The organism is Caulobacter sp. GW822-FHT01G02, assembly GCF_058802865.1.
In genome coordinates this window covers 56,164-170,495 of record NZ_JBXAON010000009.1, presented here as the reverse complement: position 1 = coordinate 170,495, position 114,332 = coordinate 56,164, and the positions used below count along the sequence as shown (strand labels likewise).

Sequence of the window (114,332 nt, the reverse complement as noted above, 5' to 3'; positions counted from 1 at the left end):
ATCCGCGCTTCGCGGACAATCCGGCGGTCGCCGACGCGCCGCACTTTCGGTTCTACGCTGGCTGCCCGATCGTCGACCCCGACGGCTTCACGCTGGGTTCGCTCTGCGTGATCGACACCCGGCCGCGCACCCTGGACGACACCCAGCAGGCGATCCTCACCAACCTGGCGTCCCTGGTGTCGGACGAGATAAAGCTGCGTGTCACCGACGGGCGACTACGACGCGCCATGGGCGTTCTGGAGCGCAAGCCGCGGTAACGCGGTCCGGCGCAGCCGCTGCAAGCGGCTACAGTGTTCATCAACGAGCGCCCGTGCGGCAACGCAAGGGTGATGGCGGATGGACAGGATCGAGCGGCCGCCCGCCCTCAAGGCCTGCGCTCTAGGATCACCGGCAGATGCCTGAGCTGGCACATGGCGTGGTTGCCGATCCAGTCGTCGGCGTCGCCGGCCGCACGGACCTCGATCCGGCGTTCGATCAAGGCCTCCACCAGGCTCCTGGCGACCAGGCCGGCCACGAAACGCCCAGGACAGATGTGAGCGCCGCCGCCGAACGTGGTCGAGCCCTGCTGGGGGCGGTCCAGGTCGAAGCATTCCGGGTCTGGGAAAGCCTCGGGATCGCGATTGGCCGCGCCCCACATCATCATCACCCGAGTCCCCGCGGGGATGGTCCATCCATCGTATTCGAGGTCGGCGCTGACAATGCGGTTTAGATGAATGACGGGCGGCTCCAAGCGCAGGCACTCGGATACCGCCGCGGCGGCCTTCTCCGGCTCCGCGCGCAACCGGTTCACCACCTCGGCATTGTCAATCAGTGTACGGATTGTGTTGGTGATAGCCAGAGCGGCCGTATGGAATCCATCGAACAGGTTTCCCGCGAGGAAGGCCCCCACCGTCTTGGGAACATAGCCGCCATGGTCGAGATCGTCGGCGATATCGACCATGGCGAGGTCTCGGGCCATGTCCGAGACGAACGGACAACCGCCCGCGTCCAAGGCGCGCTGGCTCGCGCCCTCGACGAGGCCGCGATAGGCCGTCGCGGCGGCGTCGGCCTCGACTATGCCATCCCCGTCCGGCCGCAGAAACAGCATGGGAGTCATCTTGCGCGCCTGCACGGCCGCGCTCATAGCCTCCTCATCGGTCATCCCGATCAACCCGCCCCAGTAGAGGCCGATCAGCGGCTCGGCGATCCGCTCGACGAGATCGACGGTCTCGCCCAGCGGTAGATCTTCTAGGATCCGCCCGGCGATCTGGCGGGCGGCGTCGCCCCGCGCGGCGGTCGGCTTGGGTCCGATCTGGTTGAGAAGCACCTTGCGCAGGGTGGCGTTCAGAACGCCGTTTGCGCCGAAGAGCTGGTTCTTGATCAGGTCGGCGATGGCGAAGCCGATCGGCTTTTCCTCGAGCGGTTCGGCGCCGAGCAAGCCCGGAAAGAGCTGGTTGGGCGCCAGGGCCGAAAGCTCGGGCCGGGCCGCCAGCGCGCGAAGATCGGTATGACGGAAGACCACGAGCGCGCCGCCGTCGCCCCGCAGGAAACGGGGGCCGCCGGGCTGGAACGCCCTGGCGCAGAACCGCCGGAACGCCATGCGGCCGCCGTCATAGCCATAGTCCTCGAGCGTCGGCAGCGCACCGATGTCCAGAACGTGCGGATGATCGGCTACGATGTCACCAGACATGATCTTCTCCTTCGCGACGCGCGGGGGCGCGGGTTGGTCAGGCCGCGCGGCGCGTCGGCTCTAGGGAGGCGGCGAGCGCGGACTTGGCCTGGCGCCGGACACGCGAAAGCCACAGCATCATCGCCAGGACGAACGAGACCACCAGGCAGGCGCCCGCAGCGACCAGGGCGCCGCGGACCTCGTGGGCGCCGACGAAGAACGAGCACAGCATCGGCCCTGCGGCCGCGCCGACGGCCTGGACGCTGGGCGCCAACAGAACCGCGCGCCGCGAAGGATCCGATTCGATGACGAACGGCGCCTGCAGGGTCTGCAGGAATCCCCACGCCAGGCCGTGCAGGCCGGCGAAGGCGATGAACACGCCGGGCCCTGGCAGGCCCCACAGGCCGACCAGCACCGACAGGAACACTGGCAGACAGACCATGAACGCGCGGTGATAGGGTATCCGTTCGGCCACCACGGCCGCGAGGCCCGAGCCGACGATGGAACTGCCCAGGGCCAGGGCGACGGCGAGCCCGCCCTGGACCGGCGTCAGACCCGCCTGGCCGGCCAACTGCTCGACATAGGCCAGGAACCCGATGAAGAACGAAAACAGGAGGAAGACGGCGGCCAGGCTGACATAGGCCGCCTTCGGGATCGGCTCGGCCAGCACGGGCTCGTCGCTCGTGTTTCCCGCCAGCGGAGCGAGACTGGTCGGCAGAACGAACGCGACCACCGCCGCCAGGACGGCGCTGGCGCCCAGGGTCGCGAAGCCCGCGTTGGCGCCGAGCGAGGGCGAGACCAGAAGCGGTATGCCGGCCGCGCACGCCACCTGCAGCACCGCCTGGCTGACCAGGAAGATTCCGCTCCAGCGGCCCGGCGTCGGCGAGCGCACGATCATCAGCGTGGTCAGCCAGACGAGGCCGCCTTCGGCCAGGCCCGCCAGCGCCCGGATCACCAGGACCCCGAGCCCCGAGACCTCCAGCCCCGCGAGGTTGACGACGGCCAGGACAAGCGCGGCCACGAACCCGACCAGCTTGAGCCGGCGCGGCGGCAGGAAGGCGTCGGCCAGCCCGACGCCCAGTCCGATGGCGAGAAACTCGATCGTCACGCTCCAGCCAAGCTGGTTGACGTCGAGCCGGCCCGCATTGACCAGCCCCCCCAGCACGACCGGCTGAACGCCGGCCATGATCAGGGCGACCGATCCGACCGTCAGGAAAGCCGCGATCTGCCCGGCCGTCGGGCGGCGACCGATCCAGCCGTCGTCGGCTCGCGGGGCGCGCGCCTGGGTGTCCTCGAGCGACATGCATTTCCTCCAACGGGCTTTGGATCAATTCTTCGACGGGTCTTCGCCCGACAGCCCTAGGGTAGTTTTTGCTATCTCAAGAGTATCGTCAACCGGTCTCCCGCTTGATGGGTTCGACCGCGATGCCGCTTTGCTGGGCGCCGGCCGGCCGAGCTTGCGCGCGCCGCGGCCACACCGGGTTCGACGCGAACACCCTCGCTAATAGGATAGTTTGAGCTACACTAAACCCACGCGGGCTATGGACGCCGCGCACGCGACGCACGCCGCGGCGGCGACAGGTTCTCTTGACGCAACCCAGTTGCTATTCGACAGCATGCCGCCGATCCGCGGCTCTCTTCAAGGACCCGTGGTGAGCACTCCAGAACTCGAAGCCAAGTCACGACCGTCCCGGCGCAACGGCATCAACACCTTCGAAGCGATTCTGACGACGACCGGGGAGCTGTTGGCCGAGGTGGGTTTCGAGCGCCTGACGACCAATCTCGTCTGCGAAAGGGCGGGACTGACGCCGCCGGCGCTCTATCGCTACTTTCCGAACAAGTACGCCCTGCTGACCGAGCTGACCCGCCGACTGATGGACGCCCAGGATCAGGTCGTCTTCGCCTGGGTGGAGTCGGGCGGCGCCCACTGGACCACCCTCGCCGCAGCCGTCGAAAGTCATATCCGGCTGCAAAAGGAGATCATCACCGTCACCCGCGCCTTTCCGGGCGGGCTCTGGATCCTGCGGGCCATCCGCGCCATGCCGCCGTTGCAGGACGTGCGTGTCCAGTCGCGCACGGCGGTGCTGGACCGGATCTTCGCGTTTCGCGTCAAGGACGGCCCCCCGGTCGACGAAGAGCGCCTGAAGCTGTCCATGCGCGTCTCCGAACTGATGAGCTACGCGGCGATGGAGATGCTGGTGGAGGATCCCGAGCTCGACGAGGACATGGTCATCGAGGAAGTCGCCTGGATGATCGGCCGCTACCATTTCGACCTCCCCCGCCGGTCCCAGCTATCCAAGGACTGACCGCCCAGGCCGATCACGCTTAGGCCTCGAGCGAAGCTTGATCGCCTTCCCGGGTCCCGAACGATCGGGCCGGGCCCCCAGCCTAAAGACCGTGGCCCAGAGCCACGAGTCCCGGTGCGCCCGCCCGGGCCGGCGCCGCCGTGACCGAAAGTCACGACAGGCCCACGGCCCGTCTCCCCCTTCCCTGGTTCTCGGTCGTCCTTCGAGCGGTTTGGCGCGGTTTCGCCCGCAAACCGGGCGCCTGGACCGCCACGCCACGCCAAGCCGTCCGATCGCTTGCGCTACGCCCCCTTGCGTCGAGATAGTTTTTATTATCGTAATGGCCTGGACCGGTCGGAGTACTGGATAAACGGGGAGTAGAATATGAAAGCGGGTATGTTTCTGAGCTGCGCCGTGCTGGCTTTGTCGGCTGGCGTCGCGGCGGCCCAAACGCACGACAGCACGGCGATCGAGGAGATCGTGGTCACCGCCCAGAAGCGGTCGGAAAACCTTCAGGACGTACCCGTATCGGTCACCGCCCTGACCAGCGACGCCTTGGCCGCGCGCGGCGTCAACAACGTCTTGGCGCTGAACAACCTGGCCCCGGGCATGCGCATCAGCGCCGGCGACGCGGCCGCCAATCCCAAGATCTACATTCGCGGCGTGGGCCTCAGCGACTTCAACCCCAACGCCTCCAGCGGCGTCGGAGTCTATGTCGACGGCGTCTATGTCGGCTCGCCCCTGGCCCAGATGGCGGGGTTCTTCGACCTGGCCCAGGTCGAGGTGCTGCGCGGGCCGCAAGGCACCCTCTATGGCCGCAACACCAACGGCGGCGCGATCAACATCACCACCAAGCGCCCAAGCCAGACGTTCGGGGCCGACGCCTCGCTGGAATACGGCAGCTTCAACGCCGTGACCGCCGATCTGGGCGTGGGCGGGCCGATCGTGGCCGACAAGCTGGCCTTCCGGGCAGCCGCCCAATACGTCGAGGACGACGGCTATACCCACAACCGGGTCACCGGCCATGATCTCAACGCGGCCAAACATTGGGCGGGACGGCTGTCGCTGCTCTACACGCCGAGCGAAGATTTCGAGCTGCTGACCCAGGTCAATCGCTACGTCAATCGCGGCGACGCCACCGCGCCCGGACACCGCGCTCTGTTCCCCGCGACGCCGGCGGCCGCCGGTTCGGACGGCTTCTGCGCGGCCAGCGCCTACGCCAGCGGCCAGTGCGCCGACCTGCTGGGCTATGCCGACACCGACAACAATCCCCGCGCCGTGGACGCCAACCTGGAGGGCAAGGACAAGGTCGACCTGTTCGGCGCCTCCAGCCAGGCGACCTGGAAACTGGGCGGCATGTCCCTGATTTCGGTGACGGCCTGGCAGTGGGCCCACCGCAACGACCTGGAAAACACCGACGCCAGCCCCCTGCGGATGATCGAGATCAACTATCGTTCCCGCCAACACCAGTTCACCCAGGAACTGCGCCTGCAGTCGAACGATCGTTCGGCGCGCCTCAACTGGGTCCTGGGCGTCTACTACATGGACGAGCAAGTACAGGACAACACGCGCCAGGACGTGCTGCGCGACCTGCGACCGCTGTTCACCACACCCAGCAATCCCACGGGCCTCAGCCTCGAAAACAGCGTCGCAACCTTCGGCTATCCCTACACCCAGACCACCAAGGGCTACGCCGTCTTCGGCCAAGCGGACTACAAGCTGACCGACAGACTGACGGGTACTGTGGGCCTGCGCTGGTCGGCCGACGACAAGTCCATGGACTACCAGAGCCAGGCCGAAGACGGCCTGATCGTCATCCTGACCTCCAAGCAGAGCAAGACCTTCTCGGCGGTCTCGGGCCGGCTAGGCCTGCGCTACGAACTGAGCGACGACGCCAATGTCTACGCCACCTACAACCGCGGCTATAAGAGCGGCGGCTTCTTCGGCGGCATGGCCACGACGGCCCAGGAGATGGAGCCCTACGACAACGAGACGCTCGACGCCTACGAACTGGGCTTGAAGTCGGAGTTCTTCGACCGTCGGGTGCGCCTGAACGTGTCGGGCTTCTACTACGACTACAAGAACCAGCAGGTGTTCGCCCAGACCACGCGCAACGGCCTGACCGTGCTGGTGCTCGACAACGCCGCCAACTCCAAGGTCTACGGCGGCGAGGCCGAGGTCACCGCCCGGCCGATCCAGCCCCTGACCCTGAGCGCGGGCGTGTCGTTGCTGCACGCCAAGTACGGGGACTATTTCACCGAGGGCAAGGACTTCACCGGCAACTGGCTGCCGCAGTCGCCGAAGGTGACGTTCAACGCCGCGGCCAACTGGGTCGCGCCGCTGGCGAGCGGCGCGTCGATCGTGGCCAATGTCGACGCCAACTATTCGTCGAGGGTCTATTTCGACAACTCCAACGCCGCGCGCCTGTCGCAGGACGCGGTATGGGTGGCCGGCGCCCAGGTCAGCTGGCGCTCGCCCGACCAGAAGATCGAGGCCGGCGCCTTCGCCCGCAACCTGTTCGACAAGACCTACGCCGTGTCGATCTCCAATATCGACAGCCTCGGCGTGGATCTCCTCAGCTACAACCGGCCGCGGAGCTTCGGCGTCTTCCTGCGCTATCACTACTAGCGGGGACGTTCCATTGGCGGCCCAGCCCCCTTTCGGCGGCTGGGCCGCTTCGGCGCGGACGGCGCTCAGCGTTGTCCGTAGGACCTGAACCGCTGCAGGATGCGGCTCATCTCGTCCTCGGCCAGCAGATTGGGGCCGCCGATCGCCAGGGTTCCCCAATAGACCGCCGCCTGCTCCTCGACCTCCTCGGTGATGGCCAGGGCGAAGTCGAGATTGGGCGCGGCGACGATCTGGCCATGATTGGCCATCAGGGCGGCGTAGCGGCCGTCCAGCGCCTCGACCACGGTCGCGGCCAGTTCCTCCGAACCAAAGGTGGCGTAGGGCGCGACCGGCACGCTGCTGCCGCCGCTGACGGCGACCATGTAGTGCATGGGCGGGATTTGGAGGCCGGCGCAGGCGAGGATGGTGGCGTGGCGCGAATGGCAATGCACCACCGCCCCCACGTCGGGGCGCCGATCGAGAATCCCCTTGTGCATGCGCCATTCACTGGATGGCTTGAGCGCGCCTTCGGGCGACGAGCCGTCGGGACGGACGAGCACCATATGCTCGGCGGTCAGCCGCGCGGCCGGCACGCCGGTGGGCGTGACCAGCATGTCTTCTCCGCACCGGGCCGAAACATTGCCCGAGGTGCCCCTATTGAGGCCGCGCGCATCCATCGCCTGCATCACCTGCGCCATGCGCTCGCGCAGAGCCGCCTCCTGATTCGTCGTGCCCATCACGCCGCCTCGCTCAGCGTCATCTGACGCATCGCGGCCTCGGTGGCCTCGAAGCTCTCGACCTTGCCCAGCGTGGCCAGACCCTGGGCGACCAGCGCGGCGGTGGCCGTGCCGAAACGCGCGGCGTCCAGCGGCGTCCAGCCTCGCGACAGGGCGGCGATGAACCCGGCGCAATAGGAATCGCCGCAGCTGGTGGTGTCGACCGGCGTGATCGCGTGGGCCGGCAGGGTCATGCTGACGCCGTCAAGGACCACCACCGAGCCGCGGCCGCCATTCTTGATGATGCAGCCCTTGGCGCCCCACGACCGGAAGGTCCCGGCGGCGGCGAAGAGGTCCTCCTGACCTGTCAGGAACACCGCCTCGGCGGCGCTGGGCAGGAAGTAGTCGACATGCGGCAGCAGGCGCTTGACCTCGTCGACCGCCGAAGGCTGGGGCGCGATCAGGTCGCAGGTCACGATCGCCCCGGCCCGCGAGGCGGCTCGGACGATCGCCTCCCCCTCCCCGCCGTCGAGCTTGGGACCGCCGACGCCGCCATAGTGCAGAAAGCCCACTGCGGCGGCCGTTTCCAGCGCGCGCGGGGTGACGCGGGCCAGCATGCCCGCGCCCAGCGCGTGGAAGCCGGGACGAACGCCGCTGGAGGAGACCGCCAGCAGGGTCGTGGAACTGGGCAGGCCCGGCAGAACCTCCAGGTCGGTGACGTCGACCCCGGCGTCGGCCAGGGCCGTGAGGATGAAGCGACCGATCAGGTCGTCGCCGACCGCCGAGATCAGCCGGCTCGGCACGCCGAGGCGAGCCGCCAGCAGGGCCGGAGCGGCCGCCGTGCCAGCCGGAGCGCAGACGATCCCCTCGATCAGGCCCGTTCCCTCTTCCTTCGGCAGCACGTCGATGGCGCGCGCCACCACGTCCAGGGTCGTCAGCCCAATACACGCCAATCCATTCTTCATCCGACGTCCTCCCTACGCATTGACAGTCACTATGCCTCAGTCATTATAATAGTCAAAACTATCTTATAAGGGGCTGAACTTGACCTGGACGAACAGCAAGGATGCGGCGCTGCGGGAACGCGCCATGGCGGTGATCCCCAATGGGATGTACGGCCACCAGTCGGTCATGCTGCTGCCCGACGACTACCCGCAGTTCTTCGACCGCGCCGAGGGCGCCTATCTCTGGGATGTCGACGGCAACCGCTATATTGACTTCATGTGCGGCTACGGCCCGAACCTGTTCGGCTACGGCCATGACGCCATCGATCAGGCCTATATCGAGCGCATGAAGCGGGGCGACACCATGACCGGCCCCGGCCAGGCCATGGTCGAGCTGGCCGAGGCCATGACCGCCCAGGTCAGCCACGCCGACTGGGCGATGTTCTGCAAGAACGGCACCGACGCCACGACCATGGCGATGATGATCGCCCGCAACTTCACCCAGAAAAAGACCATCGTCCTGGCCAAGGGCGCCTATCACGGCGCCGCGCCCTGGTGCACGCCGCTGAAGAACGGCGTCACCGAGGCCGACCGCGCCAACCAGGTGTTCTACGAGTACAACAACGTCGAAAGCCTGGAGGCGGCGGTCAAGGCGGCCGGCTCTGACCTGGCGGCGATCTTCGCCTCGCCGATCAAGCACGACACCTTCGTCGATCAGGAGCTGCCCGATCCCGAATACGCCCGTCGAGCCAGGGCGCTGTGCGACGAGCACGAGGCGCTGCTGATCATCGACGACGTGCGCGCCGGCTTCCGCCTGGCCCGCGACTGCAGTTGGTCGCTGGTGGGGGTCAAGCCGGACCTTTCGACCTGGGGCAAGGCCATCGCCAACGGCCATCCGATCTCGGCCCTGCTGGGCGCCGACAAGGCCCGGTTCGCCGCCGCCACCATCTATGCGACCGGCTCGTTCTGGTTCTCGGCCGCGCCGATGGCCGCGTCGCTGGCGACGCTGAAGCTGATCCGCGAGACCGACTACCTCGAGCGCACCATCGCCCTGGGCGAGCGCCTGCGCGCGGGCCTGGACGAGGCGGCCGACCGTCACGGCTTCTCGTTGCGCCAGACCGGTCCGGCCCAGCTGCCGCTGATCATGTTCGACGAGGACCCGACCGGCGCCAAGGCCTACTTCTGGAACAACGCCCTGCTCAAGCGCGGCGTCTATTTCCACCCCTGGCACAACATGTTCATGACCACGGCCATGACCGACGCCGATATCGACCATACGATCGAGGCGGGCGACGAGGCCTTCAAGCTGCTGAAGGCCGCCGGTCCCCTGCCGCCGGTCGAGAAGCTGGCCTTCCTGCATTCCATGGTCGACTGACGGACCTCACACCGCCTGGATGCGGCGCCGCCAGACTTGCCCTGGCGGCGCTTCTCGCAACCCATTCAGGCGCGGTTCGCGCATCAGCCATGACAAAGGGCCCCTCTTGCCGAGGGGCCCTTCTTTTTAGACGGAATGTGTCGACGGCGCGGTTCAGGCCGGGGTGGCGCGGGTGACGCCAAAGCGCCGCAGGACGTTGTGGGTGATGACCTGGATGAACGGGTCGCGCGCGGCCAGGCCGTGAGCCCATTCGGTGGTGCCGCTGTTGAACACCTCGCCCTTGCCGCGCTTGAAGCTGGCGACGACAGCATGGCCGCGCAGGACCTTGGCCTGAGCTTCGGGACCGGAGTCCCCGAACATCACCTCGGCGACCACGTCCAGTTTCTCGGGCGGGATGATCGGGAAGTAACCGCGGCCGGCTTCCTCGCCGAAGGCGCAGGGCGCGACGCCGATGATCTCCAGAGTCTCGGGCACGCCCAGCATCGGCACGGCCTTGGGCAGGCCGTCGTCGCCGAACTGGAAGCGGCAGCCGTCGCTCTCGTAGCCGATCAGCGGCAGATCGCCGCCGATCACGTCGCCGTAGAACAGATCCGAGCCCTCCAAGGCCCAGTGGCGGTCGTCATAGACCGTGAAGCCGGCCTGGCCGCGCGACACGCACATGCCCAGACGATGGTAGCCGGCGAAGACGAAGCTCAGTCCCGTCAGCGCGGCCTCGGGCCGTTGGAAGGCCGGGTGCGACCATAGGTGCGTGGCCTTCTCGGGCGGAACGTCCTCGGCCTCGAAACCCTTCCATTTGTGGCAGACATAGGTCTTGCCGTCGTTCTCCCAGCGCACCTTCCAGAAGCAGCTGTTGCCCGACAGGATCGCGGCGTTGCCGCCCGCGTCGACGAAGCGCTCGACCTGGTCGCGCTGGCCGCCCGACCAGTATTCGCTGTGGCCCACGAACAGCGCAGCCGCGTAGCCTTCGAGGAGATCCTGTTCGGCGTCCAGGTCGTAGTCGGTGGCGAAGTCCAGCGCGTAGCCGTTCGATTCCGCCCAGGCCACGAAGGCGTGCTCCCACTTGTGCAGGAAGCCGGCCGAGCCGTCGTAGGGCGAGGCCCGATGCTCGACCATCCAGGCCATGTCCGAGGCCCAGGGGGCTTCCTCGAATCCACGCTTGCGCAGGTTGATCAGGCGAGGCGGGTTGGGCGGCGGCGCGACGATCAGCGGCGGAAACGGACGCTGGGTCGACAGAACGCCGATCGCCTCGTCCATGGCCTGGGCGAACGGAACCTGCCCGCTCATCAGGCCGGTGACGTTCGAATAGGCGTTGGCGCCGCCCCAGTAATTGTAGGCTTGGTAGGTGTTGGTCGACAGCACCATCAGGGCGCTCGAACGACGCACGCCGACCGGCGGCTTGACGACCACGAAGTGATGGGCCTGCCCGCCGCTCGCGTCGGTCAGGACGATATCGTAGTAGCCCGAGGCCCATGCCTCGCCGACCTCGACCTCAAGGGCGACGGGCCAGCCGCAGCCGTCGCGGTCGGCGTGGGCCGGAACCGGATGATCACCGACGCGCACGTCGTCGCGCTCCAGGACCGTCAGGCGCTCGGCGCCGATCCGGGTGATCGACAGGCGGCACGGACCGTTTTCGGCGCTGGCATGGAGGGCGAAGCGCTCGCCAGGGCGCACGCTCAGGCGGTCGGTATAGCAAGCGAGCATTCGGTTCCCCCTTCAGACTCCGGCCAAGCCGCGCGGATCACGAAACGCCTTTGACCTACTGGTTTGTCTCGGCCCATTCAGCGCCGGACCATGGAGTAGTTTTTACTATTCTATTTGCGGCGATCGCAAGCCACAACTCGCTTCCAGGACGGGAGCAAGGAAGGGCGCGCGCGGCCTCAAGCGCGGCGGGCGCTCTCGAGATCGTCGGCGTGGATAGCCGGGTCGGATCTGTGTCTTTGCCTGCTCCTCGAGCCAGCCGAAGAAGGTCTCAATCTGGTCGGTCCTGATCGCAGAAGACCGCGATGATGCTGATATTGGCGAAAGGCCAGGGCGCGCCACCCTTCCAGAAGCCGTTGAAAACATTGCGACTTCACCGTCAGAAAGACCGCCTTCGGACGATTGCTACACAACCCTGATACACAATCGCGCGCCCGAAACCGTCCTAACCATCAGGGATGGCTCAGGAAAAACGGTCGGAGGTGTAGCAAGTCGAGATCAGGACAACAAACTCGGCTGATCGCCTCAAACAGCGTCGCGATCCGGTAACCACTTCCATAGGCGTCAGACACGGAAGCCGATGACCCAGACCCATCTGGAGCCGACCAGCCGCCGAGCGCGATGTCCCTCTCGATCCGGGCCTCCCGCATCGCATCGCGGAAATTGTGCCTGAAACTGTGAAAGCAGGCTTTACTCGACCGAACGCCTGCCTTCCCGGTGAACCGGGTGAACCAAGCCGAGAACGTGGTCGAACGATAGCCGGTCGCACCGAGCCAAACCTCACCGAACAGTTTGGTCTCCCCTGCCCGCCTGCGCTCGTTGACGAACTTCATAAGGCCGAGCGCAATAAGCTCCGGGTGGATAGGCACGACCCGTGAGCTTGAAGCCGTCTTAAGCCGCTTGTCGGCCATGGCCCCCTCCGAGGCTTCAGTGACGACGAAGCACGGGACGTCCTCTGTCAACCTGACATCAACGACATCAAGCTGGCATGCCTCGTTCATGCGAAGCCCGTTGAAAAGGGAGATCGGCGGAATCCAGAAGCGCGCGGTGCGCGGACGGCAATCGCCGGGCATGGCGTAGCCATGGCCGGCGTCGCGGCAGCTGGTGTAAAGCGGCGCCGCGAAGATCGCCTGAAGCTGGCTGGCGGAGAACGGCAACCGCTTGTCCCTTCGAAGGGTCGCTTCGGGCAACATCAATCCCTTGGCGGGATTGCGGTCCATCATCTCTTCCTTGACCACCCAGTTGAACCCGCCACTTAACTTGTTGAGGTAGGTGTTGATGTTGCTCGGACTCGTCAGGTCCGTTGCGTTCGGCCTCCTTGGCTTTCGCGGCGTTCTCTATTGGGCTGAGGCAGGGATAGAGTTTCAGCGCATTGCGCGGCATCCAGCGCAGCGTGTCGATCAGAGTCCGACAGTGAGCCCGCGTGATCGACCGAACTGCCGTCGCCTCCCCGACTATGGCCAGAACCAGCCTGCGCGTCGTGTCGTAAGCGAGCCGCGTTCGTGGAGACCAGTCCCGCGTGGGATCGGACATGTAGGCGTCGTAAAGTTCTCGAAGGGTGACGCCCGGAGTAGGATCGGACGGGCCGACCGCAACGCTCTCGGGCAGGTCGATCTTGACGGACGTCGAGACTGACGCGCCGAGCCTCGCCAGAATTCGGTGATCGACGCTCAGCCCGGAGCGAGCACGAGCCTCCTCGAAGTACCGCTCAATCGTCGCCGCAACATCATGAGACCGCCGCACGGCGACCGTTGGACTGTCCGTCCCCAACGATTTCCAAACCTCACGCTTCCCGATAATCGCCCTGAGAGCCTCGGGCACCCGCCGCCGGTAGTAAAAGCGACAACCCCGCCGAACTAAATGAAATCGAACAGCGTGTAGACTGTTTGTGGAGTAGCCGCCCGACCGTTTTCCTGAGCCATCCCTGATGGTTAGGATGGTTTCGGGCGCCCGATTGTGTATCAGGGTTGTGTAGCAATCGTCCGAAGACGGTCTTTCTGACGGTGAAGTCGCAATGTTTTCAACGACTTCTGGAAGGGTGGCGCCCCTTGTCGGATGAAACCGATAACTACGAGTACGCTATTGTACTCCATAGGCCCCCTCGCAGTGACAAGGGGCGCAAACGTGCCTGACGGGGCGTGGACAACATCGCCGAGTAGGTCACCTAAAGCATCGCTGCGAAGATGTCCGCATCGCGCCAAAAGCGGCCCAGCCTGTTGGCCGCCTATCGCCAAATCTCCGGCCCGCTTGACGATTTGAAACAGCGCGCTTGATCCTTGGGGACAAATTTACTGGAGCGGGTCATGTCCGAACGCAGCACGCGATGCCTATGCCCAAAGCCAGCTAAGCACGACTGACGTGTCCGCTGACCTGCAGCTGCGTGGTCTGGGGCCTAGGCGAGGTCCAAGCCTCGCTCGCCGCACGCCGGTGCGCCGCCGACACCGCCGCGCGGCCCAAACCGCCGAAGGTCCGGACGTTCGCACCCGGCGCTCGCGTCCGGTGCGAGGGGTCAACTAGGCCTGTCGGTCGTCTAACGAGCTCGGATTTCGCCAGCGCTTGACGACCATCAATCGCCTCGGGGCCATTCTAGGCTCTAATACCGCGATGACCTTTGCCCGACCGGACGCCATCGACGCCCGGCCAACGGAACCCACCCTATTCGAACGGACCGAGCTCATCCGTAGCGCCAGCGGCACAGCTATGAGACGCGCCAACGATGCTTGAGGTGATCTGGACAACGGTGAGGCTGGCGGTCGTCACGACAGTCTTGCTGCTCATCGTATCGACGCCCCTGGCCTGGTGGCTGGCGCGCCAGCGGGCGTGGTGGAAGGAGATCATCGCCGCCGTCGCCGCCCTTCCTATTGTCTTGCCGCCCACCGTACTGGGCTTCTATCTGCTGATCCTGCTGGCTCCAGCCAGTCCGTTGATGAGCCTGCTGCACCCCTTTGGGGTTCGCAGTCTGGCCTTCACCTTCACCGGCTTGGTGATCGGCTCGATGGTCTATTCCCTGCCCTTCGCCGTGCAGCCGATCCGCAATGCCTTCGAGGCCATGGGCGATTCCCCGATGGAGGCGGCCGCTACCCTGCGCGCGACGCCGCTGGACGCCTTCTTCACCGTCGCCCTGCCCCAGGCCCGCCGTGGCTTGCTGACCGCCGCAGTGCTGGTCTTCGCTCACACCATCGGGGAATTTGGCGTGGTGCTGATGATCGGCGGCTCCGTGCCGGGGGAAACCGAGGTGATTTCGACGCGCATCTATCAGCAGGTGGAGTCGCTGCAATTTGCCCAAGCCCATCAGCTCTCGATCGGCCTCCTGGTGTTCGCCTTCGGCGTCCTGCTGGCCATGCTGCTGATCGAACGGCGCACGTCACGGCCCGCGCGATGACCCTGTCGCCCGCCAGAACCGACGTGAAGGCGCGGTTCGCGGGACGCCTGGGGGCCTTCACGCTCGACGTCGTCTTCACCCTGCCGCCCAGGGGGGTCACCGCCTTGGTGGGCCCGTCGGGCGCGGGCAAGACCAGCGTGCTGCGCTGTCTGGCCGGGCTTTCCAGCCTTCCAGGCACCTTGGTCGTCGAGGGTGAGACCTGGCAGGACGAGCGCCGGTCTTTGCCGCCGCATCGCCGAGCGATCGGCATGGTGTTCCAGGACGCCAGTCTGTTGAGCCACCTGTCGGTGACAGACAACCTGCGCTACGGCCAGCGACGCACGCGCGAGCCGCTGGCCACGGGCTTTGAAGAGGTCGTCGCGCTGCTGGGGCTGGAGGCGCTGCTGGGGCGGTCGACGACCCACCTTTCCGGCGGCGAGCGGCAGCGGGTCGCGCTGGGTCGCGCCCTGCTTTCCCAGCCGCGCCTGCTGTTGATGGACGAGCCGCTGTCCAGCCTCGACGCCGACAGCAAGGCCGAGATCCTGCCTTATCTCGAAAGCCTGCACCGGACCCTGGCCATCCCCGTGCTCTATGTCAGCCATGACGCCGACGAGGTGCGACGTCTGGCCGATCACCTCCTGGTCATGCGCGCCGGACGCGTCATCGACACGGCGACCGACGTGCGGGCCGCCGCCGATGTCCAGCGCGCGGCCGCCGCCCAGCGCCTAGCCGGCATGGAGCCGGCGAGCATAGGCCGCCTGGCCTTGGCCGCGCTCTTGGCCGGCCTGGATCCAGCCTAGAACCTCGCCGGCGTCGGCGAGCCGCTTGACTTCCGACAATCGCTTTGCCGCGCCGCGGGTGTAGGTCGAGGGCGGCCGATCACGGTTGGCGACGATGGATTTTGTGATGCCCCAAGGTTTGGCTCAGGGATCCGCCGCGATGGCGACGATCCAGATTTGTTTTTTCGGCAAGGTCGCCGACCGTTTCGGACGCGGCCTGGCCGTGGATATTCCCGCCGAGGGTTGCTCGCTGTCCTGGCTAAGGGCGCAACTGGCCGCTCAGACCGATGGCGGCGACGAGGCCCTGAGCGAACGCGGCCTGCGCGCGGCCGTCGATCATCTGATCGTCGGCGACCAGGCCTGGATCAGCCCCGGGCAGGAAGTGGCCTTCCTGTCGATGTTTTCTGGAGGTTGACCATGGATGACGCGCCCCTGGCCGCGAAGGGCCGCAAGGCCGGTATCGACGAGCGCCTGCCCTTCTATCCGCTCAACATAGCCGTGCTGACCATTTCCGACACCCGCGACCACAACACCGACACCTCCGGCGCCCTCTTGGTCGATCGCCTGACCGCGGCCGGCCATCACCTGGCGGGCCGCGTGATCGTACCCGACGAAGTCGAGGCCATCGCCCGTCAGGTCCAGGCCTGGGCCGACGACGAGGCGGTCGACGTCATCCTCACAACGGGCGGCACCGGCTTTGCGCCGCGCGATGTCACGCCCGAGGCGGTGACGCCGCTGTTTCGCCGGACCATGGACGGCTTTTCGGTGGTCTTCCATCAGGCCAGCCAGGCCACGGTGGGGGTGGCGACCCTGCAGTCGCGCGCTCTTGCCGGCCAGGTTGGCGACACCTTCGTGTTCTGCGTGCCCGGCTCGACCGGGGCCTGCCGCGACGCCTGGGACCTGGTGCTCGGCCAGGAACTGGACAGCCGCTTTCGCCCCTGCTCGCTGGTGGGCCAGATCCCGCGCTATCGCGGCGTCTGCAATTGATCAGTTACGATGAGGCCTCGGCCCTGGTGATGGGCCTGGCCCAGCCCTTGGGCCGCGAAACCGTGCGCCTGGACAGGGCCGACGGCCGCGTCCTGGCCGCGGCCATCGTCGCGCGGCGCGCCACGCCTTGCGCCGACGTCTCGGCCATGGACGGCTATGCGGTGCGTGACGACGACCTGACCGACGCGCCGGTCCGCCTGGCGGTCATCGGCGAGGCCTATGCCGGCCAGGCCTTCGACGGGGTTCTGACGCCGCGCGCCTGCGTGCGCATCTTCACCGGCGCCGTGGCGCCGGCCGGAACCGACCGGGTGGTGATCCAGGAAGAGGTCGAGCGCGAGGGGCCGCTGGCTCTCTTCGCCCATCCGCCGCGCGGCCCAAGCAACCTGCGGCTGGCCGGTTCGGATTTCAAGCCCGGGGACGTGCTGGTCGAAGCCGCCGCCCGGCTCAACGCCCAGAGGCTGGTGGCGGCCGCCGCGGCGGATCTGGCCAAGGTCTCAGTGATAGTCCGGCCCAAGGTGCTGGTCATCGGCACCGGGGACGAACTTGACGAGCCGGGCCGCCCCTCCAGCCTGCGCCCCGGCATCCCCGAGAGCGTGACCTTCGGCGTCGCCGCCATGGCCCGCGCCTGGGGAGGCAAGGTGGTGGATCGCTGGCGGGTCGGCGATGAGCTGTCGGCGCTGGAGAAGGCGGCGCGATCGGCGGTCGAGCTGGCCGATATCGTCGTCGTCACTGGCGGCGCCTCAGTGGGCGACCGTGATTTCGCCAAGACCATGTTCGCGCCCCTCGACCTGGACCTGGCCTTTTCCAAGGTGGCCATCAAGCCGGGCAAGCCGGTGTGGTTGGGCCGGGCGGGCGGCGCGCTGATCGTTGGCCTGCCGGGCAATCCGACCTCGGCCATGGTGACCGCCCGTCTGTTCCTCGCGCCGCTGATCGCCGGCTTGGCTGGCCTAGAGCCGGGCGAGGCGCTCGGTTGGCGCCAAGAGCCCCTGACCGCCCCGCTTGGTCCTTGCGGCGATCGCGAGACCTTCGTGCGGGCCAGACGCTTGCCTGGCGGCGTCGCGCCGATCGGCGACCAGGACGCCTCGGCCCAGAAGGCCCTGGCGATGAGCGATGTCCTGATCCGCCGCCGCCCAGGCGCGCCGCCGGCAAAGGCCGGGACGCTGGTGGAGACGCTCGACTTCTGACGAGCCGCGCCGCCCTAGACGGCGCCGGCGAAATGCGGAAACAGGATCGCGTCTTCCAGACGCATGTGCTCGCGCAGCTCGCGATCGATTTTGCGGCAAAGCTGATTGAGGGCCCGCCAGGTGCGGCAGGCTTCCTGGGGCGGCGTGAAATCCTTGGTGATCACCGCCAGGCGGGTCAGTTGTTCGACCACGTCGCGATGTTCGGCCTGCATCCGGGCGATGGCGATGCGGACCATCGGCCCGCCGCCGTGGCGCATCATCGGAAACAGCGCCGCCTCCTCCTTGCGCTGGTGGCCCGCCAGCTCGTCGGCCATCAGCGCCAGGTGATCGGCCAGGCCGTCGGGGCATTCGGCGTCGGCCACATGCACCGCCTCGACCTTGCGCGCCAGGGCGATGGCCTGGGGGAAGTCCTCCATATGGACCTGATGATAGCGGGTTAGGATGTGATCGATCAGCGCCCCGGCCTGCTGGGCGGCCTCGGGATCGCCTGGGGCGTGGAGCACCAGATAGGCCTCGACCGCGCGGGTGTCGGCGGGGTCGAGGCTAAATTGCACGGCTGCGTCAGGCCCGGCGGGCGGGCGGCTCAGTGCTGAGATCTGGGCGTTTTCGGTCATGGAAGCTCCTCCCACCCCAACCCTAAGGACTTTGCCAGAGGCGTGCATTGAGCGGCGCCGGCCCGCGCCTTGATGTTGCGCAAGGCCCGGCCTGGCCGATGTCGCAGACTGGACGGGCGACGACGCCTTTCATGCGCCGCAGGGAATCACTCAGCCTTTCCTCTCCAAATTCAGAAAGAGCGACCATGGCGTTCGACAACCCCTTCGCCGGCGAGATCTGGTCCAGCAAGTACCGCTTCGCGCCGCCGGACGGCGGCGGGGACGCCAACGTCGACGAGACCTGGGCGCGGGTCGCCAGGGCCATCGCCCAGGCCGAGACGCCCAAGCTGCGCGAAGGTTTCGAAGCCGAGGTCCTGGAGGCCCTCACTGATTTCAAGGTCCTGCCGGCCGGCCGCATCCTGGCCGGCGCCGGCACCGCCCGGGCGGTGACCCTGTTCAACTGCTTCGTCATGGGGGTGACGCCCGACGACCTGGGCGGCATCTTCGAGCATGTGCGCGAAGCGGCCGTCACCCTCCAGCAGGGCGGCGGCGTGGGCATGGACTTCTCCTCGATCCGCCCGGCCGGAGCCAGGGTGGAGGGCGTCGGGGCCGACGCCTCCGGCCCCCTCAGCTTCATGGATGTCTGGGACTCGATGTGCCGCACCATCCTGTCGGCCGGACAAAGGCGCGGGGCGATGATGGGCTGCCTGCGCATCGACCATCCCGACATCGAGGCCTTCATCGACGCCAAGCGCGCGGCGGGCCGCTTCCGCAACTTCAATCTCTCGGTGCTGGTCACCGATCCGTTCATGGCCGCGCTCGAAGCCGACGCCGACTGGCCGCTGAGCTTCGGCGGCCAGGTCTATCGCACGGTGCGCGCCGTCGACCTCTGGGCCAGGCTGATGCAGGCTACCTATGACGCCGCCGAACCGGGGGTGATCTTCATCGATCGAGTCAACGCCGCCAACAACCTGGCCTATTGCGAGCAGATCCTGGCCAGCAATCCCTGCGGCGAACAGATGCTGCCGCCGTATGGCGCCTGCCTGTTGGGCTCGCTCAACCTGGCCCGCCTGGTCGACAACCCGTTCGAACCCGGCGCCGTCCTCGACGAGGACAGGCTCGGCGCCCTGACCCGCACAACCGTGCGCATGCTAGACAATGTCATCGACATCTCCCGCTTTCCGCTGGAAGCCCAGGCGGTCGAGGCTAGGGCCAAGCGGCGGCTGGGGATCGGCGTCACCGGCTTGGCCGACGCCCTGGTGTTCTGCCGCGCGCGCTATGGCGACGACCAAGCCGTGGCGCTGACCCAGCGGTGGCTGGGGGTGATCAAGCGCGAGGCCTATCGCGCCTCGGCGCGGCTGGCCGCTGAGAAAGGCCCCTTCCCCCTCTACGACCCCCGGATTCTCGACCGGCCCAACCTCACCAGCCTGGACGAGGAAACCCGGGCCCTGATCGCCGCCCACGGCCTGCGCAATGGCTGCCTGACCTCCATCGCCCCGACCGGCACCACCTCCCTGCTGGCGGGCAATGTCTCCTCGGGCATCGAGCCGGTCTTCGCCTACGCCTATACTCGCAAGGTGCGCCAGCCGGACGGAACCAGCCGCGAGGAGCAGGTCGAGGACTACGCCCTGGCGGTGTGGAAGCGGCTGCATGGCGACGCCCCGCCCCCCGAGGCGGCGTTCGTCAGCGCCCAGGACCTGGCCCCGGCCGATCACCTGCGCATGCAGGCCGCCGCCCAAGCCCTGGTCGACAGCTCGATCTCCAAGACCGTCAACTGCCCCGAGACCATCGCCTTCGACGACTTCGCCGACATCTATCGCCAGGGCTACCGACTGGGCTGCAAGGGCTTGACCACCTATCGGCCCAACGCCATCACGGGCTCGGTGCTGTCGGTGGCGCCGCCGGCTGCGGCTCCCGCGCCCGAGCTTCCCCTGCCCTCGCGCCCCGACGCCCTGGGTGGCGCGACCTACAAGATCAAATGGCCCGACAGCGCTCATGCCGTCTATGTGACGATTAACGACGTCGAGGCCGAGGACGGCCGCCATCCCTTTGAGATCTTCGTCAACTCCAAAAACATGGAGCACTACGCCTGGACGCTGGGCCTGACGCGGATGATCTCGGCGGTGTTCCGGCGGGGCGGCGACGTGTCGTTCGTGGCCGAGGAGCTGAAGGCGGTGTTCGATCCGCGCGGCGGCGGCTGGATCGATGGGCGCTACGCTCCGTCCCTGCTGGCCGCGATCGGCGGGGTCATCGAGCGGCACCTGAGCGGCCAGCCATCGCACGAGCCGGGCGTCGAACAGCCCCCGAGAACGTCGACCGAGACCTCGGCCAATCCGTTCGCCGCCAACAAGGCCTGCTGCCCGCGCTGCGGCAGTTTCGAGATGGTGCGCAAGGAGGGCTGCGACACCTGTTTCGACTGCGGCTATTCCAAATGCGGCTAAGCGGTTGACGATCATCAAGGCGGCCAGGACCCCTATCAAGGCGTGAGCGTCGGTTCGGGTGCAGGGTGTCCCGATGTCAACCGCCGCCGCCCGCCGCGCCTATCGCGGCCCCGCCTTGTTCAGCTTCGGCTTTCGCCCCTTCTACCTTCTGGGCGCCCTCTGGTCGGCGCTGGTCGTCCCGCTGTGGCTGTGGAGCTACCTGGCCGGCGGCCCGGGCATGCTGACGCGCGACTGGCACGTTCATGAGATGCTGTTTGGTTTCCTGGCGGCCATCGTCGCCGGTTTCCTGACCACGGCGGTGCCCAACTGGACCGGACGCATGCCGATCATCGGCGCGCCCCTGGCCCAGTTGGTCGGACTTTGGCTGGCCGGACGCGTGGCCATGCTGTTCCAAGCCAACCTTGGCGCCGCCGCCGTCGGGGTGATCGACAGCCTGTTCCTGCTGGTCTTCGCCAGCGTCCTCTGGCGCGAGGTGTTGGCCGGCCGCAACTGGCGCAACCTGCCGGTCTGCGGCCTGGTGAGCGCCCTGGCTCTGGGCAATATCGCCTTCCATCTGCAGGGCGTCAGTTGGGCCTCGGGGCTGGGCGAGCGGCTGGCCCTGGGCGTGGCGACCCTGCTGATCGCACTGATCGGCGGACGTATCACCCCCAGCTTCACCCGCAACTGGCTCAAGGCCCGGGGCATGGCCGCCCAGCCGGCGGTCTTTGGCCTGATCGACCGCGCCGCCCTGGCCTTGACGGGCCTGGCCGCCCTCGCCTGGGTCGCCTTTCCCGACGCCCTTTTCACCGGCGTCCTTCTGGCCCTCTCTGGCCTGGCTCATCTGGTCCGACTAGCGCGCTGGCGCGGCTGGGCCGCCCGGCGCGAACCGCTGGTGTGGATTCTCCACCTTGGCTATGGCTGGCTGGGCTTGGCCCTGCTGCTGCTGGGCGCCTCGGTGCTCGATCCGGCGATCCCGCGCACCGTCGGCGTCCACGCCCTGACCGCGGGGGCGATCGGCGTCATGACCCTGGCGGTGATGACCCGCTCCAGCCGCGGCCACACCGGTCGTCCGCTTCACGCCGACGCGGCCACCGCCGCGATCTATCTGGCCATCAACGCCTCGGCCCTGGCGCGGATCGTCGCGCCGTTCACCGGCGCGGGCCAACGGAGCCTCCTGATGCTCTCGGCGGGCCTTTGGGTCCTGGCCTTCGCCGGTTACGTGGCCGCCTATGGCCCCATGTTGATTGGGCCGCGCCCGACCAAGGCTTGACCGATATCAAGCCCTGCGGCGCATGGCGTCATGGCCTTCCCCGCCGGCAAGGCCTACCGATGAGGCTCGCTCCGAGCGTTCGGGCCTAAAGCGCATCCGCGCCAGGGCCGGGCCGCCGCGCCGGCTCCGCCGGCAAGGGTGACGGGGGAAACGCCGTCGCCTCCCTTGCTTGGAAAGGAGCCCGCATGGGACGCTTGGTTGACGGCTTTGGCCGCCGCTTTCGCTATCTGCGCCTCTCGGTCACCGAGGTGTGCAACTATCGCTGCACCTATTGCCTGCCCGACGGCTTCAAGAAGTCCGGGTCGATGGCTTTTCTCACCCCCGACGAGATCGACTGCGTGGTGCGCGCCTTCGCGGGCTTCGGCGTCGCCAAGCTGCGCCTGACCGGCGGCGAGCCGAGCGTGCGCCGTGACCTGGCCGAGATCATCGGGCGCGCCGCGGCCACGCCCGGCATCGACAAGGTGGCGGTCACCACCAACGGCTGGAGCCTCAAGCGCAATATCCAGGCCTGGCGCGAGGCGGGCCTGACCAATCTCAATGTCAGCATCGACGCGCTCGATCCGGCCGCCTTCCATCGCATCACCGGCCACGACCAGTTGAACGAGATCATCGCCGGCCTCGACCTCGCCCTGGCCTTGAACATGCCGACGGTGAAGGTCAACGCCGTCCTGCTGCGCGACACGGTGGAGACCGGATTCGACATCTTCGCCGATTTCGTCCGTGATCGGCCGATCTCGTTTCGCTTCATCGAGCTGATGCGCACTGGCGACAACGCCGCCTATTTCGACGACCAGCACGTCTCCGGCGTCGACCTGCAGGGCTGGCTGGCGATGCGCGGCTGGTCGCCCGTTCCCAAGGCCTTCGACGATGGGCCGGCCACCGACTACGCCCATCCCGACCACCGCGGGCGCATCGGCCTGATCGCGCCCTATGCCCCGGGTTTCTGCGATAGTTGCAACCGCCTGCGCATCACCGCCAAGGGCGCGCTGCGCTTGTGCCTGTTTGGCGAATTGGGGGTCAATCTTCGCGATCTGCTGATTCCCGGCCAAGAAGAAGCCTTGCAAGCCCGCATCGAGGCGGCCCTGATCGGCAAGCCGGTCGGCCACCGGCTGCATGAGAACAACAGCGGCGACACGCGGCAGTTGGCGCAGTTCGGCGGCTAGGCCGAGCTTAGGGGACCGAGCGAATATCCCGCGCCGTCGGCCAGCGCTCGCGCTGCGCCTTGCCGGTCGGCGCATCGGTGGGCAGGGTGTGGTTGTCGATCAGGGGATCGGGCTTGGCCAGGCGCTCCAGCACCACCGGCCGGGCGATCGTCACCCGCGGTCCGTTGACCACTACGCCATAGTCGGCGATCGCCGCGAAGGCCCGCGACAGGTTCTCCGGCGTCATGCCCAGCACCGAGGCGAGCAGGCGCTTTTCGTGCGGCAGGGTGAAGGTGTCTGCCCCGCCCTGGCGCACCTTCTGGGTGATCAGATAGTTGGCCAGCCGCTCGAGCCCGCCGCGCAGCTTCTGGTTTTTGATGGCCCGCACCAGGCCGCGATAGCAGCCCGACAATTCCTGGGCCACGGCGAAGCCGAAGGCGGCGTCCTCCTTCATCGCCCGACGCAGAGCCTCGCCCGACAACATCAGGATGTCGGACCGTTCGATCGTCTGGGCGCTCATCAGGGCGTCGGCGTCGAGCACCACGGCGGCCAGGATGAAGGTGGAGACCGGCCGCAGCACCGCCAGGGTGGTGTCCTTGTCATTCCAGGTCGCGCCCAGCTCGACGCTGCCGTCGAGCAGCACATAGAGGAAGTCGACCGCGTCGCCCTCGGTGAGCAGGGTCGTACCGGCCGGAAACTTCTGCAGGAAGGCCCCGCCGGTGACGTTCCTGAACGCCTCGTCCGACATCACGCCGAACAAGGGCAGACTCCTGACACGGTCGAGATCAGCGCTTCTCATCATGCCTCCCTCATGGCGTCGTCGCGACCGGGCGGCCTTGACGCAGGTCAACCCGACTAATGACGCGTCGCTTGATGACTATCAATCGCATACTTGACGCGTTAGTCAATTGCGATTGATGAAATAAAACCGTGCCCTTTTGCCACACCGAATACTCATAAGTGAACGTCAGTTATTTCGCTTTGCTTGATGCTTATCAAATGCGCCGAAGCCTCCCCCCGCAATAGATTGCTCGCGGCAGATGTTGTCGTGCGCGATTTGGGGGCAGACATGCAGACGGCGACGCCATCACAACAGGGAGCCGGATCGGCCCTGACGATGAGCACGATCGCCTTCACCGCCTGTTTCGCGGTATGGACGGTGTTCTCGATCATCGGCGTCAAGATCAAGCAGGACCTGGGGCTGAGCGAGGCGCAGTTTGGCCTGCTGGTCGGCACCCCGATCCTGACCGGTTCGCTAGTCCGGGTGTTCCTGGGCGTCTGGACCGAGCAATATGGCGGCCGCTTGGTCAATCTGCTGGTCATGCTGTCAGCGGCGGCGGCGACCTTCCTGTTGTCCTACGCCCAGACCTATCCGCAGTTTCTGCTGGCGGCCCTAGGCGTGGGCCTGGCCGGCGGCTCGTTCGCGGTCGGCGTGGCCTATGTCTCCAAGTTTTTTCCCAAGGAGCGCCAGGGCGCGGCGCTGGGCATATTCGGGGCGGGCAATGTCGGCGCCGCCGTCACCAAGTTCGCCGCCCCCTTCGTGATGCTGGCGCTCGGCTGGCAGGGCGTGGCCCAGATCTGGGCCGGAGCGCTGGCCCTGCTGGCGGTCGCCTTCTTCCTGACCACCAAGGACGAGCCCGACCTGCTGACCCGCCGCCGCACAGGCACCAAGCCGCAGGCCACCAGCGCCCAGCTGGCCCCGCTGCGCAAGCTGCAGGTCTGGCGATTCGCCCTCTACTACTTCTTCGTGTTCGGCGGCTTCGTGGCCCTGGCCCTGTGGCTGCCGCACTATCTGGTCGCGGTCTATCACCTCGACATTGTCGCCGCGGGCATGCTGGCGGCCGCCTATTCCATCCCCGGCTCGCTATTTCGCGTCTTCGGCGGCTGGCTGTCGGACAAGATCGGCGCTCGCAAGGTCATGTATCTGACTTTTGGGATCAGCGTGGTTTGCGCCTTCCTACTGTCCTATCCGGCCACCAGCTACGTGGTCGACGGGGTGCATGGGCCGATCACCTTCCGCTTAGCCACAGGCCTGGTCCCATTCGTGATCCTGCTGTTCGCCCTCGGCTTCGCCATGAGCCTGGGCAAGGCGGCGGTCTACAAACACATTCCGGTCTACTACCCCGACCACGTCGGCTCGGTCGGCGGTCTGGTCGGCATGGTCGGCGGCCTAGGCGGCTTCATCATGCCGATCGCCTTCGGGGCTCTCAACGACCTTACCGGCGTCTGGACCAGCTGCTTCATGCTGCTGTTCGTCCTGGTCGCCGGCGCCCTGACCTGGATGCACCTGGCCATCGGCCGGATGGAGCGCGCTAACGCGCCCCAACTGGTCAACCTGCCGGAGCTTCCGGAAATGGCCGGCCTGTCCAAAACCACCTCCTTCGCCGCGCCCGGCGGGCGCGTCGCCAACCCTCCCGCTCACTCGTGAGTAAGGCGCAATCGATGTCGACTTCCAAACCTAGCCCGGTGATCACCGACTGGCGTCCCGAGGACGCCGCGTTCTGGAGTGAAACCGGCAAGCGCGTCGCCACCCGCAATCTGTGGATCTCGGTGCCCAACCTCCTCCTGGCCTTCTCGGTCTGGATGGTCTGGTCGATGGTCATCGCCAAACTCAAGCTGGTCGGCTTCAAGTTCACCACTGAGCAGTTGTTCTGGCTGGCCGCCCTGCCCGCGCTGTCAGGCGCCACCCTGCGGATCTTCTACAGCTTCATGGTGCCGATCGTCGGTGGGCGGCGCTGGACGGCCCTGGCCACCCTGTCGCTGCTGATCCCGGCCATCGGCATCGGGGTGGTGGTGCAGCACCCGGAGACCCCTTACAGCGTCTTCGTCCTGCTGGCCCTGGCCTGCGGCCTGGGCGGCGGCAACTTCGCCTCCTCGATGGCCAATATCTCGTTCTTCTTCCCCAAGAGCGAAAAGGGCGCGGCGCTCGGCGTCAACGCCGGCTTTGGCAATCTCGGCGTCAGCGTCATGCAGTTCCTGGTGCCGGTGGTGATCGGCCTGGCGCTGTTTGGCCCGCTGGTCGGCGCGCCCCAGACCATCGTCGAGCACGGCGTGGCCAAGTCGATCTGGCTGCAGAACGCCGCCTATGTCTGGGTCCCCTTCATCGTCATCGCCGCCGTGGCCGCCTGGTTTGGCATGAACGACCTTGCGTCGGCCAAGGCCTCCTTCTCGACCCAGGCCGTGATCTTCACCCGCAAGCACAACTGGATCATGTGCTGGCTCTATCTGGGCACCTTCGGCTCCTTCCTCGGCTTCTCGGCCGCCTTCCCGCTGCTGACCAAGACCCTGTTTCCGGACATCAACGTCCTGCAGCTGGCCTTCCTGGGTCCGCTGATTGGCGCGGCCTCCCGCGCCCTGACCGGCGGGATCTCCGACCGCTTCGGCGGCGAGCGCGTCACCCACTGGGCTTTCCTGGCCCTGACCGTCGGTGTCCTGGGCGTGCTGGCCGGGGTCGGCGCCTATGGCGCGGCGCCCTCCTTCCCGATCTTCTTCGTCAGCTTCCTGTGGCTGTTCTTCTGGACCGGGGTCGGCAACGCCTCGACCTTCCAGATGATCCCCGCCATCGTCCGCGCCGACATGCCCCGGCTGATGCCGGGCGCGCCCCTCGAGGCCCGCCAGCGCGCCGCGGAAATGGAGTCGGCGGCCATCGTCGGCTTCACCTCGGCCGTCGGCGCCTTCGGCGGCTTCTTCATCCCCAAGGCGTTCGGCGACTCGCTGAAGGCCACCGGTGATCCCCAGTTCGCCCTCTACCTGTTCCTGGGCTTCTACATCAGCTGCGTGGTCGTCAACTGGGCCTTCTACGGCCGCAAGGCTTCGCTGCTGCACACCTCCGCGCCCGCCCTCATCAAGGTTCCCGCCCAATGAGCCATACCCTGGACCGTCTTGCCTTCTTCACGCGCAAGACCGAGTTGTTCTCCGACGGCCACGGCGTCATGAACGATGACGACCGCACCTGGGAACAGGCCTACCGAAACCGCTGGCAGCACGACAAGATCGTGCGCTCCACCCACGGGGTGAACTGCACCGGCTCGTGCTCCTGGAAGATCTATGTCAAGGGCGGCATCGTCACCTGGGAAACCCAGCAGACGGACTATCCGCGCACCCGGCCGGAACTGCCAAACCACGAGCCGCGCGGCTGCGCCCGCGGCGCCAGCTACAGCTGGTATCTCTATTCGGCCAACCGGGTGAAATACCCGCTGATCCGCTCGCGCCTGCTGAAGCTGTGGCGGGCGGCTCGGGTCACCCGCAGCCCTGTGGCCGCCTGGGCCTCGATCCAGAACGACCCGGCCCAGCGCGCCGACTATGTGACCCGGCGCGGCGGCGGCGGCTTCATCCGCGCCACCTGGGACGAGGTCACTGAGATCATCGCCGCGGCCAACGCCCACACCATCAAGGCCCATGGCCCTGACCGGGTGTTCGGCTTCTCGCCGATCCCGGCCATGTCCATGGTCTCCTACGCCGCTGGGGCCCGCTATCTGCAGCTGATCGGCGGGGTCTGCGGCTCGTTCTATGACTGGTACTGCGACCTGCCGCCGGCCTCGCCCCAGACCTGGGGCGAGCAGACCGACGTCGCCGAAAGCGCCGACTGGTTCAATTCCAGCTTCATGATTCTGTGGGGCTCCAACGTCCCGCAGACCCGCACCCCTGACGCCCACTTCTACACCGAGGCGCGCTATCGCGGCGCCAAGTCGGTGGTGATCTGTCCCGACTATTCGGAGGCCTCCAAGTTCTCCGACCTGTGGCTGGCGGTCAAGCAGGGCACCGACGCGGCCCTGGGCATGGCCTTTGGCCACGTGATCCTCAAGGAGTTCCACGTCGACCGCCAGGTCCCCTACTTCCGCGACTATCTGCGCAAGTACTCCGACCTGCCGATGCTGGTGCGCCTGGTCCCACAGGACGGCGCCTATGTGCCCGAGCGCCTGCTGCGCGCCGCCGAGTTCGACCAGGCCCTAGGCGAGACCAACAACCCCGATTGGAAGACCGTCGCGCTGGACGAGGCCACCGGCCAGGTGGTGGTCCCAGGCGGCTCGATCGGCTTCCGCTGGGGCGAAGACGGCAAGTGGAACTTGGAGGAAAAGGACGGGGCCGGCCGTGAGACCACCCTGCGCCTGGGCCTCAAGGGCGTTCATGACGACGTCGTCGGCGTGCGCTTCCCCTATTTCGGCGGCGCGGCCACCAACGGCTTCGCCATGACCGACCACCCCGACGTGCTGGTGCGCAACGTGCCGGTCAAGCGGATGATACTGCCCGAGGGCGAGACCCTGGTGGCCTGCGTCTACGACCTGTTCCTGGCCAATTATGGCGTCGACCAGGGTTTTGGCGGCGATCATATGCCGGCCGACCATGACGACGTCCAGCCCTATTCCCCGGCCTGGGCCGAAGCCATCACCTCGGTGCCGCGTGACCAGATCCTGGCCGTGGCCCGCGGCTTCGCCGGCAACGCCGAGAAGACCGACGGCAAGTCGATGATCATCATCGGCGCGGCGATGAACCACTGGTACCACATGGACATGAACTACCGCGCCGCCATCAACATGCTGGTGATGTGCGGGTGCGTGGGCCAGTCAGGCGGCGGCTGGTCGCACTATGTCGGCCAGGAAAAGCTGCGGCCGCAGACCGGCTGGGCGCCGCTGGCCTTCGCCACCGACTGGATCAAGCCGCCAAGGCAGCAGAACTCCACTTCGTTCTTCTACGCCCACAGCGACCAGTGGCGCTACGAGACGGTCGGCATGGACGAGATCCTCTCCCCGACCGCACCCGACGGCGTGTGGAACGGCTCGATGATCGACTTCAACGCCAAGGCCGAACGCATGGGCTGGTTGCCCTCGGCCCCGGCCCTGAAGACCAACCCGCTGGAAGTGGCCAAGGCCGCCGCCGCCAAGGGCCAGGACGCCAAGGCCTATGCGCTCGACCAGCTCAAGAGCGGCGAGCTCGAGATGTCGTGCATGGATCCGGACGACCCGGCCAACTGGCCGCGCAACATGTTCGTCTGGCGCTCCAACCTGCTCGGCTCCTCGGGCAAGGGCCACGAATACTTCCTCAAGCACCTGCTGGGGGCCTCGCACGGGGTGCAGGGCAAGGACCTGGGCCAGACCGGCGGGGTCAAGCCGACCGAGGTCGCCTGGCATGACGAGGCGCCGGAAGGAAAGCTCGACCTGCTGGTCACCCTCGACTTCCGCATGTCGACCACGGCGGTCTATTCCGACATCGTCCTGCCGACCGCCACTTGGTACGAAAAAAACGATCTCAACACCTCCGACATGCACCCCTTCATCCACCCGCTGAGCGCGGCCGTGGATCCGGGCTGGGAGTCGAAATCGGACTGGGAGATCTTCAAGGCCATCGCCAAGACCTTCTCCAAGATCGCGCCGGAGGTGCTGGGCGTGGAACAGGACGTCGTCCTGACCCCCATCCAGCACGATAGCGCCGCCGAGCTGGCCCAGCCCTTCGACGTCCGCGACTGGTCCAAGGGCGAATGCGAAGCGATCCCCGGCAAGACCATGCCGCAGATCACCATCGTCGAGCGCGACTACCCCAACACCTACAAGCGCTTCACCGCGCTTGGCCCGCTGCTGGCCAAGAGCGGCAACGGCGGCAAGGGCATCGGCTGGAAGACCGACCACGAGGTCGATCTGCTCAAGGCGTTGAACGGCGAGGTGCTCGAGGAGGGCCAGACCCAGGGTCTGGCGCGCATCGAGAGCGACATCGACGCCTGCGAAACCATCCTGATGCTGGCGCCGGAGACCAATGGCGAGGTGGCGGTCAAGGCCTGGGGGGCGCTCGAAAAGCAGACCGGCCGCGAACACGTCCATCTGGCCATGCCCAAGGAAGACGAGAAGATCCGCTTCCGCGACCTCCTGGCCCAGCCGCGCAAGATCATCTCCTCGCCGACCTGGTCGGGCATCGAGAGCGAGAAGGTCTGCTACACGGCCGGCTACACCAACGTCCACGAGTTGATCCCGTGGCGAACCCTGACCGGCCGCCAGCAACTCTATCAGGATCACCTGTGGATGCGGGCCTTCGGCGAGGCGCTGTGCGTCTATCGCCCGCCCATCGACCTGAAGACCACCCACGTCATGGGCGCCAAGCCCAATGGCGAGAAGGAGATCGTCCTCAACTTCATCACCCCGCACCAGAAGTGGGGCATCCACTCCACCTACAGCGACAACCTGATGATGCTGACCCTCAACCGCGGGGGACCGGTGGTCTGGGTGTCGGAGGTCGACGCCAGGAAAGCCGGTCTGGTCGACAACGACTGGATCGAGGTCTTCAACGCCAACGGCGCCCTGACCGCCCGGGTCGTGGTCTCCCAGCGCATCCGTGAAGGCACAACCTTCATGTACCACGCCCAGGAAAAGATCGTGAACACGCCAGGCTCGGAGATCACCGGCCTGCGCGGCGGAATCCACAACTCCTGCACCCGCACCGTGCTCAAGCCGACCCACATGATCGGCGGCTACGCCCAGCTAGCCTACGGCTTCAACTATTACGGCACCGTTGGCTCCAACCGCGACGAATTCGTGGTCGTGCGCAAGATGACCAAGATCGACTGGCTCGAAGAAACGCTCGTTCAGAAGGACTTCGCCCAATGAAGGTGCGCGCACAAATCGGCATGGTGCTGAACCTGGACAAGTGTATCGGGTGTCACACCTGCTCGGTCACCTGCAAGAACGTTTGGACCAACCGTGAGGGTGTCGAGTACGCCTGGTTCAACAACGTCGAGACAAAGCCCGGCATCGGCTTTCCCAAGGATTGGGAGAACCAGAAGAAGTGGAACGGCGGCTGGGTCCGTAAGGCCAATGGCAAGATCGAACCGAAGATGGGCGCCAAATGGCGCATCCTGGCCAAGATCTTCGCCAATCCCGACCTGCCCGAGATCGACGACTATTACGAGCCGTTCGACTTCGACTACGCCCACCTGCAGAACGCCCCGGAGATGAAGAACTTCCCCACCGCGCGGCCGCGCTCGAAGATCACCGGCCAGCGGATGGAGAAGATCGAATGGGGTCCCAACTGGGAGGAAATCCTGGGTGGCGAGTTCTCCAAGCGCTCGGCCGACGCCAATTTCGAGGGCGTCGAGAAGGAGATCTACGGCCAGTTCGAAAACACCTTCATGATGTATCTGCCGAGGCTCTGCGAACATTGCCTCAACCCCACCTGCGTGGCCGCCTGCCCGTCGGGCGCGATCTACAAGCGCGAGGAGGACGGCATCGTCCTGATCGACCAGGACAAGTGCCGCGGCTGGCGGATGTGCGTCTCGGCCTGCCCCTACAAGAAGATCTACTACAACTGGGAATCGGGGAAGTCGGAGAAGTGCACCTTCTGCTTCCCGCGCATCGAGGCGGGTCAACCGACCGTATGTTCGGAGACCTGCGTCGGCCGCATCCGCTATCTGGGCGTACTGCTCTATGACGCCGACCGCATCCAGGCCGCCGCCTCCACGGCTGACGAGAAGGACCTCTACCAGGCCCAGATCGATATCTTCCTGGATCCCAACGACCCGGCGGTGATCGCCCAGGCGCGCGCCGACGGCATTCCCGAGGCCTGGCTGGACGCGGCCCGCAAGAGCCCGGTCTACAAGATGGCGATCGACTGGAAGGTCGCCTTCCCGCTGCACCCCGAATACCGCACCCTGCCGATGGTCTGGTACGTGCCGCCACTGTCACCGATCCAGTCGGCCGCCTCGGCCGGAGCGCTGGAGATGGACGGCGACATGCCCGACGTCGCCTCGCTGCGCATCCCGGTGCGCTACCTGGCCAACCTGCTGACCGCCGGCAACGAGCCGCCGGTCGTTCAGGCCCTGGAGCGGATGTTGGCCATGCGCGGCTTCATGCGCGCCAAGACCGTCGATGGCCGCATCGACCACGCCATCGCCAACAAGGTCGGCCTGACCGCCGCCCAGGTGGAGGACATGTACCGCTACATGGCCATCGCCAACTATGAGGACCGCTTTGTTATTCCCTCGGCCCACCGCGAGGCGGCCGAGGACGCCTACGACCTGCGCGGCTCCTGCGGCTTCACCTTCGGCAATGGCTGCTCGGGCGGCCGCACCGAGCTGGGCCTGTTCGGCTCCAATCCGCGCTCGCGCGCCAAGACCCCCATGGAGGCCTAAAGTCATGGCCCGCACCTACAAGGCGCTTGCCCTGCTCCTGACCTATCCGAGCCCGCAAGTGCAGGACGCCACGCCCTATGCGCTGGGGGAGATCATCAAGGAAAACCTGCTGCCAGCGCCCCTGGTCAAGGCCTTGGGCGGTCTCGCCTCGATCCTGAGCAACGACGATATCTATGACCTGCAAGAGCGCTACACCGATCTGTTTGATCGCACGCGCTCCCTGTCGCTCAATCTCTATGAGCACGTCCATGGCGAAAGCCGCGATCGCGGCGAGGCCATGGTCGCGCTTCTGGAACTCTACCGCACCAAGGGCCTGGAGCTGACGGCCAACGAATTGCCCGACTTCCTGCCGGTGTTCCTGGAGTTCCTGTCGATCCTGCCCGACGCCGAGGCCTCTTCGCTGCTCGGTGAGGCGACCCACGTTCTGGACGCCATGGGCGAGCGCCTCAAAAAGCGCGACAGCCCCTATCGCGCGATCTTCGGCGCCCTGGCCAGTCTGGCGTCCCAAAAGGCCGATCCGGGGGCCTTGGCGGCCCTGCTCAGCGAGCCTGACGAGGATCCCGACGATCTCGAAGGTCTCGACAAGGCCTGGGCCGAAACCGCCGTCACCTTCGGTCCTTCGGATGTCGGCTGCCCCAAGGCCGGCGCTCTGGTCGAAGCCATGCAGGCCGAACCGGGCCGCGTTCCACGCCGGGCTCGCGCCGGCGCCCCCCAAGGAGCCTGATCATGGCCGTGCTCAACCAACTCTTGTTCGGGGTCTATCCCTATATCTGCCTGGCGGTGCTGGTGCTCGGCAGCGTTCTGCGCTTCGATCGCGAGCAATATACCTGGCGCTCGGGCTCATCCCAGCTGCTGCGCCGTCGCCAGCTGATGCTTGGCTCGGTGCTGTTCCACGTCGGCGTGCTGGTGATCTTCGGCGGCCACTTCGTGGGTTTGCTGACGCCGATCTGGGTGTTCGACGCCCTGCATATTCCGCACGGCGCCAAGCAGATCCTGGCCATCGTCGCTGGCGGCCTGGCGGGGGTGATGTGCCTGGCCGGCGGCCTGCTGCTCTTGCATCGGCGATTGTTTGATCCGCGCATCCGCAAGACGTCCAGCTTCAGCGACATCGCCATCCTGGTGATCCTGATGGTTCAACTGATCCTGGGCCTGTCGACCATTCCCGTCTCCCTGCAGCACCTGGACGGCCACGAGATGGTCAAGTTCATGACCTGGGCCCAGGGGGTCTTCACCTTCCGGCCGGGCATCGCCAGCGCGGTCGCCGACGTGAACCCGATCTTCAAGCTGCACCTGGTGCTCGGGATGACCATCCTGCTGCTGTTCCCGTTCACGCGCCTGGTCCACATGCTGTCTGCGCCGGTCTGGTACCTCAATCGCCGCGGCTGGCAGCTGGTGCGCACCAAGCGCGGCATGCCGATCTCCCCCGAGCCGGCCGCGCCGGTCTATCGCGACAAGATCGAAGCGGTGTGGCCGCCCTCTTCCTTCAAGACCCGGGAGTAGCCGAATGACCGCCACCACCGTTGTCGACGGCGTCGAGATTCCCGAGTTCCTGATCGCCCAGGAAGCCCAGAACCATCCCAGCCCTTCAGCGATGGAGGCCCGTCGGGCCGCGGGCAAGGCCCTGGCCGTGCGGGCTCTACTCCTGCATCGCGCCGACGAGTTAGGCCTGCGCCCTGAGCCCGAGCGCGATGCGGCCGATCGCGAAGAAACCGACGAGGAAGCCTTGATCCGCGCCGTCCTCGACGAGGAGGTCGATATCGAGACCCCTACCACCGAGCTCTGCCGACGGATCTACGACACCCAGCGCGAACGCTTCACCAGCCCCGCCCTGGTCGAGGCGGCCCATATCCTCATCGCCCCGCAAGGCGCGGAGGACGCCCACTGGGAGGCCGCCCGTCTGACGGCGCTCGACGCGGTGGCGACCCTGGTCAACAGCCCCGGCCAGTTCGCCGCCCTCGCTAAGGCCCTGTCGAGCTGCCCGTCGAGCGAGGTCGGCGGCTCCTTGGGACAACTTGGTCCAGGGGATGTGGTCAGTGAGATCGAACAGGCCTTGGTCGCTTTAAAGCCTGGCCAGGTTCTCAATCAGCCGGTGCGCTCGCGGTTCGGCTGGCATGTCCTCAAGCTGGATCGCCGCATCGAGGGGCGCGAGCTGCCCTTTGAGTATGTCGAGGACAAGATCCGGCTACATCTGGAGAGCCGGGCCTGGACGGCGGCGGCCACGCGTTACGTGTCCGACCTGGCCGATCGCGCCAGGGGCCTGGGCGTGGCCTTCAGCCTGACCCGTGACGGTCGCTTCGACACCGGGGCGCTGTCCCTAGGCGAACGGCTGGCCGGCGCCTCGGCGGCCGGTCTCGAGGCCTGGCTCGACACCTGCGACCCGGACTTGGCCACACGCGTGCGCACGGCCGCTTCGGCGGCCGGCGTCGATGTCGAGACCTTCGTGCAGCGCGCCGTTCAGGACTTCGTGAACACCGCCGGAGACGAGTCCTGGACCCATCTGATCTCCGCGGCCCAAGGGGCCGAAGATCCGGCCATCGCCGCCATCGCTTCCCTGCTGCGCACCCGGCTCACGCCCAAAGCGCGCACCTATACGATCTTCCGGAAAGTCTAGATCCTCATGCGTATCCTCTGGCTGCTGCCCCTGGCCGCGGCCCTTCCCAACCTGGCCCAGGCCGCCGAACCAGCCCGCGGCCAAATCCTGCTCGACGCCCGCCTTCGCTACGAGGCCGTCTCCCAGGACGGCCTGTCCAAGGACGCCCGGGCCCTGACGCTGCGCACGCGCCTCGGCTACGAGACCGCCGCCGTTCACGGCCTGAAGCTGCTGGTCGAGGGCGAAAACGTCACCGCCCTGGACGGCCGCTACAACAGCCAGATCAACGGCAAGACGGCCTATCCGGTGGTCGCCGATCCTGAAACGACCCAGCTCAACCGTCTGCAGCTGTCCTGGACCGGTCCGCTCGGCGGCGGCGCGACGGGCGGCGCCACCGTGGGTCGCCAGCGCCTGATCCTCGACAACGCCCGCTTCATCGGCAATGTCGGCTTTCGCCAGACCGAACAGACCTTCGATGCGGTGACCCTGGTCTATCGCCCCTCGCCCAAGCTCAGCCTGACCTATGCCTATCTGGACAAGGTCCACCGTATCCTTGGCGACGGTCATGCCCAGGGAAGCTGGCGTAGCGACTCCCATGTCGCCCAGATCGCCGCCAAGACCCCGATCGGCCAGGTCTCGGCCAGCGCCTACCTGCTGGACTTCGCCAACGCTCCGACCCAGTCCAGCGCCACCTACGACATCCGGCTGAGCGGCGCGCGTCCCTTGCGCTCGGACCTGACGCTCACCTATGAGGTGCAGTACGCCCGGCAAGGCGACTACGCCAACAGCCCGGCCGCCTTCAGCCTCGACTATCTGAACCTGATGGCGGGCCTAAAGACCAAAACCAGCGCCGTGGCGCTGGGGATCGAGCGCCTGGACGGCGACGGAAGCCGCGGCTTCCAGACCCCGCTGGCCACCTTGCACGCCTTCCAGGGCTGGGCTGACGTCTTCCTGACCACCCCGGCCAGCGGCGTGCGCGATTTGCAGCTGGCCGCCTCCACCAACCTGACCGCCTCCAAGGCTCACCCCATCAAGCTGCAGGCGGCCGCGCATCGCTTCGACGCCGCGCGCGGCGACGCCCGACTGGGCGATGAGCTGGACCTGGCCATCTCGGCGCCGCTGACGTCGAGGTTGTCGGCGGAGCTGGCGGCGGCGGCGTTCGACGGCGACCAACCAGCCTATCGCGACCGCACCAAGGTATGGCTGACGCTCGCCTACAAGCTCTGATCCACGGGCCCGGCCCGATGAGGACGCTATGACGACGACCCAGATCGAGGCCATTCCCCTGCATCTGCTGGCCGAGCCGATTGAGTGGTTCTTCGCCGAGCACTATCGTCATCGGCAGGCCTGCAAAATGATCGAGATGGCCGCCGCGGCCATGGTGTTCGACGGCCCGATGCTCTTCCAGCTGATCGGCTTCCTCGATCACGACCTGCCGTTGCATGTGATCGACGAGGAGGAGGACTTCTTCCCGCTTTTGCGGCGGCGCTGCGAAGCGGGAGACGATGTCGAGCGGGTGCTGGGCATGCTGTCGGCCGAGCATCGGGCCGACGTGGTCCAGGCCGGCGCGGTGCGCGCGCATCTGCAAGCCTGCCTGGAGCGCCGCTGCGCTCCAGGCCTAGATCCCGCGCAGCGCAAGGCCATGATCGCTTTCGCCGCCCAGGAACGCCGTCACCTGGGCCTGGAGAACGCCATCGTCTTGCCGATCGCGCGCCTGCGCCTGACACCTGACGACCTGACGACTCTGGGCCGCCGGCTCGCGGCTCGTCGCGGTCACCTGCTCAGCGCTGTTGTTGACTAAAGGAACAGGCAGGGCATGACCGAAGATCTGCTGACCAGCAACATGGCCTGGGTCGCCGGCCGCTATAACGATAGCGAGTTTTTCAGGCGCACGGCAGCTGAGCGCCAGACCGATTACCTCTGGCTGGGCTGCGCCGATAGCAGGCTCTCTGGACAGGAGCTGACCGATCTGCCGCCCGGCGCGATCTTCCATCATACCAATCCGGGAAACCTAGCCCCGCCTCTGGACGTCGGATTGCTGTCCAGCCTTCAGTTCTCGCTGGAAGTCTTGAAAGTGCGACATATCGTGGTTTGCGGCCACTATGGCTGTGGGGTCATGGCCGCGGCGCTGTCCAACGCGCCGATTGATCTCCTTGATCGCTGGCTCGGCCCAGTGCGCGCCCTGGCCTCGCGTCATGCCGAGGCGTTGGAGACGATCATGGATCCGGGCGCTCGAGCCAATCGGCTTTGCGAGCTCAATGTGACCGCGCAACTGGTCAATCTCGCCGGTAATCCATTGGTCCAGGACGCGTGGCGTCGCGGCCAGTCCCTGACACTGCACGGCTGGGTCCATTCGGCGGCCGACGGCCTGCTGCGCGATCTGGAAAATACCATCAGTAGCTTGAAACAGGCCATGGCCTTCGTCGGCGGCCTGGTGCCGGAGGCCCCGCGGCGGCGAAACGCGCGAAGGACCTCGGCATGAGCGAACCGAGCGTTGCTGTGGTCCTCGCCGGCGGCGCGGGTTTGCGCATGGGCGGCGGAAAGCCGCTGCGGGCCTGGGGTGAGGTTTCGCTTGTGGCCCGCGCCTTGGCCCTGGCCCAGGGCTATGCCGACGACGTCGCCGTCGCCGTCCGCGACGCCGGGCAATTGGGCGACGGCGTGGGCGCCCAGCTGCTGTTTGATCATCCCGACGTTCCTGGCCCCTTGGCCGGTCTGGCCTCCGCCCTGGCTTTCGCCCGCGCCCGCGGCGCGGCGCGGGTGCAGCTCCTGGCCTGCGACATGCCCGTCCTGCCCGCCGATCTGACCCGCCGCCTGGCCGCGGTCCTGACTTCAGGGGGCGCGGTCGCCCTGCCCGCCAGCAACGGCCGGCTGCATCCGGTCTGCGGGCTCTGGAGCGTCGAGGTGGAGTCGACCCTGTCCCACTACCTGGCCCAGGGTCGCTCATCGCTTCGGGGATTGGCCGAAACGACGGGTCTGGCGGTGGCCGACTGGGGCGCGATCGTCCCCGACCCGTTCGTCAATCTCAACACCCTGGCCGAGCTCCAGGCCCAGCAGCCCCGTCGCCAAGCCGACTTGACGCGGGTCAAGGCCACGCCGCCCGTCCAGGGCCAGACTGCCGTCTAGGAGACCACCGATGTTTGACCCTGCCGAGCCGATCACCACCTTCCTGCGTCAGGATGAGGTCATCGCCGTGCGGATTCGCCGGGACTTCGACACCACGCCCGAGCGCCTGTGGACCGCCCTGACCCAGCCCGAAGACCTGGTCCAATGGCTGGCTCCGGGAACCATCGCGCTGGAGATCGGCGGCGCCGTCCAACTGGACTTTGGCGACAGCGGCGTGGTCATCAACAGCTTGGTGACGGCGTATGAGCCGGGTCTGCTGCTGGAATACGGCTGGAGCGGCGCGGGCGACACGGCCCGCCCGTTACGCTGGGAGATCGAGGCCTCCAACAACGGCGCCCGCTTAATCCTGAGCTTGACCCTGCCCGCCAGCGAGGACGCCGGCCGCGCCGCCGCGGGCTGGTCGGCGCATCTGGACATGCTCGCCGCCGCCCTGGCTGAGGTCCCCATTCGTTTTCCCTACGCGCGCTTCCAGGCCGCCTGCGAGGCTTATCGCGCTCCGGTAGCGTTCGCCCAGGCCGCTTGGGGGCTTGGCGCGACGCCCGCGGCCAACGCCGTCCCCGCCTGACTTCGCCGCCATGACCCTCGCCCCTCTGTCCGCCCGCTCCGACGCCGGCCTGATCGCCAGATATGACGGCCGCGCGCCGCGCTACACCAGCTATCCGCCGGCCACCCAGTTCACGCCGCAGGTCACCGCGCAGACCTATGGCGCGTGGCTGCGCGACTTGCCGACTGATCAGGCCGTGTCGCTCTATCTGCACATCCCGTTCTGCGCCCGGCTGTGCTGGTACTGCGGCTGCAACACCCGGGCGGTGAACCGCCACGAGCCGGTCGGCGACTACGTGCGTCTGCTGCTCGACGAGATTGACCTGCTGGGCGCCGCCCTACCCGCCCGCCTCGCGGCCGGCGCGGTGCATTTCGGCGGCGGCACCCCCAACATGTTGTCGACCGCCGAGGTCGACGCCATCTTCGACGGCCTGAGCCAGGTCTTCGACCTGACGTCTGACATCGACATCGCCGTCGAGATGGATCCCGCTATACTGACCCAGGACTGGGTGCGCGCCGCCGCCGCCCGCGGCATGAACCGCGCCAGCCTGGGGGTGCAGAACCTCACCCCCGAAGTCCAGGCGGCGGTCAATCGCCGCGACACCTTCGAACACATCGCCGACTGCGTCGCCTGGCTGCGCGAGGCCAAGGTCGGCTCGATCAATCTCGACTTGATGTATGGCCTGCCCCACCAGACCACCGCCAACACCCTGTCGACCCTGGACCAACTGCTGACCCTGCGCCCCGAGCGGCTGGCCCTGTTCGGCTATGCCCACGTGCCGTGGATGAAGAGCCACCAGCAGCTGATCGACGAGGCGGCCCTGCCCGGACCCCAGGCGCGCCTGGACCAGAGCGAAAGCGCCGCCGAACGGCTGGCGGCAGAAGGCTATGTGCGGATCGGCCTCGACCATTTCGCCCTGCCCGAGGATCCTATGGCCCAGGCCCTGGCGGCCGGGACCCTGCGGCGCAACTTCCAGGGCTACACGACCGATCCGGCCGTCACCCTCCTGGGCATGGGCGCCTCGGCGATCGGTGGTCTGCCGCAGGGCTTCGTGCAGAACGCCGCCCATGAGCTGACCTGGCGCGCGGCGGTCAAGGAGGGCCGGCTGCCGGTGGCGCGCGGGGTCGTGATCAGCGACGACGATCGCTTCCGTGGCGAGATCATCGAGCGGCTGATGTGCGACTTCTGCGTCGACCTGGCGGCGGTGTGCGCGCGCCATGGCCGGCGGTCCAGCGACCTGGCCGCCGAGCTGCCGCGCCTGACCCCGTTCGTGGCCGACGGTCTGGCGCGGATCCGCGAGGCCACGATCGAGGTCCTGCCGCCGGGCCGGTTGCTGGTGCGCTCGATCGCGGCGGTGTTCGACGCCTATTTCAACGCCGAGGGCCAACGCCACGCCAAGGCGATCTGATGGCTCATGCGCCCGTTTCGAACCGCTTGGGGGCATAGGCTCGCGCCTCAACACCCTGGTCGATCAGATCGTCTGGGATCGGACGTCCCTCAAGTAGCGCCGCGGCCAGGCGACCCATGGCCGGAGCGGTCTGGATGCCAAAGCCCCCCAAGCCCGCCAGCCAGAAGAATCCGGGGCGCTGTGTCGACCAGCCCACGACCGGCGCCCGGTCGGGCGCGAAGGTCCGCAGGCCGGCCCATCGGCCGACCAGATGGCGCACCGGATGATCGGCGACGGCCTCGAACCGGGCCATGCCCAAGGCGACATCCATTTCCTCGGCGACCGCGTCGCAGGGCGTGCTCGGCGTCTCATTGGCCGGGGTGATCAACAGGCGACCGCCACAGGGCCGAAAATAGAAGCGCTCGTCGATGTCCTTGACCACCGGCCAGTCGGCGAAGTTGTTGTGGCCCGGGGCCTTGGCCAGCAGCACCGTCCGGCGCAGCGGCGCCAGCCCAAGCGGCGCGAGCCCTGCGGCGACCGCGGTCTCATCGGCCCAGGCCCCGGTGGCGTTGACCAGGACAGGCGCGCAGATCTCCGCGCCCTTACCCCGCACGCGCCACCCCGATCCGTCACGTTCCACAGCAGCGCGGCCGGCGCCGGCCACCATTTGGCCGCCGGCCTCGCAAACCTGGCGCAGGAAGGCCGCATGCAATCGCGCCACGTCGAGATCGCCGGTCCCGGCTTCGATCAGCGCCGCGGCGACCGCCTCGGACCGGAGGATCGGCGCTCGCGCCTGGGCCGCTTGGCCGTCGATCCAATCAAGCCGGACCCCGTGACGATCGGCGGCGTGGCGCGCGGCGAGGCGCTCGAGCCCACGGACCTGATCTGGACCGGCCAGGTGCATGACCGGCCGCGCCGCCAGAAGCGGCGGACCAAAGCCCTGAGGCGGTTGGGCGAAGAAGCGCCGGCTGGCCGCCGTCAGCCCGGCGATCGCCTCGCCACCGTAGGAGGGGATAAACATCGCCGCCGAGCGGCCGGTGGTGTGATAGCCCAGCACCGACTCGCGCTCGACCAGCGCCACCCGCACGCCGGCCGACAGATGGGCGGCCAGGGCCGCGCCCGCCATCCCGCCCCCCAGGACGACCACGTCGACCGATTGACGGCAAGGGCTGGCGGTCATGACCAGGTCATCCATCGTGCGCCTGCCAGGCCCTGGAGATAGCCGTTGATCAGAGGCCCTGGCGGATCGGCCGCGAGGATCGCCGGCCCCAGATCGGCCGGGGCAAGATCCCCGTCGGCATAGGCGCGGAAGCTGGCGATCACCTTAGCCATGTCGCCCGAATGGGGCGAAAGGCGCAGGGCGGTGACGCCCGCCGCGCTCAGGTGCGCCAAGGGACTGTCGACGATCTGGACGTCATGGGACAGGGTCTGGACGCCGTTGACCGCCAGGAAGCCGGCGTGGTCAAGCGTTTCGACCGCTAGGCCGTCGGGGTCGCGATCGCAGACAAACTGGCAATTGTCCTTGTGCAGTCCATGTCTTCGCGCGTGATAGCAGCGTCCCGACAGAGCCAGCGGCAACCGGCCATAGGCGAAGATTTCGATCTCGAGACCTGGGCAGCGCATCGACAACCCGGCCAAGGCCGATAGCGACAATTCGATATTGGCGCACAGCCGCACGCAGCCGCGCGCGGTCAGTTCGGCCGCCGCGGCCTCGTTGTAGATGTTGAGCAAGGGTCCCGCGACGAAGGGCGCGCCGGCCGGACGTCGGGCCAGGGCGCTGATGTCATTGACCTCGATCAGGGCCGGATCGCTGGCCAGGGCCGCGGTCGCCTGGCGGTCGCGCGGCAAGGCGGGTAGCGCCAGGGTCGACCAGACAACGGTCTTGCCGGCCGCCTGCAAAACCTCTGCGGCTCGGCCCAAGGTGTCGGCCAGGAGGGGCCCGCGTTTACCGCACACCACCTCGCCCAGATAGACGCGATCGATCGCGGGATCGGCGGCGACCTGGTCATAGAAGGCCGCGGCGCGGGACGGCGACCAGTTGAACAGCAACGGTCCCAGGGCCAGCTCCATGCGCTGTGCTTTCATCGCCAGGACTTTCGGTAGGCCCCGGCGGTCTCGCGGCCGCCTTCAGCAAGGTTCGACAGCAGAGCTTCATAGGAGGCGGTCGTTTCGCCGCGATCGAGTGCGTCCAGCGCGCCGCGAAAGGCCGCCGCCACCCGCGCGACATAGGCCTTGCCACGTTGGCGGCCTTCGACCTTCACGGCGGTGACGCCAGCCTTGGCCAGATCGGCCAGAAGGCTCATGGCGTTGAGGCTGACGGGCTCCTCGAACAGATAGGACGCCTGGCCGCCGGCCGTGAAGCGGCCCTTGCACAGCGTCGGATAGCCGGCGGTCTCGCCCGCTGCGAAGCGGTCGAGTGTGAAACCCGCCAGGCGCGAGGTGAGCTGACCCTGCTGGTCCTCGAACGACACCGCTTCGGGCGGCGAGCAGACGCCCGAGAGATTGGGCGAGCGACCGGTGGCGTAGGACGACATGGCGCAGCGGCCTTCGGCCATCACACAAAGGCCGCCGAACACGAAGGCCTCGGTCTCGACACTGATCGAGCGATTGAGCGCGGCGATCTCGGGGGCCGACAGCACCCGCGGCAACACCACACGCCGCACGCCATAGGTCTTGGCGTAGTAGTCGATGGCGTCAGCCGAACCGGCCGCCGCCTGCACCGAAAGATGCAACCTCATTTGCGGGTGGGCGTCGCGCGCATAGGCTAAGACCCCCAGGTCGGCGACGATGATGGCGTCGACGCCCGTTCGAGCCGCCGCATCGACCGAAGCGCGCCAAGTTGCCACCGCCCCCACCCTGGCGAAGGTGTTGATCGCCACCAGCACCTTGGCGCCCCGCTCATGGGCCCAGTCGGCGGCGACCTGCAATTCCGCGGGCGAGAAGTTCAGGCCAGGAAAGTTGCGGGCGTTGGTTTCGTCACGCAGGCCGCAATAGACGCTGTCGGCGCCGGCCTCGATGGCGGCGCGCAGCATGGCCGGCGATCCGGCCGGGCAGACGAGCTCGATGCGCGACATCAGAGGTCGGCTCCGCCGCGTGGGGCCAAGCGCCTAAGCCAAAAGGCCAGGCCAGCATTGGCCATGGCGCCGGCCGGCGCAGCCAGGCCCAGCAAATCAGCCACCGTCAACTCCGCCGCCTCGAGCGCGTTGTGCAGGGCCATGACCGCCCCGATGTCGCCCTCGACCTTGATGCTGCGCGAAAAGAACGCCGCGTCGGCGTCGACCGAGCCGTCGAACAGGCCCAGCAGCGCGCTCAGGCGGCCGCCTACCCGCGCGGTGGGCGCCATCGGCGCCGTGGCCCGCGCGACGCGCACCGAGCCCGACTCGCCTCGCGGCGACAGTTGAAAGACCACAGGCCAGTCTTCGGGCGCGAGAATGAACCGCGCCTCTTGATAGGCGCCCAGGCGCTCGAAGATCTCTGGCCGCCGCCGCGCCACCTGTCGCAAACCACCGGTCAAGACCTGTTCGACAGGATAACGCAGAGCCATCAACATATCGGCCGCGAGGTGATCGGCCGATGGACGTGATCGCCCTGTCCAAGTCGTCTTTCGGCGATATCGCGTTGACATGAAGCGCCCTCTTGAGGGCTCGGGATATGCCTTGCCGCCTGCGGCGCGCGATAGGGCGTCGAAGGGGTCGCGAGCGCGCACAATGAGCAAGTCGAACCTTGCCGATGATCAAGTCCGCCAGGGCCCGACCTAGAAATCCTCCCAGGTTTACAGGGCGCCCCCATGGGCTCGCGCCGCGCCGCCGCCGAAGCTTGGCCGATAAACGCTCGCCGTCGCGCGCTCACCGCGGACCGGCGGCGTCGAAAACGACCCGACCAGACGAAACTGGGCCATGGATCGCGACAGTTCGGCCGCTTCATTGGCCAGCGAAACGCTGGCGGCGGTGCTCTGCTCCACCATCGCGGCGTTCTGCTGGGTGACCTGGTCCATCTGATTGACCGCCGTATTGACCTGCTGAAGGCCGGTCGCCTGTTCCTGAGCCGAGGCCGAAATCGACTCGACGATGCCGGTGATCCGTCCCACCAGGTCGGCGATATGGGTCAGGGCCGCGCCGGTTTGGCCGACCAGATCCACCCCCGCATCGACCTGACGCGAGGAGGCGCCGATCAGCAGGCGAATTTCCTTGGCCGCGCTTGCCGACCGCTGGGCCAGGGCGCGCACCTCTTGGGCGACCACCGCGAACCCACGGCCCGCGTCACCCGCCCGGGCGGCCTCGACCCCAGCGTTGAGCGCCAGCAGGTTGGTCTGGAAGGCGATTTCGTCGATCACGCCGACGATCTGACCGATCTGGCCGGCGGAAGCTTGGATGGCGCTCATCGACTCCACCGCGCGACTGACCAATCCGACGCTACGATCGGCCTCGTCCTTGGCGGCCGAGACGATCTGGTGGGCGTCGGTGGAGCCCTCGGCGGTCCGCATCACCGTCCCGGTGATCTCGTCAAGGGTGGCGGCGGTCTCCTCAAGGCTGGCGGCCTGTTGTTCAGTGCGCCGCGACAGGTCGCTGGCGGCTTCGCTGATCTCCTGGGAGCCGGAGCCAATCGCCTCGGCGTTCAGGATGATCAGTCCCATGGTGTCGTTGAGCTTGGCCACCGCGGCGTTGAAGTCGGCGCGAAGCTGTTCGTATTCGGGCGCGAAGCTCTGCGTCAGCCGCTGGGTCAGGTCGCCAGCCGATAGCTTGCCCAATCCATCAGCGATGGCGGCGACCACGGCCGCCTGCTGGGCCGCCGCCAGAGCGCGTTGGGCCTCATGCTCATGCCGCTCGACCTCGGCGGCGGCGCGTTGGGCGGCGGTCAGGGTCTCCAGATCCAACTTCTCGATGGCGTTCTGGCGGAAGATCAGCACCGCCTGGGCCATGTCTCCGACCTCGTCGCGGCGACCGATCGCCGGGATTTCCACATCGTGGCGGCCGGCGGCCAGGGCGCCCATGGTTTGGGTCATGGCCGCCACCGGAACCGCGACGCCACGAGTCAGGAGCCATCCGGCGAGACCGGCGAGCGCCACCACGACGCCCGATCCCAGCCATAGGGTCAGGGCCGACTGACCGACCGCGGCGCGATGGGCCAAGGTCCGCCGTTGATAGACTTGGTCGATATTTGCCGCGATGGTGGCGCTCAGCGCTTGGGCCGTGGCCAACTTGCCGCCGCCGATCATGGCGACCGCCTGCGGCAGCTCTGCCGGGTCGCTCGCCAGCCGAATCTGCGTCAGGGCCTCGTCGCGTCGCCAGGCGTTGGCTGCGGTGTCCATCTGGGCCACGAGCGCCAGGTTCTTGCGATCGGTGGCGACCTGGCGCAGGTGGCCCAGCGCTGCATCATAGGCGCGGCCTTCCTGGCGATAGTGTTCCACGAAGGCGGGATCTTGCGTGGCGACGAACGCGCGCACGGCGCTTTCCTGCGCCAGAAGCGCGGTGTCCATCGCGGCGCGATCTTCCATCACCATGTTGGTGACGTCCTTGGCCGCCGCCGCGGCGGTGATGGTCGAAAGATTGAAATGGACGATTGCGCTGACGCCGATGAAGACGGCGATGATCGCACTGAAGGCGACGGACAGTTTTCGCGAGATGCGAAGATGCGACAGCATGGGGATCTCGGGGGTGACGAAGGCCTCGCGCCTGGATGAGGGGCCTGAGAAAGCGCGAAGCAAGCGAGCGCCTGGTCCACGCACCAGGATCGAACGCAGGGGCTGCCAAGAGGACCGCATCCAGCGTCATGATCACCCTTACATAGGACGCGCCGGTTGCGATTGACCTCCGTCAGCTTCGGTCTGGTTGAATGTCAGGAGTCCGGGAGGCGAAAGTATAGCTTAGCTTTCCCGAGGACGGATCGCCCCCTTCCGCGACAGGGCCACGGCCGCTCCAGGGCTCGCGGGGTGAACAGCTCGGTCAGCGCTGCGGTCGCCCCGTACTCAGCAAATGCCGCGCTATGATGTCGCGCTGCATCTCGCTGGCTCCCGAATAGATGGTGGCGGCGCGCAGGCTCAGCCGCCGGGCCATGGCCCGCGCTCCGGCGTCCAGCGCCTCGCTCCCGGCCAGGTCGTCTGCCACGCCCAGGGCGCCAAGCGCGGCCGCCGCCGCGTCGCCGGCGATCTCCATCGCCAGTTCGGCGACCTGCTGATTTAACTGGCTGCCCACCAGCTTGAGCATGGAGGGCGCGATCTGATCGTGGGGGCCAGGTCGGCCCGACGGAAGGGCCGCCAATTCCAGCTGCTCGAAGGCGTCCACCTCGATCGCCAGACTCGCCAGGCGACGGCGCAGGTCGGGATCGACGCCGGACCCGGACTGGAACAGCCGCTCGGCGGCGTGGCGATGAGCGCGACGCACCAGGGCCGCGGGGGTGTTGTTGGCGCGGGCCAACTGCATCAGCCGCTTGGCCATAGACCACCCATCATTTTCAGCCCCAATCCGGTTCTCTGCGGGGACGATCACGTCATCGAAGAAAACCTGGTTGAATTCATGCTGCCCGGCCAGGTCGAGGATTGGCGAAACCGTGAGCCCGGGGCTGTCCATGTCGATCAGCAGGAAAGTTAGTCCCTGCTGACGGCGCTCGGTATCGGCGGTGCGAAAGATGCCAAACATGCGGTTGGCCAGATGCGCGCCTGTGGTCCAGATCTTGGTTCCATTGAGATGATAGGCCTCGCCGCGGCGGACCGCGCGACAGGACACCGCCGCCAGGTCGGATCCAGCCTCCGGCTCAGAGAATCCCTGGCACCAGAGATCCTGGCCCGACAGGATCGCTCCCAGATAACGCGTCCGCTGCGCGTCGCTGCCCTGTTCGATCAGTAAGGGCCCCAGGCTCCGCAGCCCCCCAGCGAATAGCACCGGAGCGTCGTTCAAGGCGCATTCTCGGTCGAACAGGAAGCGCTGGCGAGCGCTCCAGCCCGTCCCGCCCCACGCCACCGGCCAGCCCGGCGCGATCCAGCCCCGCGCGAACAGTCGCGCATGCCAGACCCTGCACGCCTCGATTTCGGAATGCACGCCAAGAGTTTGTCGGCCGGCCTGCCGAAGATCGGGCGTGAGCGCCTCCTCGAAGAAGGCGCTCACCAAGGCCAAGAAAGCCTCTTCCGACGCCGATCGCGTCGTATCCGGCTCGAGAAAGGGGGCTGCTCGACGAACCACTAAGCCGATCCCGGGTCCGCGCGATCCGCGGTCCTTTCCTCCTAGGCCACCCAGACCCCTCGCGCCTTGATGGACCGCAAACGCCGTCGGTGAAGTCGCCGCTCGTCGGCTTGACGGGCGCCAAGCCTGACCACCCCAGCCGTGCGCCATCGCCGCGCACCCCCGGTTTGTCCTTGCTTGGCGCGATGGCGCGCCTATCGTCCGCGCCGCATGAACCCACCTGCCCCTCCCTCTTCGATCGGTCTGGATGACGGTGACGTCGGCGCAGCGAACCGATGGCCGATGATCACCCTGACCCAACAGCCCTTCGCGCCCGGTTTGCTGCTCGACGCCTTTTGCCGCGGTCGCGCCGAGGTCGGCGCGATAGCGAGCTTCACGGGCCTGGCGCGGGCGGAAGGCGGCGCGGCCCAGATCCTGGAGCTGGAGGCCTATCCAGGCTTCACCGACGCGGTGATCGCCGATTTCGCCGAAGGGGCCAAGACGCGGTTCGCGTTGGTGGATTATCAGATCGTCCACCGCACGGGCTCCATCGCCCCCGGCGAGGCGATCGTCTTCGTGGCCACCGCCGCCGCCCATCGCCGACCGGCGTTCGAAGCCTGCGACTTCCTGATGGACTATTTGAAAAGCCAGGCGCCGTTCTGGAAGAAGCAGCACGGCCCGCACGGCGTAAGTTGGATCGAGCCCACCGCTCAAGATCATGACGACGTTGGCCGATGGGACAACCCGCGCCTTCGCGCTGAGGGTTCTGACCGATGACCCGCCTGACCCACATCGACGACGAGGGACGTGCCCGGATGGTCGACGTCACGGACAAGGCGTCGACAACGCGCGAGGCCGTAGCGGTGGGCTTCGTGCGCATGGCGCCCCAAACCCTCACTCTGGCGCTATCGGGGACCGGCCGGAAGGGCGAGGTTCGGGCCGTGGCGGAGATCGCAGGGGTGATGGCCGCCAAGAAGACCTCCGATCTGATCCCACTGTGCCATCCGCTGGCCCTGAGCAAGGTGGAGGTCTCGGTCGAGGCAAGCGATGGCGGTTTGGCTGTGACCGCGCGCGTCAAGACCACCGGCCCGACCGGGGTGGAGATGGAAGCCCTGACCGCCGTCTCGGTGGCCTGCCTGACGATCTATGACATGCTCAAGGCCGCCGAGAAGGGCATGGTCATCGAGGCCGTGCGTCTGACCTCCAAGAGCGGCGGCAAATCGGGACCCTGGCTGTCGTCGGCCCCGGACGATGCTGGCCAATCCCAGCGCCTGCCGTGACGATCGTCTCCGTCGCCGGTGGCGCCGAACACAATAGAGGTCCAGGCTGAACTCGCGTCCAAGCGACCTTGATCTCGCGCAAGGGCTTGGTTTTTCAAATAGCCCAAGGTGCGACCATGACCGAAGACTCCCATTTTCAGCAACTGCTGAAGACCGCCGCCGCCCAGGTCCAGCCCCATCGCCTGCTGTTCGTGTTCGCCGGCGCCGAGCTGCCCGATCATCCGAGCGCGGCGCAGCGGGAAAACTTCCTGGCTGGGCGCGGCGGGGCCTTGGCGGCGTTGATGTGCGTCGACAAGGCCGCCAGCGAACTGACCGATTTCGACAGCTTGGCGCGCGAGTCCAGGGACGCCGGACCGCCGTGGCAGGTGGTGTTCGCCGCCGCCCTGTCTGGCCGCGACGGAAGCCCTCCGGCCAAGGCCGAGATCGACGCGGCGCTCAAGACGATGGTCGAGGCCGTCCGGGTCGGCGGCGTTGGCCAATACGCCGCCTTTGGCCCCGACGGCGATCCGCTTCATTTCCACTGAGCCGGCCGCCGCACGCGAACGCGGCCGATCAACCCCGACCCGTGTGTGGTGAAAGGCCGCCTAGGCTGTTGTTTCGTCGGCTTTGCAGCGCCGCGTCTGACCGTTAGCGTCAGGAGACCGCCGGTTAGGGAGACCCGCAAATGTGCGATCTCTACGCCCTCATGAAGGCGCGCGCCGAAGTCGCCGCCTTGGCGCGCGCCATGAGCGACCTCAACAACAACCAGCCGCCGATGCCGGGCATCTACCCGGACTACGCCGCGCCGATCATCACCCATGGCCAGGACGGCGGCCGGGTGATGCGTGACGCGCGTTGGGGCATGCCCTCGTCTAAGCAGGCCTTGTTCAAGGCCGCGACGGAGCGGGCCGACAAGCTGCGCGCCAAGGGCACGGAGTTCGACTTCGCCGAATTGCTGAAGATGGAGCCGGACAAGGGGACCACCAATGTGCGCAACACCACCAGCGAGAAAACCGGCAAGACCAACGCGCACTGGGCGCCCTGGCTGGGCGCGGGGAGCCGCTGCCTAGTACCGTTCACCTCCTTCGCCGAGCCGGACCAGGATCACGAGAAGACCCGCAAGAATATCTGGTTCGCCCTTGATGAGAGCCGCCCGCTGGCCTTATTCGCCGGCATCTGGACGCCCCATGCCTGCGTACGGATGAAGAGCAAGGGCTGGGAGGAGATCGTGGCCTACGGCTTCCTGACCACGGACGCCGCCGAGCCGGTGAAGACCTACCATTCCAAGGCCATGCCGGTGATCCTGACCGAGCCGGAAGACTGGGACCTTTGGATGAGCGACGCGCCTTGGACCGAGGTCGCCAAGCTTCAACGTCCGCTCCCCGAGCGCCTGAAAATCGTGGCCTTCGGCGGCAAGGGCGACGAGGTCATTCCAGCCTGATCGAGGTCACCGCTCCGGCGGCGCCCAGGACCAGGGACCGTCATAAAGGTGGGGGAAGATCGCCACGTCCGTGGAGCCGCATCCCTGATCTCCGGAACACGACAGGCGCGCGGCGATATCGGCGATCTTGACGTGGGTCCGATCCCCGAACGTCTCCAACAGCGTCTCTGGCGTCCATTCGATCAGCCGCGGACATTCCCGGCAGCAGATCGCCAGCGAGTAGCCTTTTGTGAGAAAGGTCGAGACCGTGTCAGCGCCGACCTGACCCAGGTGGAAGCGTCGAATGAGCGCTTCGGGCGGGCGCTTCAGCGTCGAGGGCGGAGGGGTGGGCGCCAAGGAGGATCTCCGCTCACTGACGTGCAAAGCGCGGCGGCCTAACCGGCGCGGCGCAGGGTCTCGTCTACCGTGGTTCCAGGCAACTGAACATAGAACCAGGCCAGCTCCGGATGACGCTCGGCAAGATCGGCGAACACGCGCCGGATCTTGCCGGTCAGCGCTGGAGTCCTGACGCACATCGACACCACCAGGGCCGCGCTGGTGCGCAAGGTCGGATTGCGAAGCGAGGCGCGCTGGTCTTCAAGCCGGCGCCGATAGCGGTTGGCGCTGAGGCCGTCGGGCAGATCGGCGATCGCCCGCTCCACGTCCTTGAGGGTCTGCGCGATGGTTTCGGCCAAGCCGATTTCCAGGGCCAGGAACAGAAACTCACCCTCTACGCGCGACACGCCCTGCTCTCCCATACGACCAAGATGGCGCGTTCGTTTCACGCCATTTGGGTCGCGCGTTCAAGGAGAAAGTTCCCGTTTCGTTCACAGGCTGCTAGAGAGCTGGGGACATGGAGTCGCCGCCTCGCAAAATCATCCATATCGACATGGACGCCTTCTACGCGTCCATCGAGCAGCGCGATGATCCCAGCCTGCGCGGGCGGCCTGTCGTGGTCGGCTCGCCCGCCGCGCGCGGTGTGATCGCCGCGGCGAGCTACGAGGCCCGAAAATTCGGCGTGCGCTCGGCCATGCCCTCCAGCGCCGCCCTGCGCAAATGCCCCGAGCTGGTCTTCGTGCCGCATCGCATGGAGGTCTATCGCGCGGTGTCCCGGCAGATCCATGCGGTCTTTGCCGGCTATACCGACCTGATCGAGCCGCTGTCGTTGGACGAGGCCTATCTCGATGTCACCGCCGACCTCGCCGGCGTGGGCGCGGCCACGCAGACGGCGCGGCGGATCCGCCAGGCGATCCTCGACGAGACGGGACTGACCGCCTCGGCCGGGATTTCCTACAACAAGTTCCTGGCCAAGATGGCTTCGGACCAGAACAAGCCCAACGGCCAGTTCCTGGTGGCGCCGGGCCAGGGCGAGGCCTTCGTGGCCACCCTGCCGATCGGCCGTTTCCATGGCGTGGGCCAGGTCACCGAAGCCAAGATGAAGGGGCTTAAGATCGCGACCGGCGAGGATCTGCGTCAACAGTCTCTGGCGTTCCTCGTGCAGCATTTCGGCCGGGCCGGGCCCTGGTTCTACGCGATCGCGCGCGGGATCGACACGCGGCCGGTCAATCCCGACCGCGAGCGCAAGTCCTCCGGGTCGGAGACGACGTTCCAGACCGACCTTGTCGACACCAGCCGGATCGAGGCCGAGGTCGCCGCGCTCGCTGACAAGGTGTTCGCCTGGTGCGAAAAGGCCGGCGCCTACGGACGCACGGCCACGGTCAAGATCAAGTACGCCGACTTCGATCAGGCCACGCGCCGACGCTCCTTGCCGACCGCCATCACCGATGGGACGACCCTACGCCAGGTCGCCCAGGATCTGGTCCGCTCGGTTTATCCGCTGCGGCTGGGCGTACGGCTCTTGGGCGTCACCGTCTCCAGTTTCACCAGCCCCCCGCCGACGTCGCAGACCGCCCTGCCCGTCTAGGCCGCGTCGAGGGCCGCCTCGCCGTACCGGCCCTTACGACAGATTCGGTCGCTCCTAAAAATTCCGATTCCGCCCAAACCCTTGCGCCGCCGCGATCTTGGCCATGGCGCGCGCCTGCGTCGCACCCCTGGGCTGATTGACTCTCGCCGACGCGTGAGAACAAAGATGGAACAAGATCATTTCATCCTCATGTCCCTCAGCTCCTCCCCCGCCGCGCTCGACGCGCTCCGCCGTCAGGTCCGCGCCCTCGAAACGCAGGACCGCACGACGCGCGCGGTGCTGCCGTTCGGCATCCCGGCGCTCGATGCGCGCCTGCCGGGCGGCGGCCTGGCCTATGGCGCGCTGCACGAAGTGGCCGGCGGGGCCGACGGCGCCTTGCACGGCGCGGCGGCGGCGAGCTTCGCGGCCGGGCTCCTGGCCCGCGCCGAGGGCGAGGTGCTGTGGTGCCTGCGCCAGCGCGACCTCTTCGCGCCGTTCCTCAGCCAGGTCGGCCTGCCGCCGGAGCGGATCATCTTCGCCGAGGCCGGCGACGAGGCCGGGGTCCTGGCCTCGATGGAGGAAGGCCTGCGTTGGCCGGGCCTGGCCGGGGTGATCGGCGAGGTCGGCAAGCTGTCGATGACCGCCTCGCGCCGGCTGCAGCTTGCGGCCGAGAAGAGCGGACAGATGGCCATCGCCATCCGACGATGGCGGCGGGTCGCCGACGCGGCCGACCTGGGCCAGCCGACGGCGGCCGCCACCCGGTGGCGGGTCTCGGCCCTGCCCTCATCACCACTACCTGTTCCTGGCGTGGGCCGTCCCCGCTGGTTTCTCGAACTTCTCCGCTGCCGTGCCGGCGACGCCTTCGACATCGAGCTAGAAGCCTGTGACGCAAAGGGTCATCTCCGTGTTCCTGCCCCGCTGGCCGACCGACCGGTTAGCCCGGATGCAGGCGCAGGCGCTGGGCAAGAGCGCGCCGCCGCCTGATGCGCCGACCATCATGGTCGGGCGTGTCGGCCGTCGCCGCGCAATCGCGCATATGAACCTGGCCGCCGCCCGCGCGGGGCTGCGCATCGGCCAGCCCGTCGCCCACGCCACCGCCCTGGTCCCGGGCCTGGCGCTCCACGATCTCGACCCCGAGGGCGACCAAGCCGCCCTGCACCGCCTGGCCCTGTGGGCGCAACGTCTCTACTCGCCGACCGTGGCGGCCGATCCCGGCGATGGCCTGGTCATCGACGCCACCGGCTGCGCCCATCTGTTCGGCGGCGAAGACAAGATGCTGATCGATATCCGCGACCGCCTGGCCAAGGCCGGATTCGCCGCGCAGATCGCCATCGCCGACAGCTGGGGCGGCGCGCACGCCCTGGCTCGCTATGGCCGGCGCTCGATCTTCGTCGTCACCCCCGGGGCCACCGGTCGCGAGCTGCAGGACCTGCCGGTGGCGGCCTTGCGCCTGCCGGCCGATCTCGTCCCGGCCTTGTCAAAGCTCGGCTTCGACACGATCGGCGAGCTGGAGGCCACGCCCAAGGGTCCCTTGACCCACCGCGTGGGCCTGGAGCCCGCCCGGCGCCTGGACCAGGCCTTCGCCCGGCAGGCCGAGCCGATCGAGCCGGTCCTCGCGCCTGAAACGCTCCGGGTCGCCAAGGTGTTCGCCGAGCCGATCGGCGCGCCCGAGACCCTGGCGCGTTACGTGACGCAATTGACCGCCGAGCTCTGCGCGGCCCTGGAGGCGGCCAGCCTGGGCGCCAAACGGCTCGACGCCTACTTCTTCCGGGTCGACAACCGCATCGAAACCGCCCGCATCGGCATGGCCGCGCCCACGCGCAACGCCAAGCGGCTGGCCAAGCTCCTATGCGAGAAGCTGGAAAACGTCGATCCGAGCTTTGGGGTCGACAAGATCCTGCTGGCCGCGCCGGGCGCCGAGGCCCTGGCCTACAAGCAGGACGAGGCGGCGATCGGGGCTGTCCGCCAGGCCGCCGACCTGTCGGGCCTGATCGACACCCTGTCCAATCGCCTGGGCTCCGAGCACGTCTATCGTCTGGTCAGCGTGCAGAGCGACCTGCCCGAACGCTCGGTGAAAAAGGCGCCGGCGCTCGAGCCTCCCAAGGCCTTCTCCTGGCCGGCCGACTGGCCGCGCCCGACCCGGCTTTTCCCGCGCCCTGAACCGATCGAGACCGTGGCCCTGCTGCCGGACGCCGCGCCGGCCTCGTTCACCTGGCGCGGCATGCGCCGGCGGGTCCGCCGGGCCGACGGCCCCGAGCGGGTGTTTGGCGAGTGGTGGAAGGCCGACGCGGAGCTGGCCCGCTCCCGCGACTATTTCCAGGTCGAGGACGAGGCGGGCGAGCGGTTCTGGATCTTTCGCGACGGCGACGGCGAGGATCTGGCCACCGGCTCCCAGCGCTGGTTCATGGCGGGGGTGTTTGGATGAATATCTCTGTGCAAGCGCTTGAGGATCTTGGTGATTATGTCGAGCTGCAATGCGCCTCGCACTTCTCGCTCTTGCGCGGCGCCTCCTCGCCCGGCGAGCTGTTCGACGAGGCGCGGGCGCTGGGCTATCGCGCCCTGGCGATCTGCGACCGCAACAGCGTCGCTGGCATGGTCCGCGCCCATATCGCCGCCAAGGCCACGGGCGTGCGGCTGATCGTCGGCTGCGAGCTGGTGTTGCGCGACGGCATGACCCTCGTGGTTTTACCCACCGACCGGCCCGCCTATGGCCGCCTGTGCCGACTGCTGTCGCTGGGCAAGGCCCGGGCCGGCAAGGGCGAGTGCGATCTGACGCTGCAGGACGTTGCCGCCTATGCGCAGGGTCTGATCGCCATCCTGATCCCCGACGCCGCCGACGATGTCACCGCCGTTCAGCTGAGAACGCTCAAGGCGGTGTTCGGCCCCGACGCCCACATGGCGCTCACCCTACGCCGCCGGCCGGGCGACGCCTTGCGCCTATATGAGCTGGAGCAAATGGCGCGAACGGCCGGGGTGACGCCGGTGGTCACCAACCGGGTGCTGTTCCACGAGAAGGCCCGCCGCCTGCTGCAGGACGTCGTCACCTGCATTCGCGAGAAGACCACGATCGACGATGTCGGTTTCAAGCGCGACCGCCATGCCGACCGCTATCTGAAGGCTCCGGCCGAGATCGTGCGGCTCTTTCCGCGTCACGCCCAAGCCATCGCCGCCTCCGTGGCGATCGCCAAGCGCTGCCGCTTCTCGCTCGACGAGCTGGCCTATCAGTATCCCAACGAGGTCGCCGAGACGGGCAAGACACCCCAGGAGACGCTGGAAGATCTGACCTGGGCGGGCGCGGCCGAACGCTTTCCCGACGGGGTTACCCCCGAGGTCAAGGCCATCCTCGAGCACGAGCTGAAGCTGATCGGCGCCTTGGGCTACGCGCCCTACTTCCTGACGGTCAATTCGATCGTCCGCTATGCCAGGAGCCAGGACATCCTGTGCCAGGGCCGCGGCTCGGCGGCCAACTCGGCGGTCTGTTACGTGCTGGGAATTACGTCCATCGACCCTGAGCGCAACGACTTGCTGTTCGAGCGCTTCGTCTCCCAGGAGCGCGACGAGCCGCCCGACATCGATGTGGATTTCGAGCACGCCCGGCGCGAGACCGTCATGCAGTGGATCTTCGAGACCTATGGCCGCGATCGCTCGGCGATCGTCGCCGTCGTCCAGCGCTTTCGGCCGCGCGGCGCGGTGCGCGATGTCGGCAAAGTGCTGGGGATCCCCGAGGACATGACCAAGGCGCTGTCGAGCCAGGTCTGGAGCTTCTCGCGCGAGGAGATCGAGGAAAAGCACGCCCGCGACCTGGGCCTGGATCTGAGCGATCGCCGCCTGCGCCTGACCCTGGAACTGGCCCAGCTGCTGCTCAACACCCCGCGCCATTTCTCCCAGCATCCCGGCGGCTTCGTGCTGACCCAGGATCGGCTCGACGAGCTGGTGCCGATCGAACCGGCGCGGATGGACGGCCGCCAGATCATCGAATGGGACAAGGACGACATCGACGAACTGAAGTTCATGAAGGTCGATGTGTTGGCGCTGGGCATGCTGACCTGTCTGAAGCGCGGCCTGGATTTGCTGAAGGATCACAAGGGGATCGACCTGGATCTTGCGACGATCCCGCCCGAGGATCCGCGCACCTATGCGATGATCCGCAAGGCCGACACCCTGGGCGTCTTCCAGATCGAAAGCCGCGCGCAGATGGCCATGCTGCCGCGCCTCAAGCCTCGATCCTTCTACGACCTGGTCATCGAGGTGGCGATCGTCCGACCCGGCCCGATCCAGGGCGACATGGTCCACCCCTATCTGCGCCGGCGCGAAGGCAAGGAAGCGGTCTGTTATCCCAAACCGGAGCTGGAGAAGGTGCTGGGCAAGACGCTGGGCGTGCCGCTCTTCCAGGAACAGGCCATGCGCGTGGCCATCGAATGCGCCGACTTCACGCCCGGCGAGGCCGATCAGCTGCGCCGGGCCATGGCCACCTTCAAGTTCACCGGCGGGGTCAGTCATTTCAAGGCCAAGCTGGTCGGCGGCATGGTCGAGCGCGGCTATCCGCAGGACTTCGCCGAGCAGACCTTTGCCCAGTTGGAGGGCTTCGGCTCATACGGCTTCCCCGAGAGTCACGCGGCCAGCTTCGCCCTCCTGGCCTACGCCTCCTCCTGGCTCAAATGCCATCACCCGGAGATCTTCTGCGCGGCCCTGCTCAACAGCCAGCCAATGGGCTTCTATCAGCCAGCGCAGATCGTCCGCGACGCCATCGAGCACAGCGTCGAGATCCGGCCGATCTGCGTCAACGCCTCGCGCTGGGACTGCACCCTGGAGGAACGGCCGGACGGAGCTTTGGCCGTGCGGCTGGGCCTGCGGATGGTCGGGGGCCTCGCCGAGGAGGACGCCGCGCGCCTGGTTCTGGCGCGCGCCGAAGATCCCTACCGCGTGATCGACGATCTCTGGCGGCGGGCCGGGATCAAGACCGGCGCCCTCTCGCGCCTGGCCGAGGCCGACGCCTTCCTACCGAGCCTCCGCCTGGCGCGCCGCGAAGCCGCCTGGGCGATCAAGGGCCTGCGGGATGTCGCCCTGCCGCTCTTCGATCAGCCCGGCGCGGCCGAGCTCAATGAGCCGCCGCCGGCTCTGAAGGCCATGACCGAAGGCCGCGAGATCATCGAGGACTACAGCCATGTCGGCCTGTCCCTGCGTCGCCATCCGTTGGCCCTGCTGCGCCCCGACCTCGAAGGCCTCCAGCGCGTCCCCTGCCGGGTCGCCGCCGACGCTCGCGATGGCCGGTTCATCAAGACCGCCGGCCTGGTGCTGGTGCGCCAGATGCCGGGCACCGCCAAGGGGGTGATGTTCATGTCCGTCGAGGACGAGACGGGCGTCTCCAACCTGGTGATCTGGAAGACTCTCTACGAGAAGCAGCGCCGCATCGCGCTGGGCGCCCACCTGATCGGGGTCGATGGCCGCATCCAGCGCGAAGGCGATGTCGTTCATCTGGTGGCCTATCAGCTCCACGATCTGACGCCCCTGATGGCCACCTTGCAGGATCGCGGCGCAGACGCCGGGGATCTGGCCTGGGCGGCCCGTAGCCGCAATTTCTGCTGAGGACATGATGGACGCCCATCCGCTGTTGTTCGACCTGCCGCTCGCACCGAGGGCGCCCAAGACGCCCCTGCCCGCGGGCTTCCGCTATCAAGCCGAGCTGATCAGCGCCGCCGAGGAGCGCGACCTCGTGGCCAGCTTCCAGGACCTGCCGTTCAAGCCCTATGAGCATCTTGGCTATTTCGGCAATCGCCGGATCGCCGGGTTTGGCTGGCGCCAGGACGAGGCCGGCCGGATGGTCGAGACCGGCGAGCCCATCCCCGATGTGCTCTTGCCGCTGCTGGCCAAGGTCGCGGCCTTCACCGGCTTGGACCAGGCCACCTTCCGCCATGCCCTGGTCACCGAATATTCGCCGGGCGCGGGGATTGGCTGGCATCGTGACCGGCCTCCGGCCGTGGCGATCGCCGGGGTCTCGCTCGTCTCGCCCTGCCACTTTCGTTTGCGGCGCAAGGCCGGCGATCGTTGGGACCGCGCCACCATCCTGGCGCAGCCGCGCTCGGCCTATCTGATGAGCGGACCGGCGCGCAGCGATTGGCAGCACTCCATCCCGGCGGTCGAGGCGATGCGCTATTCGGTGACCTTCCGAACGGTTCGGCGTTAGCCCGCGCCACCGGGGCCGTCGCTCGGGCGCGGAACGCTGGCGGCCCGCCGACGGTTGTCCTGGCGTGCGGATCGCGACCTACAACATCAACAATGTGCTGAGCCGCTTCGACCCTTTGCTCGAATGGCTCGACGACGCCCAGCCCGATGTCGTTTGCCTCCAGGAGCTGAAAACCGAACAGGGCCGTTTCCCCGCGCAAGCGCTCGAACAGATGGGCTATGGCGCGGTGTGGAAGGGCCAGCGGACCTGGAATGGGGTGGCGATCCTGGCGCGGGGCATGACCCCCGTCCTGACCCGCACCGCCCTGCCCGGCGACCCAGACCCTTCGCAGGCTCGCTACATCGAAGCGGCCGTGAACGGTGTGCTGATCGGCTGCCTGTACCTTCCCAACGGCAACCCGCTGCCTGGTCCCAAGTTCGATTACAAGCTGGCTTGGTTCGAGGCGCTCAACGCTCATGCCCAGGCGCTGCTGGAGACCGGCGCGCCCGTGGTGCTGGCCGGCGACTTCAACGTCGTGCCGACCGAGGCCGACCTTTACCCCAACCATTCCTATGGCGGCGACGCCCTGCTGCGCCCCGAAAGTCGCGCCGCGTTCCAGCGGCTGCTCGACCAGGGCTGGACCGACGCCGTGCGCGCCATCCATCCGCAAGACCCGCCCTGGACCTACTGGTCGTACCTGCGCGAGCGCTGGCCCAAGGACAAGGGCCTGCGCATCGACCACCTGCTGCTGTCGCCGGAGTTGGCGGATCAGCTCGTCGACGCCGGAGTCGACCGCTGGGTGCGCGGCCTCGCTCACGCCAGCGACCACGCCCCGACCTGGATCCAGCTCGATCGATGAAGGCCTCGCCCCTCGTCACGCCTGATGGCCGCTACATCGTGGTGCGCGGAAGGTTGTGGCGGACCAGCAATCCCAGCCTGACGCCGCACCGCCGACAAGCCCTGGTTGACGCCTTGATGGCGGCCCGCCGCGCCGTGCTCGCGGCCCTCGCCAGCGGCGACCCCGCCGCCCTCGCCCGCGCCCGCGCCGCCGTCGACGCCGCCAAGATCGGCCTGGGCGAACGCGGTCCGGTGTGGTGGGACGACGGCGCGCCCGACCTCAACCGCCACATGGCCAGAACCACGCCGTACGCGGAATGGTTCGCGCGTCACGGTGACGTCTAGCGCCGCCGTGCGCGCGCGCTTACCTTGACGCCATGTCTTCGCGCCAACGCCCCACCGCTCGCCTCCTGACGCCCGCCGGCTGGACCGGCATTTTCGTCGCCGCCCTGCTGGCGGCGGGCCTGACCTTCGCCGCCCTGAGCGCCCTGCCCCGCGCCTAGCGCGTCCAGAACACATGCACCTGGTCACGGCCGGTCTCGACCGTGAAGACCTCGCCATTCAGCCGCGCGTCGCGCGCCATGGCCTCGTAGTCGATATAGAGGCGCAGGCTCTCCGGAATGACCGTGCTCTCCTCGGTCATCTCCTGAAGGCAGTCGGCCAGACTGGCGAAGACGCCGTGATACTGGTCGTCGAGCGCGTCAACCGCCGCGCCCAGGTCACCGCCGACCTCGGCGAGCACAAGCGCGCCGAGCCTGCCGCGCTCGCGCAGGAAGGTCGCGATTTCGACGACCCTGGCGATGCTGGCGTACTCGGCGATTTCCACGCCGCCAAAGCCTTCATAGTCATGGATCGCGAACTCCTCGGCCATCGGCTCTGGCGAGGCCGCCAGCATTGCCCGGATCGCGTCCCAGACCGCATCGACGTCGTCCGAGACGTCGATCCAAGCGCCGTGCAACCGGCCGCCGTTATAGGCGGCCAGGCACGCGACATAGATACGGGGCTCAAGATCATCAGCGGCATGTCCCATGATCCTCATCCTTCAAGGCAGGGGTTCGACATCGAACCCTTGCCCGTCGGCGAGACCGGGGGTGCAAGCGGAGGGGCGGCTTCGCGGGGACCCGGCTGCAGGGCGTCCTTGACGAGGTCTCGCTGCCCGCCTTCGCCCGAAGCTGGGCGGAAGACGATCCGAAGCGCGCCGGGGGCGGAGCCCCAAGCCTTCATTTCACACACAGGCGGCGCTGGTGACCGCAAGCACATAAGCCGGGTGAATATATTATTGACACAACCCACAAGAGAACATCAGGTTGGCAGAACGTTGTTCCTTCAGGGGGTGGTGGAATGCGTATCAAGCCTTGGGCGCGTGTGCGCTTGACCGTCCGCGCGGCCATTATCGCCGCGCCGCTCTTGGCCGCGGGCGGCTGCACAACCTATTTGACCACGGCGCCCGATGCGCCTGGTTTGGCCACGCCGACCAACGGCATCCCTTATCGCCTGCCGGCGACACAGATCGACGTGGTTGTCACCTGGACCTTGAAGGCGTGCAAGGCGGGCGAGAAGAAGGGCGCCAACGGAACCGTCGAAATCGCGCCGAGCGCGGTCTTCGCCGCCAAGACCGTTGAAGGCGAGTCCCAGGTCATCGACTACAGCCACCTCGTCAACAGCTTCAAAACCGGCGAAATCAAGGTCGAGTATCAGGAAAAGACCCTGCTGCTCAAAACCATCAACGCCACGATCGAGGGCCATGAGGCCGAGGCCACGGGTGAGGCCATCAAGTTGGGGCTGACCGCCGCGCGTCTCTTCATGGGCCTGCCGGCTCCGGCATCGGGCGGCGCGGTCGGCGTCACCGAAGGTGAACCGCCTCCGCCCGACACGCCCTGCACCCCAGAAACCTATGTCGAGGTAAACACCCTCGAGAAAACCACCCAGCGGATCAAGGCGATCCCCGGCGAAGCTAAGGTCGCCGCCGACCGCATGGCCGTGCTTAAGGCGCGGGTGGTCGGCGGCGAGTTGACCGATGCGGACAAGGACGAGCTGGAAACGCTGCAGAAGAAGGCCGACGACCTGGACGAGGAGCTGACGACGCTGAGCGACGTCAGGAAGCAGCTACTCAGCAAGCTCTCGATCTCCCAGACCCTGACCCTTCCCCCGACCGGGGCCATTAAGGGCGGCAGCCTAGTGGTCGGTGAGGAAAAGCTGGACAAGTGGTTTGGGGCGCTCCTGAAGCCGGCCGCCGCCAAGGCCGCCAGCGTCAAGGTCGCCCAGGATCGCACAGCCAAGACCGACGCGTTCACCGTCATGGCGAGCCTGACGCCGCTCGACAGCGAGCCGGCCTGCAAGGACAGCAGCTGCAACGCATTGTCAACGGCGATGAACGGGGTGGTATTCCGCCAGCCGGTTCAAGGACAACTGCGCGTGGCCACCCAAGCCAAGGCGGAGCCCCTGGTCGATGATCTGGTTTCGGTGGCGCAGCTAGGCCGCCTGCGGGTGCTCCCGCTGCGCAGCGCCTGGGGCGAGAAGAACACCTTGTCGGCCACCTTCGCCGCCGATGGCTTGCCGACCTCGATCGAGTACAAGGCTCTGACCGCCAAAGGCGTGGCGGCGCTGAAGGCCACCAATGACGCCGGCTCTGGGCTGTTGTCGCTGATCGGCGAGGTCGACGCCAAGAAGACTGCCGATGCGGCGGCCGCCAAGGCTGCGGCCGACCAGGAGGCCAAGGATACCCTGGCCGGCGTCAACGGCCAGATCGCCTTGCTGGAGGCGCAGACAAAGCTCGACAAGCTGCAAAAGCCCGCCGACCTCGACCTTGAGACGTTGCAGGCTCAGCTGGCGATCCTGCGATTGAAGAAGGAGCAGAGCGATCTGGAGACGGCGATCGCCAAGAACGGCAGTTGAAGGACCACGGCCATGGCCGGCTTTGGCTCACTGATGACCACGGCGCTGGATCTGAGCAACGCAGGCGTGGGCGCTCCGCCGCCGGCCGCCTTCCAGACCACGCCGCAGGAACAGGACTATTGGTGCTGGGCGGCGGTCGCGTCCGGCATGCGGCAGGCGCGCCATCTGCCGGCGATGCGGCAATGCGAGATCGTCACGGCCCGGTGGGGTGAAAGCTGCCCGCCGCATCCGCCGATCAACAAGCCCTCCAGCCTCGACGAGGTTCTTGGCCCTCTGCTGGACATGCCAGCCGAATGGAAGGGTTCTGATTTCCTAGAAGATGAGGGCCAGGCCTATGGGCGGATTTGCGCGTCGATCAACGATGGCAAGCCGGTCCCGATCCTGATCGCATGGGACAGCGGCCAGACCTCGCACTACGTTTGCGCCTTCGGCTATGCGCAGGTCCAAAGCCAGCCGGCGCTGTGGATCTTCGATCCCTCAAAGGCCTGGGCGCAGGACGGCAATCGCCGACTTCGCACGCTGGCGGCCATGCGTCGCTACTCCGAAGCGCCCAACAAACCCAATAGCTTCGGGTTCTGGGCCGAAGCCTATCTGCTGGAGTGACCATGGGCTTGCGCACGCCTCGCCCAGCGGTCAGGGCGCTCGAGACCGCGGTGGGCCTGCTGAAGGATTTGGCCTCCGGCCACGCCGCAGCGTCGGCGTCGACCCAGGGCGCGCTGGTTATCCTGCCTCTGCGCGCTATCTCGGTCGAAGACCTGGAGCACGGAGGCCGCGCGCCGTCCTGGCCGATCGGCTGGCGGGCCTACTGGCTGGGTCCCGATGCGTCGGCGGGCGCGACGCTGGACCTCCTGCGCACACACGGCGGCAGACCACGTTTTTCTTCCTATTCCTGGGGCGAAAAGGCCGCCGCCTTTTCCACCACTCTGGCGCGGGCGGAAGCGGCCATCGCTGAAAGCCCGGAGCACTTCGACGTCTCGATCCTGCGGCTGTCGGCCTTGATGGTCGAGGCGGTCTGGCTGCGCGCGCCGCGCGCGCGCGCCTCACATCTCTTTGGCCTGACCCCGTCGCTCGACGATGGGGCCTTCATCGCCGAGATGATCCGCCTGCGCGACGCGGACGTGGAATTCGCAACGCCCGGCGACAAGACGATCAACACGGAGCAGGAGCACGCATGACTAGATCGCGCCACTTGCTCGCCGCGCTAGCCAGTCTGGCGGCTCTCTGCGCCCCAGTCATGGCGCGCGCTCAGACCCCGCTGGGTCTGCCGCGGGCGTACTATTGGAACATCCGGGACGGCGGCGGAAACCCGGCGATCGACGCCGAGCGGATCGCGAAATTCCGGAGCTTCGGGGTGAGCGAGGTCCACATCTGGCTGAATGAGAACGCCAGAACCAAGCCCTGCGACTATCGCTTCGCCTATGTCGAAGGTGGCGCTCGGCTGTGGACGCCGGCGCGGCTAGCGGCCTTCACCCAGGCGCTCAAGACCGCCTCGATCAAGCCGGTCTACATCCTGTCGCCGGACGTGCGCACAAGGGGCTACATCGCCTCGCTCGCAACGCCCAGCGGACCGCTGGCGGTCGCCGCCCGCGTGGGCGAGGTCGACATCGAACTGGACATCGAGGGCAACGGCGAGCAGGCGGCACCCTGCCCGGTAGACGGCCTGACCCGAGACGCCGCCGACACGCTGCTGATCGAGACCATCCGCGCCGCCACGCCAACGTCGAAGATCATCATCAGCTCGACGCGGGGCCACGTCGCCAAGCACCCGGCCCTGACCGACGCGGCCGACGCCATCAGCCCGCAACTCTATGGCGCCCACTATGCCTACACGCGCAAGGAGACGGCCGACACGCTGGCCTATTTCCGTCGCACCTATCCGACCAAGCCGCTGTGGATCGGGCTGTCGGTCGAGTGCTCGGTAAAGAACGCCGCCGCCGGTCTCTGCTCGCGGGCGCTGCTTGAGGACCAGCTGAAAATCCTGCTGGCCGAGCAGGCCAAGGCCCCCGACCGGATCGTCAAGTACGTGGTCTGGGGTGAGCGCGAGGCCAAGCCCTGCCCGGCGACACCGCTCTGCAGCATCTACGCGACCGAGCACCTCAAGACCACCGCCACCTCCCCATGAACGGCGCGTGCCCGCTTTCGCTAGAAGGAGACCCTCATGCGCATCCTCGGAACAACGCTTGTGATCTGCGCCTGGGCGGCCAGCGCGTCAAGTCAGGCTGCCGACTGCGGCCACACGCCTTTGGCCGGCGCCGGCGTGCCAGGGACGCCCGTCTATGCCGCGCCCACAGGCGAGCCGAGCCTCTATTTTCACGGCAAGCTCAATGTGAACACCGACGGCGCCTCGCGGTCCTATCACCCCGATGATCCGCGCGGGAAAACCCTGGCGCTGAACAATGTCGGCAATGCGATCACCGACATCTATGACGCCAACGGCAAGAAGATCACCTGTTCGCCCCGCCAGGGCCCCTGCTTCACGCGGTTCATCACGACCTTCGAGGCCGCGCGCGACGCCAAATGGAATCCGGTGGGCCACCCGCGCATCGAAACAGATGGCATCATCCCCTGGCAAACCGATCCGAAGCTGGGTCGCAAGGCGCCGTGCCTGATCTCGTCAGGTCCCTATAAGGGCTATTTCGTTTCCCAGACCTCCAAGCCGGCGGACGATTCCAAGCCGCTCTGCGATCAGGCCCGCTACATCGACAGCCTGGCGATCAACGCCATCGTCCTGCCCAAGAAGACCCAGTGGGCCTCGCAGGGCCAGGTCGCCGAGGAGTTCAAGCTGGTCGCGGTGCGCGATCGCGTCACCGGCAAGATCGCCTACGCCATCGTCGGTGATCGGGGCCCGGCCGGCTCGCTGGGCGAAGGCTCCATCGCTCTCGCCGCGGCAATGACCGGCGCCACCTTGTCAGGCAAGGAGAACTACCAGCAGATCAAGGCTCTGGCGCGCGGCAAGGTCGACTACGTGATCCTCACCGCCCAGAACATCAAGATCCTCAAACCCGGCGCGGTCAACCAGGCCAAGATTGATGAGGCAGGGAAGATCGCCTTCGACGCCTGGGGCGGGGTCAACCGCCTCAACGCCTGCGCGCACGAACTTGGCGGCGGGTCCTAGGGCCGTTCGACATCCAGCGACTAGTGTGGCGGTGGACCGGGTCTCCACGCAGGATCACCCGTGCCCAATGGTTCAGCGCTCCTGCCAATTCACCAGCCTTCGGATCGACCGCCGCGCCACGGGTGGGGTCGAAGGCGTTGAACATAGCCTGTGCTGATGAACTGGCCCGGCTCGTGATGGATCGCACCCCGGTTATGAAGCCGCGGCACAGAGCGCCCTTCTGAAGAAGACGGATGCTATACCGAACATTGCGAGATCAGATTGATCAGGCCTGCCGGCGAGACCTCGATGGAAACCACGACACAGTCGGAGATTTGAGTGATCTCGAAATCCAGTTCTTGGCGACATAGGTCGACTCCGGGCAGGTCGTCGGCCCAACGGCCTTAAACATGTCGCTATCGCCCCGATCGCCCAAGGCGGCGGCCAATTCCAGCGCCCGCGAAAAATCGCCTCCCTCGGCCTGCTCGACCAGGTTGGTGAAACCGAGGATATCGATAAACGCGACAAATTTGTCTTTGGCGTGCACCGTCGTGGCTCAGGTGTACGGTGTTGAAAGTTCGGCGGCGCGGGCGATGCGAAGCACGGGGCCGACCACTGGAGATCCTCATCCGGCGCCAGTTCAGAGGGGCCGCAGGCTCGTCAGCGAGCAAGAGGTCGCTCGGCGCGCCCTCACAGTGTATCACAGTTAAGCTACGTGGATAGCGGGCGGAGGGTACCGTGATCAAACCCATGCAAGAGGCGTCACCGCTGGTGTTGGTCACGTCCGGGCCCGACGGCCCGATCCTGAAACAAGTGGGCGACCTTATCGGTCTCACCGAGATCGCGCCGTTTCTCGACCGGACGCCGTCGCTGACCAAGCCAGACTTGCGGATGGGTGACGCAAAGCTTCAGGCCAAGCGGTAATATCCCGATGTCGACGATGTTTGATCCAGACGCGTTTATCCCGCTCGCGAGAACTTTCCACGCGCTGCGTCAGAGCGAGACCGACACAGACGACACCGATCTGAAGCTCCTACGCGGCGAAGGTCGTCTTCACTGGAATGACCTGGTGGGGTGGCCGCGGGTCGTGCTGCTTTCCGAAGCTGGCTCGGGCAAGACCGTCGAAACCCGCCAAGCCTGCAGAGCGCTACGGGCTGAAGGAAAGAAGGCGTTCTTCATCCGCATCGAACATGTTGTCGATAGCTTCGAGGACGCCTTCGAGGAAGGCACGTTCGAGGATTTCTTGGCATGGACCGCTTCGGGCAACGAAGGCTGGCTCTTGCTGGACTCAGTCGACGAAGCCCGCCTGAAAGATCCCAAGGACTTTGAACTGGCGGTCCGGAAGCTGGGCCGGAAATTGGCGCCAGTACTTTCGCGAGCGCACATCCTGATCACAGGGCGCACTGTCGCCTGGCGGCCCAAGACCGACTTGATGCTGGTGTCGCAGTACTTCCCTTCGGCCCGGCCACGAACGCTCGACCAGGCCAAAGCGCCCCGCGAGTCGAAGTCCAAACCCGCCAGCGCCGAAGAGGCAATCGGCGGCTTCCATATCGTATCGCTCGACGACCTGCACGGCGAGCAGGTCGACCAGTTCGCCAAAGCCAAGGGTGTCATTGATCTGGTGGCCTTTCGGGCGGCGCTCGACCGCAAGGACGCCTGGCCTCTGACCACGCGACCGCTCGACCTAGCCGAGGTCTGCGAATACTGGGTCTCGCACGGTCAGATCGCCTCCCGCTATGACCTGATGAAGGCCAGCATCGATCGACGGCTAGAAGAAATCGACCAAGACCGCGCTGACGCCAGACCCATGACCGTCGAACGCCTGCGCGCCGGCGCGCGACTGGTGGCGGCGGCGGCGACCCTCGCCCAACAGTCGGGGCTGCGGGTCCCGGACGGCTCGGAAAACGCCAAGGGTCTGCCGGTCAAGCAGGTCCTCACAGACTGGGACGACGCTGAGATCAACGCGTTGCTGTCCCGACCGATTTTCGATGAGGGCATATATGGGACCGTGCGCTTCCATCATCGGGCGGTGCGCGAGTTCCTGACTGCGGAGTGGCTGCAGGCTCAGCTCGTCGACCAAGCCTCGCGCGCCAAGATCGAGGCCCTCTTCTTCCGGGAGCAATACGGGCTCGAGGTGATCGTTCCGACCACACGGCCAATCCTGCCTTGGCTCTGCCTGACCGACGGCCGGATCCTGGCCAGGACCATGCGCTTGGCGCCGGAGATCCTTTTCGAAGGCGGCGACGCCAGCCAGCTGCCCACCCAAACGCGCACTGAGATCTTGCGGTTGACCTGCGAGCAGCTGACCGAGCCGGCGCACGGACGTTCCATGTTGGACTACATGGCCGTCCAGCGGTTCGCCCACAACGATCTGGTCGACGAGATCCGGACCCTGCTGACCCGTCACGCCGACGATGAAGAGATCGTGGCGTTCCTACTGCGGATGATCTGGATCGGCGAGTTGAAGGCTCTGGCTCCTGAAGCCAAGGCCCTAGCACTCACGTTGGAGGCCGAATACCCGCGCCTAGCCGCGATCCGGGCGCTAATCGCTGCAGGCGATCCGTCCGATGTACGCGCGGTGCGAACGACGATGCTCGCCAACAACGCTTTCAAGTATCGAAGCTGGTCGGCGGAATTCATCGCCACCTTGCCCGTCGACGACGAGGCCAGCGGCTGGTTGATGAAGGTGCTGGAGCATGCCACCGGGCGAAAACGGTTCGACGTGGATCCGTTGGCGCACGCCCTGCCCGACTATGTTGAACGACTACCGATAGAGCAGCTCCGAGCCTGCGTGGTCGCCCTGCAACGGCTTTTGTCGACACCGCCGGTGATCGAACGCCGATATCGAGATTTTTCTAAAAAATATGCCTGGCTGGCGGGCATGGCGGCCCGATGCGTCGCACGTTTGATCGAGGCTCGCGACGAAGCCGCCCGTCAGCCGGCCGCCCTATGGATCCTGCGCAATACGCGTGAGGTCGACGACTTGAACACCGAGGCGCACCAGCAGGCTCGCAAGACCATCGCCGAACTCGTGCCGGCCTGGCGAGACCTCAATCACGCCCTCTTCTGGTACGACGTGACCGAGACCCGCGCCCAGCGCGAAAAGAAGGACAAGTCGACGCTCGACCTCTGGGAAGTCGGGATGTTCGGACATGACTGGGCGTTCGGGCCCGACGACTTCCCGACCGCTTGCGATGAGATCGCCACATGTCCGCTGCACGATGATCGGATGGTGGCGCTCGCGCTCGCCTTCGAGCTCTATCGGAGCAATGGGCGCCCAGACTCTTGGCGCAGACGTCTACGCCGCATGGTCGCGGGCGACGCCATCTTGGAAGCCGCTTTGCAGGCAAGGCTTCATCCGCGCGCGCATCCCGATGCAGCCAAATGGCGGCGAAACCAGGCGCGATGGAAGGCCCAGCAAGAGGCTCGAGCCGGCAAAGCCGCCACTAGTCGACAGCAGGCCGTCGATATTCTGAACACGCGTGTCGCATCCATCCGCAGCTTCGGCCAGGGGGCGGAGATCAGCCAGGATCAGTATTACCTGCACAACGTGCTTCGCGAGCTGCAGGAGGGTCACCAGCACTGGAGTGTCGTCGATTGGCGCCGACTCGAACCGGAGTTCGGGACCGCCGTGGCGGACGCGTTCCGCGACGGGGCGATCGGCTTTTGGCGTCGATACACACCCGCGATGGCCAGCGCGGGCGGAGCGAGCAATAGCACACCCTTCGCGGTGATCTTTGGTCTCAGCGGTCTCAACATGGAGGCGGCGTCTGTTCCCGATTGGCCTGCCAAACTGACGCCGGCCGAAGCGGCCAACGCCACGCGCTACGCTCTGCGCGAACTCAACGGGTTCGCACCGTGGCTATCGAAGCTTCATGCGGCTTTTCCGGCCGAGGTCGAGGCCGTGGTCCTGGCGGAAATTGACTATGAGTTGGCGACCAGCCCACCCGATGGGGAAAGTCACTATGTCCTCTATGACGTCGCCTGGCATGGGGGCTGGATGTTCGACGGCCTGGCTCCTGCGGTCCTGCAGCGCCTCGCGACGGCTCGCCCTAGTCCGGTCAACCTTGGTTACTTGCTGGCGATCGTCAACCGATCGACGATCGCCGATGCGGCCGTAACGCCTCTGGCCGCGCGCAAGGCCAGGACGATCAAGCACGACCAACTGTCACCCATGTGGTTCGCCCAGTGGTGCGGCCTTGACCCGGAGGTCGCGATCCCAGCGCTGGCGAGCCGGCTGGCGGCGTTGAAAGCCCCAGAGCTTCAGACCCAGTTTGCCATGAGGTTTCTTACAAGCCTCGTTGGAGGACGTCGGATCGCCATGGGCTTCGCGCGACAGGCCTACCGGCGGGTCGGGTACATGAAGGATCTGCTCCTGCTGATGCATCGCCATATCCGCAAAGAGGACGACATCGAACGCGCGGGAACAGGCGTCTACTCGCCCGGACTGCGCGACGATGCCCAAGAGGCCCGGTCCGCGCTGTTTTCATTCATCACCGAAACGCCGGGCAAAGAGGCGTTCCTGGCGCTGATGGATCTTGCCTCCGATCATCCCGACGCCGAGACGCGACCCTGGGCGGCTTATCGGGCCAAGCACAAGGCAGCCCAGGACGCCGATATGACGGCGTGGTCGCCCAAACAGGTGCGTGAATTTGCCGACACGCTGGAGCGCACGCCCGCCAACCATCACGAACTCTGGGATCTTGCTATCGATCGCCTTCTCAATCTGAAGAACGATTTGGAGGGTGGCGACACCAGTTTGTCGGCGCTCCTTGTTCGCGCCACCCGCGAAACGGAAATCCGCAATTTTATCGGAGGATGGTGCCGTGATCGCGCCGCCGGACGGTATGTGATCCCCCAGGAAGAGGAGATGGCCGACGCCAAGCGGCCCGACCTGCGGTTTCACGGCATCGGGTTTGACGGCCCCGTTCCGACCGAACTGAAAATCGCGGATGCCTGGACCGGACCGCACCTTTTCGAGCGGATCGAGAATCAGCTCTGTGGCGACTACCTTCGTGACATGCGGTCTAGTCGTGGTGTGTTCGTCCTCGTGTACAGTGGCGAGAAGACCTGGTGGGAGCACCCATCTGGCGGGCGCTTGGAGTCGTTCGACGCCCTGGTTGAAGGCCTCCGGCAGCATTGGCAGCGCCTGGCCACGAAATTGGCGAACGTCGAGGACATTGCCGTGATCGGCATCGACCTTACCAAAAGACCGATAGCGTCGGGATCCGAAGCCTAGGCTAGCGAATGGCCAAGTCTTCGACGTTCGTCGCCGGGATTGTGCTATCCATCGCGCGGCTTGCGCCCCCGCACGAAGGCCCGATCGCTGGCCATGAACTGGTCGAGCATCGGCACGACCAGCCGAACGGGCTCCGCGACCTTCCCACCGGTCTGGGCAGCGTGGGCCTGAGCATAGGCCACCAGATTGCGATAGGTCGCCGGCGGCACGTCGAGCGTCATCTTGACGGGCGCTTCATCCTCCAGCGGCCGCAGCTTCAGCTTGCTCATGGGCGCGCCCCCTGACGATAGGGCTCCAGGACGAGATCCTTGGTCAGGAGGACGCGCAGCGGCGCGCCCGAGCGGATCGTCAGCGTCGGGGCGCGATCAAGACTGCGGCCGACCACCTGGCGACCGACATCGGTCACCGCATCGGCGCCGCCGCGCCGGATCGCGCGAACAAGATCGGACTCGTCGCTGGACGAACCGCTTTCGGCCCCGATCGCCAGCAAGGTGCTCAAGCCCGCCGCGGCCAGGATCCGGCCGCTGTGGCGGTCGACGCCATCCTGCAGGCCGGCCATGCCTTGCGCGTCCGCGGCCGGAACCTTGTCCAGCACGATCGAGCGTCCCGACGGCAGGATCAGGCGCGTCCAGCTCACCCGCAGGCGGCTCTGTCCGGCCTTGACCTCCGCCTCGTAGTCACCGACCAGGCGCGCACCGGCCGGGATCAGGAGAAAGCCGCCACCAAGGCTGTCGTAGACGTCCTGGGTGACCTGGGCGATGGCCACGCCCGGTGCATCGGACCGAAGACCCGTCACCAAAGCCGCGGGGATCACCGCGCCGGCCTGGAGCACATAGGGCGAGGCTGGAGCCTGGAGACGTTCGAGACTGGTGGTGCGCGGATCCTGCGAGGGTGTCGACGGGCCAGGTGGCGAGATCGCCGGCGCCGTAGCGCGCTCGGCCCGATCTCCGACGAACAGACCGCTTTGCCCGGCCGCGTGACGAACCGCGGCGCGGGCCTCGCGCTCGGGATCAACCGGCGCCACAACGGCGGGCGGCATGGCGGGCGGCGTGATCGGCGGCCCGTTCCCTGCCCCGCCCTCGGGGCTCGCCGACGCCTCAGCGCGCTGAGCCGCCAGGATCGGCCGCCCCAGGTCACCGGGCAGCGGCGGCCCCAAGGTCGGCACCCCGGCCGGACCGGTATAACCCTTGGGCAAGGCAGTCACGCGCTCCGACGGCGTGGCGACGGCCGGCGCGTCGGCCGTCTGCGGGGCAACACGACGATGCTGGAGCATCGACCAGCTGACCGCGCCGAACAGCCCGATCGAAACGACCGTCGTGGTGATGATCAGGGCCCGGCGTGAGATCCGGGCCACCGGAACCGGCGTGGCGCGAAGGCGCAGGGACTTGGCGATGGCTTCTTCGGCCGCGTTGCGCTCGCCGCTCATCGCGAGGCCTCCGACAAGGCGCCCTGTCGGACGATCCTCACGCGCAAGGCCTGTCGTTTGATCCCGAGCCTCAGCTCGACGCGATCGAACAGGCGGTCGAGCACGATCCGCCGATCTTCGATCCGATAGTTGATCAGCTCGCTGCTCTTGCCGTCGACGCCGAGCCGATAGAGCGGCGGCAGATCGTCCAGCACGACGCCGGGCCCGAACTCGACATAGGCGCGCTGGCCATCGTCGAAGACCGCGACGGGCCGCCAGACCGGATGATCGCCCTCGATGCGGTAGGCGCGGTTCACGCGCGAGAGGTCGAGCACCGGCCGCGCGGGCGGCGCCTCGACCAAAATCGGCGCCGGCGCCGGATACCGCCACGAGACCTGGGCCTGCCAGGTCCGCGCCGAGGCGCGAAGCTCCAGGTGGTAGGTGCGGCGATCGGTGTTGATCAGGAGGTTGGTGGCCAGATCCGGTGCGGTCGGCTTGATCAGCACATGCACCCGACGCTCAACGCCAGCGCCGCTGGCGGTGTCGCCGATCACCCACCGCGCGGTGTCGCCGGCTGCGATCGCGCCCGTACCGACCAGGGTTTCGCCGGGCTCCAGGACGATATCGGTGATGCGTCCCGGGGTGGCGACCACGGGAAAGACGGTCGTCGGAGCCCAGTCGAAGTGGGCCATGCCTGCCGGCGCGGCCAGCCGGGCGTCGATTGCGATCGGCCCAGCCCAGGCCGTGGACGACAGGAGGAGGCAGGCCCACCCTGCGGATGACGCCAGGCGGATCATGCGCCGAACTCCTTGGACCAGGACAGAGCGGTGACGAACACGCCCAGCGGATTGGCGCGCAGGCCCTCGGCGGTGCGCGGCGGCTTGATCGTCACGGTGAGGATGGCGGTCCAGCGGTCGGTGGCGACGAGCTGGCCGCCCTCGAAGCGCTGCTCGGTCCAGGCCAGACGGAAACTGTCAGGCGAAGCGCGCACCACGCTGGTCACCGCCACGGTCGTCTGGGTCTTGCCGACCTGGCTGAAGGGATCGGCGCGTCGGGCATGATCCGACAGGGCCGCAGCCCCTTCGGCCGAGGTGAAGTCGTAGGCCCGCAACCAGGCCTGGCGCATCAGGACCGGATCGATGGACACGGTGCGCACGTCGGTGATGAAGCGCGCCAAGGTCCAGGCGATCATGGCGTCGGTCGGCCGCGCGCCCTGGACGGCCGGCGCGGCGATCCGCGGCTCGCCGAGCTTGTCGACTTCGACGACCCAGGGCGTAACGCCGCCCTGCAACGACAGCGTGACGAGGCCAGCCGACAGCCCGCCGCTCAGCGCCAAAAGGCCGAGCGCCATAAGGCGCCAGTTGAAGGCCTGGACCCGGGCTGATCCGAGACGTTCGTCCCAGGCCTGGCCGGCGCGTTGGTAGGCCGTTTCCGGCGCGGGGGTCGCGCCATAGCGCGCCGATCCCTTGAGCGGGCTCATGATCTATCCTCCGAAAGGCTGGGCGCCGCACCGGCGCTGTGGTCATCGCCGCTGCCGGCGGCGTGGACGGCCATGGCCGCGCCATGGGTCATGGTCTGGCGTTGCTCGAGATCGCGGGCCCAGGCGGGCTGCTCGGACGGATCGTCCGGCTTGGCCGGCGAACTTGCCCCCGCCGCCGCGCCGCCGCCGCTCGGGCCGCCGGAGCGGCTGCGAGACGGTGGCGGAGAGGCCGAGCCAGACGCGCCAGCCGTGCTCGCGCCACCCCCGCCGGAAGGGGAACCGGGCGGCGGGGTGCCGGTCGGCGCGGCTCCAGCTGGCGGCGGGCGTCCGCCACTGCCGGCCGCGGCCGCAGCGCCGGCGCCGGAACTGGCGACACCGCTGGCGGCCATCTGGGCGGCGGCGGCCCCGGCCATGGCCATGCCCCCAACCACCAGGCCCGTGCCAACCGCCGCGCCGGCGCCCAGTTGAGGCGCGCCCGAAACCAGGCCCGAGGCGACGCCCGGTCCGAAGATCGACAAGCCCAGCAAGGTCAGGGCGGCCAGAGCCATGGCCAGGACCTCTTCCAAGGTCGGCTGGCCGCCGGCGGCGCGGGTGAATTCGGAAAAGAGCGAGGAGCCGATGCCGACGACGATGGCCAGCACCATGACCTTAACGCCGCTGGCGATGACGTTGCCCAGCACCTTCTCGGCGAGGAACGCGGTGCGGCCGAACAGGCCGAAGGGGACGAGGACGAAACCGGCCAGTGTGACCAGCTTGAACTCGATCAGCACCACGAAGATCTGCACGGCGATGATCCATTCCTGGCTGATGTTCTCGTCGAGGGACACCTCGGCAGGGTCGTTGGTCGTATCGACAATGCAGCGCACGGCCACCGTGCCTGGCAGTTGCTTGCGCTTGGCGAGCAGGCGCAGGGCTTGGCGCCGTCCCTCACCAGCGGTGACAAGATAGTAGCCGGTCTCCTTGCCGTCCTTGATTTCCGGTTCGACGACGGGGGGCGCGATCACGCCCTTGGTGCCGATGGTGGCGGCGCGGGACTCGATGGCCTCGGCGCGATGGCTGACGCGCCGGACGTTCTTGGGCGAGGCCTTGAGGCGATTAAGCGGGATATCCCGCACCTCGCCGAACTGAGCCACACCGGCGGCCACCGCCGTCAGTTGGGCGGTGGGGTTGGTTTCGGAAGTCGATGTCATGTCTGCCTCCTTGGGACAGGGGTGCAGGCGCAAAGCGCGCCTGAAACCCTGCCCACCGGCGAGGTCGGGTGTGCAAACGGAGGAGCGTCTTCGCGGGGACCCGGCTGCAGGGCGTCCTTGCCAACTGCCGATCCCTCGCCGCATCGCCCGAAGCTGGGCGGAAGACGATCCGTAGTGCGCCGAGGGCGGAGCCCTAAGCCACGGCCGCGCAGCGGCCAGACAAGAACGAGGGTGCTGGCCAATCGCCCAGTGGGTCGTTGGTATTCGACGGTTTCAGTGGGCCTGGCGATGAGATGGCAGGGGACGTCACGGCCTCGCGCGGAACGCGTCTGCCGTCTCCCGACGCCTGCCCGGGCATTGCTGCTCGACCGTGAATCGCTGAAGCTTTCATAGGCGCTGAAGACGAGGCGGCATGAGCCATCGATGGGTCCACACCGTGCGCGTCGATCTTCTCGGCCGCCCAGAAAGCCTGCTCAAGATCGAGCTGGAGGATATCGCCGCCGCAGGTGCGGCCGAAACCTTGGCCAATCCCGTGCTCGGTGCGGGCTGGCTGCGGGTCCTGCAGGATGCGCTCGCGCCCCATGACTACGACTGGCTGGTGTGGCGGCAGGGCGGCCTTGGTCGTGGCAAGGAATTGCGACGCGGCTTCTCGGCCATTCTCGGTCGGTTCATGGCGCGGGCCTACCTTGAACGTCGGCATGGCGTACGAGACTTCGCCCCCATCTCAGGTCCGAGCGGGCTTTTTGGGGGCGCGCATCTGAGCCGCGGCAATCCCAAGATCGACCTGCCTGACTGGGTCGCTCTCGATGCGACGGGCGGACTGGTGCTCGCCGAAGCCAAAGGGAGTCACGAGGGCGGCAATGGCGCGCCGGCGAGCTGGGGAATCGGGACTTCAGCCTCGAACCCGCTCGCGCGCGCCGTCCGCCAGGTCAAGAACACCGTACTCAAGGACGACTTTGGCAGGCCCGTGCCTGTCCGGAGATGGGCGGTGGCTTCGCGATGGGCATGTGAGGACGGTCATGCCAAGCCCTATCTCGTAGCCTGGGACCCAGAGGACGGCCCCGAATATGACCCGCAGAGGCTCGATCAGATGCGGATTGAACTGCGCCGCCATGCGACCGCCGCGATCCTGGCGGGCATGGGTCTTGAGGGACTGGCGGGCGATGTCGTTCGGGGCGAGACCAGCGATCACCTGACGAGGGGCGCTGTTCGCCTCCACGGAACCTCCGAGGCCGACGACGACCTTCTCTTCGGCGTGGCCCTGGGTCCACTGGGCGTCATCAACCTCGCTGACGTCGACCTTTCTTTGCTGCGCGTGATCGAGGCCCGCACGGGCGTCAAAACCTATGTCTTCGGACTGACGCTCTCGGAGGTGAAGGCCGCGCTCTATGGCCTGTCACGACCGCCACCAGAGACGGAGGCGCCAACCGACGACGAGCGTTTTGGCCGCTTCACCTATAGCGCACGGCTCCAAAGGCGATTTCAGGGTGATGTACGCGCCCCGGACGCCCCCCAGCCTCGACACGCCCTCTATCAGCGCGACCGAGGTCGCCGCATCGTCAAGCTGGACACCATCGAGGCGATCGAGCCGATTGGGAAGGCGCTGGACAGTGATCTATTCTAGGTTCAATCCACATTCAGGGATTCACGCGGGGCCAGATGCGTGATTCATAGGTTTCCGCTTTTTGCGGAGGTCTAGGTATGGGTGTGAAGCGCTATGAGTTGACGCAGGCGCAGTGGGAACGGATCGCGCCGCTGCTTCCTGGCAAGGTTGGCGATCCGGGCAGAAGCGGCGCCGACAACCGGTTGTTCGTAAACGGGGTCTTGTGGGTCCTGCGGTCGGGCGCGTTCTGGCAGCACCTGCCGGAACGGTACGGCAAGTGGAAGACCGTTCACGCCCGCTTCACGCGTTGGGCCAGGGCCGGGGTCTGGGAAAAGGTCTTCGAGGACCTGATCAAGGATCGGCGCAACGAATATCTGATGCTCGACTCCACTCTGGTCAGGGCTCATCAGCAGGCGACAACAGGTCGGGGCTCCGGCTCAAAAAAGGGGGGCCCGATCCGGCTGTGGGGCGTTCCCGAGGCGGACTGACCACCAAGGTTCACATGGCTTGCGACGGCCTGGGCCGGCCCGTGCGCTTGCTCATCGCGCCAGGCCAGAGCCACGATATACTCGCCGTTCCCGCCCTGCTCGAAGGCCAAGCTCCCAAAGCCGTCCTGGCCGACCGCGCCTATGACGCCAACAATTTCAGGCGGCTTCTGGATCGCATCGGGGCCCAGGCCGTCATCCCCTCAACCCGCTCGCGCAAGGTTCCCATCCCCCACGATCCAATCATCTACAAACTCAGAAACCGCATCGAGCGCTGCTTCAACAAGCTCAAGCACTTCCGACGCTTCGCGACCCGCTACGACCGCATCGCCACACACTACTTGGCCTTCGCACACCTCGCCGCCATCATGCTCTGGCTGCGGTGAATGTGGATTCGTCCTAGTTCCGCCACCCTCTTTGCGCGCGGCAGCGGGCCGTCCCTACTTGCCTCGCATCCGGTCGATCTCGCTCTGGATATGGTTGTCCAGTCCGATCGCGGATTCCTCGATGTAGGCCCGCAGCCGCTGGGTCTGGTCCATGAACGAGCGATAGAGCTCCAGAGCACGATGCGGGTTGGCCTCCCGAGCCAGGTCTTGGGCGCGGCGGCGCCAGCCCGGGATCGGGTCCTTCCGGATCAGCCCAGGAAAGGACTTGGCCACGACTTCAACTGCAGCGAACACGGTGGCCGGCGGCGTCGCCAAGGCGGCGATGAACGCTTTGCCCTCTTCGCCAAAGGCGATCGGCCAGGATTGGGCGTCGATGATGACCTGGTCGCGCGACGTGGTGTCGAGGCCGTCGGTGAACAGGAAGTCGATATTGCTGTCCTGCTCGTCAATGACGCGCTCCATGTGGTCGGCCAGGGTCTCGATGAAATCGGCCGGCGCGTGGCCCGAGCGGCCCGCCAGAGTGGCGCAGGCCTGCGCGTAGTCCTCCAGGCTACCCGGAAAGGCTTTGTCACCGGGGAAATAGGCCTTTGGCCCGTTCAGGCAGGCGATCGTTGCTGCTCCAGCTGAGATAGCCGGGCGTCAGCCGCCCCATGACCTCGCAGGCGACCGTGAAATAGAACCGCGCGACTCCGAGCAGGACATCCTCGTGACGGACCCCGACGTGATAGGTCTCGTTGCGGAAGGTATGCCCCGCCCGGATCGTGTGCGCCTCTTCCTCGGACAGATGCCCAAGGGCCTGGGCCAGGCCGACCTTGGCGCCAAAATCCTGTCCCAGCGCCGACGACAGCTTCTTGGCGTGCGGATGCGCATAGTCAGGCTTCCAGCGCATGCTGACGACGTGGGCCTGTTCGTGCTCGGCCAGACGGTGCAGCGTCAGCTCCAGAGCGTTGTCGGTCAGCATCAGGCCAAAGCGCGCATAGTTCGGGTCGTCGACCTGCAGCTGTTCGAGAGCGAGATCGAGCTGCTCGATGATCTGCGCGAGACGAAGCAACACGGTTGCGCCTCCAATGCGGTCCTGGGGTATATTGATCCCGACAAGTTCAAGGGCGGCCTGCCTTGCCGTCAACCACCGCGCAGGGGCCCTTCACATCGGAGACGATCCCATGACCACGTCGGTCACCTTGTCGGCGACGCCCCGGGGCAACGGCTTCCAAGCCACGGTCACCCTACCCAATGGCGTTTCGATGAGTTCGGCGGAGACCTATCCCTCGATCCCAGAGGCGATCACAGCAGCCGCCCTGAAGCTTCTGGACATGCCCGAGCGGATCGACGCCCTCGGCGCTACGACCTGGCCCGAGGAAGGCGCGTTAGCCTGAAGCGCGGTTAGGTCTTGCCTGTCTGCGCGAGGCTCGCGCGCGTCTGGGCAATCTCCGCAACGGCGGCGTCGTAGTCGCGCCTGGCGTCGACAATGGCCATCGCTTCGACGATCCGCCGAAGCGCAGGATGCAGCTCCGCCTCTCAAGGATTGTCGCCTTCAGGCCGTGGCGTCTCGGAATCCATATTCTGCCTCCCGGAAGTGGCGGCCCCTCCGCGTCAGGAGGGACGCCTTCAACGGCTCACGCGTCGATGAGGCTGTAGTCGGGGTCATCAACGATAAGGCTGGGCGCATCTTCCAGGCCGTAGTTCAAGGACTTGACGCTAAGCACCGCGCCGCTGCCTTCGACGTATCGGAAGGCCGCTGGCTTGAAGATGCACAGGTTGTCGCCCCCGCCGACGCTGCTCCGGTACGACACCCCGTCAAAGCCGCGTCGGCGCAGGCAGTCGGCAATCAACTGGGTGACGGAGTAGCGCGCGGCTGCTTCCGGCACGATCGGCTCCGACATGAGCGTGTCGATCGAATGCACGAAGTGGAAGAGATCAAGATCGCTCTCGGTCTTGGTGAAGGCCGCGATGTCCGCATTGAAGCTGGCGATCCTCAGCGGTTGGATGCATTCGAATTGACCGACCGACACCTTGTGCCCTGGATGCGGACGGATTTCCGCCGCTGCGGTCGGGGCGTCGCTCGCGAGATAGAGAAAAGACGTTCCAGTCCGGTTTAGTCGCCCAGGACTGGCAAGCGGCGGCGGCGGCGCGCTGATGTCCTTGCCGGTGTATGGCCTGTCTCGCACCTCGGGCTTCCAGCCACTGTCGATCTTCTGATACTCGCCCTGAACGCCGGTTCTAGCCCGGAACAGCCGGCTTCCGACCCCCACAACGCCATCGACCCGCCCTTCAAGGCCGTCGAGCAGAGAAAACACTTCGGCCTCGACGTCGAAATGGTTCTGCTTGAGCAGTCGCGCTCGAAGCGCCTGCAGCGTCGGATGAAGGGTCTGTTGGATCGAGCGCGCCAGATGGCGCCCACCATCGTCGTCGGAGCCCGCGTACACAGAGATTCCAGGCTCGGGGTAGGGATTGTCGGAAAACAGCCAGTACAGCAACTCGTGAGCGCGGTTGCGCGAGGTCCGCCTATTGAAGAGGCTGTTTTCAGTTTCCAGGATGGGATTTGGCCGCGTCAGAAGATCCTCGACGGACTCGTCCGCACCCCAGTGACTATTGTACTCGAACTCTTCAAAGTAAAATCTGACAAGACCAGCCAGCAGATTCATCATTTCTTGCCGCTGCTCAATGGCGCAGGCGCGGGCAAACCCCTTGGTGGGAACGCAGATCGCGCACGCCAGCCCCTCCACGGCATGTACTTCCACGAAGTGCTTGAGCGCAGGATGTTTGCAGCATTCCACACAGAGCGACAGCATCTCGAAGGGAGGTTCATCCTCCGGCCAAGGCGCCTCTTCGACGGTGGGATCGGCAGACCAGGAGGAGCGGACTTCTTCGGACATCGATCGCGACGCTCCCACCTGAACCTGTGCTGATGCGGTCCCGCATACGACACCCATCCATCACAGTCGATCTCGCAGGCCGCGGGATGACGCCCGCACGCGGCAACAAAAAGGGCGGCCGCCCCGAAGGATCGGCCGCCCCGGAAACAAGGGCCTCGCCGCCAGCTAACCCGGCGGCGCGCCGCTGGTGAGGGCGGCATGCTCCTGGATCTGACCCAGATGCTCGATGCCGTAAAGCGCGGCGATCATGAAGATCGCCGAGATGATGAGCACCCGGCAGATCATGGCCGAGGCCCGATGCCAGGCGCCGGGCCGTTCGCCCAGCACCAGGATCACCAGTTCGGCGAAGCCGTAGACGAGGTAGCCCGACATCAGGCCCAGAAAGACCAGGCCATTGGTCAGGACGAAGGCCGCGACGTCTTGGCAGACCGGCGCGATCCCCAGTTGCGAGATGACAGACATGGACCAACTCCCACTTGAGGTTGGCCCCGAAAGCGACGACCGCCCCACCTTTCCCCCCTTTGGGGGCGGTGCTAGTTTGGGCTGCTAAGTCGATCCAAAGTCGACGACCTTCGGGGCATGCCTTCCCAAGAGGCATGCCCCTTTTCTATGCCCGCACCCGGCGAACAACAATCGCCCGCGCGACCATAACAGTCTGAAAATACAAAGCTATTTTGCGGCACAGCCAGCAATCGAAGTCAGTGGCATGACGGATTGCGCAGGCTTGGACTTAGCAGCGCTGCACCTCGCGGCGCCCTGTAGCGCAGCGGTGTAGGTCGCTTCGTGCGTACCCTGGGTAGTTCAAAACAACCCTAGACCGGCACGCTTGGGCTGTAGCCGAGTGGAATGCCCTGCAGCGCTATGCAGTGGGTTGTAATTGGCCACACTGTAACGCTAAATAGCAAAACGCCCTTCAATGGAGCATAGCCGTATGGTATGCCCGCCAAGGTAGACGGGGCTTCACCATGCCAATCGACGATCGTTCGGAAAACGACAACGCCGAGACCGGCGCTGCGCCGGCCACCGGGCCTGCAGCCGACGCTCCGCCCGAAGCGCGCGCTGAAGGCGCCGCCGATGGTGCGACGGCCAATCCCGGCGAAGGTGATCAGGCCGCCGCCGGTGGCGTCGCGGCTCAGCCTGCGACGGTCGCCGGACGCAACCAGCGCCCCCAGAATGTCGCCGATCTGATGTTCGAGGCCGAGACCTATGACGGCTGGTTTTCCGCCAACTGGAAGCACAACCGCTTCTATGTGCTCAACGCCAAGAAGCTAATCGGCGATCTCAAGCTTGAGCATACCAAGGGTGCGCCGGCCTTCACCGAAGCCAAGCGGATCATCAACGAGGACACCGGCTGGCCCGCCCAGTTCGCCTTCGACTACGGCTGCTCGCACACCTCGATCTATCCGGACAAGATCGAGAGCGCCAAATCGTTCGGGCACGCGGTGACCATAATCGTGGCGCTCGAGGTCTGGGCTGCTTCTCACAACTCCTCGATCAACGTCTATGACTATCTCCGGATCATTCCGGCCCAGTATTTCGTAGACCAGTTGGACAAGAAGCGCCTGGCCGACCTGGCCAAGCACCACAATGAACTTACGGAAGACGAGAAGACGGCCAAGTTTGGCGTGGACGCCAGGCTGTCCTTCAACAAGCTTTGCGTTCAGCGCATCAGCCAGATCAACGAAAACCTACTGCTGCAGATGGTCAGCGGGATGTGCGTCACGCGCCTGGTGGGCGAGAACTTGATTGCGTTCATCAACGAGCACTATCCCGAGGATCTTCACATCGGCCCGGTCCTGCCTTGTGGGTCGGATGACGCGGTCAGCCCGGGCCTTGGCCGGAAGAACGCTGCAACCGCGCTGCGCGTCCCCAAGCTTCGTGCGCCCGAGCTGATCTCCCCACCCTATCTCGCCTAATCAGGCCGACAGGTAGGCGTTGACACGCTGCCAGCGCGGGAGTCGCAGCCCGAAGTCCAGGCCCAGTGACCGTAGTTGCTCACGCATACGGGTCGCGGTGGTGTCGCTCAGCATGCGGGCCACATGTCCGTAGTCCAGCTGGGTCAGCTGCCCCAGGACCAGGATGCCGCGCGCCTCGATCGCCAGGGCTGGGCGGCGCAAGGCCTCTTCATCGCGGAAGCAATCGAAGACGCCATAGTCGAGATAGGGGTGAGCGTAGGTCGGGGCCATTCCGGATATGGGCGCCAGGCGCCGCACGAACGGAAGTTCGAGCTGGCAGGAATCCTGCCCGATCATCGACGAAACGCTGGAGATCAGCAGCAGCCGTCGCCCTATCGATCCGAGCCAGTTGTGGATACGTCCGTCGAGAGCCGGGGCGCGGTGCTGCGGGAGTTCTAGCCCATAGAACGCGAAGAGCGCCGCGTTTGCCTCGTCTTCAAGACTGCCATGGTCATCAGTCATGAGCGCCCTCGACCGACCTTGCGGGACACTACGGCGAGTCGAGCCAGTTCCCTATCGGCGAGACGCCGCCGGCCGCGATCAACTCTAAGCCCAAGGAGCTTCGGCCTCATGACCGCCCGCCTGCCCGAGCTCTCTCAAAGACAGCCGGGCGAGGCTTTCTCGCAGACCATCTGCGGCGGCTGACCCGCGCGGACGGTGATCTCGATATCGCCCGTCTGCTCGGTGACCAGGAAGCGGTTCTTGAAATCCTGGCTCTGGACCGCCTTGCCGCATCGAACGGGCATGGCGCCGCTTGCGTCGGTCAGGCTGGCGTCGGCCGTGGTGTCGTAGCGCTCCACCACCGCGCAGGCCGGATGGCCATATCCGCCGCCCAGATTGCTGGAGAACACCACATGGGTGGGCGACAGCGCCTTGATCCAGTCCGGATGGTTGCTGCCGTCGTAGTCGGAACCGTGGTGCGATCCGAAAAGATAGCCGGTCCCTGAAAGCCCCTGCCCCGCCCTCTCGGCATTGGCCAGGATCATCTTCTCGGTCAGCTCTTGGGCGTCGCCCGGGAAGATGAAGCTCACGCCCTCATAGGAGACGCGCACCACGGCGCTGTCGGCGTTCTTCTTGCCGTCCGTCTTCCAGGCCTTGGTGGGAAAGTCGGCGCGATGGGCGCGGTAGTAGGCCTGGGCGTTGGCGCTCAGCAGATCGATCTTGGCCGCGCCGCAGGAGACCCCGCGCACCGACCCCCACGCCGTCTCATTGGGCGTCAGGCACGAGATCCGGAACGTCTTGTCGTCACACGGGCGATTGGGCGGGTAGTCCTTGGTCGGGGCCGACAGGGTTTGGTGGACCTTGTTGATCCAGAGGCCAGCATCGCCGTAGTCGGCGAAGGCGCCCCCATAATAGACCTGACGCACGCGCTCGGGGTTCAGCAGCCACTTGCCGCGCTCGTCCTTACGCTTGAGCAGCGCGTAGTGGTCGATATCGCCATGCGAGAGGATCACCCGCAGCGGCCGCAGATAGCCGCCCGGCCCGTCATAGCCGTCCAGGACGGCGTTGATCTTGCGACCGGCCGTGTCGATCGAGCCGCCACCGCCGCCGGCCTTGCCGCAATCGATCAAGATGGGCAGATCGTCAGGGCATTCGACCAGGACGCAAGCGCCCTGGCCGATGTCATAGACATGGACCTTGAGGACGCCCGGCGTCGGCGCGGCCCGCGCTCGCGCCGGCGCGAGGCCGCCCAGCCCCGCCAGCGCCACGGTCAGCCCCATCAGAACGTGCAGCACCTTGCGCAATGTCGCCCTCCTCGCCAAACGCAACTTACACCCTGCATCATGACACAAACTCTGCTATGGGTTTATCGCTGACTGGATTTCCATAGCGCGGGGGGCGTTGATGGCGTGGCGTTGGCTTAAGCTTCTCCTGGTGGGCATGGCGCTGGCGACGAGCCTTGGCGCTCCGGCCTTGGCCTATGGCCCGCAGGGTCACGAGATTATCGCCACCGTGGCCCGCGACCGCCTGTTCGCGCGCGACAAGCGGTTCGAGGCGCGCTTCTGGGCCATCGTCCAGGCCGATAACCTGACGGTTCAGTACACACCCAAGCCGACCCCGAAGAACCCTCACCCCAAGCCCAGGACGTGTCGCGCCACGACGATCGCGCAGCTGGCCAACTGGCCCGATTGCGTGCGGCCCTCGCAGGCCTACGCCAAGACAGCCCCCTACCATTTCGATGACGTGCCGCGCTGCCCGGTGGCCGCCACCCTGCCCGACAAGTCGATCTACTGCGCCAATGGCCAGTGCGCGACCGAGGCGCTCAAGCGCTACATCGCCGTCCTGCAGAATTCCGCCAGCACGCCGCGCCAGAAGGCCGAGGCCCTGAGCTTCATCATCCACATCGTCGGCGACCTTCACCAACCGATGCACGCCAGCGAGAACGGCAATGATCGCGGCGGCGGCCAGGTGAAGATCTCGATCGCCAAGGGCGCCATTCCCGACAACCCCGGCCCGGCCGACAACCTGCATTCCCTGTGGGACGGAGATCTGGTGTTCGCCGCGGTGGCGGACCCGCCCGTGGCGATCCCAAAAATCCGCCAGCTGGCCGACGCCAACGCCGCGAGCTGGTCAAACCCCGATCCCGACGCCTGGGCGCTGCGCTCGCACCGGCGCGCCGAAGCCGCCTATTCGGAACTGACCACGCCCCCGGCCTGCGACCAGGGCGCGGCCGACGGCGGCAAGGTCACCAAGGCCTATGTCGATGCGGCCAAGCCCGACGTCGAAGAAAACCTGGCGCGGGCGGCCGTACAGCTGACCGACGTCCTGGCGTTGGCCCTGACCCCGCCCGGCGGCTTCCACTAGGTGCTTGGCCGGCGCCTGCGTCTCATGGATTGCAGACGATGCGCAGGCGCACGCCGGCCCGGTCGAAGCTCGTGCGCACGCTGGCCAGGAAGTAGATGAACTGATTGTCCGGGATGGCGCGGTTCGTGAACGCCCGATCAGCGGCGCCCTGGCTGAGCAGACCCACCGTCAGGATCACCACTTCCCGCGTGTAGGTCGGGTCGGCCAGAGCCGCGAGCAGTCGCTCACGCGCGCCGCCGATGTCACCGCCCGAAGGCTTCCAGAGCCGCGAGCGCGAAATCTCGTCGCCAGGGTGGGCCTTCTCGCCTGTGCGCTTGCCGTTCTTGTTCCGTGGGTCCGTGGACGTCGCGTCCAGATGGACGCTCCAAGTTTTCTCCCAGGCCTCCAAAGGCGGCACGGCGCTGCGCGCCGATCCGGCCAAGGCCAAGCTCGCCTGGGCCTGTCGCGCCACATCCTGCAGCCGGCCGGCCGAGGCAGAAGGGTTGGCCGTTTCGGCCGCCTTGGCGTGGATGATCAGGATTCGCTTTTCATCGCCGGTGTCGAGGATGGCGTAGAAGTCGGCGGTCTCGACGCTGCTGTCGTCGCAGATCAGGACGCTGGCGCGCGCCAGGTCGCCTGCCAGGCCCGGCGCCTTTGGATCGCCATTGGCCCAGGCCTCGACCTTCCCGAACAGGGTCTTGGTGTTCCAGTCGTTCTTGTCGTTGACGCGAGTGTCGCCTTTCTCGCTGACCACACCGGCGACAGCAGCGTCGCCCTCCAGCACCGACAGAAGGCCCTTGTCGACCTCCGGCTCATAGAAATGGCCGTGCGAATAGACCACCCCGCTCGACGCGGGGACCACCTCGAAGGCCTGGTCGACATTGAGCAAACGGGTCAGTGACGGCGACAGGCGTTGGCCGAAACTGTCGGACGAAACCTCGTCGTCGCTCCCGTCGTCGAGCGCTTCGGTTTCGTCGGTGAGCAGCTTGTTCAGCGCCTCCGACGTCAGAACGTAGCGCCCTCGCGCCGGCACCCCGGGATAATATTCGTAGCGGATGTCGACCTTGATGTTGGCGAACACAAAATGATGGTCGACGCCACCCTTGGCGTTGGGGACAGGCACCACCGGACAGCAGGTGTCTTCCTTGAGGACTTTCTCGATTTCCGCGCGCTTCCAGCCCTTGTCCTTGGGTGAGCCCTTCTCGGGAAAGAGGTCCGCCAGGTCCAGCAGGATCGATTTAGGCTCGCCCAAGGTCGCGTCGAGCGGCGGAACCTCCTTGGCAAACCGGTCGAAATAGCCGTGGGGACGAATGGCATCGTCCGACATCACCGCCGCGACCTTGCGCGCCCAATCGACATAGAGCTTGAGCGACACGAACTGGTTGGAGGCGTCGGTGAGGTTGGATCGGGCCAGCGACAGGCGTCGCCTGGCGGTGCTTCCCGCAAACGGGCTATAGCCGACGATGGTCGTGGGGCTCTGGCTGGCCTCGGCCAGGTCGAAATAGCTGTTGTCGAGGGCGTGGCGACGCACGCTGATCGAGCGCAGGCCCAGTTCGCTGACGTCCAGCCCCTTGGCGGTCGTCTCGACGATGCGGACCTTCTGCTTATCGTCGCCCTGTTGCTCTGGGAACAGGCGCTTGAGCTCGACGGCTTCTGGCGCGGTCAGCTTCAGACGGCTGAGGTCCAGGCAGTTGCCTTCGGTATCGAGCAGGAAGATGTAGCGACCGGCCCGGGCGATCGCGAGCAGGCCCATCGTCCACTCCGGGATCTGATGGGCGATCAGCAGCGGCGAATTGCGCCAGGCCAGATAGCGGATCAGTCGGACATCGGCATGTTCGGGCTCACCGCCCGGCTCCACCGCGACGATGTCGAACCGGTCCTCCAGCATCATCGCTTCGCGCGCGGCGGCGGCCAGCTCGTTGAGATGCTTATCCTTGTCTTCGGCCAGCTCCTTGTCACCGATCCGGCAGACCGTCGCCCGACACGGCAGCATGAAGCCTGACATGGTCGGCGGCTCACTGAAGAGACGCCCCTCCCGAAACTCGCGGGCGACATACTGGACCTCGGGCGAGGCCTTCTTGAGCGTTTCGAGCAACTGGGTTTCGGCGGTGAAGGCCACCTCGGGTTGGGCTTGGGCATAGCGCTCATAGGCTAGATAGCCCTTCCAGCGCTCCTGGGTTCGCTCGGCGATGGTCGGCGCGCCCTCGAACTTGGTTAGGCGCTTGCGCGCGGCGCGGATGGTGGCGATACGCCCCTGCTCGTCGTTTGGATCGGGCAAGCGGATCGCGCGGCCGATCTGCTGGACCAGTTGCCGGGCCGAGCCGAAATCATCGAACAGCCAGATCTCGATGAACTCGGCGATGTCGACGCCTTCGAGCAACTTGTATTGGTGCAGCCAGACGCGCGCGGCCATGGCTTTGGAACTCTTAAGCGCCTGATGGACGTGGCCGAAGCTAAGATCGGCGAGAAGCGTCTCGACGCGATCGGATGCTTCTTCTTTGACGTCCTCGGCCTTCTTCTTCCTCGGCTGCTTGATCTTTTCGTGGATCAGCACGGCGGCTTCGCCGGCCTCCTTGAACAGGGCCCGCTGGATCCGCTTGAGGTCGCCAAAGCTCTTGGCGTGGACGATGGCCTTCTTGCCGGCCGGCAATCCCTCAAGGGCCGACTTGAAGTCGTTGACGAAGAGCTTGGCGGAATATTTGTCGTCGGCGACCCCATCGTCTTCGGGGCTCGGGGCGATCTTCACGTCGCGGATCAGGCGTTCGTCGACAGCCTCGCTCCAGGGTAGGTTGAAGATGAACTTCCCCGACACCTGGAAATACTTGTAATCGTTGCGGTAGGGCGTGGCCGTGAAGATGACCGTGGGCTTGCCCAGTTTGCGGATGGCCTGGGCCCAGGAATAGGCCGGCTCGTGATGGCCCTCGTCGACGATGACCAGGTCGACGGACTTGATCAGCTTACGGAACGCTTCGAGGTCCAGCCCCACCGCGCCGTCCTTTCCCGGCCCGAACGCCGCGCCCGCCGGGCGCTCGTCCCGCCCCTGGAAGGAACGGTGAGCCGGCGGCTCGACGCCCAGCAGCAGATGCAGCGCGTTGAAGGTGCCGACCCAGATTTGGCGCTCGTTGTCCTCGTCCTGCTTGATCAGGTGGTACTGCTCGGCGACGAGCCGCCGCACAGGCCGATCCTTGATGTCCTCGGGCTCGGCGGGAAGGGCATCGAGAGCTTCCTGCGCCACACCTTCAATCAAGCCGCCGCGCGTGTAGTGCGCGCCGAGCTTCTTCCAGAACCGAGTGGTCAGGTCTTCGGCCATTTGCCGGACCAGGCTGGTGCGCGGCGTCAGGATCAGGGTTTTCGTGACACCCGGCGAGGCGCAGGCCAGGGCGGCGATGACGCCGGATTTTCCGGTTCCGGTCGGCATCTTGATCAAGGCGGCTTCGCCGGCCGCGCAGGCTCCGGGAACCTTGTCCGTCGCGAGATAGGCCTGAACGAAGGCGACCGCCCGACGCTGGGGCCATCGCAACCCTACGTCCGGCCGATAGTCAGCCTCGCCCATGCCCCAGAACGCGTGCTTCTTCAGCTTGGCGATCCGCGCGCGATAGGCCTCATCGACTTGGGCGCGAACAGCCTCGGGCACGACCACGGTCGCACGCCCGCCCTTGCCTTCAGGCTTGGTCAGGGCGTCCAGGGTGGCGACGCGCGAATAGTCCTTAGCCATTCCACGCCCCCAACGCTCGCTACCTGGAATTGAAGCGCCACCGTTCTACGGCCGAGCCTTGTGAGTCTCAAGCACGCCGCGACGGCGAGGTTTAGGATAGCGACCTGCCAAGGTCGCAACTCAGGAGGAAGCTTGACCGCTGTATGGTTTCAGCGCGAGCTTCGCCAAACAATGTTTGACGACCGTTGGGGGCTGTCGATTTCAAAACCGCCCGCCACCTTGGCCGACGATGCGTCACCTTGTGGCCAATTCCGCGATCACGCCCAGCAGCACCCCCACTCGGACTCGAACATGGCTCCTCAGACCAAAGTCATCCGCCGCTACACGTCGATCGCCGCGACGCTGGACATCCTGAGACGCAAAGCCTTGCCGCTCTTGAACCCGGACTTCTGGGACGATCGCAACGATCGCTACTTCATGGCGCGTTACAAGGAATCCAAGAAGCTTGGTGGCCTCTACGCCCTCTGCGCGGCCCGCTGCAACGAGACCTATCACCATTGGCGGGTCTTCACCGGCCAAGCGGACGGCGCCTGTCTGGAAATCCATCGTAAGCCCTTGGAGGCTGCGCTCGATGGCCTTCCCGAGGTCCGCTACGGCAAGGTCGACTATCTGATCCTGGACGATGTCGACACGCTCAAGCCTGCTGACCTCAATCGCCTTCCGTTCGTCAAACGCGCAGGTTTCGCGGCCGAAGAGGAGTACCGGATCATCCTGGAGTCCGATGAGCCGCAGGCCGCCGCCCTGAGCATCGAATTTCCCCTGGAGCTGATCGGGCGAATCCATCTCAATCCCTGGCTTCCCAAGTCGATCGCCCAGAGCGTCATCGAGACGATCCACGCCATTCCCGGCTGCGAGAAGATCAGCGTCCATCGCTCGCAGTTGATCGATAACGCCCGCTGGAAGGATGCCGGGGACCGCGTGAGTGGCAAGCCATCGTCCAAGGCCGGACGGGTTCTCAAGCTCCCGCCCAAGACGGCCCAGCCCGTCAGCAAGCCGGCTAAACCCAAGAAGCCCGTAAAGCCGGCCAAACCAGGCTCGAGTCCCATCCAATCCAAGACCGCAACGAAGCCCAAAGCGGCAGCGCGCGGCGTCAAGCCTCGCCCAAAAGCCTGATCGACTAAGCTGCCGATGGCTTGAAACAGGAAAGACTAAGATACCAAGGGCCATTGCAGACGGCCGCGCTCGTTCACCATATGATCTCCGGCAAAGCGGCCGTGCGTTGGCTGTTATCTGGATCTGCAGCGATGGCCGAACCGGCCGAAGATATAGAGCCCTATCTGGCCACGACCGCCGAAATGCTGGCCGCCGAAGGCATGGACTGGATTGCGGACATTCTGCGGACGGCCGACCATCGGGTCGAGGAGACCGGTTTCGACAACTGGAATGGCGGAACCTACACCTACACCGTCTTCCTGGCGGTGGAGCCGGCCCAGTACGGACAACTGGGCGATTCCCGAGAGCCGATCGAGGAACAGATCGCCGTCCGGCTGAAGGCCGTGGTCGCGCCGTACACGTCCAATTGGTACACCGTCTCGGTCGTGCCGAAGGTCATGCGTCGGCCCGACTGGCGTGAGACGAAAGGCGATCTCTCCCAAGCCGTACGGCGGAACATCATCGACGGCTTGAAGCTTGACGGCGTGGCCTGGGCGGGCCGGCTGGCCGATGTCGAGTTTCTCGAACGGATTTTCGACCTGCGACAGCTGCCGTCGACCGACAGCCGCTTTCAGGATGCGGCCGGCGACATCTGGCAGCACAGGGTGAACAACCCGGAGGACTGGTCAGACGATTGGATCTACGGCGACAACCGGTTCAATCTTCTGTCTGGGCCTTCGGACGTCTTCCTTCGCTTCCTCTGCGAGGTCGTCCATCCGGTCGTTCGTCCGGACCGCAATGAAGCCCTCAGGCTCGTTCAGCACTTCAATGATCAGCTACGCCAGGACGGCTGGGCGCTTGTCGAGGAAGAGAAGATCGCCGGGCGTCCGCGCTATGTGGCCAAGCCCGCGGGCATGGCTGGCGGTCGTGCGGTGTCCAGAGCCCGCACGGTTGCCGACGCTCTGGACGCCGGCTGGATGCAAAAGGAGATCGAACGCCTGGAGAACGCCGTCGATCGCGACCCGGCGCTTGCTATCGGCACGGCCAAGGACCTCGTCGAAAGTTGCTGCAAGTCGATCCTGACCAAGCGTGGAGTCGCCTTTACGACCTCGGCTGGCCTCCCCGACTTGACCAAGCTTCTGGCCAAGGAACTCAAGCTCGTGCCCGAGCGTGTTTCAGAACAGGCTCGCGGCGTCGAAGCGGTCAAGCAAGTGCTGCGCAGCCTCTCGGCCATCACGCACCACTTGGCCGAACTGCGCGGGCTCTATGGCAGCGGTCACGGACGCGATGGGCGACACCGAGGGCTCGAACCACGTCACGCCCGCCTCGCCGTCGCCTCGGCGGTGGCGTTCATCGATTTTGTAACGGAGACCCACCATCGCCGCCCGATGGAAAGCGTTGAAACGGCGACGCAGCCCGAGACGGGCCGAGTGGCATGATGGAACGCGGCCGCCTCAGCGCCCTCCCCACCATTCCGATCATCGCCGCCGCGCCCACCGGGCGCGGCGGCGTGGCCGATCAGTATTCCTCGGCCAACAGCAGGGTCAGCACCCGCTTGGTCACGGCCGGGTCGGCCGGATCGGGCGAGGCCATGCACAGATCAAGGTCGTAGTAGTCGATCTTCCAGAACAGGCGCTGGCCGCCCCGTTCGAACGCGCCGAAGTCGTGTTCCCCGTGCGGGTCGTTGTCCTCGGAGAAGTCGGAGAACTCACGCACGGCGGTCACGAGCTGGGCCAGGGCCGCCTGGCCCAGGGCCTGGACACCAGGCGTCAGCACCCAGCCCGCGCCGGGCTCGGCGCGGCAGGCGTCGTTCAGGGCCGCGATCGCGGCGGTATGGTCTTGCTCGGTCATAGGAATATTCTCCTCGGAGTTCGGGGTCAGGCGCAAAGCGCGCCTGACCCCGGCGCCCGTCGGCGAGACCGGGTGTGCAAACGGAGGGGCGGCTTCGCGGGGACCCGGCTGCAGGACCCGAAGGGTCCGAAGCTGGGCGGAAGCCGATCCGAAGTGCGCCGAGGGCGGAGCCCTAAGTCTTGCGCGCCCGCATGCGGGCGCTCATGACCCATGAAGCCTGCACAGGAGCCCGCGCATCGCGCGTGGCGGGAGGCGGCGTCGAGCGATCGGCGGCAGGCCAAAGCCTGCCCGAAGGGTCGCGCCCGAGGGAGCGGCGAAAGCCGCGGGACCGAGCGTGACCGCCGAACGCTCTCCTTATCGGGTGGAGCCGGACGCGAAAGCGTCCGGCGGGAACCCAAAAGCGAAGCCGCGCCACCGGTGCCCCATCACGGGCGCATTGACTCCCTCAACCCCCAAATGAGAACAATACAGGAACATTCAGGAGCCCCACCATGCCGACCCAACGCGCCGATCCGCGCGCGCGCCCTGCCGCGCTCAGAGAACCCCGCGTCTATATGCGGACCATTGGCCGACTGACCCGGATGGCGGTCGACGAGGGCTATGGCGCCGACAAGACCCGCCGGACGCTGAACTTCCACCTGCACACCAAGGGCGGCCTCAACAGCCCCGCTGAGTTCGTCGATCCCAAGGACGTGCCGCCGTTCGAAGGCGACGTGGCCTGGTTCGAGATGGAGAAGATCCAGCGCGGCGGCGAGCGACGCTGGCCCTGGTGGCGAGCGGTGCGCCAGGTCGATCCACCCGAGGGGACGTGATCGACTTCGCCGAACACCTGTCTTTCCACGCCAGGCCACGCCCAGGGCCAGATCGCCTTTGCGATCGAGGAAGCCTCGCGGGAGCCTCCGACAATGCCCAGGAAGCGCCCGCCGCGACCGCCGTCGTCGCCCGACCTCTTCGACTACCTAAATAATTTGCCGCCGCCACTACCAAGGGGGCCGGCGCCGCGTGTCTTCATCTCGGTCATCGACGACATGCCAGCCCAAATCCCCATTGGGATTCGCGAGCTGCAGGTCACGGAGGCCTACCTGGAGACGGTGCTGGCCGAACTGCTCGGTCCTCTGCCCTGATCCGCAGAAAGGACCAAGATGGCCAAGCGTAAGACCCCTGCCCCGCCCGCCGTGCCCAACGCGGCGCTCTATCTTCGCGTCTCGACCGGCCGCCAGGCCGAAAGCGACCTCTCCATCCCCGACCAGGGCCGGCAACTGCGGGCCTATTGCCAGGGCAAGGGCTGGAGCGTGGCCGAAGAGTTCGTCGAGCCGGGCAACACCGCCACCGACGATCGCCGTCCCGCCTTCCAGCAGATGATCGACGCGGCGATGGCCAAGCCCCCGCCGTTCAACGTCATCCTGGTCCACTCGTTCTCGCGGTTCTTCCGTGACCAGTTTCTGTTCGAGTTCTACGCCCGCAAGCTGGCCAAGAACGGAGTGCGGATCGTCTCCATCACTCAGGAGGTCGGTGACGATCCGATGGGCGTGATGGTCCGTCAGATGATGAACCTCTTCGACGAGTACCAGTCGCGGGAGAACGCCAAGCACACGCTGCGGGCCATGAAGGAAAACGCCCGCCAGGGCTTCTGGAACGGCTCCCATCCTCCGATCGGCTACCGGGTGGTGGCCGCCGAGCAGCGCGGCGAGAAGATCAAGAAAAAGCTGGAGATCGACCCGATCGGCGCTGAGACGGTGCGCCTGATCTATCGCCTTGCGCTCCACGGCGTCGAGAACAGCGGCCCGATGGGTCTGAAGTCCATTGTCACCTATCTCAACGACCAGGGCATCACCACAAACGGCGGCGGCCGCTGGGGCATCAGCTCCCTTCACCACACCCTGACCCGGACGACCTATATCGGCGAGCACGTCTTCAACAGCCGCAACTGGGCCAGCCAGGAACCCAAGGACGAAGCCGAGCAAGTCATCATGCCCGTGCCGCCGCTGATCGAGCGCGACATCTTCGAGGCGGTCCAGCGCGCGATGTCGTTGCGCAATCCCAAGGCCATGGCGCCGCGCTTTGTCACCAGCTCCATCCTCCTGGGCGGCATCTGCTTTTGTGGCGCGTGCGGCAACGCCATGACCCTGCGTACCGGCAAGGGCGGCGCCTATCGCTACTACACCTGCTCGACCAAGGCCCGGCAGGGCGAGACGGGCTGCGCGGGCATGTCCGTGCGCATGGACTTGCTGGACGCCTCGGTCATCGACCACTTGGAAAACCGCCTGCTGAACCCCGAGCGCCTGGCCGCGATGATGGACAACATCATCGACCGCCGATCCGAATGGATTGAACGCCGCCACCGCCATGTCGCCGACCTGCGCAAGCGGGCCACCGAAGCCGACCAGCGGCTGCAACGCCTCTACGCCTCCATCGAACAGGGCGTGGTCGACCCGGCCGACCCGTCGCTTAAGCAGCGCATGATCGCCCTGAAGAAGGTGCGCGACAAAGCCGAGGGCGACGCTCAACGCGCCGCGGCCTCGATCGACCAGATCATGCCGGCCCTGACCCCGGACCTGCTGCGCAGGTTCGCCGAAGCCACGCGGGAAATGTTCAGGGACAACAACGGCGCCTATCGCCGGGACCTGATCCGGGCCGTGGCGCAGAAGGTGGAATTGATCTCACCCGAAGAAGCCAGGATCTGCGGATCGAAGGTGGAGCTGCTCAGAACTCTGGGCAGCAATAATGGCGTAGAATCGGCGGCTTTGGCGTTGCCGGGATTTGCACCGGAGTGGCGCGCCATGAAGAACACGGGCGGGAATTATCGGGAGACGCTTGCGATAGAGAAGCCAGGGCGGTCTCCGAATGGAAACCGGCACGATGCTCGCCCAACCGAGCCCGCGCGACCTTTGTAAATTGTTCCACGCGAGTGAGCTACAGACCTCAGAGCCCATACCCGAAGACCTGAATGCGCCAGATTGCGACATCGCCGCTCGCTGCCCGCTTCCACGACATCGCTCTCGTCACCGTCGGCACGACGCTCGGCATGATGCTGGCCAATGTGCCGGCGGTTTACCTCGGCGAGGCGGTCACACGCGTCGTGCCCCTGAAGTATGTCCGCATGGGCGCTGCCGTCGTGTTCGCCCTGATCGGGGTGTGGGTCCTGCTCGCCACGTACGGGATCTTCTGATCAAGGGACGAGCTCTTTGTCCGGCGGCGAGACTGCAAAGAGTGCTGGCGGACGGCCGGGCTCCTTTCGGCTACAGCTTGTGTGAAGCGGCGCCGGATCCGTCGGTTGCTCTGGGCCAGTGATCAGGAGACTGCATGACTGCTGATGCGCGAGATGACGGGAAACCATACGCCAGCGCCACTGGCACTCAGTTGCAGCGGCTCATGCAGATGGCCGAGGCGAGACCGCCGCTGCGAACCGCGGTGGTCCATCCCGTCGACGTCCTGTCGCTTTCTGGCGCGGTGACAGCTGCCCGCGGTGGGCTGATCGAGCCGGTCCTGATCGGCCCACTCGGGCGCATGCGAGCAGCGGCCCAAAGCGCGGGCCTCGACCTTGCCGGGCTGCAGATGATCGATGTGGAACACAGCCATGCGGCGGCAGCCCGGGCATGCGAACTCGCCGCCAAGGGCGAGGCCTCTGCGATCATGAAGGGCGCGCTGCACACTGACGAGTTGCTTGAGGCGGTGGTGTCTGGCGGTTCCGGCCTCCGCACCGATCGTCGCATGAGCCACGTCTTCGTCCTCGACGTGCCCAGCTATCCCCGCCCCCTGCTGGTCAGCGACGCGGCCCTGAACATCGCACCGGATCTCTCCACCAAGCGGGACATTGTCCAGAACGCGATCGACTGCGCCCAGGCGATGGACATCGTCGAGCCGAAGGTCGCCATCCTCTCCGCCGTGGAGACGGTGAACCCGAAGATGATCTCGACGGTCGACGCCGCCGCGTTGTGCAAGATGGCCGAACGCGGTCAGATCGTCGGCGGCAAGCTCGACGGCCCGCTCGCATTCGACAATGCGATCTCCCTGGAAGCGGCGAAGGCGAAAGGCATCCGTTCGCCAGTCGCCGGCCAGGCGGACATCCTGATCGTGCCCAACATCGAGGCCGGCAACATGCTGGCGAAGCAGCTATTCTACCTCTCGAACGCTCAATCGGCTGGGATCGTCATGGGCGCCCGCGTTCCCATCATTTTGACTAGCCGTTCCGACCCGGAGGCCTCGCGCTTGGCCTCGTGCGCCCTGGCCATCCTGGTGAGCCAGCACAAGCCGAACAAACACGTCCGATGAGCCCTCAGCGCCTCCTGATCCTGAACGCCGGATCCTCGAGCCTGAAGTTTGCCGTCTATGAGGCAGGAGTGGATCTGCCGCTGCGCCTAGCGGGACAGGTGTCGGATCTCGGAGGCGCGCCGCATCTGAGAGCGCGCGCCGGCGCCGCTCTGGTCGCCGACGAGGCCTGGGGGGAGACACAAGGCCTTGAGGCAGTGCTTGCGCGGACATTCCGCTGGCTGGGGGACGCGGGCTGGAACGAAGGTATCGCCGCCGTTGGACACCGCATCGTTCACGGGGGCCTTGAATTCCGCGAGCCGACGCCCTTAAGCGTCACTGTCCTTGAGCGCCTGGAAGCGCTTGCCGCTCTCGCCCCGCTGCACCAGCCGTTCAACCTGCGGGGCGTCGCCATGGCGACGACGCAGTTCCCGCGAGCGTTGCAAGCAGGCGTCTTCGACACGGCCTTCCACGCTACGCAGCCGCAGGTCGCCCGCCTCTACGCCCTGCCCCGCGACCTCATCGACGAGGGCGTGCTGGCGTACGGATTTCATGGCCTATCGTATGAGTACATCGCCGGTGCGCTGCGGGCACAGGAGGGGTCGGACGCGGGTGGGCGGGCTATCGTGCTTCACCTGGGTAGCGGCGTGTCTCTCTGCGCCCTGCGCAACGGAAAAAGCGTCGCCACCACCATGGGGTTCTCGGCGCTCGATGGGCCGCCGATGAGCACGCGAAGCGGCGCACTCGATCCGGGTGTCGTCCTGCACCTGTTGCACACCAAGAGGATGAGCGTCGAGGCGGTGACGGACCTCCTCTACCATCGCTCCGGCCTCCTCGGACTTTCCGGGCTCAGCGGAGACATGGTGACGCTGCTTGGGAGCGCTGATCCTCAGGCTCGCCAGGCGATCGAGGTCTACGTTTATCGGATCGCGCGCGAGATCGGTTCGCTGGCCGCGGCCCTCGGCGGGCTCGACACCTTGGTGTTCACCGCCGGCGTCGGAGAGAACGCCACGAGGATCCGGTCTTGTATCGCCGACCTCTGCGGCTGGCTCGGGGTCGGCCTCGATCCCGAGGCGAACGAGTCTGGCGCGATGCGGATCAGTCGCCCGGACAGCGCGGTGAAGGTGTTGGTGATCCCCACCGACGAACAGGTCGTCATCGCCAGAGGGATGGCCGGGCTGCTTGCTACGCGCGAAGGGCCGCCGGACGCACCCATAGTCGCCTGCTAGTGTGCCTATCGACGCTGAGTTAATTCACGAGGCAAGGAGAGGGAAAGGCGATGAGCAGGCGCAAGACGGTTCCTGAAGGCAGTCCGCCAGACAAGCCGCCGCCCGAGCGCGACGAGATTGGCCCAGCCGTCCGCGATGTGACGTACCGATTGACCCATGACCTGGCCGATACTCCGGAGGACCTTCGGGACGCTGCGGCGTTCGCGCCGCTGGCCGCCGTCAAGTTCATGGAACGCTGCGCCACCGCTCTCGCGGCTCGCCCAAAGCGCACGATCGCAGCGGTTGCGGGACTCGCCATCGTAGCAGCGGGAGTTGCCGTCTTCTGGCGCAGGAAAGCCTGAAGGGGCCTCGGCCGTTTGCGCGATTCAGGGTGTGATAGCCACCTTCAATACCCCGTCCCGCTGATGGGAGAAGAGGTCGTAGGCCTCAACGATCTGGTCGAGACTGAAGCGGTGCGTAACGAGCGGGCGGGTGTCCAATCTCCCCGATGCGATGGTGTCCATCAGCCGCCGCATGCGCTCCTTCCCTCCGGGACACAGCGTGGTGACAATCTTGTGGTCGCCAAGTCCGGCCATGAAGGCGTCGATCGGTATCCTGAGGTCGCTGGAATAGACGCCGAGCGACGACAGGGTCCCGCCGGGGCGAAGCACGCGCAGCGCGGCCTCGAACGTTTCCTGGCGTCCAAGAGCCTCGATCGACACATCAACCCCGCGACCGTCGGTTAGCCGCATAATCTCGCCGACGGCGTCGCCTTTCGTGAAGTCCACGACGTGGTCGGCGCCCATCCGGCGGGCGATGGCCATCCGCTCGGGCACCGACTCCACACCAATAATGGTGGTGGCGCCCATCAGGCGGGCTCCGGCGGTGGCGCAAAGCCCGATTGGCCCCTGAGCGAAGATGGCCACCGTGTCGCCGATGCGAACCTGTCCGCTCTCGGCGCCAGAAAACCCTGTCGACATGATGTCTGGGCACATCAGCACCTGCTCATCGCTGAGCCCGTCCGGAATGGGCGCCAGGTTGGTCATGGCGTCCGGCACCAGAAGGTACTCGGCCTGCGCGCCGTCGATGGTATTGCCAAAACGCCAGCCGCCCATCGGCTTAAATCCGTGCTTCGTCCCGGCGCCGTCCTGGGAGTGATATCCGCATAAGCAGGCGGCGCTATGGCCGCTCGGCGTGATGGCCCCGGCGATCACCCTCTGCCCCTCACTGTAACCTTGGACAGCGGATCCGAGTTTCTCGATGACTCCCACAGGTTCGTGGCCGATCGTCAGTCCTCGCGCCACCGGGTATTCGCCCTTCAATATGTGGACGTCCGTGCCGCAGATCGTGGTGGTGGTGACCCGGATCACTGCGTCGAGCGGCCCCGGGACGGGGATCGGCTTCTCGTCGAGGACGATCCGGTTCGCCTCGACGAACACGGCGGCCTTCATCATCTGAACCACGGGTTTTTCCTCTTTGCGAGCTAGTAGCCGCCACTGGGCAAACTCATCTCAGGACATGCGGGTCCCCGCGACCGGCCACGGCGGCGGCTTCTGCTGTATTCAGAAGCTGATCGAGACCGAGGCCGAGCAATGTCGCGGCCGACGCCGTCAGATGGGCCCAGGAGCAGCGGTTGGCGAACAGCATGCCGGGGGCGTCTAGGGTGCCTCCACGACTGACGTAGCCATGGGCCAGCAGGCGCTTGGGTCCGTCGTCAATCCTTCGAAGGACGCCGATCAACGGCTCCGCCCGGGTGTGGGTAATGAGCAGCCGTGGAAGATCTGGGGGGAAAAGCTCCCTTAGCTGCGCGTCGGTGAGCACGAAGGCGGCCTCGAATTCATCTCGCGGCGCCCGCAGACGGCCCGGCTCCACGATGCAGGTGACCTGAACGCGTCGTCCGCGCGCGCGCAAGCGATCTGCCGCACGCCTCGCCTCCACCAGCTGATAGGCCCCCATGGCGACGAGTTGCAGCTCGGGGTCAGCATCCGTATCGACCGTGATCGCGCCGGCGGCGAACGCGCGCTCGGCGGCGGCGGGATCGAAGACACACGGTGTCGGCCGCTTGGCGGCGACCACGCAGGCGATGACGCCGCGGGCGCTGTAGACCTGCCGCAGCGCCTCGACCGCCGTCGCCGCGTCCGGCGGGAACATGACCCGCGAGATGTCCGACATCTCCCCCAGCAGCGCTTCTCCGATGGTGGGGTCCTGGTGAGACTGTTGGTTCTTGCCGTTCTCCCAGGTGTGGGAGGTGGCCACCAAGGGAACCCCGATCCATTGCGGGGGTCGACCGGCTTCCATGAGCTGCCGCGCGAAGATGATTTCCTGGCGCAACGCACCCAGCATTTTCACCGCGAAGGCCTCATAGGAGACCGCCAGGTTCAGGCCGCCCTTGTTCCCGAGGGCGGCGCCGATCGCCGCCTCCTCGTTCAGCGCCGTTATCACCGCCCCGAGCACGGACTCCGGCGAGCCCGACTCGGGTCGGTTCACGCGATGCTTCAGGAGCTCCAGCGTCCCGCCCATGCCGTTGCTCTTCAACTCGTCAGGGTTGCCAACGCGGAAGCGGTGCTGTGGGTTGGCCCGCGCAAAGGCCACAAACCAGGCATCCATCGCCGCGGTCGATGAGATTGCCCCGCCGGCCGGCTGCGGTAGCGCCGCGGGCAAAGTCGGTAGGCTCGGGTGACGCGCGACCAGCGCATTGTCCCGCTCCATTGGGCGCCCTTGACGGGTGTGGGCGGCGAAGATCTCTCGCGCGGCGGCGAGGGTTTCAATGGGCACATGCAGGGCGCGGGCGGCCGCATTGAAGGCGCTTCGCGCCTGCTGATCCTGCCGTGGCGATCCCTCCAGAGGTAGATTGTGGGCGCGGTTCGTCCCCGCCCCGGGGAAACCGAATCCCTTCTCGGTGACGGCGATGGCGTACGGCAGCTTCACCGGATAGGAGCCGCCGCCCCGGATGCGAGTGGCGGCCTCCTGGAGGCGCCGCTCAGATTCGAGGATCGCCCAGGCATAGGCCGCCGGGTCGCGGCCATCGATCTCGAACGGGTCGAACCCGTTGGCCTGCAGGTGGCGGCTGAGCCAATCAGCGCCGCCGTCCTGGGCGATTTCGGTGCGCTGTTCGATGCGGCGGCCGTTCAGGATCATCATCGGCGCGACGAGCCCGCAGTCCTCAGCGCGCCACCAGCGCTCGGCCCAGTCGCTCCCTCGCTGCTCCTCGAAGGCGCCGTCGCTCAGGATCGCCACCAGGCTCTCCCCCGGCAGCGGCATGTGGACGTACTGGATCTCGGCGAACCCCAGGTATCCGCCTTCGGAGAGTCCTCCGGCAGTGTGCGCGTTCACATGGCTCCCCAGCGGCGCGGCCGGTCGCCCGTTGGCGTCGATCTCGTAGCTGTAGAAGTCGGCGCAAAGCCGGCTCAGTCCCGCCTCGTCCGCGCCATACCGCCCCACCTGCGCGGCCGACAGATTGTCGACGAGGCAGTTGGCGGCGTCGATCGCCGCGACGCAATGCCCCTGCCCTAGCACCCAACCCCGGGTCTGAGCCGTGAGGAGGTTGGCGGTGAGATAACCGACGTACGCCAGGGCCACATTGAGAGCGCCGCCTGTGTGGCCTTCCGGCGTCGACTTGAAAGCGTCCGCCTCCAAGTCCGCCCCGGTGAGGTCCACCCGCCGAGCGTAGGTCATGTGCGCCACCACCCAGAGGCTGGCGCTTGCGATCCGATCCGCCGCGATCAATGCGGTGTAGACGGCCCCCTCATCCGGAGCTTGGCCCCCGGCCACGAGTTCAGAGGTCATGGCGGCGACGCGTGCGCAGGTGTCGGGCGAGTGTTGAATCACGCCATAGCCGCGCATCCACTCTCCGCGCGGATCCAAAAGTTGCTTATCCAAGGTGAGCCTCCGAGCGGATTAGGCGGGGGTTAGCGCTCACGGGCGCACCGCATGGCCGGGGCCAGGGTGCTTCGGTCCCGGCGCATCGCTCATTCGCGGGCTGCGCGGTTGACCCAAGACTCGTCGGCGCAGGGCTTTCTCCAACTCCGTTACGAGCAGCATCCCCAGGCCAACGCCGACAACAACCGCGCCTTCCCCCAGCGTGAGCGGTTGTGTGCCGAACGCGGAATTGAACCAGGGCAGATAGGTCAGGGCCAACTGGCCGAGGACTACTGCGGCGACGCCGATAAGCACCGCCGGCGTGCCCAGGAGGCCCTGCCAGGTGATGGACGCGCCATGGATGTAGCGGGCGGAGAAGAGATAGAAGACCTGCATCACCACCAGGGTGTTCACCACCACGGTGCGGGCGTGTTCGAGGCTGCCCCCCTGCCCCAGCGCCCAGAAGAAGACGCCGGTCGTACCGGCCACGAAGATCGCCGAGACGTAGAAGACCTGCCACCAAATTTGCCCGGTAAGCAGCGGTTCCGTCCGCGGACGGGGCGGCCGCTGCATGGCGCCGGGCTCCGTGCGCTCGAAGGCCAGCGTCAGTTCTAGGGCCACCCCCGTGACCATGTTCACCCAAAGGACCTGAATTGGCGTGATCGGCAGGGTGAAGCCGAAGACCAGCGCCACCAGCAGCGCCCCGGTCTCGCCGCCGTTGGTGGGCAGCACCATGGCCACAACCTTCTTCAGGTTGTCGTAGACGGTCCGCCCCTCCCTCACCGCCGCCACGATCGACGCGAAATTGTCGTCGACGAGAACCATCTGGGCGGCGGCCTTCGCGGCCTCCGTCCCCTTCCGACCCATGGCCACGCCGACGTCCGCCTGCTTCAGCGCTGGCGCATCGTTGACGCCGTCCCCGGTCATGGCCACCACGTGTCCAAGGCTTTGCAGCGCCTGCACGAGGCGCAGCTTGTCCGAAGGACTTGTCCGAGCGAAGACCAGGGTCTCCTGCGCGACCCGGACCAAGTCAACGTCGCTCAGCTTGGCCAGCTCGGCGCCGGACACGACTTTTGGATCCTCACCAAGCCCAAGCTGGCGGGCGATCGACACGGCCGTCGCAGCATGGTCGCCGGTGATCATTTTCACTGCGATGCCCGCCTGACGGCACTCCAGAACCGCAGCCCTAGCCTCCTCCCGAGGCGGGTCGATGATGCCGACCACCGCCAGGAGCACCAGCCCGTCCTCGAGGTCAGACAGGCTCAGCGCCGTTGTATCCATGTTTGCGGCTTTGGCCGCCAAGGCCAGCACGCGATGGCCGCCGTGCGCCAGATCGTCGACTGCCTTCACCCAGTAGCCGCGATCAAGCGGGCCCTCATCCATGCCGCTGCCTAGCTGCCGCGTGCACAGCGCCAGCAGGCGCTCGGGCGCGCCCTTGACGAAGATCGTGCGCGCTTCGCCCTCGACGTCGTTCAGCGTCGCCATGTAGCGGTGCCGGGAGTCGAACGGGATTTCCGCGAGGCGGCTAGCACTGGGCAGCGGTTCCAGCGACTGAGCGCCGATCTTGCCGGCCAGGGCGATGAGCGCCGCTTCCATCGGATCGCCATGCGGAATCCAGCGGTCTCCTTCCAACTCGATTCGGGCGTCATTGCAGAGGCTCGCCGCCATGGCGGAGCGCGCCAGCATGACCCTTGCACTAGCGGCAGGCTCCGAACCGTCGATCGTGACGTCGCCGACCGGCGCATAGCCGCCACCATCGAACTTGGCGACGCCGGTGGAGAGCACGATGGAGGTGACGGTCATCTCGTTACGGGTGAGCGTGCCGGTTTTGTCGGAGCAGATCACCGATACCGAACCCAGTGTCTCGACCGCAGGCATCTGACGGATCACCGCCTTGCGCGCGGCCATCCGGGTAACGCCGATCGACAGGGCGATGGTCATCACCGCCGGCAAGCCTTCCGGGATCATCGCCACCGCAAGACCGACGATGATCATGAAGGAGTCGACGGCGCTGTAGTCGCGAAGCCAGTAGGCGACCACAAACGTGACGGCGGCCAGGGCGGCCACCACCAGGGTAAGCTGGCGCGCGAAGTGATCCATCTGGCGCACGAGGGGCGTCGGAAGACGCTTCACCTGCGCAACCAGGCCGCTGATCCGGCCGAGTTCCGTCGACGCCCCCGTCGCCACCACCAGCGCCTGGGCCGAGCCGGTGGCGACCAAAGTGCCGCAGAAGGCCATGGACGTCCGGTCGCCGAGGACGGCGTCGGCGCTCACGGGTTCCACGCCCTTTTCCACAGCCACGGCCTCACCCGTGAGCGCGGCCTCTTCGATGCAAAGATTGCTGGCGCGGATCAGTCGCAGGTCCGCGGGAATGCGATCTCCGGCTTCCAGCACGACGATATCGCCCGGGACCACTTGGTCTGCCGGAATGGTGACCCGGAGGCCATCGCGCAGGACGGACGCGTGTGGGTCGATCATGTGACGTATGCCGGCCAGCGCACGCTCGGCGCGGCCTTCTTGGATGAACCCGGCCACGGCATTCACTAGAATGACGGCGAGGATGACCAGCGCGTCCTTGACGTGCTGCATGAGCGCCGCGGCGGCGGCGGCGGCCAGCAGAACGTAGATCAGGACGTTCTGGAATTGCTGGAGAAAGCGGCGCAGCGGCCCCGGCCCTTGCGGTTCGGGGATCCGGTTTGGGCCGTAGCGTCCCAATCTGGCCTCAGCCTCCCGTTCTGAAAGGCCGGTCGTGGCGCTCTGCAGGTCAAGAAGGGCGTGGTCCGTCGGGACCGCATGCCAGTCGCGGCCGACGCCAGCCCCCGGCCCGCCCCTCGCGTCTGCTGGTGCTATCGGCGCAACGTCGAGGAGCGAAACCTTTCTCATGCCGATGCCGGCTCCGCTCTCTCAGCTAAGGGTTGGGCCGCAAGGGCGAGTTCAGTGGACGAGGAACAGCGGTGTTTTCGGATCGTGCAGCATGTGCTCCGTGGCGCCCCCGAGAATGAACTCTTTGACGCGTGAGCGGCCATAGGCGCCCATGACGAGCAGATCCGAGCCGCACGCCGCCAGATAGTCGTCAAGCACCTGACCGATCCGGCGGCCGGCGCCGTCTACCTCCTCCGCAACGGCGTTAACCCCGTGGACCTTCAAGTGTCGCACCGCATCGTCGCCGAGACCCGACGCCGCGTCGGGCTTCTCATTGACCACCGTCAGCACCCGAACTTCGCGAGCCTTGAGCATGACGGGAATGGACTCGGCCATCGCCCGGGCGGCTGAGCGGCTACCGTCCCATGCCAGGACCACAGTGCTCAAGCCGTCGCCGAGGAGATCGGCTTGCCCAGGCCGGAAGAGCAGCACCGGCCGGCCGGAGCCGAACACGACCTCTTCGGCAATCGAGCGCTGGCCATCCAGGCGGTCAACGACCGGAACGATGCACAGGTCCCGGGTGCGGGCCCGTTTGGCCACATATTCGCCGATGCAGTAGAGATCCGAACGGCCATGGAGGCTCTCGCCCAAGACGCCAGCCGCCTCCGCCTTGGCCTTGAACACCTCCAGCGTCGAATGACAGGCGTCACGGCTCTTCCGTTCTTCATCGGCAGCAAGACTGCTCAATCCGATGAGATAGTCCGCCATTCGGTTGGTGGGCACCCGAATGTCGACTTCCACCGCTAGGGCCGACAAGACTCCGCCGATGGCGGCGGTGAACCGGACAGCCTGTTCGATAGCTTCCGGAGGGGTGGACTCCGGATAGCTATCGATCTGTAGCAGTACATCGCGCATGGGCATGGTTTGAGTCCTCCAGAAGGTGGATCATCACAGCCCTTGGCTAGGCCCGCTTTGACACAAGTCAGGTAGTAGCCGCTAAACTCTGCGCGCCGACAGTCGACACGACAAGTCTTCGAATATCGATTCTGGCTTCTACCCTCTCCGCCCATCAGACAGCGCGCCGCTCAGGAGAGACGCGACGCTGATAGCGTTTGATTGGTGTGGCAACGTGTCGGTCGATACGATGCGCGTGACCGCCTCAGCTGTCCTTTCAAACGCATCGCCACCAAAGATGGCATGCACGACCACGCACACAGGCGCGGGAAAGCCGAGGTTGCGCAGTTCAGCGCTGGCCGCGATCAAGGTGCGGCCCGACGATGCGATGTCGTCGATCAGCACCGGCTGCCGTCCGTGGTGAGCTGCGAGATCCGGCACCGCGATCTCGACCTGCCGGTCGCCTTGCCGGCGCTTGGACAGCACGGCGTACGGCGCACCCGATCTGCCTGCGATCTCCGCCGCCCATTGTTCGCTCTCGGCATCTGGCCCGATGATGAGCGGCTCTGGGACCTCGCGCGCGATCCACTGGGCGATCAGCGGCGCGGCGCGCAGCGCCGTACAAGGAATGTCGTAGAGTTCAGCGAGACTTGCGAACCGATGGAGATGCGGATCGACCGTGACCAGCCGATCGACCGTGGTTGAGACCAGACGTGCAAAGGTGCGCGACGTCACGGCCTCGCCCGGTCGGAAGCGGGCGTCCTGCCTCATGTAGCCAAGGTAGGGCGCGACGAGCGTGATCTCTCCCGCGCGAAGGTCCCTCAGGGCGTCGGCGACAAAGGCCAGTGTCAGGAAGTGTTCGTCAGCGTTCTGGCAGACGATAGCGACCGGCCGCCCCTTCGGATCAGCATCGATCCGGACGTACCGTTCGCCGTCCGGAAAACGCCGAAACTCAAGCCTCGCCAGATCGAAGTCACCGGCGGCTGCCAGTTCAGCCGAAAGGGCTTCGCTTCCAGGAAGAGGCAGGATCAGTCGCAAGGATCAGGCCCCCAGGGTCAGCATGTCGGGATTGGCTGCGGCGTAGTCCAGCGCATAGGCCAACTCGCCGGGGGCCTCGGCGTGGACTGTCAGTACGGGCTCGCCTGCTGCGACCTCGTCGCCGAGACGGACGTGCAGTTCGACGCCCGCCGCCTTGTCGTCCGGCGCCCCGGCGAGCTTGGCGAGCCGCGACAAAGTCCGATTGTTCATCGCGTCCACGCGGCCCGACCGCGTGGCCAACAGCGGTCGGTTCACGCTGGAGCGCGGTGGCTCACGCAGACCGCCCTGGGCTTCGCAAATCGCCTGGAACTTCGCCCAGGCTCGGCCGTCCGCGAGAGTCAGTTCGGCCAGTCGGGTTCCCTCTCCGCTTGCGCACCGCCCCGCAAGTTCAAGAGCCGCGCCCGCGAGCAGGCAGGCCCGGCGTCGCAAATCCTCCGGCGCGTCCCGGTCTCCGCGCAGCACCGCCAGGACGTCACGCGCCTCCAGGGCGGGCCCGATGCCACGGCCCACAGGTTGACCGCCGTCGGTGCGAACGCATCGAACTTGCACGCCAAAGAGCCGCGCCACATCTGTCAAGGTGTCGGCAATCGCGTCGGCGTCGTCCTGCGACCGCACTTTCGCGGTTGGCCCAACCGGGATGTCGAGCACCACATGCGTCGATCCCGCCGCGATTTTCTTGGAGAGCACCGAGGCGACCAACTGGCCTTCGGTGTCAATGTCCAGCACCCGCTCGACCCGAATGAGTACATCGTCCGCCGGGCTCAGGCGAACGGCTCCGCCCCAGGCGAGACAGCCGCCTTCCTGGTCCACCACCCGCCGAATGGCCGCCAGGTCCAGATCGACCTTGGTCAGGGTCTCCATCGTGTCGGCCGTGCCGGCGGGCGAGGTGATCGCTCGTGACGAGGTCTTGGGAATCACCAGGCCGTTTGCCGCCACGATTGCCACGACAATCGGCGTGGTGCGGTTTCCGGGCAGGCCGCCGACGGAGTGCTTGTCGATCACGACGGCCGAATCCCAGGTCAGTTGCTCGCCCACCTGCACCATGGCGCGAGTGAGGTGAACCACTTCGTCCCGATCTAGCGGCACAGCCGAGCAGGCCGTGAGGAAGGCTGAAAGGTGCGCGTCAGAGTACCGGCCTGCCGCAACATCCCCGACGATGTCGGCCATCGCCGCGGCGTCCAGGCGCTTGCCATAAACCCGACGGCGCACGCTGGACATCGAAGTCAAGGCGGGCGGATGGCGGACGTGGATCTCGTCACCCTCGGCCACACCAAGTCGATCCCAGGCGGCCTCGGAGAGGCCGGCCTCATGCGGCTCTATCTGGTCGCCGCCGACGATCTGGTAGAGGGTCGCGGTCACCTCGCGGCCGTGGGCCATCAGCAGCACCTGCGACCGCGGTGCATGGCCTTCCGATCGGCAGACGGGACTATCCTCGCGCATCAGCACGATGGCGTCCTGCTGCGACAGCAGTCCAAGCCGGCGGGCCTTGAGGATGGGCAGGACGGGCCGAGCCTCCTCGTTCACGTCAGGACCTGCTCGTCCCCCTCGGCCGGGATCACGCACGACCAGCCGAGCTCGGCCTCGATACGCTCTTTGAGGGCCGCTGATGCGCTGCCCTCCCCGTGCACGATGAACGTCTTCTTTGGCGGTCGCTGGAAGCCGCAGAGCCAGCGCAGGATCTCGTTGGCGTCGGCATGGGCCGACAGCATCGGCAAGTTGTCGATCTCGGCCCGGATGGGAACAAGCCCGCCGTGGATCTTCACCTCCCGCGCCCCGTTCATCAGGGCCTCGCCCCGCGTGCCTGCCGCCTGGAAGCCAGCGAACAGGATCGTGTTCTTGGCGTCTGGCCCGTACGCCTTGATGTGATGCAGGACGCGCCCGCCGGTGGCCATGCCGCTCGCCGATATGATGACCTTGGGCACGGTGTTGTGACTAAGCGCCTTGGATTCCTCTACGTCCTGAACGTAGGTCGCCGAAGCCATGGCCGCATCGCACTCATCCGCCGAGAGACGGTGATCTAGCGGGTGCCTTTCGAGCATGCCGCTGGCGTTGATGGCCATAGGGCTGTCGAGATAGATGGGCGTCAGAGGCAGGCGTCCGGATTGCTTGAGACGCCAGCAGAGATAGAGAAGCTCCTGGGCGCGGCCGACGGCGAACGACGGGATGATCACCGTCCCGCCTCGCGCCGTTGTGCGTTGAATCACCTCCAGCAAGGCGTCGGCCGGGGCGATGGGGGCGTGGATCCGGTCGCCATAGGTGGACTCCACCACCAGATAATCCGCCTGCGCCACTGGCGCCGGATCGTGCATCAGGGGGTCGTCGAAGCGGCCGAGGTCCCCGGAAAAGGCGAAAGTCTGACCACCCCAGCGCAGATGGGCGGTGGCGGCCCCTAAAATGTGCCCGGCGCGGCGGAAGTACAGATTGGCTCCGTGACCGAGGTCTGTCGGCGTGTCGAAGTCTATAGGGCGAAGCTGTTCTAACGCGCGCAATGCATCGCGCCTACCGTACAGCGGCAAGGCTGGCTTGTGCTTGGAGAAGCCGTGACGGTTGGCGAATTCCGCATCGCTCTCCTGGATCTTGGCGCTATCCAGCAGCAGAAGCTCGCAGAGATCAGCGGAGGCGGCCGTACAGAAGATCGGTCCTCGGAAGCCTTCGCGCACCAGCTTGGGCAGGTAGCCGGAATGATCGAGATGGGCATGGGTGAGGACGACCGCATCGATGCTGCTGGGATCGACCGGGAACTCGGCCCAGTTCTTCAGGCGCAAGGCCTTCAGACCCTGGAACAATCCGCAGTCGACGAGGACTTTGCGCCCACCGAGTTGGAGCAGGTGGCGCGAGCCGGTGACGGTGCCCGCACCGCCTAGAAATGTCAGGCTGGCCTTAGACATATATTTCCACCTCGCCGCACGCGATCAGCCTTCACCATAGGCCGGGTCGCGGCGCGCTGCACTTGATCGACGTCAAGGCTTCAACACGGGGCAGATGCCTCCGCGAATCTCGGCGCGCTCGATCCGGAGCCACGAACGCTCATGGAACGGGTCAGCTTGACCGAAGTCAAAGCGCCGACCGAGCAATCGCGATTGCTTAGTTGGACGGAGTCGACCCATGAATATCAGAAATACCCGGACGGGATATGGCTGGGCGGCTATAGCGCTGCACTGGATCAGCGCGGGCGGAGTGCTTGCTCTCTATCTTCTTGGGGAGCGCATGGAGGAGGCGTCCGGGCGCGCGGAGAAGCTCGCCGCGCAGAACCTGCATATCTCCGTTGGCGTTCTGTTGCTCAGCTTTCTGGCCGCGCGGCTCCTGTGGAGCGTCTCGCAACCGGCTCCCGAGGCCTTGGAGCGGAACCGCTGGTTCAAATTAGCTGCGAAAGTGGTTCAAGGCCTGTTCCTGGTGATGATAGCCGTCCTGCTCGTCACCGGCCCGGTGGCCGTTTGGTCGGCGGCAACCGCCATCCAAGTATTTGACTGGTTTGACCTTGCAAGCCCGTTCTCGGTCCGCGTGGAGTGGCTCCACGAGGCGGCCGAGGAAGTCCACGGCGCTGCCGCGAAGCTGTTTTGGCCCTTGATCGGACTTCACGTGGCGGGCGCGCTGAAACACCTCGTCGTCGATCGTGATGGCACGGTGCAACGGATGCTGTGGGTCAGGCGGGCCTAGAACGGCAGATTTAAGCTCGCCTCACGTCGGCCAAATCGTCACCCGCGCGGATACGGCCCGGTGATCCGAAAATGTGGCGGGCTCAGAGGCATAGTGTGTGACCGAAAGCTCACCGCCCGTCACGATATGATCGAAATCCCAGCGCGGCCGCCAAGCTGGGAAGGTGGGCGGTCCAGGCCTTTTCAGGTTGCCGGCCACGGTTTCGCAAAACGAGGCGAGCGGCGGCGCATGGCCCGCGCAGTTGAAATCTCCCATAGCCGCCCACGCGCGGGCGCCCTGTAGAGCATCCGCAATCGCGGCCAACTGAAGGACCTGGTCGGCTCGGCCGAGACTGAGGTGAAGGCAGGCGATAGTAACGTGGTGCGGCCCCTCAACGTCTGCGACAAGGCAGCCGCGACCCGCCAACTGCCCAGGCAGTTTCAGATCCCTTATCCGCGCCAAGGGCCAGTGGCTGAGGATCGCATTGCCGTGCCTTGAAATGCCCGGCACCCTTCGGTTTTCCTGGACGGCAACATGGCCATGGCCGGAAAGGGCCGAGATAATTTCGACCTGCGAGCGATAGCCCGCACGCCGTCCGCCCAGATCGACCTCTTGCAGACAGACAACGTCGAAGGGCGCGATCTCTTCCGCGATGCTCTGCAACGTCGCGATTTTGGACGGCGCATGCACCAGCTGCAGGTGGGCGCGCAGAAAATAGTCCCGGTAGCGGCTTGTCCCGATGCCCGCCTGAATATTCCAGGTCAGAAGCTTCATATCGACCGACCTTCCGACGCCAGCGGATCGCTTGGCGCTCGGCCCCTCAGCCGTCCCATCGACCCTGCAAACTTCATCCTAGTACTTGCGGCGCGCGCCACCGCCAGCTTTCCGCAACGCTCGAAGGATCGCCCAGACGGCGCGCGAAGACAAAGTCCTCCCACCACGTGGGAGGACCGAGCGCCACGGGCGCAAGGCGGCCCGCCCCGTTAAGCGCGTCGATGGCCCCCACTACGCCGGCGCCGGTCATGGCGCGGGAGAACTCGCTGGGATCAGCGTCGAGGTAGTGGCCGAGAAGGTAGTTGCGGAACTCAGCAATCGCCCGCCGAGAGTTCGCCGTATCCCCCTCGATCACTAGGTCGCACTCCGTATCGAAGCCCTCGGACCGGTTGTTCAGGTTGGCGGAGCCGATCCGCAAGACCTGATCGTCGAATACCGCGACTTTGGAATGCACGATGATCAGTGCGCCGGCGGACGTCCGGGGCGACAGGGCTCGAAATCGCCCGAAGGCGTCGGCCGCGCGGAGCCGCCGGATCAGCGGATTTCGCGCCGAATCCATGGTCAGTTGATCGAACCAGCTGGGCGCTCGGCCGCTGACCAGCAGGACGACCTCGGGGCCGTCGCGCTCGCCAAGCCGCGCAGCCAGGGCGTCGGCGACGGACCGGCAGGTGAAATACTGATTCTCGAAGTAGATGGTCTCGCGCGCGGCCGCGATGCAGGCCAGGGTTAGCCGGCGGATTTCGTCGACCGGTGGCTGGCCGCGCCACGCCGGCATCGTACGGGCGATCCCAACCCGCGCATCGGAAAGCTGCGACGGCGCGCCTCGCGGCCAGGGTTCTGCGGAGACTGGTGGCGTTTCGCCGAGGATTGTCCCGGTGGCCCCGGTCCAGCGTTCCCGGAACAGCGTGCCTAGCGCCGCGGCCGCGGGGCCGTCCACCAGGAGGGTGACCTCGTGGCGCGCCGGGTGGTGCGCCTGGTCGGGAAGAATGCGGCGGGGCTCAACGTGGCGATGGGACGGGCTGTCCCACCGGTTGGTGACGATGTCGCCGCCGCCGCAGAACGCCAGGCGGTCGTCGATCACCACCACTTTCTGATGGTGGCAGGCGCCGAACGGCACGTCGTGCGCCTCACGAAACGCGACGCGCGTGCCAGCGAACCAGCGCTTGGCGCGATGCCCGCGGATGTCCTGATGCCCCAGGACGCCGAACGGAGACCGCCAGACCAAAATGCGCACCTCAAGGTCGGGCCTGGCGCGGCAAAGGTCGAGCAGAATCCGGCCCATCTCGTCGGAATCTTCAGGCCCCTCGGTGCCATCCGGAGCGAGCCGAGTGCGAGGATCGAAGGCCCAGCCGAGAATGTGGATTGAGGACTCCGCTGTCTGCAGGGCTGACAGAAGCGCGGTGTAGTAGGCCTCGTTGTCCACCAAGAAGGCTGCCCGGCGTGAATCCTCGATCCGCCAGCAGGTGTCGCCGGGCTTGAGCAACGTCGTGCCCCGCCGCTGCGCGGCCGGCTTGTTGGCGATCGGTTCCACGTCAGCGTCGGAACAGGTCGAGGAAGTCCGACCAGGGGTCTGAACGCGCTACCGGGGTGCGCCAGAAGTCCTCGGCCTGCGCCGTCTCGACCGCGGAGTCGAAGGTTCGGCGCATCGCCGAGGTCTCGAAGGTCAGCATGCCTCCGACCTCCGTCGCGGCGGGGGTCTCGGCGATCGAAGCGACGCTGAGCGGCAAGTTGTTCGCCTGGCTGAAGGTCACGGCCACGCTGAGCGCTTGGCGATAGGAAACCCGCAGCATGGTGTCGAAACTTCGCAGCAGGATCGTCGGTAAGCTGATCGGGGTCGCCTGGGACGCCGGGTTCAGTACGGTGTTGACGATGACATAGATCCGGCCGCGCTGCATGCGCCGCCCGAGCTTGCGCCAGTGCAGCAGGCCCTCAGGCATGACGAACAATGGCGCGGAGACGCCGCCGTCCACGTGCAATTCCTCGTAGCGGCGGCCGTCGGCCTCGACCTCGAAGCGGCGTGGCGGGAAGAGGCCCGGGAGGCTTGCCGACGCGATCAGAACGTCCCGGAACATCTGCGTCGCCGCCGGCCCACCCCGGCAGGCGATCTCGCCCATGTCCCAGATGCACGGCGCCTGTCGGTCGAGGTCGGTGGTCGCGACCAGCAGACGCCGGCCGCGTCGATGCTCGACCGCCACAGCGGTCACCAGGTCATCGTCTATAAAGGGGTAAACTAGGCGCTCCAGCGCGGCCGGCTGAAAGAGGCCGCCCTCCAAGGTCAGCGAAAGGCCGGTGAAGCCCAAGGCGTCTTCGGCATGTCCGCCGGTGTAGGCCTCACGCAGGCGATGGTCCCAAGCCGGACCCAGGAAGGCGAAGGGAGCGATCAGCGCGCCGGTGCTGACCCCGGTGATTAGGGCGAAATCGGGCCGGCGTCCTGCGCGGGTCAGGCCGACCAGGACGCCGGCCCCGAACGCTCCGCCCGCCGCGCCGCCAGAGATCGCCAGGATGTTGAAGTCGCCGCCCGCCCAGGCCGATCGCGGGATCGATAACCGGTCCGCGGCCGCCTCAATGGAGGCCTCGGCCTGCTCGAAGGTGAGCCGGACGCCGTCGAACCCCTTCGGCGCTGCGACGACGGCGCCGGGCGCGCCCAAGCGGGCCCGGCGGCCGCGCCAAAGGCCCTTGGCCGAGATTGGGTCGGGCTCCGTCAAGGCTTCGTCCTTAAAATGTCGCCAGCAGAGCGGCCGGCGCACGAAACCTCGAATAGGCGACCGGGGCGACCCCGGCATTGAGCCACATCATGCGCGCCTTGGATGATCGGCCCTCCCCTATTTCTTGGCCCGCGCGGCCACCTGGACGCCATCGTCCACCTTGTCAGATGGAAACACCACGATCCGATCCCCGGCCTTCAGCCCTTTCCGGACCTCCACCTCCCGGTCGGTAAGCGCTCCCACCTCGATCAGGGTCAGCTGGGCGCGGCCGTCGGAGACTCGGAAGACCGCCCAGCGGCCGTCCTTGCGCACAAGAGCGCCCAGCGGAGCCTTGAGGGCGTCGGCTTCCTGGCGCAGGAAGACCCGACCCCACAGCCGGTATCCTGGGCCTAGCGTTGCCCAAGCCCGTCGGTCGCCGGTGAGCTGCAGCAGCACCAGCACGCGCTGCTCCTCCACGCCCAGGGCCGAGATCTTGGTGAAGCCCTGGGGCTCCACCCGCCGCACGATTGCCGGGATCGGCGCGCCGCCGCCCCAGTCGAAAACCTCGGCGGTCATGCCTTCGCGAAGCCGCACGGCGTCCTGCGACAGGAACTCGATGGCGGCCTCCAGGCCGCTCTGGTCGCTGACCTCGACCAGGGGCGCGCCCGCCGTCACCGTTCGCTCGCTCTCCTGCAGGACCCTAGTGATATAGCCGGAGGCCGGGGACGTCGCCGACACCACCCCGCCAGTCGCCGCCTCCGGCCCGATCAGAGCAGCGCGCGCGACCGTCAGCTCCGAACGCCGGACGGCGAGTTGCGCCGCTGCCGCGCGCACCCCGGCTTCGGACATTCGTGACTGGGTTTCGGCGGCGTCGAGCGCCTGGGTCGAGGCAAAGCCCTTCGCCGCCAACGAACGCGTACGATCCAAGTCGAGGCGCGCCCTTCGCGCCTCGGCGGCCAATTGATCGCCTTGGGCCTGGCTGCTGGCGACTGCGGCGACGGCGGCGGCGACGGCGGCCTGCGCCTGGGCTCGTGCCCGGGGGTCGAGCAGTTCTGCGCTGGCCGGGCGAATGCGCGCGACGATCGTGCGGCCAGCGACGATGCGGTCGCCGACATGCAGGTCGAGCCGCTCCAAGCGACCGGAGACTGGGGCCGACACCACATAGGCTTCGCGGACCCGGGTGGTCCCCTGGTCGGCCACGCTGTCGGCGATTGGGCCCGTTCGCACGAGGTCGGTGTCGACGGGAACCGGCCGCGGCGCCAGCAGCAGGCCGAGAACCACGACAGCCACGGCGACCACCCCCAGCCCCAGTACCCATCGCAACCATTTGATCCGGCTCATCGGCTACTCCCGGGTCTTCAGAACGGCGACCAGATCGAAGGTCCAGATGCGGCGCGCCACGAGGCCGCCGGCCAGGGCGACGGCGATCAGATAGGCGCCCACGGCCACGCCGTAGCTGCTGGCGGTGATCGTCGCCGGCATCCTGACGTCGTCGCGCGAATAGGCCGCCACCAGTCCGTGCGAGAGCGCGGCGCCGCCCAGGACGCCGAACGGAATCGCGGCCAGGACCAGGACGGCGAGCTCGCCCAGCAGGATGTAAGCGCAGGCCACGCGGCCGAAGCCGAGGACCCGCAGCGTGGCCAGATCCCGGGCGCGCTCCAAAAGGGAGATGCGGCACATGTTGTAGGCCACCCCGAAAGCGATCGCGCCGGCGAAGGCGAGATAGAAGGCGATGGTCACCTGAAACGACTCCGCCATGACCTGACGCCAGTTCGCCACCGTGTCGTCGCGGGACGAGGCGCCGATGATTTGCGGCGTGGCTTCGATGGCGCGGTAAAAGGCGGATCTGGCATCGGGCGCGATCAGCAATTCCGCGCCGCTGGCCAAGTCCCCCTCGCCCATCAGCCGGTTGAGCGCCCGGCGGTCCATATAGGCGGAGAAGCCGCTGTAGTCGCGGGCGAGGCCAGTGACGGGCAGGAGCGCGCTCGGCGCGCGTCCGTCGATAATCTCGGTCCATACCTGGTCGCCCGGCCGAAGGCCCAGGCGGGCGGCCAGCGCCTCGCTCAGCACCAGCCCTTGCCCCACAAGGGGGACAGGGCGATCTGCGGCGTCGAGCGGCCGATGCAGTGCGGCCGTCGGGTCAAGGCCGACGATCCGGGTGGTCTCCTGGCGGGCGCCGACCTTTAATCGCGCCCCCGCCACGCGCACCGGCTCTGCGGCGAAGACGCCGGGCGCCCGGCCGACGCCGGCGACTGCGGCGACCGCGCGGGGCTCCACGAAGCTCACGGAGTCGCTCCAGCGCTGGATGCGGAAGTAGCTCCGCTCGACGACGAGGTCGATGGCGTCGAACAGGAATTGCGTGCCCACCAGCAGGGTCAAGCCCGCCGCCAGCCCGCACAGCGTCAACAGGGCCCGGCCCGGAAACCGCTCCAGGTTCCTGACGATCATGCGCGTCGCCTGGTCGACCGCCGGGCCGCGAAGCAGGCGATCTAGACCACCGCTGTGGAAGGCGGCGGGCCGGGGCGGCTGCATGGCCACGGCGGGGGCCAGGGCCACGGCGCGGCGCACCGCCGTCAGCG

101 protein-coding genes, 1 pseudogene and 1 riboswitch (2 of these 103 only partly in view) are annotated in these 114,332 nt (G+C 66.7%); of the genes and pseudogenes, 58 read left to right on the top strand and 44 right to left on the bottom strand.

Going from position 1 to position 114,332, the window contains the following annotated elements:
* Window positions 1-257 carry the end of a GAF domain-containing protein gene (locus AC1RNC_RS23655; RefSeq protein ID WP_492888484.1) on the top strand. It extends 856 nt beyond the left edge of the window, so only the last 257 of its 1,113 coding nucleotides appear in the window; the start codon falls outside the window, past its left edge; its stop codon occupies window positions 255-257.
* A 107-nt stretch (window positions 258-364) separates the two neighbouring features.
* Here AC1RNC_RS23655 and AC1RNC_RS23650 read toward each other — a convergent pair whose 3' ends face one another.
* Together AC1RNC_RS23650 and AC1RNC_RS23645 are read right to left on the bottom strand one after the other, a co-directional pair.
* Window positions 365-1,669: a cytochrome P450 gene (locus AC1RNC_RS23650; RefSeq protein ID WP_492888483.1), complete on the bottom strand. Its 1,305-nt coding sequence runs from the start codon at window positions 1,667-1,669 to the stop codon at window positions 365-367.
* Window positions 1,670-1,706: 37 nt separating this feature from the next.
* On the bottom strand, window positions 1,707-2,951 hold the full coding sequence (locus AC1RNC_RS23645; protein WP_492888482.1) for an MFS transporter: 1,245 nt from the start codon (window positions 2,949-2,951) through the stop codon (window positions 1,707-1,709).
* 349 nt (window positions 2,952-3,300) lie between these two features.
* Between AC1RNC_RS23645 and AC1RNC_RS23640 the strand changes: the two genes are divergently transcribed.
* Window positions 3,301-3,954 (top strand): TetR/AcrR family transcriptional regulator, encoded by a 654-nt coding sequence (locus AC1RNC_RS23640; RefSeq protein ID WP_492841005.1) that lies wholly within the window; start codon window positions 3,301-3,303, stop codon window positions 3,952-3,954.
* Between the two features lie 363 nt (window positions 3,955-4,317).
* Entirely contained in the window at window positions 4,318-6,561 is a 2,244-nt protein-coding gene (locus AC1RNC_RS23635; protein WP_492888481.1) for a TonB-dependent receptor, read from the top strand.
* Between the two features lie 65 nt (window positions 6,562-6,626).
* Here the strand turns inward: AC1RNC_RS23635 and AC1RNC_RS23630 are convergent, their stop codons facing one another.
* Together AC1RNC_RS23630 and AC1RNC_RS23625 are read right to left on the bottom strand one after the other, a co-directional pair.
* Window positions 6,627-7,277: a class II aldolase/adducin family protein gene (locus tag AC1RNC_RS23630; RefSeq protein WP_492888480.1), complete on the bottom strand. Its 651-nt coding sequence runs from the start codon at window positions 7,275-7,277 to the stop codon at window positions 6,627-6,629.
* The gene (locus AC1RNC_RS23625) at window positions 7,277-8,221 is read right to left on the bottom strand and encodes a carbohydrate kinase family protein (protein ID WP_492888479.1); all 945 of its coding nucleotides are present in this window, start codon (window positions 8,219-8,221) and stop codon (window positions 7,277-7,279) included. The genes AC1RNC_RS23630 and AC1RNC_RS23625 overlap by 1 nt, the downstream gene beginning before the upstream one ends.
* 79 nt (window positions 8,222-8,300) lie before the next feature.
* Between AC1RNC_RS23625 and AC1RNC_RS23620 the strand changes: the two genes are divergently transcribed.
* Window positions 8,301-9,575, top strand: a complete 1,275-nt coding sequence (locus tag AC1RNC_RS23620; protein WP_492888478.1) for an aminotransferase class III-fold pyridoxal phosphate-dependent enzyme — start codon at window positions 8,301-8,303, stop codon at window positions 9,573-9,575.
* Window positions 9,576-9,728: 153 nt separating this feature from the next.
* Here the strand turns inward: AC1RNC_RS23620 and AC1RNC_RS23615 are convergent, their stop codons facing one another.
* The 3 genes and pseudogenes from AC1RNC_RS23615 to AC1RNC_RS23605 all read right to left on the bottom strand — a co-directional run.
* Window positions 9,729-11,276, bottom strand: coding sequence for a N,N-dimethylformamidase beta subunit family domain-containing protein (locus AC1RNC_RS23615; protein WP_492888477.1), 1,548 nt, complete (start codon window positions 11,274-11,276; stop codon window positions 9,729-9,731).
* A gap of 449 nt (window positions 11,277-11,725) precedes the next feature.
* Window positions 11,726-12,493 carry a site-specific integrase gene (locus tag AC1RNC_RS23610; protein WP_492888476.1) on the bottom strand — a complete coding sequence of 256 codons (768 nt, stop codon included), beginning with the start codon at window positions 12,491-12,493 and terminating at the stop codon, window positions 11,726-11,728.
* A gap of 478 nt (window positions 12,494-12,971) precedes the next feature.
* Window positions 12,972-13,202 (bottom strand): annotated as a pseudogene (locus AC1RNC_RS23605) (DUF6538 domain-containing protein); the annotation flags it as partial.
* A 787-nt stretch (window positions 13,203-13,989) separates the two neighbouring features.
* On the opposite strand from AC1RNC_RS23605, the gene modB reads away from it, so the two are divergent.
* The 5 genes from modB to AC1RNC_RS23580 all read left to right on the top strand — a co-directional run bounded on the left by modB (window position 13,990) and on the right by AC1RNC_RS23580 (window position 17,584).
* Complete coding sequence (gene modB, locus AC1RNC_RS23600) at window positions 13,990-14,655, top strand: molybdate ABC transporter permease subunit (protein ID WP_492841525.1); 666 nt, start codon at window positions 13,990-13,992, stop codon at window positions 14,653-14,655.
* Window positions 14,652-15,434, top strand: coding sequence for a molybdenum ABC transporter ATP-binding protein (gene modC, locus AC1RNC_RS23595; RefSeq protein WP_492841523.1), 783 nt, complete (start codon window positions 14,652-14,654; stop codon window positions 15,432-15,434). The genes modB and modC overlap by 4 nt, the downstream gene beginning before the upstream one ends.
* A 139-nt stretch (window positions 15,435-15,573) precedes the next feature.
* Complete coding sequence (locus AC1RNC_RS23590; protein WP_492888475.1) at window positions 15,574-15,828, top strand: MoaD/ThiS family protein; 255 nt, start codon at window positions 15,574-15,576, stop codon at window positions 15,826-15,828.
* Window positions 15,829-15,830: 2 nt separating this feature from the next.
* Window positions 15,831-16,400 (top strand): molybdenum cofactor biosynthesis protein B, encoded by a 570-nt coding sequence (gene moaB / locus AC1RNC_RS23585; RefSeq protein ID WP_492841521.1) that lies wholly within the window; start codon window positions 15,831-15,833, stop codon window positions 16,398-16,400.
* Window positions 16,397-17,584, top strand: coding sequence for a molybdopterin molybdotransferase MoeA (locus AC1RNC_RS23580; RefSeq protein WP_492888474.1), 1,188 nt, complete (start codon window positions 16,397-16,399; stop codon window positions 17,582-17,584). Before moaB ends, AC1RNC_RS23580 begins: the two co-directional genes overlap by 4 nt.
* Window positions 17,585-17,598: 14 nt before the next feature.
* Here the strand turns inward: AC1RNC_RS23580 and AC1RNC_RS23575 are convergent, their stop codons facing one another.
* Window positions 17,599-18,198 carry a hemerythrin domain-containing protein gene (locus AC1RNC_RS23575; RefSeq protein WP_492888473.1) on the bottom strand — a complete coding sequence of 200 codons (600 nt, stop codon included), beginning with the start codon at window positions 18,196-18,198 and terminating at the stop codon, window positions 17,599-17,601.
* Between the two features lie 185 nt (window positions 18,199-18,383).
* Between AC1RNC_RS23575 and AC1RNC_RS23570 the strand changes: the two genes are divergently transcribed.
* The 3 genes from AC1RNC_RS23570 to moaA all read left to right on the top strand — a co-directional run bounded on the left by AC1RNC_RS23570 (window position 18,384) and on the right by moaA (window position 23,030).
* Window positions 18,384-20,618: an adenosylcobalamin-dependent ribonucleoside-diphosphate reductase gene (locus AC1RNC_RS23570; protein ID WP_492888472.1), complete on the top strand. Its 2,235-nt coding sequence runs from the start codon at window positions 18,384-18,386 to the stop codon at window positions 20,616-20,618.
* A gap of 73 nt (window positions 20,619-20,691) precedes the next feature.
* Complete coding sequence (locus tag AC1RNC_RS23565) at window positions 20,692-21,867, top strand: NnrS family protein (RefSeq protein WP_492841513.1); 1,176 nt, start codon at window positions 20,692-20,694, stop codon at window positions 21,865-21,867.
* Between the two features lie 57 nt (window positions 21,868-21,924).
* Window positions 21,925-22,063: riboswitch (molybdenum cofactor riboswitch) on the top strand.
* Entirely contained in the window at window positions 22,053-23,030 is a 978-nt protein-coding gene (moaA, locus tag AC1RNC_RS23560) for a GTP 3',8-cyclase MoaA (protein ID WP_492888471.1), read from the top strand. It overlaps the preceding riboswitch by 11 nt.
* Before the next feature lie 7 nt (window positions 23,031-23,037).
* Here the strand turns inward: moaA and ftrB are convergent, their stop codons facing one another.
* Window positions 23,038-23,808 carry a transcriptional activator FtrB gene (gene ftrB / locus AC1RNC_RS23555; RefSeq protein WP_492841565.1) on the bottom strand — a complete coding sequence of 257 codons (771 nt, stop codon included), beginning with the start codon at window positions 23,806-23,808 and terminating at the stop codon, window positions 23,038-23,040.
* Window positions 23,809-24,126: 318 nt separating this feature from the next.
* Here ftrB and AC1RNC_RS23550 point away from each other — a divergent pair, with 318 nt between their 5' ends.
* From AC1RNC_RS23550 to hemN, 13 genes are read left to right on the top strand one after another with little or no spacing between them, the layout of a single operon-like run.
* Window positions 24,127-25,437 (top strand): MFS transporter, encoded by a 1,311-nt coding sequence (locus AC1RNC_RS23550; RefSeq protein ID WP_492888470.1) that lies wholly within the window; start codon window positions 24,127-24,129, stop codon window positions 25,435-25,437.
* Between the two features lie 14 nt (window positions 25,438-25,451).
* Entirely contained in the window at window positions 25,452-26,873 is a 1,422-nt protein-coding gene (locus AC1RNC_RS23545) for a NarK family nitrate/nitrite MFS transporter (protein WP_492841507.1), read from the top strand.
* Window positions 26,870-30,601 (top strand): nitrate reductase subunit alpha, encoded by a 3,732-nt coding sequence (locus AC1RNC_RS23540; RefSeq protein ID WP_492888469.1) that lies wholly within the window; start codon window positions 26,870-26,872, stop codon window positions 30,599-30,601. The genes AC1RNC_RS23545 and AC1RNC_RS23540 overlap by 4 nt, the downstream gene beginning before the upstream one ends.
* Entirely contained in the window at window positions 30,598-32,121 is a 1,524-nt protein-coding gene (gene narH, locus AC1RNC_RS23535) for a nitrate reductase subunit beta (protein ID WP_492841503.1), read from the top strand. The genes AC1RNC_RS23540 and narH overlap by 4 nt, the downstream gene beginning before the upstream one ends.
* Window positions 32,122-32,125: 4 nt before the next feature.
* A complete protein-coding gene (gene narJ, locus AC1RNC_RS23530) occupies window positions 32,126-32,845 on the top strand; it encodes a nitrate reductase molybdenum cofactor assembly chaperone (protein ID WP_492841501.1) in 720 nt (239 codons plus the stop codon).
* Between the two features lie 2 nt (window positions 32,846-32,847).
* Window positions 32,848-33,621 carry a respiratory nitrate reductase subunit gamma gene (gene narI, locus AC1RNC_RS23525; protein WP_492841499.1) on the top strand — a complete coding sequence of 258 codons (774 nt, stop codon included), beginning with the start codon at window positions 32,848-32,850 and terminating at the stop codon, window positions 33,619-33,621.
* 4 nt (window positions 33,622-33,625) lie between these two features.
* Complete coding sequence (locus AC1RNC_RS23520) at window positions 33,626-34,732, top strand: peptidylprolyl isomerase (RefSeq protein ID WP_492888468.1); 1,107 nt, start codon at window positions 33,626-33,628, stop codon at window positions 34,730-34,732.
* A gap of 6 nt (window positions 34,733-34,738) precedes the next feature.
* Window positions 34,739-35,938, top strand: coding sequence for an alginate export family protein (locus AC1RNC_RS23515; RefSeq protein WP_492888467.1), 1,200 nt, complete (start codon window positions 34,739-34,741; stop codon window positions 35,936-35,938).
* A 28-nt stretch (window positions 35,939-35,966) separates the two neighbouring features.
* A complete protein-coding gene (locus AC1RNC_RS23510) occupies window positions 35,967-36,512 on the top strand; it encodes a hemerythrin domain-containing protein (RefSeq protein ID WP_492841493.1) in 546 nt (181 codons plus the stop codon).
* A gap of 15 nt (window positions 36,513-36,527) precedes the next feature.
* On the top strand, window positions 36,528-37,193 hold the full coding sequence (locus AC1RNC_RS23505; protein WP_492841491.1) for a carbonic anhydrase: 666 nt from the start codon (window positions 36,528-36,530) through the stop codon (window positions 37,191-37,193).
* Entirely contained in the window at window positions 37,190-37,834 is a 645-nt protein-coding gene (locus AC1RNC_RS23500; protein WP_492888466.1) for a molybdenum cofactor guanylyltransferase, read from the top strand. The genes AC1RNC_RS23505 and AC1RNC_RS23500 overlap by 4 nt, the downstream gene beginning before the upstream one ends.
* Window positions 37,835-37,844: 10 nt before the next feature.
* On the top strand, window positions 37,845-38,399 hold the full coding sequence (locus tag AC1RNC_RS23495; RefSeq protein WP_492841487.1) for an SRPBCC family protein: 555 nt from the start codon (window positions 37,845-37,847) through the stop codon (window positions 38,397-38,399).
* A gap of 10 nt (window positions 38,400-38,409) precedes the next feature.
* Window positions 38,410-39,786 (top strand): oxygen-independent coproporphyrinogen III oxidase, encoded by a 1,377-nt coding sequence (gene hemN, locus AC1RNC_RS23490; RefSeq protein WP_492888465.1) that lies wholly within the window; start codon window positions 38,410-38,412, stop codon window positions 39,784-39,786.
* 4 nt (window positions 39,787-39,790) lie between these two features.
* Here the strand turns inward: hemN and AC1RNC_RS23485 are convergent, their stop codons facing one another.
* The 6 genes from AC1RNC_RS23485 to AC1RNC_RS23460 form a co-directional block, all read right to left on the bottom strand.
* A complete protein-coding gene (locus AC1RNC_RS23485) occupies window positions 39,791-40,945 on the bottom strand; it encodes an NAD(P)/FAD-dependent oxidoreductase (protein ID WP_492888464.1) in 1,155 nt (384 codons plus the stop codon).
* Window positions 40,942-41,850 carry a ubiquinone anaerobic biosynthesis protein UbiV gene (gene ubiV, locus AC1RNC_RS23480; protein ID WP_492853384.1) on the bottom strand — a complete coding sequence of 303 codons (909 nt, stop codon included), beginning with the start codon at window positions 41,848-41,850 and terminating at the stop codon, window positions 40,942-40,944. The genes AC1RNC_RS23485 and ubiV overlap by 4 nt, the downstream gene beginning before the upstream one ends.
* Complete coding sequence (ubiU, locus tag AC1RNC_RS23475; protein WP_492842009.1) at window positions 41,847-42,839, bottom strand: ubiquinone anaerobic biosynthesis protein UbiU; 993 nt, start codon at window positions 42,837-42,839, stop codon at window positions 41,847-41,849. The genes ubiV and ubiU overlap by 4 nt, the downstream gene beginning before the upstream one ends.
* Entirely contained in the window at window positions 42,839-43,309 is a 471-nt protein-coding gene (ubiT, locus tag AC1RNC_RS23470) for a ubiquinone anaerobic biosynthesis accessory factor UbiT (protein ID WP_492888463.1), read from the bottom strand. Before ubiT ends, ubiU begins: the two co-directional genes overlap by 1 nt.
* A gap of 228 nt (window positions 43,310-43,537) precedes the next feature.
* Window positions 43,538-45,406, bottom strand: a complete 1,869-nt coding sequence (locus tag AC1RNC_RS23465) for a methyl-accepting chemotaxis protein (RefSeq protein ID WP_492888462.1) — start codon at window positions 45,404-45,406, stop codon at window positions 43,538-43,540.
* Between the two features lie 301 nt (window positions 45,407-45,707).
* On the bottom strand, window positions 45,708-46,940 hold the full coding sequence (locus AC1RNC_RS23460) for an acyl-CoA dehydrogenase family protein (RefSeq protein WP_492888461.1): 1,233 nt from the start codon (window positions 46,938-46,940) through the stop codon (window positions 45,708-45,710).
* A gap of 282 nt (window positions 46,941-47,222) precedes the next feature.
* Here AC1RNC_RS23460 and AC1RNC_RS23455 point away from each other — a divergent pair, with 282 nt between their 5' ends.
* From AC1RNC_RS23455 to AC1RNC_RS23440, 4 genes are all read left to right on the top strand, one after another.
* Window positions 47,223-47,696 carry a molybdenum cofactor biosynthesis protein MoaE gene (locus AC1RNC_RS23455; protein WP_492840788.1) on the top strand — a complete coding sequence of 158 codons (474 nt, stop codon included), beginning with the start codon at window positions 47,223-47,225 and terminating at the stop codon, window positions 47,694-47,696.
* Entirely contained in the window at window positions 47,693-48,199 is a 507-nt protein-coding gene (moaC, locus tag AC1RNC_RS23450) for a cyclic pyranopterin monophosphate synthase MoaC (RefSeq protein WP_492840786.1), read from the top strand. Before AC1RNC_RS23455 ends, moaC begins: the two co-directional genes overlap by 4 nt.
* Window positions 48,200-48,315: 116 nt before the next feature.
* Window positions 48,316-48,723, top strand: coding sequence for a ribonucleotide reductase subunit alpha (locus tag AC1RNC_RS23445; protein ID WP_492840784.1), 408 nt, complete (start codon window positions 48,316-48,318; stop codon window positions 48,721-48,723).
* A 140-nt stretch (window positions 48,724-48,863) separates the two neighbouring features.
* Entirely contained in the window at window positions 48,864-49,619 is a 756-nt protein-coding gene (locus AC1RNC_RS23440) for an SOS response-associated peptidase family protein (RefSeq protein WP_492888460.1), read from the top strand.
* 6 nt (window positions 49,620-49,625) lie between these two features.
* On the opposite strand, the gene AC1RNC_RS23435 is transcribed toward AC1RNC_RS23440, so the two are convergent.
* A complete protein-coding gene (locus AC1RNC_RS23435; RefSeq protein WP_492840780.1) occupies window positions 49,626-49,955 on the bottom strand; it encodes a hypothetical protein in 330 nt (109 codons plus the stop codon).
* Window positions 49,956-49,993: 38 nt separating this feature from the next.
* The gene (locus tag AC1RNC_RS23430; protein ID WP_492840778.1) at window positions 49,994-50,341 is read right to left on the bottom strand and encodes a hypothetical protein; all 348 of its coding nucleotides are present in this window, start codon (window positions 50,339-50,341) and stop codon (window positions 49,994-49,996) included.
* 110 nt (window positions 50,342-50,451) lie between these two features.
* On the opposite strand from AC1RNC_RS23430, the gene dinB reads away from it, so the two are divergent.
* The 8 genes from dinB (at window position 50,452) to AC1RNC_RS23390 (ending at window position 59,004) form a co-directional block, all read left to right on the top strand.
* Window positions 50,452-51,522 (top strand): DNA polymerase IV, encoded by a 1,071-nt coding sequence (gene dinB, locus AC1RNC_RS23425; RefSeq protein WP_492888459.1) that lies wholly within the window; start codon window positions 50,452-50,454, stop codon window positions 51,520-51,522.
* Window positions 51,523-51,687: 165 nt separating this feature from the next.
* Complete coding sequence (locus AC1RNC_RS23420) at window positions 51,688-52,485, top strand: ImuA family protein (protein WP_492888458.1); 798 nt, start codon at window positions 51,688-51,690, stop codon at window positions 52,483-52,485.
* Window positions 52,406-53,926: a Y-family DNA polymerase gene (locus AC1RNC_RS23415; protein WP_492888457.1), complete on the top strand. Its 1,521-nt coding sequence runs from the start codon at window positions 52,406-52,408 to the stop codon at window positions 53,924-53,926. The genes AC1RNC_RS23420 and AC1RNC_RS23415 overlap by 80 nt, the downstream gene beginning before the upstream one ends.
* Window positions 53,923-57,087 carry an error-prone DNA polymerase gene (locus AC1RNC_RS23410; protein ID WP_492888456.1) on the top strand — a complete coding sequence of 1,055 codons (3,165 nt, stop codon included), beginning with the start codon at window positions 53,923-53,925 and terminating at the stop codon, window positions 57,085-57,087. Before AC1RNC_RS23415 ends, AC1RNC_RS23410 begins: the two co-directional genes overlap by 4 nt.
* A 7-nt stretch (window positions 57,088-57,094) precedes the next feature.
* Window positions 57,095-57,685: an alpha-ketoglutarate-dependent dioxygenase AlkB gene (locus AC1RNC_RS23405; protein ID WP_492888455.1), complete on the top strand. Its 591-nt coding sequence runs from the start codon at window positions 57,095-57,097 to the stop codon at window positions 57,683-57,685.
* Between the two features lie 64 nt (window positions 57,686-57,749).
* Window positions 57,750-58,523 carry an exodeoxyribonuclease III gene (locus tag AC1RNC_RS23400; protein WP_492888454.1) on the top strand — a complete coding sequence of 258 codons (774 nt, stop codon included), beginning with the start codon at window positions 57,750-57,752 and terminating at the stop codon, window positions 58,521-58,523.
* A complete protein-coding gene (locus tag AC1RNC_RS23395) occupies window positions 58,520-58,846 on the top strand; it encodes a hypothetical protein (RefSeq protein WP_492888453.1) in 327 nt (108 codons plus the stop codon). The genes AC1RNC_RS23400 and AC1RNC_RS23395 overlap by 4 nt, the downstream gene beginning before the upstream one ends.
* A gap of 32 nt (window positions 58,847-58,878) precedes the next feature.
* Complete coding sequence (locus AC1RNC_RS23390) at window positions 58,879-59,004, top strand: hypothetical protein (protein ID WP_492888452.1); 126 nt, start codon at window positions 58,879-58,881, stop codon at window positions 59,002-59,004.
* On the opposite strand, the gene AC1RNC_RS23385 is transcribed toward AC1RNC_RS23390, so the two are convergent.
* Window positions 59,001-59,531, bottom strand: a complete 531-nt coding sequence (locus AC1RNC_RS23385; protein WP_492888451.1) for an antirestriction protein ArdA — start codon at window positions 59,529-59,531, stop codon at window positions 59,001-59,003. The two genes, AC1RNC_RS23390 and AC1RNC_RS23385, sit on opposite strands and share 4 nt — an antisense overlap.
* Window positions 59,532-59,842: 311 nt before the next feature.
* Here AC1RNC_RS23385 and AC1RNC_RS23380 point away from each other — a divergent pair, with 311 nt between their 5' ends.
* The 5 genes from AC1RNC_RS23380 to AC1RNC_RS23360 are packed head-to-tail and all read left to right on the top strand — an operon-like array spanning window position 59,843 to window position 64,511.
* Window positions 59,843-61,396, top strand: coding sequence for a hypothetical protein (locus tag AC1RNC_RS23380; protein WP_492888450.1), 1,554 nt, complete (start codon window positions 59,843-59,845; stop codon window positions 61,394-61,396).
* Window positions 61,397-61,408: 12 nt separating this feature from the next.
* The gene (locus AC1RNC_RS23375) at window positions 61,409-61,999 is read left to right on the top strand and encodes a hypothetical protein (protein WP_492888449.1); all 591 of its coding nucleotides are present in this window, start codon (window positions 61,409-61,411) and stop codon (window positions 61,997-61,999) included.
* Window positions 62,000-62,001: 2 nt separating this feature from the next.
* On the top strand, window positions 62,002-62,571 hold the full coding sequence (locus AC1RNC_RS23370; protein ID WP_492888448.1) for a hypothetical protein: 570 nt from the start codon (window positions 62,002-62,004) through the stop codon (window positions 62,569-62,571).
* On the top strand, window positions 62,568-63,518 hold the full coding sequence (locus AC1RNC_RS23365; RefSeq protein ID WP_492888447.1) for a hypothetical protein: 951 nt from the start codon (window positions 62,568-62,570) through the stop codon (window positions 63,516-63,518). Before AC1RNC_RS23370 ends, AC1RNC_RS23365 begins: the two co-directional genes overlap by 4 nt.
* A gap of 36 nt (window positions 63,519-63,554) precedes the next feature.
* Window positions 63,555-64,511 (top strand): hypothetical protein, encoded by a 957-nt coding sequence (locus AC1RNC_RS23360; protein ID WP_492888446.1) that lies wholly within the window; start codon window positions 63,555-63,557, stop codon window positions 64,509-64,511.
* A 265-nt stretch (window positions 64,512-64,776) separates the two neighbouring features.
* Here AC1RNC_RS23360 and AC1RNC_RS23355 read toward each other — a convergent pair whose 3' ends face one another.
* On the bottom strand, window positions 64,777-65,037 hold the full coding sequence (locus AC1RNC_RS23355) for a hypothetical protein (RefSeq protein ID WP_492888445.1): 261 nt from the start codon (window positions 65,035-65,037) through the stop codon (window positions 64,777-64,779).
* 191 nt (window positions 65,038-65,228) lie between these two features.
* Between AC1RNC_RS23355 and AC1RNC_RS23350 the strand changes: the two genes are divergently transcribed.
* Window positions 65,229-65,414: a hypothetical protein gene (locus tag AC1RNC_RS23350; RefSeq protein ID WP_492888444.1), complete on the top strand. Its 186-nt coding sequence runs from the start codon at window positions 65,229-65,231 to the stop codon at window positions 65,412-65,414.
* A 7-nt stretch (window positions 65,415-65,421) separates the two neighbouring features.
* Window positions 65,422-69,729: an NACHT domain-containing antiphage protein HyoA gene (gene hyoA / locus AC1RNC_RS23345; protein WP_492888443.1), complete on the top strand. Its 4,308-nt coding sequence runs from the start codon at window positions 65,422-65,424 to the stop codon at window positions 69,727-69,729.
* Between the two features lie 44 nt (window positions 69,730-69,773).
* Here the strand turns inward: hyoA and AC1RNC_RS23340 are convergent, their stop codons facing one another.
* From AC1RNC_RS23340 to AC1RNC_RS23320, 5 genes are read right to left on the bottom strand one after another with little or no spacing between them, the layout of a single operon-like run.
* Window positions 69,774-69,998, bottom strand: a complete 225-nt coding sequence (locus tag AC1RNC_RS23340) for a DUF2274 domain-containing protein (protein ID WP_492888442.1) — start codon at window positions 69,996-69,998, stop codon at window positions 69,774-69,776.
* The gene (locus tag AC1RNC_RS23335) at window positions 69,995-71,155 is read right to left on the bottom strand and encodes a TraB/TrbI/VirB10 family type IV secretion system protein (RefSeq protein WP_492888441.1); all 1,161 of its coding nucleotides are present in this window, start codon (window positions 71,153-71,155) and stop codon (window positions 69,995-69,997) included. Before AC1RNC_RS23335 ends, AC1RNC_RS23340 begins: the two co-directional genes overlap by 4 nt.
* Window positions 71,152-71,931: a P-type conjugative transfer protein TrbG gene (trbG, locus tag AC1RNC_RS23330; protein WP_492888440.1), complete on the bottom strand. Its 780-nt coding sequence runs from the start codon at window positions 71,929-71,931 to the stop codon at window positions 71,152-71,154. The genes AC1RNC_RS23335 and trbG overlap by 4 nt, the downstream gene beginning before the upstream one ends.
* Window positions 71,928-72,614 carry a conjugal transfer protein TrbF gene (gene trbF, locus AC1RNC_RS23325; protein WP_492888439.1) on the bottom strand — a complete coding sequence of 229 codons (687 nt, stop codon included), beginning with the start codon at window positions 72,612-72,614 and terminating at the stop codon, window positions 71,928-71,930. Before trbF ends, trbG begins: the two co-directional genes overlap by 4 nt.
* Window positions 72,611-73,804, bottom strand: a complete 1,194-nt coding sequence (locus AC1RNC_RS23320; protein ID WP_492888438.1) for a type IV secretion system protein — start codon at window positions 73,802-73,804, stop codon at window positions 72,611-72,613. The genes trbF and AC1RNC_RS23320 overlap by 4 nt, the downstream gene beginning before the upstream one ends.
* 412 nt (window positions 73,805-74,216) lie before the next feature.
* Between AC1RNC_RS23320 and AC1RNC_RS23315 the strand changes: the two genes are divergently transcribed.
* On the top strand, window positions 74,217-75,428 hold the full coding sequence (locus tag AC1RNC_RS23315; RefSeq protein WP_492888437.1) for a hypothetical protein: 1,212 nt from the start codon (window positions 74,217-74,219) through the stop codon (window positions 75,426-75,428).
* 77 nt (window positions 75,429-75,505) lie between these two features.
* Window positions 75,506-76,278 (top strand): IS5 family transposase gene (locus AC1RNC_RS23310; RefSeq protein WP_492888436.1). Its coding sequence is split into 2 segments (ribosomal slippage): window positions 75,506-75,851 and window positions 75,851-76,278, totalling 774 coding nucleotides; the frame shifts between segments, so codons are not numbered across the junction.
* Window positions 76,279-76,332: 54 nt separating this feature from the next.
* On the opposite strand, the gene AC1RNC_RS23305 is transcribed toward AC1RNC_RS23310, so the two are convergent.
* Entirely contained in the window at window positions 76,333-76,740 is a 408-nt protein-coding gene (locus AC1RNC_RS23305) for a hypothetical protein (RefSeq protein ID WP_492888435.1), read from the bottom strand.
* 106 nt (window positions 76,741-76,846) lie between these two features.
* On the bottom strand, window positions 76,847-77,332 hold the full coding sequence (locus AC1RNC_RS23300; RefSeq protein ID WP_492888434.1) for a hypothetical protein: 486 nt from the start codon (window positions 77,330-77,332) through the stop codon (window positions 76,847-76,849).
* A gap of 109 nt (window positions 77,333-77,441) precedes the next feature.
* Here AC1RNC_RS23300 and AC1RNC_RS23295 point away from each other — a divergent pair, with 109 nt between their 5' ends.
* A complete protein-coding gene (locus AC1RNC_RS23295; RefSeq protein ID WP_492888433.1) occupies window positions 77,442-77,654 on the top strand; it encodes a hypothetical protein in 213 nt (70 codons plus the stop codon).
* Window positions 77,655-77,894: 240 nt separating this feature from the next.
* Here the strand turns inward: AC1RNC_RS23295 and AC1RNC_RS23290 are convergent, their stop codons facing one another.
* Together AC1RNC_RS23290 and AC1RNC_RS23285 are read right to left on the bottom strand one after the other, a co-directional pair.
* On the bottom strand, window positions 77,895-79,154 hold the full coding sequence (locus tag AC1RNC_RS23290; protein ID WP_492888432.1) for an RES family NAD+ phosphorylase: 1,260 nt from the start codon (window positions 79,152-79,154) through the stop codon (window positions 77,895-77,897).
* Window positions 79,155-79,319: 165 nt separating this feature from the next.
* The gene (locus tag AC1RNC_RS23285) at window positions 79,320-79,616 is read right to left on the bottom strand and encodes a hypothetical protein (RefSeq protein ID WP_492888431.1); all 297 of its coding nucleotides are present in this window, start codon (window positions 79,614-79,616) and stop codon (window positions 79,320-79,322) included.
* A 503-nt stretch (window positions 79,617-80,119) separates the two neighbouring features.
* On the opposite strand from AC1RNC_RS23285, the gene AC1RNC_RS23280 reads away from it, so the two are divergent.
* Entirely contained in the window at window positions 80,120-81,070 is a 951-nt protein-coding gene (locus AC1RNC_RS23280) for a hypothetical protein (protein ID WP_492888430.1), read from the top strand.
* On the opposite strand, the gene AC1RNC_RS23275 is transcribed toward AC1RNC_RS23280, so the two are convergent.
* Window positions 81,071-81,571, bottom strand: coding sequence for a hypothetical protein (locus tag AC1RNC_RS23275; protein ID WP_492888429.1), 501 nt, complete (start codon window positions 81,569-81,571; stop codon window positions 81,071-81,073).
* 134 nt (window positions 81,572-81,705) lie between these two features.
* Window positions 81,706-82,854: a ComEC/Rec2 family competence protein gene (locus tag AC1RNC_RS23270; protein WP_492888428.1), complete on the bottom strand. Its 1,149-nt coding sequence runs from the start codon at window positions 82,852-82,854 to the stop codon at window positions 81,706-81,708.
* 100 nt (window positions 82,855-82,954) lie between these two features.
* Here AC1RNC_RS23270 and AC1RNC_RS23265 point away from each other — a divergent pair, with 100 nt between their 5' ends.
* On the top strand, window positions 82,955-83,914 hold the full coding sequence (locus AC1RNC_RS23265) for a S1/P1 nuclease (RefSeq protein WP_492888427.1): 960 nt from the start codon (window positions 82,955-82,957) through the stop codon (window positions 83,912-83,914).
* 22 nt (window positions 83,915-83,936) lie between these two features.
* Here the strand turns inward: AC1RNC_RS23265 and AC1RNC_RS23260 are convergent, their stop codons facing one another.
* Entirely contained in the window at window positions 83,937-87,608 is a 3,672-nt protein-coding gene (locus AC1RNC_RS23260) for a DEAD/DEAH box helicase (RefSeq protein WP_492888426.1), read from the bottom strand.
* 132 nt (window positions 87,609-87,740) lie between these two features.
* Between AC1RNC_RS23260 and AC1RNC_RS23255 the strand changes: the two genes are divergently transcribed.
* Together AC1RNC_RS23255 and AC1RNC_RS23250 are read left to right on the top strand one after the other, a co-directional pair.
* Entirely contained in the window at window positions 87,741-88,721 is a 981-nt protein-coding gene (locus AC1RNC_RS23255) for a DUF2971 domain-containing protein (protein ID WP_492888425.1), read from the top strand.
* A 131-nt stretch (window positions 88,722-88,852) separates the two neighbouring features.
* The gene (locus AC1RNC_RS23250; protein WP_492888424.1) at window positions 88,853-90,139 is read left to right on the top strand and encodes an abortive infection family protein; all 1,287 of its coding nucleotides are present in this window, start codon (window positions 88,853-88,855) and stop codon (window positions 90,137-90,139) included.
* A 79-nt stretch (window positions 90,140-90,218) separates the two neighbouring features.
* Here AC1RNC_RS23250 and AC1RNC_RS23245 read toward each other — a convergent pair whose 3' ends face one another.
* Window positions 90,219-90,551, bottom strand: a complete 333-nt coding sequence (locus tag AC1RNC_RS23245) for a DUF3768 domain-containing protein (protein ID WP_492888423.1) — start codon at window positions 90,549-90,551, stop codon at window positions 90,219-90,221.
* 491 nt (window positions 90,552-91,042) lie between these two features.
* Here AC1RNC_RS23245 and AC1RNC_RS23240 point away from each other — a divergent pair, with 491 nt between their 5' ends.
* The 6 genes from AC1RNC_RS23240 (at window position 91,043) to AC1RNC_RS23215 (ending at window position 96,369) form a co-directional block, all read left to right on the top strand.
* Window positions 91,043-91,363 carry a hypothetical protein gene (locus AC1RNC_RS23240; protein WP_492888422.1) on the top strand — a complete coding sequence of 107 codons (321 nt, stop codon included), beginning with the start codon at window positions 91,043-91,045 and terminating at the stop codon, window positions 91,361-91,363.
* Between the two features lie 330 nt (window positions 91,364-91,693).
* Window positions 91,694-93,445: a recombinase family protein gene (locus tag AC1RNC_RS23235; RefSeq protein WP_492888421.1), complete on the top strand. Its 1,752-nt coding sequence runs from the start codon at window positions 91,694-91,696 to the stop codon at window positions 93,443-93,445.
* A 53-nt stretch (window positions 93,446-93,498) separates the two neighbouring features.
* Window positions 93,499-93,720 (top strand): TMEM165/GDT1 family protein, encoded by a 222-nt coding sequence (locus AC1RNC_RS23230; RefSeq protein WP_492888420.1) that lies wholly within the window; start codon window positions 93,499-93,501, stop codon window positions 93,718-93,720.
* A gap of 134 nt (window positions 93,721-93,854) precedes the next feature.
* Complete coding sequence (locus AC1RNC_RS23225; protein WP_492888418.1) at window positions 93,855-94,823, top strand: bifunctional enoyl-CoA hydratase/phosphate acetyltransferase; 969 nt, start codon at window positions 93,855-93,857, stop codon at window positions 94,821-94,823.
* Window positions 94,820-96,028 carry an acetate/propionate family kinase gene (locus AC1RNC_RS23220; RefSeq protein WP_492888417.1) on the top strand — a complete coding sequence of 403 codons (1,209 nt, stop codon included), beginning with the start codon at window positions 94,820-94,822 and terminating at the stop codon, window positions 96,026-96,028. Before AC1RNC_RS23225 ends, AC1RNC_RS23220 begins: the two co-directional genes overlap by 4 nt.
* 50 nt (window positions 96,029-96,078) lie before the next feature.
* Window positions 96,079-96,369 (top strand): hypothetical protein, encoded by a 291-nt coding sequence (locus AC1RNC_RS23215; RefSeq protein ID WP_096054075.1) that lies wholly within the window; start codon window positions 96,079-96,081, stop codon window positions 96,367-96,369.
* Between the two features lie 24 nt (window positions 96,370-96,393).
* Here AC1RNC_RS23215 and AC1RNC_RS23210 read toward each other — a convergent pair whose 3' ends face one another.
* The 7 genes from AC1RNC_RS23210 to AC1RNC_RS23180 form a co-directional block, all read right to left on the bottom strand.
* On the bottom strand, window positions 96,394-97,461 hold the full coding sequence (locus AC1RNC_RS23210) for an NAD(P)-dependent alcohol dehydrogenase (protein WP_492888500.1): 1,068 nt from the start codon (window positions 97,459-97,461) through the stop codon (window positions 96,394-96,396).
* 52 nt (window positions 97,462-97,513) lie between these two features.
* Complete coding sequence (locus AC1RNC_RS23205; protein ID WP_492888416.1) at window positions 97,514-99,886, bottom strand: phosphoketolase family protein; 2,373 nt, start codon at window positions 99,884-99,886, stop codon at window positions 97,514-97,516.
* 36 nt (window positions 99,887-99,922) lie between these two features.
* The gene (locus AC1RNC_RS23200) at window positions 99,923-102,748 is read right to left on the bottom strand and encodes a cation-translocating P-type ATPase (protein ID WP_492888415.1); all 2,826 of its coding nucleotides are present in this window, start codon (window positions 102,746-102,748) and stop codon (window positions 99,923-99,925) included.
* A gap of 51 nt (window positions 102,749-102,799) precedes the next feature.
* Entirely contained in the window at window positions 102,800-103,648 is an 849-nt protein-coding gene (locus AC1RNC_RS23195) for a universal stress protein (RefSeq protein ID WP_492888414.1), read from the bottom strand.
* A 132-nt stretch (window positions 103,649-103,780) separates the two neighbouring features.
* Window positions 103,781-104,659 carry a ribose-phosphate diphosphokinase gene (locus AC1RNC_RS23190; protein WP_492888413.1) on the bottom strand — a complete coding sequence of 293 codons (879 nt, stop codon included), beginning with the start codon at window positions 104,657-104,659 and terminating at the stop codon, window positions 103,781-103,783.
* Window positions 104,660-104,662: 3 nt separating this feature from the next.
* Complete coding sequence (locus tag AC1RNC_RS23185; RefSeq protein WP_492888412.1) at window positions 104,663-106,183, bottom strand: thymidine phosphorylase family protein; 1,521 nt, start codon at window positions 106,181-106,183, stop codon at window positions 104,663-104,665.
* Window positions 106,180-107,547 carry an MBL fold metallo-hydrolase RNA specificity domain-containing protein gene (locus tag AC1RNC_RS23180; protein ID WP_096054068.1) on the bottom strand — a complete coding sequence of 456 codons (1,368 nt, stop codon included), beginning with the start codon at window positions 107,545-107,547 and terminating at the stop codon, window positions 106,180-106,182. Before AC1RNC_RS23180 ends, AC1RNC_RS23185 begins: the two co-directional genes overlap by 4 nt.
* 217 nt (window positions 107,548-107,764) lie before the next feature.
* On the opposite strand from AC1RNC_RS23180, the gene AC1RNC_RS23175 reads away from it, so the two are divergent.
* Window positions 107,765-108,316, top strand: coding sequence for a cytochrome b (locus AC1RNC_RS23175; protein ID WP_164513074.1), 552 nt, complete (start codon window positions 107,765-107,767; stop codon window positions 108,314-108,316).
* Window positions 108,317-108,337: 21 nt separating this feature from the next.
* Here the strand turns inward: AC1RNC_RS23175 and AC1RNC_RS23170 are convergent, their stop codons facing one another.
* From AC1RNC_RS23170 to AC1RNC_RS23150, 5 genes are all read right to left on the bottom strand, one after another.
* Window positions 108,338-109,069, bottom strand: coding sequence for an endonuclease/exonuclease/phosphatase family protein (locus tag AC1RNC_RS23170; protein ID WP_096054066.1), 732 nt, complete (start codon window positions 109,067-109,069; stop codon window positions 108,338-108,340).
* A gap of 73 nt (window positions 109,070-109,142) precedes the next feature.
* A complete protein-coding gene (locus AC1RNC_RS23165) occupies window positions 109,143-110,600 on the bottom strand; it encodes a phospholipase D-like domain-containing protein (protein WP_492888411.1) in 1,458 nt (485 codons plus the stop codon).
* 1 nt (window position 110,601) lies between these two features.
* Window positions 110,602-111,774 (bottom strand): patatin-like phospholipase family protein, encoded by a 1,173-nt coding sequence (locus tag AC1RNC_RS23160; RefSeq protein WP_492888410.1) that lies wholly within the window; start codon window positions 111,772-111,774, stop codon window positions 110,602-110,604.
* 117 nt (window positions 111,775-111,891) lie between these two features.
* Complete coding sequence (locus AC1RNC_RS23155) at window positions 111,892-113,094, bottom strand: efflux RND transporter periplasmic adaptor subunit (RefSeq protein ID WP_492888409.1); 1,203 nt, start codon at window positions 113,092-113,094, stop codon at window positions 111,892-111,894.
* A gap of 3 nt (window positions 113,095-113,097) precedes the next feature.
* Window positions 113,098-114,332, bottom strand: partial view of an ABC transporter permease gene (locus AC1RNC_RS23150; protein ID WP_492888408.1) — the 3' portion only. 1,120 nt of this gene lie beyond the right edge of the window; the window shows 1,235 of its 2,355 coding nt (coding positions 1,121-2,355); the start codon falls outside the window, past its right edge — the gene reads right to left on this strand; its stop codon occupies window positions 113,098-113,100.

Bases quoted from the DNA above. Each gene is read 5' to 3' on its own strand.
- AC1RNC_RS23650 (WP_492888483.1), bottom strand. From the start codon at position 1,669: ATGTCTGGTGACATCGTAGCCGATCATCCGCACGTTCTGGACATCGGT.
- AC1RNC_RS23645 (WP_492888482.1), bottom strand. From the start codon at position 2,951: ATGTCGCTCGAGGACACCCAGGCGCGCGCCCCGCGAGCCGACGACGGC.
- AC1RNC_RS23635 (WP_492888481.1), top strand. From the start codon at position 4,318: ATGAAAGCGGGTATGTTTCTGAGCTGCGCCGTGCTGGCTTTGTCGGCT.
- AC1RNC_RS23630 (WP_492888480.1), bottom strand. From the start codon at position 7,277: ATGGGCACGACGAATCAGGAGGCGGCTCTGCGCGAGCGCATGGCGCAG.
- AC1RNC_RS23625 (WP_492888479.1), bottom strand. From the start codon at position 8,221: ATGAAGAATGGATTGGCGTGTATTGGGCTGACGACCCTGGACGTGGTG.
- AC1RNC_RS23615 (WP_492888477.1), bottom strand. From the start codon at position 11,276: ATGCTCGCTTGCTATACCGACCGCCTGAGCGTGCGCCCTGGCGAGCGC.
- AC1RNC_RS23610 (WP_492888476.1), bottom strand. From the start codon at position 12,493: ATGGACCGCAATCCCGCCAAGGGATTGATGTTGCCCGAAGCGACCCTT.
- modB (WP_492841525.1), top strand. From the start codon at position 13,990: ATGCTTGAGGTGATCTGGACAACGGTGAGGCTGGCGGTCGTCACGACA.
- modC (WP_492841523.1), top strand. From the start codon at position 14,652: ATGACCCTGTCGCCCGCCAGAACCGACGTGAAGGCGCGGTTCGCGGGA.
- AC1RNC_RS23590 (WP_492888475.1), top strand. From the start codon at position 15,574: ATGGCGACGATCCAGATTTGTTTTTTCGGCAAGGTCGCCGACCGTTTC.
- moaB (WP_492841521.1), top strand. From the start codon at position 15,831: ATGGATGACGCGCCCCTGGCCGCGAAGGGCCGCAAGGCCGGTATCGAC.
- AC1RNC_RS23575 (WP_492888473.1), bottom strand. From the start codon at position 18,198: ATGACCGAAAACGCCCAGATCTCAGCACTGAGCCGCCCGCCCGCCGGG.
- AC1RNC_RS23570 (WP_492888472.1), top strand. From the start codon at position 18,384: ATGGCGTTCGACAACCCCTTCGCCGGCGAGATCTGGTCCAGCAAGTAC.
- AC1RNC_RS23565 (WP_492841513.1), top strand. From the start codon at position 20,692: ATGTCAACCGCCGCCGCCCGCCGCGCCTATCGCGGCCCCGCCTTGTTC.
- moaA (WP_492888471.1), top strand. From the start codon at position 22,053: ATGGGACGCTTGGTTGACGGCTTTGGCCGCCGCTTTCGCTATCTGCGC.
- ftrB (WP_492841565.1), bottom strand. From the start codon at position 23,808: ATGAGAAGCGCTGATCTCGACCGTGTCAGGAGTCTGCCCTTGTTCGGC.
- AC1RNC_RS23550 (WP_492888470.1), top strand. From the start codon at position 24,127: ATGAGCACGATCGCCTTCACCGCCTGTTTCGCGGTATGGACGGTGTTC.
- AC1RNC_RS23545 (WP_492841507.1), top strand. From the start codon at position 25,452: ATGTCGACTTCCAAACCTAGCCCGGTGATCACCGACTGGCGTCCCGAG.
- AC1RNC_RS23540 (WP_492888469.1), top strand. From the start codon at position 26,870: ATGAGCCATACCCTGGACCGTCTTGCCTTCTTCACGCGCAAGACCGAG.
- narH (WP_492841503.1), top strand. From the start codon at position 30,598: ATGAAGGTGCGCGCACAAATCGGCATGGTGCTGAACCTGGACAAGTGT.
- narJ (WP_492841501.1), top strand. From the start codon at position 32,126: ATGGCCCGCACCTACAAGGCGCTTGCCCTGCTCCTGACCTATCCGAGC.
- narI (WP_492841499.1), top strand. From the start codon at position 32,848: ATGGCCGTGCTCAACCAACTCTTGTTCGGGGTCTATCCCTATATCTGC.
- AC1RNC_RS23520 (WP_492888468.1), top strand. From the start codon at position 33,626: ATGACCGCCACCACCGTTGTCGACGGCGTCGAGATTCCCGAGTTCCTG.
- AC1RNC_RS23515 (WP_492888467.1), top strand. From the start codon at position 34,739: ATGCGTATCCTCTGGCTGCTGCCCCTGGCCGCGGCCCTTCCCAACCTG.
- AC1RNC_RS23510 (WP_492841493.1), top strand. From the start codon at position 35,967: ATGACGACGACCCAGATCGAGGCCATTCCCCTGCATCTGCTGGCCGAG.
- AC1RNC_RS23505 (WP_492841491.1), top strand. From the start codon at position 36,528: ATGACCGAAGATCTGCTGACCAGCAACATGGCCTGGGTCGCCGGCCGC.
- AC1RNC_RS23500 (WP_492888466.1), top strand. From the start codon at position 37,190: ATGAGCGAACCGAGCGTTGCTGTGGTCCTCGCCGGCGGCGCGGGTTTG.
- AC1RNC_RS23495 (WP_492841487.1), top strand. From the start codon at position 37,845: ATGTTTGACCCTGCCGAGCCGATCACCACCTTCCTGCGTCAGGATGAG.
- hemN (WP_492888465.1), top strand. From the start codon at position 38,410: ATGACCCTCGCCCCTCTGTCCGCCCGCTCCGACGCCGGCCTGATCGCC.
- AC1RNC_RS23485 (WP_492888464.1), bottom strand. From the start codon at position 40,945: ATGACCGCCAGCCCTTGCCGTCAATCGGTCGACGTGGTCGTCCTGGGG.
- ubiV (WP_492853384.1), bottom strand. From the start codon at position 41,850: ATGAAAGCACAGCGCATGGAGCTGGCCCTGGGACCGTTGCTGTTCAAC.
- ubiU (WP_492842009.1), bottom strand. From the start codon at position 42,839: ATGTCGCGCATCGAGCTCGTCTGCCCGGCCGGATCGCCGGCCATGCTG.
- ubiT (WP_492888463.1), bottom strand. From the start codon at position 43,309: ATGGCTCTGCGTTATCCTGTCGAACAGGTCTTGACCGGTGGTTTGCGA.
- AC1RNC_RS23465 (WP_492888462.1), bottom strand. From the start codon at position 45,406: ATGCTGTCGCATCTTCGCATCTCGCGAAAACTGTCCGTCGCCTTCAGT.
- AC1RNC_RS23455 (WP_492840788.1), top strand. From the start codon at position 47,223: ATGATCACCCTGACCCAACAGCCCTTCGCGCCCGGTTTGCTGCTCGAC.
- moaC (WP_492840786.1), top strand. From the start codon at position 47,693: ATGACCCGCCTGACCCACATCGACGACGAGGGACGTGCCCGGATGGTC.
- AC1RNC_RS23445 (WP_492840784.1), top strand. From the start codon at position 48,316: ATGACCGAAGACTCCCATTTTCAGCAACTGCTGAAGACCGCCGCCGCC.
- AC1RNC_RS23440 (WP_492888460.1), top strand. From the start codon at position 48,864: ATGTGCGATCTCTACGCCCTCATGAAGGCGCGCGCCGAAGTCGCCGCC.
- dinB (WP_492888459.1), top strand. From the start codon at position 50,452: ATGGAGTCGCCGCCTCGCAAAATCATCCATATCGACATGGACGCCTTC.
- AC1RNC_RS23420 (WP_492888458.1), top strand. From the start codon at position 51,688: ATGGAACAAGATCATTTCATCCTCATGTCCCTCAGCTCCTCCCCCGCC.
- AC1RNC_RS23410 (WP_492888456.1), top strand. From the start codon at position 53,923: ATGAATATCTCTGTGCAAGCGCTTGAGGATCTTGGTGATTATGTCGAG.
- AC1RNC_RS23405 (WP_492888455.1), top strand. From the start codon at position 57,095: ATGGACGCCCATCCGCTGTTGTTCGACCTGCCGCTCGCACCGAGGGCG.
- AC1RNC_RS23395 (WP_492888453.1), top strand. From the start codon at position 58,520: ATGAAGGCCTCGCCCCTCGTCACGCCTGATGGCCGCTACATCGTGGTG.
- AC1RNC_RS23390 (WP_492888452.1), top strand. From the start codon at position 58,879: ATGTCTTCGCGCCAACGCCCCACCGCTCGCCTCCTGACGCCCGCCGGC.
- AC1RNC_RS23385 (WP_492888451.1), bottom strand. From the start codon at position 59,531: ATGGGACATGCCGCTGATGATCTTGAGCCCCGTATCTATGTCGCGTGC.
- AC1RNC_RS23380 (WP_492888450.1), top strand. From the start codon at position 59,843: ATGCGTATCAAGCCTTGGGCGCGTGTGCGCTTGACCGTCCGCGCGGCC.
- AC1RNC_RS23375 (WP_492888449.1), top strand. From the start codon at position 61,409: ATGGCCGGCTTTGGCTCACTGATGACCACGGCGCTGGATCTGAGCAAC.
- AC1RNC_RS23370 (WP_492888448.1), top strand. From the start codon at position 62,002: ATGGGCTTGCGCACGCCTCGCCCAGCGGTCAGGGCGCTCGAGACCGCG.
- AC1RNC_RS23365 (WP_492888447.1), top strand. From the start codon at position 62,568: ATGACTAGATCGCGCCACTTGCTCGCCGCGCTAGCCAGTCTGGCGGCT.
- AC1RNC_RS23360 (WP_492888446.1), top strand. From the start codon at position 63,555: ATGCGCATCCTCGGAACAACGCTTGTGATCTGCGCCTGGGCGGCCAGC.
- hyoA (WP_492888443.1), top strand. From the start codon at position 65,422: ATGTCGACGATGTTTGATCCAGACGCGTTTATCCCGCTCGCGAGAACT.
- AC1RNC_RS23340 (WP_492888442.1), bottom strand. From the start codon at position 69,998: ATGAGCAAGCTGAAGCTGCGGCCGCTGGAGGATGAAGCGCCCGTCAAG.
- AC1RNC_RS23335 (WP_492888441.1), bottom strand. From the start codon at position 71,155: ATGAGCGGCGAGCGCAACGCGGCCGAAGAAGCCATCGCCAAGTCCCTG.
- trbG (WP_492888440.1), bottom strand. From the start codon at position 71,931: ATGATCCGCCTGGCGTCATCCGCAGGGTGGGCCTGCCTCCTCCTGTCG.
- trbF (WP_492888439.1), bottom strand. From the start codon at position 72,614: ATGAGCCCGCTCAAGGGATCGGCGCGCTATGGCGCGACCCCCGCGCCG.
- AC1RNC_RS23320 (WP_492888438.1), bottom strand. From the start codon at position 73,804: ATGACATCGACTTCCGAAACCAACCCCACCGCCCAACTGACGGCGGTG.
- AC1RNC_RS23315 (WP_492888437.1), top strand. From the start codon at position 74,217: ATGAGCCATCGATGGGTCCACACCGTGCGCGTCGATCTTCTCGGCCGC.
- AC1RNC_RS23305 (WP_492888435.1), bottom strand. From the start codon at position 76,740: ATGGAGCGCGTCATTGACGAGCAGGACAGCAATATCGACTTCCTGTTC.
- AC1RNC_RS23295 (WP_492888433.1), top strand. From the start codon at position 77,442: ATGACCACGTCGGTCACCTTGTCGGCGACGCCCCGGGGCAACGGCTTC.
- AC1RNC_RS23290 (WP_492888432.1), bottom strand. From the start codon at position 79,154: ATGTCCGAAGAAGTCCGCTCCTCCTGGTCTGCCGATCCCACCGTCGAA.
- AC1RNC_RS23285 (WP_492888431.1), bottom strand. From the start codon at position 79,616: ATGTCTGTCATCTCGCAACTGGGGATCGCGCCGGTCTGCCAAGACGTC.
- AC1RNC_RS23280 (WP_492888430.1), top strand. From the start codon at position 80,120: ATGCCAATCGACGATCGTTCGGAAAACGACAACGCCGAGACCGGCGCT.
- AC1RNC_RS23275 (WP_492888429.1), bottom strand. From the start codon at position 81,571: ATGACTGATGACCATGGCAGTCTTGAAGACGAGGCAAACGCGGCGCTC.
- AC1RNC_RS23265 (WP_492888427.1), top strand. From the start codon at position 82,955: ATGGCGTGGCGTTGGCTTAAGCTTCTCCTGGTGGGCATGGCGCTGGCG.
- AC1RNC_RS23260 (WP_492888426.1), bottom strand. From the start codon at position 87,608: ATGGCTAAGGACTATTCGCGCGTCGCCACCCTGGACGCCCTGACCAAG.
- AC1RNC_RS23250 (WP_492888424.1), top strand. From the start codon at position 88,853: ATGGCCGAACCGGCCGAAGATATAGAGCCCTATCTGGCCACGACCGCC.
- AC1RNC_RS23245 (WP_492888423.1), bottom strand. From the start codon at position 90,551: ATGACCGAGCAAGACCATACCGCCGCGATCGCGGCCCTGAACGACGCC.
- AC1RNC_RS23240 (WP_492888422.1), top strand. From the start codon at position 91,043: ATGCCGACCCAACGCGCCGATCCGCGCGCGCGCCCTGCCGCGCTCAGA.
- AC1RNC_RS23235 (WP_492888421.1), top strand. From the start codon at position 91,694: ATGGCCAAGCGTAAGACCCCTGCCCCGCCCGCCGTGCCCAACGCGGCG.
- AC1RNC_RS23230 (WP_492888420.1), top strand. From the start codon at position 93,499: ATGCGCCAGATTGCGACATCGCCGCTCGCTGCCCGCTTCCACGACATC.
- AC1RNC_RS23225 (WP_492888418.1), top strand. From the start codon at position 93,855: ATGACTGCTGATGCGCGAGATGACGGGAAACCATACGCCAGCGCCACT.
- AC1RNC_RS23220 (WP_492888417.1), top strand. From the start codon at position 94,820: ATGAGCCCTCAGCGCCTCCTGATCCTGAACGCCGGATCCTCGAGCCTG.
- AC1RNC_RS23215 (WP_096054075.1), top strand. From the start codon at position 96,079: ATGAGCAGGCGCAAGACGGTTCCTGAAGGCAGTCCGCCAGACAAGCCG.
- AC1RNC_RS23210 (WP_492888500.1), bottom strand. From the start codon at position 97,461: ATGATGAAGGCCGCCGTGTTCGTCGAGGCGAACCGGATCGTCCTCGAC.
- AC1RNC_RS23200 (WP_492888415.1), bottom strand. From the start codon at position 102,748: ATGAGAAAGGTTTCGCTCCTCGACGTTGCGCCGATAGCACCAGCAGAC.
- AC1RNC_RS23195 (WP_492888414.1), bottom strand. From the start codon at position 103,648: ATGCCCATGCGCGATGTACTGCTACAGATCGATAGCTATCCGGAGTCC.
- AC1RNC_RS23180 (WP_096054068.1), bottom strand. From the start codon at position 107,547: ATGTCTAAGGCCAGCCTGACATTTCTAGGCGGTGCGGGCACCGTCACC.
- AC1RNC_RS23175 (WP_164513074.1), top strand. From the start codon at position 107,765: ATGAATATCAGAAATACCCGGACGGGATATGGCTGGGCGGCTATAGCG.
- AC1RNC_RS23170 (WP_096054066.1), bottom strand. From the start codon at position 109,069: ATGAAGCTTCTGACCTGGAATATTCAGGCGGGCATCGGGACAAGCCGC.
- AC1RNC_RS23155 (WP_492888409.1), bottom strand. From the start codon at position 113,094: ATGAGCCGGATCAAATGGTTGCGATGGGTACTGGGGCTGGGGGTGGTC.